The 115343-nt window shown below is 39.4% G+C and carries 116 protein-coding genes and 3 riboswitches (2 of these 119 only partly in view); of the genes, 87 read left to right on the forward strand and 29 right to left on the reverse strand.

The features are described from left to right. Together aceB and yhfH are read right to left on the reverse strand one after the other, a co-directional pair. On the reverse strand, positions 1 to 1520 hold the 5' portion of the coding sequence (gene aceB, locus IEV52_RS01445) for a malate synthase A (protein ID WP_188400761.1). The gene continues 70 nt to the left of window position 1, outside the view; only the first 1520 of its 1590 coding nucleotides appear in the window; the start codon lies at positions 1518 to 1520; its stop codon lies beyond the left edge, outside the window. A gap of 83 nt (positions 1521 to 1603) precedes the next feature. After that, positions 1604 to 1735, reverse strand: coding sequence for a protein YhfH (yhfH, locus tag IEV52_RS01450; RefSeq protein WP_188400762.1), 132 nt, complete (start codon positions 1733 to 1735; stop codon positions 1604 to 1606). 276 nt (positions 1736 to 2011) lie between these two features. Between yhfH and IEV52_RS01455 the strand changes: the two genes are divergently transcribed. The 12 genes from IEV52_RS01455 (at position 2012) to IEV52_RS01510 (ending at position 13894) form a co-directional block, all read left to right on the forward strand. After that, entirely contained in the window at positions 2012 to 2461 is a 450-nt protein-coding gene (locus IEV52_RS01455; protein ID WP_188402198.1) for an Lrp/AsnC family transcriptional regulator, read from the forward strand. Between the two features lie 314 nt (positions 2462 to 2775). Continuing rightward, positions 2776 to 3717: a nickel ABC transporter permease gene (gene nikB, locus IEV52_RS01460; protein ID WP_188400763.1), complete on the forward strand. Its 942-nt coding sequence runs from the start codon at positions 2776 to 2778 to the stop codon at positions 3715 to 3717. Positions 3718 to 3735: 18 nt separating this feature from the next. Further along, on the forward strand, positions 3736 to 4632 hold the full coding sequence (locus IEV52_RS01465; protein WP_188400764.1) for an ABC transporter permease: 897 nt from the start codon (positions 3736 to 3738) through the stop codon (positions 4630 to 4632). 16 nt (positions 4633 to 4648) lie between these two features. Further along, positions 4649 to 6178 carry a glutathione ABC transporter substrate-binding protein gene (locus IEV52_RS01470; protein WP_188400765.1) on the forward strand — a complete coding sequence of 510 codons (1530 nt, stop codon included), beginning with the start codon at positions 4649 to 4651 and terminating at the stop codon, positions 6176 to 6178. Between the two features lie 8 nt (positions 6179 to 6186). Then, the gene (locus IEV52_RS01475) at positions 6187 to 7194 is read left to right on the forward strand and encodes an ABC transporter ATP-binding protein (protein ID WP_188400766.1); all 1008 of its coding nucleotides are present in this window, start codon (positions 6187 to 6189) and stop codon (positions 7192 to 7194) included. Continuing rightward, the gene (locus IEV52_RS01480; RefSeq protein ID WP_188400767.1) at positions 7166 to 8140 is read left to right on the forward strand and encodes an ABC transporter ATP-binding protein; all 975 of its coding nucleotides are present in this window, start codon (positions 7166 to 7168) and stop codon (positions 8138 to 8140) included. The genes IEV52_RS01475 and IEV52_RS01480 overlap by 29 nt, the downstream gene beginning before the upstream one ends. A gap of 5 nt (positions 8141 to 8145) precedes the next feature. Beyond that, positions 8146 to 9789, forward strand: coding sequence for a gamma-glutamyltransferase family protein (locus IEV52_RS01485; RefSeq protein WP_205724041.1), 1644 nt, complete (start codon positions 8146 to 8148; stop codon positions 9787 to 9789). A gap of 39 nt (positions 9790 to 9828) precedes the next feature. Beyond that, positions 9829 to 10410, forward strand: coding sequence for a chromate transporter (locus IEV52_RS01490; RefSeq protein WP_188400768.1), 582 nt, complete (start codon positions 9829 to 9831; stop codon positions 10408 to 10410). Beyond that, the gene (locus tag IEV52_RS01495; protein WP_188400769.1) at positions 10407 to 10937 is read left to right on the forward strand and encodes a chromate transporter; all 531 of its coding nucleotides are present in this window, start codon (positions 10407 to 10409) and stop codon (positions 10935 to 10937) included. Before IEV52_RS01490 ends, IEV52_RS01495 begins: the two co-directional genes overlap by 4 nt. A gap of 293 nt (positions 10938 to 11230) precedes the next feature. Then, positions 11231 to 11710, forward strand: coding sequence for a site-2 protease family protein (locus IEV52_RS01500; protein ID WP_188400770.1), 480 nt, complete (start codon positions 11231 to 11233; stop codon positions 11708 to 11710). Between the two features lie 163 nt (positions 11711 to 11873). Further along, positions 11874 to 12839 carry a DMT family transporter gene (locus tag IEV52_RS01505; RefSeq protein ID WP_188400771.1) on the forward strand — a complete coding sequence of 322 codons (966 nt, stop codon included), beginning with the start codon at positions 11874 to 11876 and terminating at the stop codon, positions 12837 to 12839. Between the two features lie 185 nt (positions 12840 to 13024). Continuing rightward, the gene (locus tag IEV52_RS01510) at positions 13025 to 13894 is read left to right on the forward strand and encodes an AraC family transcriptional regulator (RefSeq protein WP_188400772.1); all 870 of its coding nucleotides are present in this window, start codon (positions 13025 to 13027) and stop codon (positions 13892 to 13894) included. 40 nt (positions 13895 to 13934) lie between these two features. On the opposite strand, the gene IEV52_RS01515 is transcribed toward IEV52_RS01510, so the two are convergent. From IEV52_RS01515 to IEV52_RS01525, 3 genes are all read right to left on the reverse strand, one after another. After that, positions 13935 to 14630: an OmpA/MotB family protein gene (locus IEV52_RS01515; RefSeq protein ID WP_188400773.1), complete on the reverse strand. Its 696-nt coding sequence runs from the start codon at positions 14628 to 14630 to the stop codon at positions 13935 to 13937. Between the two features lie 5 nt (positions 14631 to 14635). Next, positions 14636 to 16252, reverse strand: a complete 1617-nt coding sequence (locus IEV52_RS01520) for a hypothetical protein (RefSeq protein WP_188400774.1) — start codon at positions 16250 to 16252, stop codon at positions 14636 to 14638. Positions 16253 to 16455: 203 nt separating this feature from the next. Continuing rightward, on the reverse strand, positions 16456 to 17115 hold the full coding sequence (locus IEV52_RS01525; RefSeq protein ID WP_188400775.1) for a DUF975 family protein: 660 nt from the start codon (positions 17113 to 17115) through the stop codon (positions 16456 to 16458). Between the two features lie 146 nt (positions 17116 to 17261). Between IEV52_RS01525 and IEV52_RS01530 the strand changes: the two genes are divergently transcribed. Beyond that, positions 17262 to 17672, forward strand: a complete 411-nt coding sequence (locus IEV52_RS01530; protein ID WP_188400776.1) for a thiol-disulfide oxidoreductase DCC family protein — start codon at positions 17262 to 17264, stop codon at positions 17670 to 17672. Positions 17673 to 17751: 79 nt separating this feature from the next. Beyond that, on the forward strand, positions 17752 to 18699 hold the full coding sequence (locus IEV52_RS01535) for a nucleoside hydrolase (RefSeq protein ID WP_188400777.1): 948 nt from the start codon (positions 17752 to 17754) through the stop codon (positions 18697 to 18699). Positions 18700 to 18795: 96 nt separating this feature from the next. On the opposite strand, the gene IEV52_RS01540 is transcribed toward IEV52_RS01535, so the two are convergent. After that, positions 18796 to 18966, reverse strand: a complete 171-nt coding sequence (locus IEV52_RS01540; protein ID WP_188400778.1) for an aspartyl-phosphate phosphatase Spo0E family protein — start codon at positions 18964 to 18966, stop codon at positions 18796 to 18798. 253 nt (positions 18967 to 19219) lie between these two features. Between IEV52_RS01540 and IEV52_RS01545 the strand changes: the two genes are divergently transcribed. Next, positions 19220 to 21193, forward strand: a complete 1974-nt coding sequence (locus tag IEV52_RS01545) for a methyl-accepting chemotaxis protein (RefSeq protein WP_188400779.1) — start codon at positions 19220 to 19222, stop codon at positions 21191 to 21193. A gap of 107 nt (positions 21194 to 21300) precedes the next feature. On the opposite strand, the gene IEV52_RS01550 is transcribed toward IEV52_RS01545, so the two are convergent. Continuing rightward, entirely contained in the window at positions 21301 to 21855 is a 555-nt protein-coding gene (locus IEV52_RS01550; protein WP_188400780.1) for a transposase, read from the reverse strand. 390 nt (positions 21856 to 22245) lie between these two features. Here IEV52_RS01550 and IEV52_RS01555 point away from each other — a divergent pair, with 390 nt between their 5' ends. The 6 genes from IEV52_RS01555 (at position 22246) to IEV52_RS01580 (ending at position 27813) form a co-directional block, all read left to right on the forward strand. Beyond that, entirely contained in the window at positions 22246 to 22848 is a 603-nt protein-coding gene (locus IEV52_RS01555; RefSeq protein WP_188402200.1) for a spore coat protein, read from the forward strand. A 313-nt stretch (positions 22849 to 23161) separates the two neighbouring features. Then, positions 23162 to 23244: riboswitch (cyclic di-GMP riboswitch) on the forward strand. Positions 23245 to 23278: 34 nt separating this feature from the next. Continuing rightward, positions 23279 to 23764, forward strand: a complete 486-nt coding sequence (locus IEV52_RS01560) for a hypothetical protein (protein ID WP_188400781.1) — start codon at positions 23279 to 23281, stop codon at positions 23762 to 23764. Between the two features lie 83 nt (positions 23765 to 23847). Next, positions 23848 to 24582, forward strand: coding sequence for a YdcF family protein (locus tag IEV52_RS01565; RefSeq protein ID WP_188400782.1), 735 nt, complete (start codon positions 23848 to 23850; stop codon positions 24580 to 24582). A 15-nt stretch (positions 24583 to 24597) separates the two neighbouring features. After that, on the forward strand, positions 24598 to 24780 hold the full coding sequence (locus IEV52_RS01570) for a hypothetical protein (protein ID WP_188400783.1): 183 nt from the start codon (positions 24598 to 24600) through the stop codon (positions 24778 to 24780). A gap of 157 nt (positions 24781 to 24937) precedes the next feature. Beyond that, complete coding sequence (locus IEV52_RS01575; RefSeq protein WP_188400784.1) at positions 24938 to 25822, forward strand: ATP-binding protein; 885 nt, start codon at positions 24938 to 24940, stop codon at positions 25820 to 25822. Between the two features lie 65 nt (positions 25823 to 25887). Continuing rightward, positions 25888 to 27813 carry a vWA domain-containing protein gene (locus tag IEV52_RS01580; protein WP_188400785.1) on the forward strand — a complete coding sequence of 642 codons (1926 nt, stop codon included), beginning with the start codon at positions 25888 to 25890 and terminating at the stop codon, positions 27811 to 27813. A gap of 52 nt (positions 27814 to 27865) precedes the next feature. Here IEV52_RS01580 and IEV52_RS01585 read toward each other — a convergent pair whose 3' ends face one another. Beyond that, positions 27866 to 28057 carry a hypothetical protein gene (locus IEV52_RS01585; protein WP_188400786.1) on the reverse strand — a complete coding sequence of 64 codons (192 nt, stop codon included), beginning with the start codon at positions 28055 to 28057 and terminating at the stop codon, positions 27866 to 27868. A gap of 167 nt (positions 28058 to 28224) precedes the next feature. Here IEV52_RS01585 and IEV52_RS01590 point away from each other — a divergent pair, with 167 nt between their 5' ends. After that, positions 28225 to 28527 (forward strand): hypothetical protein, encoded by a 303-nt coding sequence (locus IEV52_RS01590; RefSeq protein WP_188400787.1) that lies wholly within the window; start codon positions 28225 to 28227, stop codon positions 28525 to 28527. A 31-nt stretch (positions 28528 to 28558) separates the two neighbouring features. Here IEV52_RS01590 and IEV52_RS01595 read toward each other — a convergent pair whose 3' ends face one another. Beyond that, positions 28559 to 29221: a sulfite oxidase-like oxidoreductase gene (locus tag IEV52_RS01595; protein WP_188402201.1), complete on the reverse strand. Its 663-nt coding sequence runs from the start codon at positions 29219 to 29221 to the stop codon at positions 28559 to 28561. Positions 29222 to 29304: 83 nt separating this feature from the next. Next, positions 29305 to 29409, reverse strand: a riboswitch (SAM riboswitch). Positions 29410 to 29646: 237 nt separating this feature from the next. Then, entirely contained in the window at positions 29647 to 30825 is a 1179-nt protein-coding gene (locus tag IEV52_RS01600; protein WP_188400788.1) for a S8 family peptidase, read from the reverse strand. 317 nt (positions 30826 to 31142) lie between these two features. Between IEV52_RS01600 and IEV52_RS01605 the strand changes: the two genes are divergently transcribed. Both IEV52_RS01605 and IEV52_RS01610 read left to right on the forward strand, forming a co-directional pair. Continuing rightward, positions 31143 to 31322, forward strand: coding sequence for a carboxymuconolactone decarboxylase family protein (locus tag IEV52_RS01605; protein ID WP_188400789.1), 180 nt, complete (start codon positions 31143 to 31145; stop codon positions 31320 to 31322). A 6-nt stretch (positions 31323 to 31328) separates the two neighbouring features. Beyond that, entirely contained in the window at positions 31329 to 31586 is a 258-nt protein-coding gene (locus IEV52_RS01610) for a carboxymuconolactone decarboxylase family protein (RefSeq protein ID WP_188400790.1), read from the forward strand. A gap of 54 nt (positions 31587 to 31640) precedes the next feature. Here IEV52_RS01610 and IEV52_RS01615 read toward each other — a convergent pair whose 3' ends face one another. Then, positions 31641 to 32012, reverse strand: a complete 372-nt coding sequence (locus IEV52_RS01615; protein ID WP_188400791.1) for a VOC family protein — start codon at positions 32010 to 32012, stop codon at positions 31641 to 31643. Positions 32013 to 32210: 198 nt separating this feature from the next. Then, a complete protein-coding gene (locus tag IEV52_RS01620) occupies positions 32211 to 32351 on the reverse strand; it encodes a YpzI family protein (RefSeq protein ID WP_066293612.1) in 141 nt (46 codons plus the stop codon). 161 nt (positions 32352 to 32512) lie between these two features. Between IEV52_RS01620 and IEV52_RS01625 the strand changes: the two genes are divergently transcribed. After that, positions 32513 to 33091: a hypothetical protein gene (locus IEV52_RS01625; RefSeq protein WP_188400792.1), complete on the forward strand. Its 579-nt coding sequence runs from the start codon at positions 32513 to 32515 to the stop codon at positions 33089 to 33091. Between the two features lie 38 nt (positions 33092 to 33129). Here the strand turns inward: IEV52_RS01625 and IEV52_RS01630 are convergent, their stop codons facing one another. Next, positions 33130 to 33825, reverse strand: a complete 696-nt coding sequence (locus IEV52_RS01630) for a nuclease-related domain-containing protein (RefSeq protein WP_188400793.1) — start codon at positions 33823 to 33825, stop codon at positions 33130 to 33132. A gap of 112 nt (positions 33826 to 33937) precedes the next feature. Beyond that, entirely contained in the window at positions 33938 to 34825 is an 888-nt protein-coding gene (locus tag IEV52_RS01635) for a selenium metabolism-associated LysR family transcriptional regulator (RefSeq protein WP_188400794.1), read from the reverse strand. Positions 34826 to 34955: 130 nt separating this feature from the next. On the opposite strand from IEV52_RS01635, the gene IEV52_RS01640 reads away from it, so the two are divergent. Next, the gene (locus IEV52_RS01640) at positions 34956 to 36014 is read left to right on the forward strand and encodes a YeiH family protein (protein WP_188400795.1); all 1059 of its coding nucleotides are present in this window, start codon (positions 34956 to 34958) and stop codon (positions 36012 to 36014) included. A gap of 91 nt (positions 36015 to 36105) precedes the next feature. Here IEV52_RS01640 and IEV52_RS01645 read toward each other — a convergent pair whose 3' ends face one another. Continuing rightward, entirely contained in the window at positions 36106 to 36285 is a 180-nt protein-coding gene (locus IEV52_RS01645; RefSeq protein ID WP_188400796.1) for a DUF2187 domain-containing protein, read from the reverse strand. 188 nt (positions 36286 to 36473) lie between these two features. Here IEV52_RS01645 and IEV52_RS01650 point away from each other — a divergent pair, with 188 nt between their 5' ends. The 5 genes from IEV52_RS01650 to IEV52_RS01670 are packed head-to-tail and all read left to right on the forward strand — an operon-like array spanning position 36474 to position 40436. Continuing rightward, on the forward strand, positions 36474 to 37049 hold the full coding sequence (locus IEV52_RS01650; protein ID WP_188400797.1) for a biotin transporter BioY: 576 nt from the start codon (positions 36474 to 36476) through the stop codon (positions 37047 to 37049). A gap of 30 nt (positions 37050 to 37079) precedes the next feature. Next, positions 37080 to 38552, forward strand: a complete 1473-nt coding sequence (locus IEV52_RS01655; protein ID WP_188400798.1) for an AMP-binding protein — start codon at positions 37080 to 37082, stop codon at positions 38550 to 38552. After that, the gene (locus IEV52_RS01660; RefSeq protein ID WP_188400799.1) at positions 38549 to 39655 is read left to right on the forward strand and encodes an acetyl-CoA C-acyltransferase; all 1107 of its coding nucleotides are present in this window, start codon (positions 38549 to 38551) and stop codon (positions 39653 to 39655) included. The genes IEV52_RS01655 and IEV52_RS01660 overlap by 4 nt, the downstream gene beginning before the upstream one ends. Continuing rightward, complete coding sequence (locus IEV52_RS01665) at positions 39652 to 40038, forward strand: FAS1-like dehydratase domain-containing protein (RefSeq protein WP_188400800.1); 387 nt, start codon at positions 39652 to 39654, stop codon at positions 40036 to 40038. Before IEV52_RS01660 ends, IEV52_RS01665 begins: the two co-directional genes overlap by 4 nt. Then, positions 40038 to 40436, forward strand: coding sequence for a MaoC/PaaZ C-terminal domain-containing protein (locus IEV52_RS01670; protein ID WP_188400801.1), 399 nt, complete (start codon positions 40038 to 40040; stop codon positions 40434 to 40436). Before IEV52_RS01665 ends, IEV52_RS01670 begins: the two co-directional genes overlap by 1 nt. 94 nt (positions 40437 to 40530) lie before the next feature. Here IEV52_RS01670 and IEV52_RS01675 read toward each other — a convergent pair whose 3' ends face one another. Together IEV52_RS01675 and IEV52_RS01680 are read right to left on the reverse strand one after the other, a co-directional pair. Continuing rightward, positions 40531 to 40746, reverse strand: a complete 216-nt coding sequence (locus tag IEV52_RS01675) for a DUF2922 domain-containing protein (protein WP_188400802.1) — start codon at positions 40744 to 40746, stop codon at positions 40531 to 40533. A gap of 40 nt (positions 40747 to 40786) precedes the next feature. After that, positions 40787 to 41005 (reverse strand): DUF1659 domain-containing protein, encoded by a 219-nt coding sequence (locus IEV52_RS01680; protein ID WP_188400803.1) that lies wholly within the window; start codon positions 41003 to 41005, stop codon positions 40787 to 40789. A 354-nt stretch (positions 41006 to 41359) separates the two neighbouring features. Here IEV52_RS01680 and IEV52_RS01685 point away from each other — a divergent pair, with 354 nt between their 5' ends. The 6 genes from IEV52_RS01685 to IEV52_RS01710 all read left to right on the forward strand — a co-directional run bounded on the left by IEV52_RS01685 (position 41360) and on the right by IEV52_RS01710 (position 47701). Next, positions 41360 to 41860: a sigma-70 family RNA polymerase sigma factor gene (locus tag IEV52_RS01685; RefSeq protein WP_188400804.1), complete on the forward strand. Its 501-nt coding sequence runs from the start codon at positions 41360 to 41362 to the stop codon at positions 41858 to 41860. 195 nt (positions 41861 to 42055) lie between these two features. Further along, the gene (locus tag IEV52_RS01690) at positions 42056 to 43687 is read left to right on the forward strand and encodes a DUF6583 family protein (protein WP_188400805.1); all 1632 of its coding nucleotides are present in this window, start codon (positions 42056 to 42058) and stop codon (positions 43685 to 43687) included. 85 nt (positions 43688 to 43772) lie between these two features. Beyond that, positions 43773 to 45002, forward strand: a complete 1230-nt coding sequence (locus tag IEV52_RS01695; RefSeq protein ID WP_188400806.1) for an ABC transporter permease — start codon at positions 43773 to 43775, stop codon at positions 45000 to 45002. Continuing rightward, positions 44972 to 46135 carry an ABC transporter permease gene (locus tag IEV52_RS01700; protein WP_188400807.1) on the forward strand — a complete coding sequence of 388 codons (1164 nt, stop codon included), beginning with the start codon at positions 44972 to 44974 and terminating at the stop codon, positions 46133 to 46135. Before IEV52_RS01695 ends, IEV52_RS01700 begins: the two co-directional genes overlap by 31 nt. Continuing rightward, positions 46132 to 46845: an ABC transporter ATP-binding protein gene (locus tag IEV52_RS01705; protein WP_188400808.1), complete on the forward strand. Its 714-nt coding sequence runs from the start codon at positions 46132 to 46134 to the stop codon at positions 46843 to 46845. The genes IEV52_RS01700 and IEV52_RS01705 overlap by 4 nt, the downstream gene beginning before the upstream one ends. Positions 46846 to 47047: 202 nt before the next feature. Continuing rightward, entirely contained in the window at positions 47048 to 47701 is a 654-nt protein-coding gene (locus IEV52_RS01710) for a C40 family peptidase (protein ID WP_188400809.1), read from the forward strand. Between the two features lie 555 nt (positions 47702 to 48256). Here IEV52_RS01710 and IEV52_RS01715 read toward each other — a convergent pair. The 3 genes from IEV52_RS01715 to IEV52_RS01725 all read right to left on the reverse strand — a co-directional run bounded on the left by IEV52_RS01715 (position 48257) and on the right by IEV52_RS01725 (position 50065). Further along, positions 48257 to 49306: an STAS domain-containing protein gene (locus tag IEV52_RS01715; RefSeq protein ID WP_188400810.1), complete on the reverse strand. Its 1050-nt coding sequence runs from the start codon at positions 49304 to 49306 to the stop codon at positions 48257 to 48259. A 205-nt stretch (positions 49307 to 49511) separates the two neighbouring features. Continuing rightward, positions 49512 to 49832, reverse strand: coding sequence for a helix-turn-helix domain-containing protein (locus IEV52_RS01720; RefSeq protein WP_188402202.1), 321 nt, complete (start codon positions 49830 to 49832; stop codon positions 49512 to 49514). Between the two features lie 89 nt (positions 49833 to 49921). Next, on the reverse strand, positions 49922 to 50065 hold the full coding sequence (locus tag IEV52_RS01725; RefSeq protein ID WP_188400811.1) for an anti-repressor SinI family protein: 144 nt from the start codon (positions 50063 to 50065) through the stop codon (positions 49922 to 49924). 30 nt (positions 50066 to 50095) lie between these two features. After that, positions 50096 to 50181, reverse strand: a riboswitch (cyclic di-GMP riboswitch). 207 nt (positions 50182 to 50388) lie between these two features. Here IEV52_RS01725 and IEV52_RS01730 point away from each other — a divergent pair. Together IEV52_RS01730 and IEV52_RS01735 are read left to right on the forward strand one after the other, a co-directional pair. Then, positions 50389 to 51363: an NAD(P)H-dependent flavin oxidoreductase gene (locus IEV52_RS01730; protein ID WP_229754149.1), complete on the forward strand. Its 975-nt coding sequence runs from the start codon at positions 50389 to 50391 to the stop codon at positions 51361 to 51363. Positions 51364 to 51626: 263 nt separating this feature from the next. After that, entirely contained in the window at positions 51627 to 51998 is a 372-nt protein-coding gene (locus tag IEV52_RS01735; RefSeq protein WP_188400812.1) for a hypothetical protein, read from the forward strand. A 297-nt stretch (positions 51999 to 52295) separates the two neighbouring features. On the opposite strand, the gene IEV52_RS01740 is transcribed toward IEV52_RS01735, so the two are convergent. Further along, on the reverse strand, positions 52296 to 52421 hold the full coding sequence (locus tag IEV52_RS01740; RefSeq protein ID WP_229754150.1) for an anti-repressor SinI family protein: 126 nt from the start codon (positions 52419 to 52421) through the stop codon (positions 52296 to 52298). 503 nt (positions 52422 to 52924) lie between these two features. On the opposite strand from IEV52_RS01740, the gene IEV52_RS01745 reads away from it, so the two are divergent. From IEV52_RS01745 to IEV52_RS01840, 20 genes are all read left to right on the forward strand, one after another. Continuing rightward, complete coding sequence (locus IEV52_RS01745) at positions 52925 to 54079, forward strand: glycosyltransferase (RefSeq protein ID WP_229754151.1); 1155 nt, start codon at positions 52925 to 52927, stop codon at positions 54077 to 54079. Then, positions 54076 to 55455 (forward strand): sugar phosphate nucleotidyltransferase, encoded by a 1380-nt coding sequence (locus IEV52_RS01750; protein WP_188400814.1) that lies wholly within the window; start codon positions 54076 to 54078, stop codon positions 55453 to 55455. Before IEV52_RS01745 ends, IEV52_RS01750 begins: the two co-directional genes overlap by 4 nt. 134 nt (positions 55456 to 55589) lie before the next feature. Continuing rightward, positions 55590 to 56420 carry a hypothetical protein gene (locus IEV52_RS01755; RefSeq protein ID WP_188400815.1) on the forward strand — a complete coding sequence of 277 codons (831 nt, stop codon included), beginning with the start codon at positions 55590 to 55592 and terminating at the stop codon, positions 56418 to 56420. Between the two features lie 47 nt (positions 56421 to 56467). Continuing rightward, entirely contained in the window at positions 56468 to 57397 is a 930-nt protein-coding gene (locus tag IEV52_RS01760) for a hypothetical protein (RefSeq protein WP_188400816.1), read from the forward strand. Positions 57398 to 57497: 100 nt separating this feature from the next. Then, the gene (locus tag IEV52_RS01765) at positions 57498 to 58220 is read left to right on the forward strand and encodes a YveK family protein (RefSeq protein WP_188400817.1); all 723 of its coding nucleotides are present in this window, start codon (positions 57498 to 57500) and stop codon (positions 58218 to 58220) included. After that, positions 58207 to 58830: a CpsD/CapB family tyrosine-protein kinase gene (locus tag IEV52_RS01770; protein ID WP_188400818.1), complete on the forward strand. Its 624-nt coding sequence runs from the start codon at positions 58207 to 58209 to the stop codon at positions 58828 to 58830. Before IEV52_RS01765 ends, IEV52_RS01770 begins: the two co-directional genes overlap by 14 nt. Before the next feature lie 14 nt (positions 58831 to 58844). Then, a complete protein-coding gene (locus tag IEV52_RS01775; RefSeq protein ID WP_188400819.1) occupies positions 58845 to 60308 on the forward strand; it encodes an oligosaccharide flippase family protein in 1464 nt (487 codons plus the stop codon). Then, on the forward strand, positions 60289 to 61545 hold the full coding sequence (locus tag IEV52_RS01780) for an O-antigen ligase family protein (RefSeq protein WP_229754152.1): 1257 nt from the start codon (positions 60289 to 60291) through the stop codon (positions 61543 to 61545). The genes IEV52_RS01775 and IEV52_RS01780 overlap by 20 nt, the downstream gene beginning before the upstream one ends. Further along, positions 61542 to 62600 (forward strand): glycosyltransferase family 4 protein, encoded by a 1059-nt coding sequence (locus tag IEV52_RS01785; RefSeq protein WP_188400820.1) that lies wholly within the window; start codon positions 61542 to 61544, stop codon positions 62598 to 62600. Before IEV52_RS01780 ends, IEV52_RS01785 begins: the two co-directional genes overlap by 4 nt. Positions 62601 to 62693: 93 nt before the next feature. After that, the gene (locus IEV52_RS22715) at positions 62694 to 62999 is read left to right on the forward strand and encodes a helix-turn-helix domain-containing protein (RefSeq protein WP_373869404.1); all 306 of its coding nucleotides are present in this window, start codon (positions 62694 to 62696) and stop codon (positions 62997 to 62999) included. Between the two features lie 139 nt (positions 63000 to 63138). Then, positions 63139 to 63564: a hypothetical protein gene (locus tag IEV52_RS01795; RefSeq protein WP_188400821.1), complete on the forward strand. Its 426-nt coding sequence runs from the start codon at positions 63139 to 63141 to the stop codon at positions 63562 to 63564. 668 nt (positions 63565 to 64232) lie between these two features. After that, complete coding sequence (gene tapA, locus IEV52_RS01800) at positions 64233 to 65018, forward strand: amyloid fiber anchoring/assembly protein TapA (protein ID WP_268234760.1); 786 nt, start codon at positions 64233 to 64235, stop codon at positions 65016 to 65018. A 2-nt stretch (positions 65019 to 65020) separates the two neighbouring features. Then, on the forward strand, positions 65021 to 65584 hold the full coding sequence (gene sipW / locus IEV52_RS01805) for a signal peptidase I SipW (protein WP_188402208.1): 564 nt from the start codon (positions 65021 to 65023) through the stop codon (positions 65582 to 65584). 88 nt (positions 65585 to 65672) lie between these two features. Beyond that, positions 65673 to 66269, forward strand: a complete 597-nt coding sequence (locus tag IEV52_RS01810) for a CalY family protein (protein WP_188400822.1) — start codon at positions 65673 to 65675, stop codon at positions 66267 to 66269. Between the two features lie 128 nt (positions 66270 to 66397). Further along, complete coding sequence (locus IEV52_RS01815; protein ID WP_188400823.1) at positions 66398 to 67102, forward strand: LPXTG cell wall anchor domain-containing protein; 705 nt, start codon at positions 66398 to 66400, stop codon at positions 67100 to 67102. Between the two features lie 3 nt (positions 67103 to 67105). Then, positions 67106 to 67729: a class D sortase gene (locus tag IEV52_RS01820; protein WP_188400824.1), complete on the forward strand. Its 624-nt coding sequence runs from the start codon at positions 67106 to 67108 to the stop codon at positions 67727 to 67729. A gap of 18 nt (positions 67730 to 67747) precedes the next feature. Beyond that, positions 67748 to 68077 (forward strand): helix-turn-helix domain-containing protein, encoded by a 330-nt coding sequence (locus tag IEV52_RS01825; protein WP_188400825.1) that lies wholly within the window; start codon positions 67748 to 67750, stop codon positions 68075 to 68077. Between the two features lie 2 nt (positions 68078 to 68079). After that, positions 68080 to 68313 (forward strand): hypothetical protein, encoded by a 234-nt coding sequence (locus tag IEV52_RS01830; RefSeq protein ID WP_188400826.1) that lies wholly within the window; start codon positions 68080 to 68082, stop codon positions 68311 to 68313. Between the two features lie 212 nt (positions 68314 to 68525). Then, the gene (locus IEV52_RS01835) at positions 68526 to 70838 is read left to right on the forward strand and encodes a glycerophosphodiester phosphodiesterase family protein (protein ID WP_188400827.1); all 2313 of its coding nucleotides are present in this window, start codon (positions 68526 to 68528) and stop codon (positions 70836 to 70838) included. A gap of 119 nt (positions 70839 to 70957) precedes the next feature. Beyond that, a complete protein-coding gene (locus IEV52_RS01840; RefSeq protein WP_229754155.1) occupies positions 70958 to 71419 on the forward strand; it encodes a hypothetical protein in 462 nt (153 codons plus the stop codon). 198 nt (positions 71420 to 71617) lie between these two features. Here IEV52_RS01840 and IEV52_RS01845 read toward each other — a convergent pair whose 3' ends face one another. Continuing rightward, on the reverse strand, positions 71618 to 72484 hold the full coding sequence (locus IEV52_RS01845) for an SDR family oxidoreductase (protein ID WP_188400829.1): 867 nt from the start codon (positions 72482 to 72484) through the stop codon (positions 71618 to 71620). Between the two features lie 385 nt (positions 72485 to 72869). On the opposite strand from IEV52_RS01845, the gene IEV52_RS01850 reads away from it, so the two are divergent. Beyond that, positions 72870 to 74744 carry a SpoIID/LytB domain-containing protein gene (locus IEV52_RS01850; RefSeq protein ID WP_205724043.1) on the forward strand — a complete coding sequence of 625 codons (1875 nt, stop codon included), beginning with the start codon at positions 72870 to 72872 and terminating at the stop codon, positions 74742 to 74744. Positions 74745 to 74797: 53 nt separating this feature from the next. Here the strand turns inward: IEV52_RS01850 and IEV52_RS01855 are convergent, their stop codons facing one another. The 3 genes from IEV52_RS01855 to IEV52_RS01865 form a co-directional block, all read right to left on the reverse strand. Next, positions 74798 to 76471: a bifunctional metallophosphatase/5'-nucleotidase gene (locus tag IEV52_RS01855; RefSeq protein WP_229754156.1), complete on the reverse strand. Its 1674-nt coding sequence runs from the start codon at positions 76469 to 76471 to the stop codon at positions 74798 to 74800. 185 nt (positions 76472 to 76656) lie between these two features. Then, entirely contained in the window at positions 76657 to 76959 is a 303-nt protein-coding gene (locus IEV52_RS01860; protein ID WP_188400831.1) for a hypothetical protein, read from the reverse strand. 253 nt (positions 76960 to 77212) lie between these two features. Next, positions 77213 to 78109, reverse strand: a complete 897-nt coding sequence (locus tag IEV52_RS01865; protein WP_188400832.1) for an LCP family glycopolymer transferase — start codon at positions 78107 to 78109, stop codon at positions 77213 to 77215. 239 nt (positions 78110 to 78348) lie between these two features. Here IEV52_RS01865 and IEV52_RS01870 point away from each other — a divergent pair, with 239 nt between their 5' ends. The 14 genes from IEV52_RS01870 (at position 78349) to IEV52_RS01935 (ending at position 92395) form a co-directional block, all read left to right on the forward strand. Then, a complete protein-coding gene (locus IEV52_RS01870) occupies positions 78349 to 79095 on the forward strand; it encodes a YveK family protein (RefSeq protein ID WP_188400833.1) in 747 nt (248 codons plus the stop codon). Continuing rightward, a complete protein-coding gene (locus tag IEV52_RS01875; protein ID WP_276208334.1) occupies positions 79085 to 79786 on the forward strand; it encodes a CpsD/CapB family tyrosine-protein kinase in 702 nt (233 codons plus the stop codon). The genes IEV52_RS01870 and IEV52_RS01875 overlap by 11 nt, the downstream gene beginning before the upstream one ends. Before the next feature lie 153 nt (positions 79787 to 79939). After that, positions 79940 to 80707, forward strand: coding sequence for a tyrosine-protein phosphatase (locus IEV52_RS01880; RefSeq protein WP_188400835.1), 768 nt, complete (start codon positions 79940 to 79942; stop codon positions 80705 to 80707). Positions 80708 to 80733: 26 nt separating this feature from the next. Then, complete coding sequence (gene galU / locus IEV52_RS01885) at positions 80734 to 81618, forward strand: UTP--glucose-1-phosphate uridylyltransferase GalU (RefSeq protein WP_188400836.1); 885 nt, start codon at positions 80734 to 80736, stop codon at positions 81616 to 81618. A 226-nt stretch (positions 81619 to 81844) separates the two neighbouring features. Beyond that, a complete protein-coding gene (locus IEV52_RS01890) occupies positions 81845 to 82516 on the forward strand; it encodes a sugar transferase (protein WP_188400837.1) in 672 nt (223 codons plus the stop codon). An 83-nt stretch (positions 82517 to 82599) separates the two neighbouring features. Next, positions 82600 to 83808 carry a glycosyltransferase gene (locus IEV52_RS01895; protein WP_188400838.1) on the forward strand — a complete coding sequence of 403 codons (1209 nt, stop codon included), beginning with the start codon at positions 82600 to 82602 and terminating at the stop codon, positions 83806 to 83808. 4 nt (positions 83809 to 83812) lie between these two features. Continuing rightward, complete coding sequence (locus IEV52_RS01900) at positions 83813 to 84808, forward strand: glycosyltransferase (protein ID WP_188400839.1); 996 nt, start codon at positions 83813 to 83815, stop codon at positions 84806 to 84808. After that, complete coding sequence (locus tag IEV52_RS01905) at positions 84805 to 86334, forward strand: lipopolysaccharide biosynthesis protein (RefSeq protein WP_188400840.1); 1530 nt, start codon at positions 84805 to 84807, stop codon at positions 86332 to 86334. The genes IEV52_RS01900 and IEV52_RS01905 overlap by 4 nt, the downstream gene beginning before the upstream one ends. After that, on the forward strand, positions 86331 to 87509 hold the full coding sequence (gene cps2T / locus IEV52_RS01910; protein WP_188402210.1) for a beta 1-4 rhamnosyltransferase Cps2T: 1179 nt from the start codon (positions 86331 to 86333) through the stop codon (positions 87507 to 87509). Before IEV52_RS01905 ends, cps2T begins: the two co-directional genes overlap by 4 nt. Further along, positions 87506 to 88402 carry a glucose-1-phosphate thymidylyltransferase RfbA gene (gene rfbA / locus IEV52_RS01915; protein ID WP_188400841.1) on the forward strand — a complete coding sequence of 299 codons (897 nt, stop codon included), beginning with the start codon at positions 87506 to 87508 and terminating at the stop codon, positions 88400 to 88402. Before cps2T ends, rfbA begins: the two co-directional genes overlap by 4 nt. Continuing rightward, positions 88402 to 88950 carry a dTDP-4-dehydrorhamnose 3,5-epimerase gene (gene rfbC / locus IEV52_RS01920; protein ID WP_188400842.1) on the forward strand — a complete coding sequence of 183 codons (549 nt, stop codon included), beginning with the start codon at positions 88402 to 88404 and terminating at the stop codon, positions 88948 to 88950. The genes rfbA and rfbC overlap by 1 nt, the downstream gene beginning before the upstream one ends. Positions 88951 to 88964: 14 nt before the next feature. After that, positions 88965 to 89984 carry a dTDP-glucose 4,6-dehydratase gene (gene rfbB / locus IEV52_RS01925; RefSeq protein WP_188400843.1) on the forward strand — a complete coding sequence of 340 codons (1020 nt, stop codon included), beginning with the start codon at positions 88965 to 88967 and terminating at the stop codon, positions 89982 to 89984. Beyond that, positions 89950 to 90837 (forward strand): dTDP-4-dehydrorhamnose reductase, encoded by an 888-nt coding sequence (gene rfbD / locus IEV52_RS01930; protein ID WP_229754157.1) that lies wholly within the window; start codon positions 89950 to 89952, stop codon positions 90835 to 90837. Before rfbB ends, rfbD begins: the two co-directional genes overlap by 35 nt. A 106-nt stretch (positions 90838 to 90943) precedes the next feature. Then, positions 90944 to 92395, forward strand: coding sequence for an O-antigen ligase family protein (locus IEV52_RS01935; protein WP_188400845.1), 1452 nt, complete (start codon positions 90944 to 90946; stop codon positions 92393 to 92395). 226 nt (positions 92396 to 92621) lie between these two features. On the opposite strand, the gene IEV52_RS22720 is transcribed toward IEV52_RS01935, so the two are convergent. The 3 genes from IEV52_RS22720 to IEV52_RS01950 form a co-directional block, all read right to left on the reverse strand. Then, positions 92622 to 92714 carry a helix-turn-helix transcriptional regulator gene (locus IEV52_RS22720; protein WP_188402211.1) on the reverse strand — a complete coding sequence of 31 codons (93 nt, stop codon included), beginning with the start codon at positions 92712 to 92714 and terminating at the stop codon, positions 92622 to 92624. Positions 92715 to 92726: 12 nt separating this feature from the next. After that, entirely contained in the window at positions 92727 to 92963 is a 237-nt protein-coding gene (locus IEV52_RS01945) for a helix-turn-helix transcriptional regulator (protein ID WP_188400846.1), read from the reverse strand. A 495-nt stretch (positions 92964 to 93458) separates the two neighbouring features. Next, on the reverse strand, positions 93459 to 93899 hold the full coding sequence (locus IEV52_RS01950) for a DMT family transporter (RefSeq protein ID WP_188400847.1): 441 nt from the start codon (positions 93897 to 93899) through the stop codon (positions 93459 to 93461). Positions 93900 to 94118: 219 nt separating this feature from the next. Between IEV52_RS01950 and IEV52_RS01955 the strand changes: the two genes are divergently transcribed. Both IEV52_RS01955 and galE (IEV52_RS01960) read left to right on the forward strand, forming a co-directional pair. Continuing rightward, the gene (locus tag IEV52_RS01955; protein ID WP_188400848.1) at positions 94119 to 96314 is read left to right on the forward strand and encodes an outer membrane protein assembly factor BamB family protein; all 2196 of its coding nucleotides are present in this window, start codon (positions 94119 to 94121) and stop codon (positions 96312 to 96314) included. Between the two features lie 163 nt (positions 96315 to 96477). Beyond that, positions 96478 to 97491, forward strand: a complete 1014-nt coding sequence (gene galE / locus IEV52_RS01960) for a UDP-glucose 4-epimerase GalE (RefSeq protein ID WP_188400849.1) — start codon at positions 96478 to 96480, stop codon at positions 97489 to 97491. A 49-nt stretch (positions 97492 to 97540) separates the two neighbouring features. On the opposite strand, the gene IEV52_RS01965 is transcribed toward galE (IEV52_RS01960), so the two are convergent. Further along, the gene (locus tag IEV52_RS01965) at positions 97541 to 97912 is read right to left on the reverse strand and encodes a hypothetical protein (RefSeq protein ID WP_188400850.1); all 372 of its coding nucleotides are present in this window, start codon (positions 97910 to 97912) and stop codon (positions 97541 to 97543) included. A gap of 381 nt (positions 97913 to 98293) precedes the next feature. Between IEV52_RS01965 and IEV52_RS01970 the strand changes: the two genes are divergently transcribed. The 11 genes from IEV52_RS01970 to galE (IEV52_RS02020) all read left to right on the forward strand — a co-directional run. Further along, positions 98294 to 99556 (forward strand): O-antigen ligase family protein, encoded by a 1263-nt coding sequence (locus IEV52_RS01970; RefSeq protein WP_188400851.1) that lies wholly within the window; start codon positions 98294 to 98296, stop codon positions 99554 to 99556. Positions 99557 to 100250: 694 nt separating this feature from the next. After that, the gene (locus tag IEV52_RS01975; RefSeq protein WP_188400852.1) at positions 100251 to 101522 is read left to right on the forward strand and encodes an alpha/beta hydrolase; all 1272 of its coding nucleotides are present in this window, start codon (positions 100251 to 100253) and stop codon (positions 101520 to 101522) included. A gap of 294 nt (positions 101523 to 101816) precedes the next feature. Then, the gene (locus IEV52_RS01980; protein ID WP_229754158.1) at positions 101817 to 102815 is read left to right on the forward strand and encodes a sugar-binding protein; all 999 of its coding nucleotides are present in this window, start codon (positions 101817 to 101819) and stop codon (positions 102813 to 102815) included. Continuing rightward, on the forward strand, positions 102812 to 104269 hold the full coding sequence (locus tag IEV52_RS01985; protein WP_188400853.1) for a sensor histidine kinase: 1458 nt from the start codon (positions 102812 to 102814) through the stop codon (positions 104267 to 104269). The genes IEV52_RS01980 and IEV52_RS01985 overlap by 4 nt, the downstream gene beginning before the upstream one ends. After that, positions 104247 to 105665: a response regulator gene (locus tag IEV52_RS01990; protein WP_188400854.1), complete on the forward strand. Its 1419-nt coding sequence runs from the start codon at positions 104247 to 104249 to the stop codon at positions 105663 to 105665. Before IEV52_RS01985 ends, IEV52_RS01990 begins: the two co-directional genes overlap by 23 nt. Before the next feature lie 188 nt (positions 105666 to 105853). Next, a complete protein-coding gene (locus tag IEV52_RS01995; protein ID WP_188400855.1) occupies positions 105854 to 107134 on the forward strand; it encodes an ABC transporter substrate-binding protein in 1281 nt (426 codons plus the stop codon). 120 nt (positions 107135 to 107254) lie between these two features. Next, positions 107255 to 108175, forward strand: coding sequence for a carbohydrate ABC transporter permease (locus tag IEV52_RS02000; protein ID WP_373869405.1), 921 nt, complete (start codon positions 107255 to 107257; stop codon positions 108173 to 108175). Then, positions 108175 to 108996: a carbohydrate ABC transporter permease gene (locus IEV52_RS02005; protein WP_188400857.1), complete on the forward strand. Its 822-nt coding sequence runs from the start codon at positions 108175 to 108177 to the stop codon at positions 108994 to 108996. The genes IEV52_RS02000 and IEV52_RS02005 overlap by 1 nt, the downstream gene beginning before the upstream one ends. 145 nt (positions 108997 to 109141) lie before the next feature. Further along, the gene (locus IEV52_RS02010; RefSeq protein ID WP_188400858.1) at positions 109142 to 113329 is read left to right on the forward strand and encodes a GH92 family glycosyl hydrolase; all 4188 of its coding nucleotides are present in this window, start codon (positions 109142 to 109144) and stop codon (positions 113327 to 113329) included. A gap of 148 nt (positions 113330 to 113477) precedes the next feature. Next, entirely contained in the window at positions 113478 to 114665 is a 1188-nt protein-coding gene (locus IEV52_RS02015) for a galactokinase (RefSeq protein ID WP_188400859.1), read from the forward strand. Beyond that, positions 114665 to 115343, forward strand: the 5' portion of a protein-coding gene (gene galE / locus IEV52_RS02020) for a UDP-glucose 4-epimerase GalE (protein ID WP_188400860.1). It continues 311 nt past the right edge of the window; 679 of the gene's 990 nt are visible here — the first part of the coding sequence; its start codon is at positions 114665 to 114667; its stop codon lies beyond the right edge, outside the window. Before IEV52_RS02015 ends, galE (IEV52_RS02020) begins: the two co-directional genes overlap by 1 nt.

Here is a 115343-nt window from a genome sequence, read left to right on the forward strand (position 1 = left end):
AATTGCACGGCCTCTAAAAAGCGGCCAGAATTGAATGAATCCTCACTCATTCCTTGCTTCAGTTTTTGAACTTCCTGCAGTTTTAGTTCCTCTACCAGCTCAAACGTTACTTTGCGGCCATCGTTCAGGATGCCTTTAGGATGACGGATCCATTGCCACACTTGGGCTCGTGAGATTTCAGCTGTTGCCGCATCCTCCATAAGATGATTGATCGGCGCAGCACCTTTTCCTCTTAGCCATGAAGCGATATATTGGATGCCGACACTGATGTTGACGCGCAAACCTTCTTCTGTAATTTCGCCTTCTGGTACAGCTACTAAATCGTCAGCTGTCACGACCACGTCTTCACGCTTTCGGTCGATTTGGTTCGGCTCTGGCATGATCCGATCGAACACTTCCATAGCTACAGGTACAAGTCCCGGGTGGGCAACCCATGTCCCGTCATGGCCATCAGAAGCCTCACGCTCTTTATCAGCACGCACTTTTTCAAAAGCAGCAGCATTGGCTTCTTCATCATTTTTAATCGGAATCTGTGCCGCCATCCCGCCGATTGCAGGCGCATTTCGTTTGTGGCACGTCTTGATGGCAAGAAGAGAATAGGACCTCATGAATGGTACAGTCATCGTAACAAGCGATCGGTCAGGCAGAATAACATGAGGCTGGCTGCGGAACTTCTTTATATAGCTGAAGATGTAGTCCCAGCGTCCACAGTTCACGCCTGCTGAATGTTCACGCAGCTCATATAAAATTTCATCCATCTCAAAAGCAGCAACAATGGTCTCAATCAGTACGGTTGCCTTGATTGTTCCCCTAGGAATCCCAAGCTGTTCTTGCGAGTAGATGAACACATCATTCCAGAGACGAGCCTCTTTATGGCTCTCCATTTTAGGAAGGTAAAAATAAGGACCAGAACCCTTTTCAATCAGTGTCTTGGCGTTGTGATAAAAATAAAGGCCAAAATCTACTAAACTTCCAGACATCGGTTCGTCGTCGACAACAATATGTTTTTCTTCTAGATGCCAGCCCCTTGGGCGCACGATCAACGTGGCGATCTCGTTATTCAATGTATATTTTTTTCCGTTATTTCCAGTAAAAGAGATAGTCCGGTTAACCGCATCTTTTAGGTTGATATGACCCTCAATCGTGTTTTCCCAAGTAGGAGAGTTGGAATCTTCAAGGTCAGCCATAAATAGTTTGGCACCTGAGTTAAGCGCATTGATCACCATTTTCCGGTCAACGGGTCCTGTGATCTCTACTCGGCGGTCTTGAAGATCTTGAGGAAGAGGCGAGATCGTCCAATTGCCGTTTCTTATATGTTCGGTTTCCGGTAAAAAGGCGGGAAGGATACCAGAATCAATTTCTTTTTGTTTTTCTTTACGCTGTTCTAGAAGTTCTTTTCTAATGTTATTGAAGTGGTGGTGCAGGGACTTTAAAAAAAGAATGGCACCTGGTGTTAATATCTTTTCATACGCTGGGGTTAAATTGCCTAACACTTGAAGATTAGAGGTATCAATGGTCACTTATTCCACAGTCCTTTCTGAATATGTTATCAAACAGATGCTTTTCTGTAGATATTGTTATATAACAGGGAATGTAAAAAAATTTACCTTTCGTGTTTTCCCATGCAGCGTTCACACTCGTAAAGGTAAGATTCGTGCTGCTCCTCGATCACACATCCACATTCTGTACACGTTTTTTCTGGCATGTTGCGGTGAAGCTCCAAGTAATTTTTCATTTTAATTTCCTCCTGTTTTGTTTTTTGATTTGATTATAATGCATTGTATTATAACAGATTTGATTTTGCAACACCTGTTTTATAACATTTTTTGTTTTTTTGAGAAAATGAGTCATCTGTCCCATCGTTTTCCCAAGTATATCAGCGTTTATCAAGATTCTATTTCTATTTTAAACTGTTGTAATACAGAAAGTTGTAATACATCCTAGTGGCTATTTGAATTTTTGGAAAATAACGCTTACAATGAACACATTCAGAGTAAGTGTGGTGAGCAAATTGAAAATAGATGGTACAGATCGTAAAATATTAGAGCTGTTAACACAAGACGGAAGGATGTCGTATGCGGAGATCGGCAAAGAATTGAATCTTTCACGGGTCTCTGTTCGTGAACGTGTTAATCAGATGAGAAAAGCTGGCATTATTGAAAAGTTTAGCGTTGTGATAGATTCGGAGGCTGTTGGTAAGACGGTTTCAGCATTCTTTGAAGTGGACTGTGAACCAGCATACTTAGTAAAAGTAGCGGAGAAGCTCGTAAATAATCCAAGTGTTGCAAGCTGTTACCAGATGACGGGACCGAGTACCCTGCATATGCATGTACTCGTAGAGGACTTTCCATCCCTAGAAAAATTCATAAACAATGAGCTGTATGGGATAAAAGGAATCTCTAGAGTAGAATCACATATCTTGCTTAGACGCTTTAAAAGCAGATCAGGGCTTAAATTATAATAAAAAATATAAAAGGTTAAAGAAGCCAATCGGCTTTCTTTAGCCTTTTTTAATTGCCTTCTTATCCGATTTCATAGGTTAAACATACTACCGCCAAACATAATTGCTAGTCCGTTAGTAACTGCTGTAAAAAAGAGGGGCATGAACATAGAACTAAATTAAGTTTTTATATAGAAAATATTCTGAATTTATTTTATAATCAGAAACAACATAATTACGTTTGTTAATCCAAAACTAATTTTAGACTAACAAACGGAGTGTAATTCAGTTTAAAACAATCGATAAATCAAAAAAAGGGGAGAGGTGAAGAGGAAATGGCAGGTCTGATTGTAAGGCGCGTTTTTCAGCTAGTGCTCTTATTAATAGGTATTTCATTCATCGTTTTCATGAGTATGCACATTGCACCAGGAGACCCTGCAAGCATCATCGGCGGTCCGACTGCTACTAAAGAAGACGTAGAAGCGATAAGGGAGAACCTTGGGTTAAACGAACCTTTGCTCACTCAATATTTTGATTATTTAAGAGGCATATTTACTGGTGACTTAGGATTCTCTTATCAAACGAAACAAGCAGTGTCAGAAGCTATTATTGATCGTTTTCCAAACACACTGAATCTGGCCATCGCAAGTATCATAGTAGCTATCGTAATCGGTGTAACAACAGGCATTATTTCAGCCTTAAAACATAACACCTGGTTTGACGGACTCAGTACAGTCATTGCCCTTGGAGGAATCTCTATACCTAACTTTTGGCTGGGTGCCATCTTAATCCTCGTTTTTGCCGTGAATCTGCAGTGGTTCCCTGTAGGAGGACTGACCGAACCGTTCTGGACGATTGAAGGAATGAAACAACTTGCACTCCCTGCCATTACGCTTGGTACAGGATCAGCCGCCATGATCGCCCGTATGAGCCGGTCAGCGATGCTTGAAGTGATACGAGCAGACTATGTACGAACCGCAAGAGCGAAGGGAGTTCGTGAAAGAACAGTCATTATGCTTCACTGCTTAAGAAACGCCATGATTCCCGTTATTACAGTAATCGGCCTAAACTTTGGCTTCTTACTCGGAGGCACCATCATTACAGAATCTGTTTTTGCCATCAATGGAGTAGGAAGGCTCATGATCGAATCGATCGCCGCTCGTGACTTTCCGATGGTACAAGGCTCGGTTCTTCTTGTAGCAACACTATTTGTATTAGTAAACCTTATTGTCGATATCGTGTATGCCTTTATTGATCCAAGAATCAGTTACGAATAAACGTGAAGGGGGGATAACATGTCAATGGAAGTGGTTGCACAGCAAGTACCTGCACATAAGAAAAGGAAAGAGTTCGCACTGTTAAAAACATGGAAAAGATTGATCAAAAACAAGATGGCGATTGTAGGCTTGATCATCATCGCCTTACAGCTTTTTATGGCTCTTGCAGCACCAGCTATCGTTCAGATCGATCCCAATAAACAAAACTTGGAACTAAGTGAGATGCCGATCGGCACAGAAGGGCACTGGCTGGGTACTGATAACTATGGACGAGACATTTGGAGCAGAATCGTGTATGGTGCGAGAATTTCATTACTGGTCGGAGTTGGAGCTGTAAGTCTTGGGTTAACAGGCGGGGTGATCCTTGGACTGCTATCTGGCTATTACAGACGATTAGATGGCATCATTATGAGATTTGTAGATTTAATGTTTGCTTTTCCTGGTATTCTGCTAGCCATGCTGATCATCGCCATCTTAGGGACAAGCCTTGTGAACGTAGTGATCGCGATTAGTATCTGGTCCATTCCGACATGTGCGAGGATCGTGAGGGGCAGTGTCCTCTCGATCAAAAAACAAGAGTACATTATCGCCATGAAATCGCTTGGTGCAAGCGACCTTCGTATCATGATAAAACATGTCCTGCCTAACTGTACAGCGCCTATCATCGTATTTGCAACAATGAGGATGGCGACAGCGATCCTATCAACTGCATCACTAAGTTTTTTAGGATTAGGGGCACAGCCTCCGACTCCTGAATGGGGAGCGATGATCGCTGCAGGTCAAGAGTACATGTGGACATCACCCCACATGATCGTTATTCCAGGTATTGCGATCATGCTTGTAGTATTTGCGTTTAATGTTGTGGGTGACGCTCTTCGCGACGCGTTAGATCAAGGGATGAGTTTGGATAAATAAAAGGGGGAGATTTCAAATGGGAAAAAAGTGGTTTACTAGTTTGCTGACCGTTCTTTTTGTATTGTCTTTAGCTTTAGTAGGTTGCAGCAGCAACTCTTCATCAGGAGGAAGTGCCGGCAGTCCTGAGCAGGAATTAACGTATGCTACAACATCCAAAGTGGTAGGCCTGTCACCGATCCTTACGAATGATTCTGTATCATCCACTGTGATTGAACAGATCTACGAAACCCTGTTCGTCCGTGACAGCAAGGGCGAGATCGTTCCTCACCTTGCAGAATCCGTTGAGAACCCTGATGAGAACACATGGGTGATCAAGTTAAAGAAAGATATTAAGTTCCATGATGGTACACCTTTTAACGCAGAATCGGTTAAATATACGTTCGATAAGTTAAAAGATCCAAAAACCGCAGCACCACGCGCTTCTCTTCTTGCACCTGTTTCATCGATCGAAGTTCAAGATGAACATACGGTAGTGTTAAAAACGGAGAAGCCATACGGTCCGATGCTTGCCGCTTTAACACACTCCAATGCTGCGATCGTCTCTCCTGCAGCTGATAAGAAACAGGATCTCATGAAGGATCCTGTGGGTACAGGACCTTTTAAATTCTCTGAAAAAGTAAACGGCGATGATATTGTTCTTGTAAAAAATGAGGACTATTGGCAGAAGCCGGCCAAGCTGGAGAAGCTTACGTTTACTGTCGTTCCAGAAGTATCAACAGCCATCTCGATGCTTCAGACGGGAAAGGTTCAATTAATTGACGGTTTAGCTCCAGAGCTTATGCCGCGCCTTGAAAAAATCAAGAATGTAGAAACACAAAAAGTGGATGGAACACCTGTTTATTACCTGGCATTCAACATGGAAAAAGCGCCGATGAACGACCTTAAGTTCAGACAAGCTGTATCTCACGCCATCAACCGAGAAGGCTATCTGAAAAAGCTGAACGGATTAGGCGTTTACTCCAACACATTTATTGGTCCAGAAGTGTTCGGACATCCAAAAGACGATAAAGGGCCTAAGTTTGATCAAGAAAAAGCAAAAGAACTAGTTAAAGCAAACGGTTTTGATAAGAAAGAAGTCAAAATGCTTGTTGCGAATACAGCATCATACATGAACATGGCTGAAGTCATTCAAGCTCAGTTAAAAGAAGTCGGCATTCCAGCAAAGATTGAAACACTTGAGTGGGGCACCTATCTGGATGTTTCCAAAACAGGTGACTTTGATATCACAATTGCCGGCTGGTCGAACGTAACGGGTGATGGAAGTGAACTATTGTTCCCGCGTCTTCATTCTGCAAACATCGATGCAACAAACTTAAGCCGCTATAAAGATGCAGAGCTTGATAAGTTGATCGACGAATCCCGCTCTGTTGTGGATCAAGAGCAGCGCCAGGAAATTTTAACAAAAGCAGATGAATACGTGATGACACAGCTGCCGGTTCTGCCGATCTACCATGGGATCGCTTCAGCAGCGTACGATAAATCGGTTAAAGGCTTTAAGATGGAACCTACAGGACAGTGGTCACTATACAGCGTTCATAGAGAGTAGGGATAACGATGAAAGATACTGTGTTAGAAGTGACAAATCTCGTGACAAAGTTTAAGTCTGCGGACGGTCTTTTGCCGGCTGTCCGCGGCGCCTCTTTTTCTGTAAAAAAAGGAGAAACGCTCTGCATCGTTGGAGAATCGGGCTGTGGTAAAAGTATCACAGCCCTTTCCATCATGGGACTTCTGCCTTCAAACGGATTAATAACAGATGGTTCTATTACGTTCAACGATCAGAACTTAGCTTCCATGTCTCCAAAAGAAATGCAAAGGCTGCGCGGCAACGATGTATCCATGATTTTTCAGGAACCCATGACTGCCTTAAATCCAGTATTTACAGTTGGTTTTCAAATTCGTGAACCACTGATGATCCACCAGAAACTATCAAAGAAAAAAGCGCATGCAAGAGGAATCGAGCTTTTAAAAATGGTTGGCATTCCTTCACCTGCTGAGCGGATGAATCAATATCCGCATGAGTTGAGCGGCGGTATGAGACAGCGTGTTATGATTGCGATCGCATTATCCTGTAATCCATCTCTTTTGATTGCTGACGAACCGACAACGGCGCTGGATGTAACCATCCAAGCTCAGATTATTGATCTGTTGAACGATCTCAAAGAGCAGCTGGACATGAGCATGATCATGATCACGCATGACATGGGTGTTGTGGCTGAGATCGCTGACCGTGTGATCGTCATGTATGCAGGAGAGGTTATTGAAGAAGGACGGGTAGAAGAAATATTTGAGAACCCGCAGCATCCTTACACGAAGGGCCTTTTATCTTCTGTACCGAATGTGGATGATCCAGACTTTGATCTGAAGCCGATTGCTGGATCGATGCCGATGTTGAATGAACAGATCAGCGGATGCCGTTTTCATCCCCGTTGTCCTCATGCTTTTGATAAATGTTTCCATGAATCACCTAAAACGTTTTCTGTAACAGATAAACAACATGTACGATGCTGGCTGCAAGAGGAGGAGGTCGCTCAGAATGGCGGTAGACGAGCAAGTTCTTTATAGCGTAAAAAATGTAAAAAAGTACTATCCCGTTAAAGGCGGCATGCTGCAGCGGGTAAAAAGCCATGTGAAAGCGGTCGATGGCATCACGCTTGATATTTATAAGGGTGAGACACTTGGTGTTGTCGGTGAATCGGGGTGCGGCAAATCGACACTTGGAAGAACGATTCTGGGACTTGAATCACTGACAGAAGGAGAACTGGTCTTTAACGGGAATAACATTAGTAACCATTCGTCGCGTCAATTAAAACCGTTTAAAAAAGAGATGCAGATGATCTTTCAGGATCCATACGCTTCTCTTAATCCAAAACAGCGGATCGGTGATGCTTTAGAGGAAGCTCTTATTATTCATACGAATCTTTCGGCTCCCAAGCGAAGAGAAAAAGTGATTAGATTATTAAACGAAGTAGGTTTAAAAGAAGAGCATTATGACCGTTATCCGCATGAGTTCAGCGGCGGTCAGCGCCAGCGTATCGGGATTGCCAGAGCCATCTCGATCAATCCGTCATTCATCGTATGTGACGAGCCGGTTTCAGCACTTGATGTGTCAGTGCAAGCGCAAGTGATTAAGCTTTTAAAAGACCTTCAGGAGAAGCATGGGTTGACGTATTTGTTCGTATCCCATGATCTTGGTGTTGTTCGCCATCTTTGTAACCGAGTACTCGTAATGTATTTAGGACAGATGGTGGAGCTTGCGCCAGTCGATAAGCTATATGAAAATCCGACGCATCCTTACACAGAGGCATTATTATCAGCCATTCCAAGGCCAGCTGTAGGGAGGAAAAGAGAACGGGTCCGTTTAACCGGAGATCTTCCGAGCCCGTCCAACCCGCCGGCAGGATGTCCGTTCCATACCCGATGTCCGATCGCAAAAGACCACTGTACAACAGAAAAACCCGCATGGCGCCAAATTGACGAAGGTCATTTTATCGCCTGCCACGAGAGGTGAAGAAAATGAATCAAACAATACAGCATACAAAACAAAAATTAAAATACAATGCACTTCATACACCCTATCCATCTCACAGGATGACCGTGTACGCCAAAAAAGGAATGTTGGCAACGAGTCAGCCGCTCGCGGCACAAGCAGGTCTAGATATTTTAAAAAAGGGCGGGAACGCTGTTGATGCAGCGATTGCAACAGCTGCCTGTCTGACTGTTGTGGAACCCACATCTAACGGAATTGGCGGGGACGCTTTTGCGCTTGTCTGGATGAACGGCGAACTGCATGGCTTGAACTCAAGCGGTCCAGCTCCAAAGAGAATCTCGATCGAAGAAGTGAAGAAGGCAGGATTTGACGAGATGCCAAAGTTTGGATGGATTCCTGTTACAGTTCCCGGAGCACCTGCGGCATGGGCCGAGCTATCCAGCCGGTTTGGCAAGCTTCCGTTTAAGGAAGTCATGGAGCCGGCGATCTCATATGCAGAAGAAGGATATCCGCTGACACCGATCCTCGGGAAGTACTGGAAAAGAGCGTATGAAACCTATAAGCGGGTATTGAAGGGTGATGAGTTTGAAAGCTGGTTCCAGACCTTTGCACCTGACGGCCGAGCCCCTGAAGTTGGCGAGGTTTGGCGATCACCAGATCATGCGAAAACATTGCGTGATATCGCTGAAACGAAAGCAGAGTCTTTTTATAGAGGAGCACTTGCTCAAAGAATAGGTGAAGCATCAGAAGCACACGGTGGATTTTTACGAAGTGAAGATCTAGCTTCTTTTTACCCGGAGTGGGTAGATCCCATTAAAGTGAACTATAGAGGATACGACGTATGGGAGATCCCACCGAACGGGCAAGGTATCGTTGCCCTCATGGCACTCAACACGTTAAAGGGCTATGAGTTTGCAGAAAAAGAGTCAGCTGACACGTATCATAAACAGATCGAAGCGATCAAACTGGCATTTTCCGATGCGAAAAAATATGTAACAGACTCAGTTAGGATGCGTGTTTCAGTAGAAGGTTTATTGTCTGAGGAGTACGCAGCAGAAAGACGCGGGCTGATCGGAACTGAAGCACTGCAGCCAGAGCCAGGAACTCCGCCAAGCGGGGGAACGGTATATCTCGCAGCTGCTGATGAAGAAGGTAACATGGTTTCGTTTATCCAGAGCAATTACATGGGATTCGGTTCGGGTGTCGTTGTGCCTGGAACGGGAATCGGTCTTCAGAACAGGGGTCATGATTTCTCTCTTGATCCTGATCACGAAAATGCACTCGCACCAGGCAAAAAAACATATCATACGATTATTCCAGGATTCTTAACAAAAGACGGTAAAGCAGTTGGTCCGTTTGGGGTGATGGGAGGATACATGCAGCCTCAAGGACATGTGCAGGTTGTCATGAACACAGTTGATTTTCATCTGAATCCGCAATCCGCTCTTGATGCACCCCGTTGGCAGTGGATGGAGGATAAAAAAGTACTCGTTGAGCGCTCGCTGCCTCCACATATAGCAGATGAATTGGCGAGACGTGGTCATGAAGTCCAGGTTGCATTAGACTCTGGGAACTTTGGCCGCGGACAGATCATTTGGAGAGACCCGGATACAGGCGTCCTTGCAGGAGGAACAGAAGGAAGAACGGATGGCTCTATTGCAGCCTGGTAAACACAACGAAAACCAACCACGAATAAAGGACTTGATCACATGACATATCTCAACTTGTTTCTCGCCTTTTTCCGGTCTGGCATGCTTGGGTATGGGGGAGGACCTTCTTCCATCCCTTTAGTTCATAAAGAAGTGGTCGGAAAATACAAATGGATGAATGATGAGGAGTTTGGAGATGTATTGGCGCTAGGGAACACGCTGCCTGGACCCATTGCGACCAAGATGGCAGGCTATATTGGGTATCGGGTTGCGGGAATCCTAGGTCTCTTTGTCGCACTCTTAGCTTCCATCCTACCAACTATCATTCTTATGATTCTACTTTTAACCTCATTAAGAGAGTTCAAGGACCAGCCATGGGTGCAAGGCATGACAAAAGGGGTTATCCCTGTTGTTGCCGTTATGCTTGCCGTACTTACATGGCAGTTCTTCGATAGCTCTAAAAAAGGTCTTGGCTTAAAACTGAGCCTCCTTCATATTTTTGCGGGAGTCGTGCTCCTTCAATTTCTCGGTGTACATCCTGGTATCGTAATTGGATTATTACTGGCATACGCTCTTTTTGGACCGCTTAAGGAAAAGAAAGAGGAAAGAGTACAGGTGCGGGAAGGAGAGAAAACGGGATGACGTATTGGCATATCTTTCTCGCATTCTTTATACCAGGTATCTTAGGGTATGGCGGCGGGCCTGCTTCGATTCCGTTAATTGAAAATGAAGTGGTGGACAGGTATGACTGGCTTTCTGTAAATGAATTTACAGAAGTTCTGGCACTCGGAAATGCTCTTCCCGGTCCGATCGCTACAAAAATGGCAGGGTATATCGGATTTCAGGAAGGCGGATGGCTCGGTGCTTTTGTTGGCGTTTTTGCCACAGTTGCTCCCTCTCTAGTGTTGATGGTCGCTTTCCTTGGACTCGTCTATAAATTCAAAGATTCACCAAGGGTAAAAAACATGAGCATATATGTAAAACCGACCATTGCCGTGCTTCTTGGCATCATGGCCTATCAGTTCTTCTTTGAATCTTTTGTTGGCATAGGCTGGATGCATACGCTTTTCTTAGCAGCTGCAAGCTTCTTACTGATGGAAAAGTGGAAAGTCTCCCCCGTTTTCGTGATTATAGGATCTCTCGGATATGGAGCAATATTTTTAGCTTGATCATAAAAGGATGACTCAAAGATCATATACTTTGAGTCATTTTTTGCGTAATCAACCAGGTGCAAATCCATGATAACCATGATTTATTCGAATAGATTTATAAGTCTTCAAAAAACTTTATAAGTCTTCAAAATAATTTATAAGTCTTCAAAAAATTTTATACGTCTTCGCCAAATCCAACCTCTCTATACTTTTTCTGTTAAAAAGTCAGGTCAAAAGCCTAGTGTGAACCCTGTTCATCTAGGTAACAGTATACCTAGTATTAGAAAAAATAGGTTATAGGAGGGATGCACATGTTTGGTTTTGAAGATGTTTGGAAGTTTTTCTTTTCATTCTTTTTAGTCCTACCGATCGTTACGTTCATACACGAAGCAGGTCATCTCTTTTTTGGGAAAATTACGGGCGGAAAAGTCCGTATTCATATAGGTAGCGGGAACAGATTACTTAAAATTGGACCTTGTAATATCCGAGCCCTGTATTTTTGGGACGGCTGGTGTGAATATGAGAATTTGAAAAACCATACAAGAAGACACTTGGTTGCCGTTTATTTAGGCGGTCCTCTATTCACGATACTTAGTATGTTAATTGTCAATATGCTGATCTACATGGAAGTATTTAAAGCAGGGATCTTCACCTATCAATTTGTCTACTTTTCCTTCTATTTTGTATTCTTCTCATTGATTCCCATCGAGCATAACGGGTATCCGACAGACGGAAAAGCAGCATGGGATGTTATCAAACGAAAAACGATCGATAAAAATCCGCTAGGTTAATAGAGTACTATCCTTTTAGCGTTTGGACGAAATCTAGGCGCTTTTTATTTTTTGAGTTTTTTACAGATACATGCTGCTTTCATATGTTAAGATAATTTCAAACTTAAATTGGCATGTTAGCCAAAACAGATGAATATTTTTTAGAGGGAAGCGGGGGACTTTCATGAAACCAATATGGCTTGGTATTGCGGCGGCCTTTTTCTTTGGTGTTACGTTTATCTTAAACAGATCGATGGATTTATCAGGCGGAAGCTGGCAATGGAGTGCGGCACTTCGATTTTTTTACATGGTTCCGCTGTTATGGATCATCGTTTGGATGCGTGGAAACGTGCGTCCTGTTTTTCAAGAGTTAAAAGCACGATTCGGTATATGGTTTTTATGGAGTTCAGTTGGTTTTGTATTATTTTATGCACCCATTACATATGCTGCGGGGTTTGGAGAAGCCTGGCTCGTTGCGGCCACCTGGCAGATCACGATTGTAGCAGGCTCGCTTTTAGTGCCGTTCTTTTATGAAGGAGATGGTAAAGAAAGGAGCGCAACCCGTCAAAAGATTCCGTTTAAAGGACTGGGCTTCTCCATTCTCATTCTAGCAGGTGTTGCATTGGTACAAGTGCAGGAAGCAGGTGGGGTGAATGGCTCTGCTTGGCTGAACGTTGTACTGCCGGTCTTGATTGCTGCTATCGCCTATCCGCTTGGAAACCGTAAGATGATGGTGGTTACAAATAAGCGTCTTGATGCGTTTCAGCGTGCGTTCGGGATGACGATCGCCTCACTGCCTTGGTGGATCGTTCTTGCTGGTTTTGGCTGGTTAGAGAGCGGGCCGCCAACAAATGATCAGCTTTGGCAAAGCTTTTTGGTCGCAATATCCTCTGGTGTGATCGCAACGGTTCTCTTTTTCCAGGCGACAGATCTATGTGCGAACAACCCTGTGAAACTAGCAGGCGTGGAAGCGACCCAATCTGCTGAGATCATTTTTGTGCTTGCCGGTGAGATGTGGCTGTTATCGATCGCGAGCCCGACTTTGCTCTCTATGCTAGGCGTTCTTGTTATCATGCTAGGGATGTTTTTACACAGCTATTACGGAAAAACGGATGTAGTACAAAAAAAATCTATGAAACTTGCAAAATGATGAATAAAAAATTGTGAGTTGGGAATAGTAGTACTACCCCCCCTTTTTATATAGTAATTGGAACAGCCGTTGCCCGCAGCAGCGGTTGTTTTTTGTGTAATAAAGGAATCCGTCATATCGGTGCATGAATTGTCGGATGTGCCGGTTTATTACCTGCTATTCTAAAGTTGAAAGGAGGCATTAAAATGGATTCGCTTAAAAATATGAATGACGCGCTGCAGTATATGGAGGAAAACCTGGAGTATGAGATTGATTATCGGGAAGTAGCGAGACGGGCTTGCTGCTCGGAATTTCATTTTAAAAGGATGTTTTCTTTTCTAGCGGGTGTCCCTCTATCGGAGTATATTCGCCGGCGGAGACTAACGCTCGCCGCTTTTGAGCTAATGAACGGCGAGTCAAAGGTTATTGATGTTGCGGTAAAGTACGGATACAGTTCACCAGATGCTTTTACAAAAGCTTTTCATCAGTTACATGGTGCAACACCGTCAGAGGCAAGGAAAAACGGTCATTCTTTAAAAGCATTTCCACGCATGTCCTTTCAATTATCGATAAAGGGAGGGAATGAAATGAACTACCGTATTGTTGAAAAAGAAGCTTTTCATATCGTGGGGATCAAGAAAAGAGTTCCTTTGATCTATGAAGGAGTAAATCCGGAAATTGCAGCTATGTGGCAAAGTCTTGATATGAACACGATTAATATGCTTAAGAGCCTTTCTAATACCGAGCCAAAAGGACTGATTAGTGCATCAGCTAACTTTTCTGACCGGTTGCTTGAGAACAGTGAGCTCGATCATTATATTGGGGTCGCAACGATGGTGGAATGCCCGGATCATTTAGTGAAGCTTGAAGTTGCAGCATCAACGTGGGCCGTTTTTGAAGCGACAGGACCTTTTCCTGAAACATTGCAGAATGTCTGGGGACGCATTTACTCGGAATGGTTTCCGTCTTCATCTTACGAGCAGACGGAAGGGCCAGAGATACTGTGGAACGCTGATAAGGATACCACATCACCAACGTTTAAAAGTGAGATCTGGATACCCGTCGTGAAGAAATAGATAAAAAAGCATCGGCTCTAGGGCCGGTGCTTTTTGGTGTCTACTGCTCCACGATCTCCTTCAGCTTGCTCTGCCATTTGTCGTCATCCAATATGATTTGAAACGAGATTCGGCGGTTCTTTTGGAGAGCTTCAGAAGAGTTTCCTTTTTCGATCGGCTTATACTCGCTGTAGCCTGTAGCTGCCAAGTATTGAGCATACTCTTTTTTCGCCAGTTTTGGATTCGCTTTTCCGAGATAATCAACGACAGCAACTGCACGCTGAGTCGAAAGGGACCAGTTGTCATACGGCACTGAATCCGTATGGCCTTCGATCAGGATGATATAGAGGTACTGACTCATGTCTTTTTCCTCGATGATCGCAGCAAGTGCATCCGCTAACGGATCAAGGACTTGTTTTCCTTTAGCAGAGATCTCTGCACTTCCCGTATCAAAGAGGATGTTTCCTTCCACGGAGATCGTGTTGTTCGGACCGCGAATGATCTTGTCTTTTCCAACGTTTTCCTCGAGCTGTTTTTGAATCAGGTCAGAGATATGTTTCTTCACCTCGGCGACCTGACCGAGTTCCCGCTTGATCTGTGCTTGGTCATACGCGTTATAGATACTCTGTACGTAAGCGAGTATGGCGATAAAAATCATAACAAGCACCATCATGGACATCATATCCGTAAAACTCGGCCAGAAGATTTCTTGCGTTTCTTGGCTTTCGTCGTGGTAGTATGATCTGCGCGCCTTCATACCGGTCACCGTCTCCTAAAACTCTGATTGGAGATTTCAGGCATCCGTTCGTCCTCGACAAAGTCTTGGCGTGGTACTCGTGAATCGTATACAACCTGATTGGATTGGTTCATTGCTGCTTGATAGATGCGCTGCATGAGGTGATACATGTCAGAGAGCGTACGGTTGTTGTCGGTAATGCTTCGTGTTAAACCGTGATGAAGGTTTTCAAGCGTGCGAGCAAGTTCTCGCAGATCATCATCACGGCTGTTCTGGTTTTGTGAATTGTTCAGGATAGAAGCGAGCTGGCGGCTCTGACTATCCATGATGTTCCGTACCTGATCCGTAAAATCACGTTTGATGTGTTCAACAGCTGTATAAAATCCTTTCTCGAGCTGACCAACGCTTGAAGCAAAGTCAGCAGCTGCCCGGCCGTATTCGCCTTGCTTTTCAGCGTATCGATAATGCCATTCGTCCTGCTTTTGAGCGAGTCGGTTTTCAAGTGCATCATGCTGGTTTTGGTAGTGCTGAAGCTGTTCCTGCATGCCGCGAAGCATCGATTGTGCATGTTCTTCAGAACGGCGCTGCGCTTCCTGGAGCATTTTATCGGAACGCTGGATCAGCTGTTCAAACTTTTGCTGACCTTGCGTGTGCCGGTCGTTGCTCGTTTTTAATTGTTGTTCGAATGAAGAGATGTTTTTAGCAAGTGCGTTGATACTTGTATCTACTGTTTTTTGGATCGTGCCAAGTTCTTTAGTCGTTTCATTAAAACGCTGGCCGAACTGATCGAGTTGTGTGGCAGATGCTGCGAAACGTTCTGAGTGCTGCCGCTGCGATTCAAAAATACCGTTTACGTCTTCCATTGCTTTTTGCAGACCTGCTGTAAAATGAACCATCTGCGACGCAAATTCACCAAGCGTCTTGTCAAACGATGTTTCTACACGGGACGCCAGTCGATCAAGCAGACGTTCAACCGAGTCTTGTGGCTTATCGTTAATCAGTTCGCTGTTGAAGTGGTGATCCATATACACTTCACAATCGGCTAAAAGTTTATTTTGCATGTAAGAAAGGGAGGTGCCTTGTGAGAAAAAGCCTGTCTGGATCAGGTTCAAGAAGAGTGCTGCCACGATTCCGGCAATACTCGTGAAAAATGCGACACTCATGCCTTCAAACGGTGCCGTTAAGGATGAGATGATCGAGTTTAGGGTAAGGTTCGAGTCAGCCGGCTGTGTGCCTAAAGTCAGTAGTGTATCTTGCATGGAAAGAAGCGAGAGTGTTAGTCCGATAAAGGTTCCGAGTACACCAAGAATGATGGTGAAGGACGGAAGCTGATTGAGCAATTTTTGTATGTTGCCAACTGGAACTCGGAAGATGCCTAGCAGAGGTATGCGTTCGTTGTATAAATGCTTTTCGATAAGCGCTTGTGTGTTTAATTGTGGCACGCCGGCGAGATGAAATTGTTTGTAGTCAGATGTAACACGCTGAATCCAGTGAGAGTAGGGTTGCTGCTCCTTGTTTGTTTCCAGCTTCTGAAGCTCTTTACTCCACTTGCGAAAATGGTACGCAGTCTGTGTGTATCCCACAATACCAAAAAACATTAAAAATCCAATGACCCCGACGACGATTACAGTAATTTGATCCATCATGCCACCCCTTAGATGTCTTGTCTTATCCTGATACTGATAAATATGTCCTAACTTCGGGAAATATTTAAGGAAATGGGGTCTGTCCCCAAACAAATACAAAAACCCCGTGATTGTCCACCTCAAATGGACAATCACGGGGTTGAAATCACAAGCTTATTTATTTTTTAAGTTTTTTAAGATTGGTTTTATTTAACCACAAACTAGATCTCATTTTGATTTTTTACTAAGTTGTCATAAAAAGCAGCATAGGACGCACTCATGTAAGGGGCAAGCCAAAGGAATCCGATCCCGAGCGTAAACAAACATAAAATACCCCAGCCGATAAAGCTTAGATGCAGCACAAAGAATCTCCACTTATAGCCATTCATGAGCTTTCGGCTTTTTGTAATGGCAGCATTAATTCCGATTCCCGGGTTGTCTTTTAATACAAAATACGTCTGTGAATACGAGAACGCTTTTATGATTCCAGGAACTAAAAGAAGAAGTGCCCACAAGAACATATACACCATCATAACTAAATACGTTCCAAGTATCTTTACGTACGTACTAATCTCAGAAAAGGCTTGAAGCAGACCAGAGAATTTAATCCTCTCGCCATTACGTATCACGGATAAAAACGTCCACAAGTACCCGATGTATAAGGGCAGTAAAACAAGCGTGATAACAAATGTACTTGCCGCAGGTCCATTAACATTATCTTGCTGGTTTATCCATGCTTCAAATCCTCCGCTTAAGTTTATTTCTATGATCAAGGGAATCAAGTAATAGATTGCTGCAAACAGTAACGTAAATAATGCTGCTATTCCCCACTGACCTTTTAATTGTTGTCGGGCCAACCGTTTTATCTCTTTATTTTTCATCGTTTTTCACCTTTCGTTATCGATTCTCTTTTATACTACTATATGATGTACGTCTTTACTTGAAAATCAGAACAACTTTTTTGGTTTACGTTGCAGATTAATAGTAAAACAGAGGAAATAGATAATGACGGAAAGGGTTAGATGTGATGAATGGTAAAACGGAGGATCCTGTTCTTCTATTTGATGGCGTTTGTAACCTTTGTGATGGAAGTGTGAAATTTATTTTAAGAAATGAAAAGAATAGTGACCTAAAGTTTGCAGCTATTCAGTCAGAAGCTGGGCAGAAGTTACTCTCTCAAAAAAGCATCGACCCCGAGCAGATCGATTCTGTCATTTTAATAAAGGGCGGTAAGGTCTATACAGAATCCGACGCCGTACTAAACGTTACAAAATTTTTAAGGTTTCCTTATAGCCTTTGTAACATTTTAAGGATCGTTCCTAAGCCAGTCCGGAACTTTTTTTATAAAAAAGTAGCTAGCAATCGCTATCGGTGGTTTGGAAAAAGAGATAGCTGTATGATGCCGACACCTAACCTTAAAAATAGATTCTTAAAATAGCTTTTAAGCCCCAAATTTCATAAGACAACCTTGCTTCCTAATAGGATAAAACAAAAGGAAAAAAAAGGGGATTTTTACTATGGGACAAAAGGTTTTGTTCTTTGGAGATGTAGGAATTGATGACACAATTGCGCTGACATATGGTTATTTAAGCGGTGAAATAGATATTGTCGGTGTTGTTGCAGACTACGGTAATGTATCCAGAGCACAGACTGTTGCAAATGTTCACTATCTTGGTAAAACTTTTAACTTTCCTGATGAAGTAAAGATTATTGGGGGAGCAGAAGTACCTATGACAGGCGAGCAGCCTACTTTTTATCCTGAGGTTCATGGCGTATACGGATTAGGTCCGATAGAGCCAGGCAATTATGAGGGAGTTATTGAAAACTTTTTTGAAATAGTAAGTCTGATCGAACAATATGAGAATGAAATTATAATCGTGAATGTCGGCAGACTAACTTCTTTGGCAACAATGTTTATTCTGTTTCAATCACTTATGAAAAAAGTAAAAGCTTTCTATGTTATGGGTGGAGCCTTTTGGGTGCCAGGAAACGTGACGGCTGTATCGGAAGCAAACTTCCATGCTGATCCCATTGCAGTCAGAGTTGTATTGACATATGCCGAAAACCTAACGATCATTCCGTTGAACGTAACTGATAGAGCAATCGTTACGCCGGAAATGGTTAATTACATAGATCACAAAGGGAAAGCCCCTGTTATTAAACCACTTCTCGACTATTATTATGATTTCTATAAAAAAAGAAATCCTAAAATACTAGGAAGTCCGGTCCATGATGCTCTTACGTTGATGGCAGGTATACGGGAAGACATGTTTTCATTTAAAACATTGCCCATACATATTGTCCTTCGAGATGAAAATATTGCGAGAGGACAGAGTATTGCTGATGTGAGGCCGTACATTCAGTTTAATGATCAAGAAAAGAAGCATCGGATTGCGTTTGATTTTAACTATACCTGGTTTTTCAACGACTTTATGAGTGTAATGACAGGTGAGAAGTTTGAATGAGGAAGAAAAGAGAAGTACAAAATAAAAAACCGGTAATCCCTATAATAGTAGGAACTCCCGGTTATCTTGTTATCTCTAGTCAATATTTTTTTGTATTTAAGCGCAATCTCTAATTTGGTCTAGTTTATTTAATTTTTCGTCTAGTATCTGGCTTAATTGAACAAGAAGCGGATCTGCAAGACTATTAACCTTTTTACTTACCTCATACATGGTCGTGCGAATGGCGTCTATCTCTGTAGTTAAGACAAGAGCATTGCTTCGGCTCATGGTCCATTCCCCCTCTAATATAATAACCACTTCTGAACCAATAATTTCGGTAAATCTTGTAAATATTATATACTATATTTTGTGTCAAGTCTATTAATTTTTTACACATATAGGGGGACAGACCCCATACAATTACATATTAGCCAGTTTTGTCTTTTTAGAGAAGACAAAACCGGCTTTTTTTAGTAAAACTTTGTTGAATCCTGTCGATATACTTTTTGCTGCCTAGAAAAAAGTACATCTGGAGGAAAAAATGATAAAGAAAAGTCTGCAGAGGCAAATTCTTGTGCCTTTTATATTACTTATTATAATGACAGGTTTAATCATCAGCGGAGTCAGCTACATGTTTAGTATGAAGACAACCGTTGATAATTCATCGGAAGATACATCTGCCCGAATGCATGATCTGAATGAGTCATTAAACCGCTTTTTAGAAGATAACGCTGATTTTGTTTCAGCTTATGCAGATTCTGCGACGATAAAACTTCACGAGAAAGGTGATAGCCCGGAGTATATCATTTCAAGATTCGAAGATTATCATCTAGCAAATGAAGCGATCATGAACAGTTATTTTGTTTCCGAAGCAAAGGAAGTCATCATGTATCCAATACCTTCCGCATCAGTTGAAGATTTGACTTTAACCACTTGGTATAAACAAGCTGCTGATAATCCTAAGCAAGTCTATTGGACGGACCCTTTTATTGACAAAGCAACGGACAGGCCGGTTGTAAAAGCGATGAGAGCTGTTGAATACAGCGGTAAAGTGGTAGGGGTAGCCGCTATAGATATTGCGGTTAATGATATTCTTACACTTATGCAAAATGTGGAGATCGGGGAAACAGGCTATGCGCTCCTTCTTGATAACTCAGGAAACTACATGGTCCATCCTGACGAGAAAAAACTAGGTAAGAGCGCAACGAAGGAATCTTTTTATAAAAAGATAAAGAATAAACAAGGAGTAATAACAACGCACATAAATGATGAAGAGCGAGTGATAAGCTACACGAGAAACGAAACGACCGGGTGGAAACTTGCTGGAACTGTAGCTGTTAGTGAGTTTGAACAAAAGGCTTCGGTGATTCTTGTGCCAATCGGTATCGCATTGCTTATCACTCTCATAGTGGCTGCGGTAATTTCCTTATTTGTATCAAGAAGTGTTACTGTACCGGTTAACCAGCTGAAAGAAGCTATGCGTGAGATGAAAGAAGGGAACTTACAAGCAAGTGTATCCATTCAGAGGAAAGATGAGATCGGTGAACTCGCTATAAGTTTTGATGAAATGACAGGACAGATGCGCATGTTAATCGGAGAGATGGCTCAGATTACAGATCATGTGACAGATGCATCTCAAACGGTAGTGGCAAGTGCAGAAGAAAATTCTGCTTCAGCTAACGAAGTTTCAACAACAATGCAGCAAATTGCTGCTGGTTCATCTCATCAAGCTGAAATGATGGAGGGTAACGCCAAAGCAGCTAACGTTCTTGCAGATCGTATCAGCCAAGTACAAGCGCATGGAGAAGCCATTCAAAAGGCAACGCACCAAATGGATGAAGAGTCGGTTAGAGGTGTTGAAAAAGTAAGTGGTCTAAAAGAAAAGTCGTTAATGACGACCGAAATGACAAAAGAGATGATTACCTCTATTAAAAAATTGGATGAAACTTCAGGCAATGTCCAAAAGATTGTTCATACGATTAGTGCTATTGCAAACCAGACAAATTTACTAGCATTAAACGCGGCGATTGAAGCTGCAAGGGCAGGAGAGTCTGGAAGAGGGTTTGCCGTTGTTGCAGATGAGGTGCGAAAGTTAGCAGAACAAACCGAGAATTCACTAAAAGAAATTAGCGGGCTGATTACAGATATGCAGAATGTAACTCAATCGACTGTTGGGCAAGTTCAAGAGGCAGCGGCCCTTATCCTATCCCAAAGCGAGGCGGTTGAAGAGACAGAACAAACCTTTACAGCTATATCTAGAGTCGTTCGTACCAACTCAGATAAATTAAGAGATGTGATTCAATCGGTTGAAGACATGGCAAAGCAAAAAGACGTATTGCTTGAAAATGCTTCACATATTTTAGCGATTACGCAAGAAACAGCAGCTGGGACTGAGGAGGTTTCAGCATCCGCAGAGCAGCAGTCAGCTTCTATGGAACAGCTAAATCATCTAGCAGAACAGCTCGAACAATATGCAGATCAAATGCGCACCCACGTGCAGCGGTTTACATTCTAGGGGGACAGACCCCATACAATTACATCTTAGCCGGTTTTGTCTTTTTAGAGAGGACAAAACCGGCTTTTGTTTGAATAACTGGGTTCAAAAACGTAAAAGCATTTCACTTAGAGTTCAACTACTGGTGATGTTTTACTTTCTACGTAATCCCGATACTGCGGTTTTGAATTTTGAAATAATCCAAGAATGGTTGAAGTTTCTACGAAGGGGCATACCGATTGAGTAACATAATACCGGTAGCTGCTCCAAGGATATTCGAGAGGGAACATAACGAGATCAGCAGCTACAGGGTTCATGTGAATATATCTGCTTGTGTCCAGCAGATAAGAACGATCTTCAATCAATTCCGCTCCATAGCGGCCTTGGAAGACATGACCTGTTAGCTCGTATTTCTTGTTGAAGTACATGGCATATGTTTCATTTAGTTCTTTCATGAAATCTCCGGGTGGGAACTTGCTGCACAGGATTTGAAGATGTGTGTGGTTTGTCATGAGGCAATAAGAGAAGAGCTCGACTTCGTACTTTCTAACACAGTGGCTTAAAATTTTTAAATATCGGTGGAAATCCAGATGGGAATAAAAGAGAGGTTCTTTTCGGTTTCCGCGAGTGGTTACGTGGTAAACCGCATCAGGGTACCAAATGCGACGTGTTCTAGGAATCATTTTCACCTCCTTTCAGCTATACCATTATTTTACTGCTTGGTTGACAGTTTGGGAAATTGGGACTGACCCCAAACAATTTATTTCCCTCATTGTTTTTGAGTAAAACCTCTATAGCGTGTTAGAATGCAAACGGTTTAAATCCTTTCTTTTAGGTAAGTACGCTAAAATTGCTTTATCCTAGTTGACCGTTTTTGTCAAAAACTGAAAGATATTGATCCTTCTTATCAAATTTCCCCGGAAATTTTTTAATGAAATACAGAAATCATGTATATTTGACTTCAATTTACATAAAATAACCCGGTAATTTTAATTCTTGGAGGTTATATCATGAATCCAAATCAACCAAACAACAATCAAAATCAACAGCCTGCTAATCCTAGCCCAGAATTCATGCATCAAAACATGCAAACAGGCCAAATTTCTGCTCAACTTAATCATGGTGGTCATGAAATGTTTGATGTTCATGAAGTGCTTAGTGGAACAGTAGGTGCATTAAATCTCTACACATTGTGTCAAGGGCATGTGCAAGATCAGGAACTAAAAGCTATGCTGAGCCGTCATTATCAACATATAACGAAAGAATATAATGCATGTGTACAGGCTTTCCAAACAGGAAAAGATCCAGCGATGCGAACTGAATCGTACAAGATGGCACAAGATAATGATTTTGTGTACGGTCTAAAACCAGCACAACCGGTTAAGCCGATACAAAGTGTTACTGAATTAAATGATCAATGTGTTTCAGCGCTCCTTTTAGGGACGTTAAAATCCAATGCTTCTTCTAGAGGAATGGCAACATTAGAAGTAACGAACCCGGTATTACGTCGTGTTTTAGCGGATGGAATCCCAAACTGGATTGAAATGGCTTATGAATTGTCAATCTGGCAAAACAAGAATCATTATTACCAAGTTCCACAATTAAACCAACAAGATATGACGAGCATGATGAATGCCTATGCTCCAGCACCACAGTCACAACTACCACTTCAATAACGATCGAAAGAAACGAGTACTAACTCAAAAGGGTACTCGTTTTATTATGATTTATGTTCCTGCACCTTAACTATCCTAATCTTTTTGGGGGTATGCATACGGTTGTTTTACCAATCGTGTTATCCCTAGTTGCGTACAAATGGGGACAGACCCCATACAAATACATTTTAGAAGACATTGTCCACTCCGAGTGGACAATGTCTTCTTTCTTTTGTGAAATAAGATTCTACTAAAAAAAATAGCAGGTATAAATTACTAAAAAACCATTTACAGTTAATTACTGAGATGGTAATTTAGTATGAGAATATAATTAAATAAGTGTGGAGCTATGAAGGTTATTCTATATGTGGGCGCTTGGGATAACTGAAGCTAGTAGCGCAACCGACTGCTTCTTTTATAAGGTTCTGAAGATAAAGGAAGGGGTATTTTTATGGAGATCTCAAGAAAAGAAAAGTTCAGTTCAAAGAAAAGAACAACGACGAAGAAATGGCCAAAAATCGTTTTAGCGACAACATTTGTATTAGGTTTAGGCACCACATCTGTTTTTGCTGCAAAACCTGACCTTGCCGGCTATCTATACAATCAGATTGTTTCGTTTACATACAAAGCAGATATCGATAAGGCACTTAATGATGAAAAAAATTCATTGCTAACAAATTTGAGTTCGAATATCAGTGCAATCTTCAATAACACGAAACAGGAATTAGAGAATGAGAAGCAAAAGATCATTGAAGACAAAAAAGGTGAGATCAAAGCTCATTATGATCAGGAAATGGCTGAAGTAACAAAGAAAAAAGACGAAGCCATCACCAAAAAGAAAGAAGAGATGAATGCGGACGCAATCAAAACTTCTACAAAGATACAAGAAGAAATCACAAAAGAGATCGAACAAGAATTAAAAAAGAACACAAAATAAATGTTTAAGAGCGGAGCTCCATTCTCCGCTCTTTTTCTTTTTCCTATATACTAGAAATTAGAATGATAAACGGAGACGAATTTATGAGAAAACTATTTCTTCTGCTTAGTATGATCTTTCTTGTTTATGCAACGGCTATGCTGATCCAAACGACCAATATGGACATGGGTCTTGCGGTTTTCTTCTTTTTAGGTGCACTCTTTTTCATCCTTTTTTACAGATACGATTTGGCTACGAAAGTTTTCAAAATGTATCGAAAAACAACTTTAGCACTCGTGATCATATGTTTACTTTTTGCTGCAGCGCTTGAAACTCTTATTCTTATATCTGCTAATACAGATCCAGAGAAGGTATCTGGCAAAATCAATTCCATCCTCGTCCTTGGCGGTGGTACAAAGAATAACCGGCCAGGTGCGGTACTAAAAGGACGACTTGATCAGGCAATAGCCTATGCGGAACATCACCCGGACGTAAGCTTTATCGTGAGCGGAGGCCTTGGATTTGGTAAAACAACGAGTGAGGGCTCCATCATGAAAAACTACTTGGTGGAGAATGGCATTGACCCGAAACGCATAAAGATTGAAGAGAAGGCGACTAGTACGTATGAGAACCTTTTATATACAAAAGAGATGCTGCAGGCAAATGAACAACTATTAATTGTAACAAGTGATTTTCATCTTTTTCGTACAAAAATGATCGCGAAACGGGTTGGTATTGAAGCAGAGGGACTTGGGTCACCACTCCGAATCTCATCGATACCACAAGCACACGTGCGAGAATATATGGCCATCATTAAAAGCTATTTTACCGACCGATAAAGGATTGAGGCTGTCATGAAACAAAGTAAGTATCACTGCTGCGCGACATGTATAAATTTCAAACCTGAAAAAACGAATCAAGGTATGCGCTATCACTGTGTACGTCTTGGTTATGAAACAAAACCACAGTATCAGTTCAATTGCTGGGAGCCGAAACCCCATGTTGTAGAACTTATGAAAAAGAATGAGAACACTTAGTTATCAGATTAAGAAACTAAGTGTTTTTCTTTGCAGTCAGTACACTTGCCTTGAAAAAGCTTACAATGTTACATTGTGTAAGGCTTTATGTAACGAAATGCTGGAAATACTGTTGATAGATGATCTTTAGATAGATCATGAGAAAGGATTTTTTGATATGAATCTTCAAATTCCGATTGAAATAAAAGAAAAACTGCAGCAAGATGCAGCTAAGCGATTAGAAAACTTACCAGATATATATAAAGGATTAATCGGCGATCCAGGATACACGGCGCCTGATACTTCACTTATAGAAGATGCTGTCATTGCACTCGCTTTAGGAAAAAATGTTCTGCTGAAAGGCCCTACAGGATCAGGGAAAACCAAGCTTGCCGAACTCCTGTCAAATGTGTTCGGACAGCCGCTGCACCAAGTGAATGCCTCCGTTGACCTTGACGCAGAAGCGCTTCTTGGCCATAAAACGTTAAGCTACAACGAGGGAAAGCAAGAGATTGAATTCATCCCAGGTCCTGTAACAAAAGCAGCGACTAATGGGCACTTCCTATACATTGATGAAATAAACATCGCAAAACCTGAAACGCTGCCGATCCTTAACGGAATGCTCGATTATCGACGTACGATCGCAAACCCGTTTACTGGGGAAGTGGTAAAAGCAGAGCCTGGATTCAACGTGATTGCTGCAATTAACGAAGGCTACATCGGAACAGTGCCGCTGAATGAAGCATTGAAAAACCGTTTTGTTGTGATCGAAGTTCCTTATATCCAAGGCGAGACGTTAAAGGAAATGCTGAAAAACCAGTCTCAGCAAAAAGATGAAGATGTGCTATCGAAGTTTGTCCAGCTTTCGTCTGACCTTATCGGTCAGGCGAAAGCCGGCCATCTGTCCGAGGACGCCGCATCCATCCGCGCACTTCTGGATGCGGCCGACCTCTCCGTCTACTTGCCGGCGAAGCGCGCCATCCAGCGCGCAATCGCCGACAAGCTCGAAGATGCCCGCGAACGCGCCCTCGTTTCCAACGTGGCCGCGACGCTGTTTGCGTAAGCTGGGAAATGGGGACAGTCCCCCAACAATTTATTTCCCACGATGATTTTGGAGGTTTCGCCTAGATGAAATTCCTAGTATTTGCGAATACAAAGATCGATTCTTTTGTTCACATGCAACTGATCGATCTTTCACGCTCACTCTCAAAAGTGGATAAAATGGACGTTTCGTTCTCATACCACTCGTATCTCGAACGAAACAGCGGCGCTACTCATGTCAGCCAGTTCTGGAACCCTTATCCGCGCGACATTCAGCTCGAAGGCTGGAAATCGGACGTTTATTTGCGCAGCTACGGAACGCAGTTTTATACGGACGACAACTCCATATGGAATACGCTCAGTGTACTGAAAACCCACCCGCACCGTGAATTTTTAAAACAGGTCCTTCTCTTCGCGGAAGACTACCGATTAGAACAGATCTGCATAAACGACCGGCCAGGGATGAAGCATGCTTTTCAGCTCCGCAAAGAAACGTTTCAGGTTCACTACAACCGCGAGTACCGAAAACATATTCAACAAAAGCGTGAACTCGACGCTTTATTTTGCCATATCATCCTTTTAGCGAATAAACGCTTTGTCGCTGTACCGCTGCAAACGCAACAGCTTTACCTAGAGTTAAGACCATTGCTTACAAAACTAACTTCGGCACAATCAACACACGATATTGCGGCAATTATTATCCAAATGGCTGAACTCACAAAACAGCACTCAGATCTACCAGACATGAAAACCGCTTACCGCAGCTTCAGCGACAAGCCGGCATCAACTGACTCGACTGACGAATCGCAAAAGTTTGACGACTTAACAAGAAGCAACGAAACCAAAACGAAGAAAACCATCACAAAAGACGAGCAAAAAGAGGAAGAAAACGACCAAGAGAAAGAATCCCACTCGTCTTGGCATGATGAAACCTCAGACCCGCAGGATTCGTTTTTACAAATGGATCTCGATCAAGGAACGAATACGGATCTATTAGGAGAAGGAGCGCGGGAAGCTGAAAGTGGGGACGCCGTATTTGGATCGGTCCAAACGAGCGCTCACTCGACCGAGAACAACGACTTCAACACCCAAAACGAACACGAATCGGAAACCGACAATAATCAAACAGGTTCTAACTCTAGCAGCCACTTCCCGTATGGAGAAGTAAACAAAAACGTAACCGAGCATTTCGTCCCTGCAAAACCTGCGACACCGGAAGAAGTTACACAATATGAACTTTTCAACCAAGAGATCGCTCCATTCGTCACCCAGCTCAAGCAAAACTTCCTTAAAACGATGGAGCACAAACGAACAAGCCCTAGAGAAGACCTGCACTTTGGAAGACTGGGGAAAAAGCTCACAAGACTTGCAACCGACAAGAATCCGAGACTGTTTCGAAAAAAGCAGGAATCTCAGCATGAACTCGACACTACGTTCACGCTTCTTGTAGACTGCTCAGCATCCATGTTTAACAAGATGGAAGAGACACAGAAGGGGATCGTTCTTTTTCACGAAACATTAAAGGCACTCAGAATTCCACATTCGGTCGTCGGCTTTTGGGAAGATGCAGCTGATGCAACAGTGAACAACCAGCCGAACTACTTTCATGAAGTGATCTCGTACAGAAACTCACTTCATCAGCCTGGAGCAGCGATCATGCAGCTTGAACCGCAGGAAGACAATCGTGACGGATACTCGATCCGCCGAATGGGCGAGGAACTCATGAAACGGCCAGAACAGCAGAAAATTCTTCTTGTTTTCTCTGATGGGGAGCCAGCTGCCTTCGATTATGAAACGCACGGTGTTCTCGACACGCATGAAGCTGTTACTCGTACAAGAAAGCTTGGTATCGAAACGATTGGTATGTTTATCGCAAACGGTGAAATCACAGAAGAAGAAGAAAAACTCATGCAGAACATTTATGGACCTCAAAATGTAGTCGTACCAAGTGCGGCCGAACTAGTAGACTACCTCATGCCAGTTCTACGCAAACTTCTTTTTAAATCCATATAAGCGCCAAAACGCCCAGGGCACCTAGACCCTCGGGCGTTTATTTATGTATGTTTTAATACTCCAATAGCTTCAGCCAAGCAAAAATGACTCCAACAAATCCTGTATAGCTAAAGATTTTTACCGACCATTCTGGTAAGGCTGTTCGAAGCAGGCTTGAGAAGATACCAACAACAATAAAAGCAGCAAGCAAGATATAAATGGATATAATATCAAACGGAATACGAAAAGACAGCCAGTTTTCCATCGCCAAACCTCCCTAGTATGAATAATATCGGTCGAAATGCCTATACGTTAAGAAACAAAATACGAAAACCATAAATTTTACTTGTATTATTCACTTTTTCCCAAAGGAAAAACGGGCACCGCTACTAGGATAAAAGCATAAAGTATTACAAATGCAGAGATAAGGAAGTGAGTAACTTGCCCCGTCAGAGTGATATTGGAACGATTCTGGACTTAGCTGAGGAAGAAATCATTGCAAAAAACAAAAATGGCACTGTCATAGCTGCTGAACTGGCACTGCTTGCAGCATCCCTGTCTACTGTCGCAGATTTTATTGCCACAATAAGTGCTGGTATTGCTTTAAGGCAAGTTTATATTGATGATTTGCAGTCGCAGAAAGAACAGAAAGAACAAGAGGCTCAGATGAAGGACATGCAAGACCAGCTGAATGCACTAAAAAAAGAGATAAAAGCACTAAGGGGAAAAAAGTAATAACTTTATTCCCCTTCGTTCATTCTAATGATCAATCATACTCTTTTTTCTTCCACTCATCCTCAGGCATCTCAAACTCATCACTCGAGAAGCGCTCCTCTTTAAACGGATCACCATACATATGAAACCCGTTCTGCTCCCAAAAACCAGGCTGATCTTCCGCTAAGAACTCAAATTTTCGGACCCATTTTGCACTCTTCCAAAAATAAAGATGAGGAACGATGAGGCGGAGCGGGAATCCGTGTTTATCGGTCAGCGGTTTGCCGTCAAACGAGTGGGCCAAAAGCACATCATCACGCAATAGATCGTCGAGCGGAACATTTGTCGTGTAGTCGTAATCGGCGTGGACCATCACGTACTTGGCTTTCGGATCAACCTCAATGTGCTTCAAAAAATCTTTAAATTTAACACCCTCAAACGCGTTGTCGAACCGTGACCATCTTGTTACACAATGAATATCGCGGACCACTGTCGTTTGTGGCATCTTCATGATGTCTTCAAAAGTAAATTCTACAGATTTACCGACAAGTCCTTCTACAGATAACGACCATTTTTTCATGTCATAAACAGGAACGTCACCTTCATGCAATATAGGGAACCGTTCCGTAGCCACTTGCCCAGGCGGCACTCTATCTTTTAAACTTCCATTCGCCTCAGGAACGCGCATTTTCTTAATTCGATCCGCTTTATTCAAACCCATACAACACACTCCTTCATAAAAAGTAAATAAAAAACGCCCTCTTTATAAAAAAGAGGACGAATGATTCCATAAACATCCTCTTATCTTTCAGTCCATAGACTGTTAGATGTAGCACCGTGCCTAAAAATAGGTGGTTGCCGGGCTTCATAGGGCTAATTCCCTCCGCCTGCTCGAAATAAGAGACCGAATAGATCGGTTAAATCCATATAAAAGTTACATTCATTATGACATATGCTTAGCAAAAATCAAGTGAACTCATTGGATATCCCTACACAAAAAATTATCCCGAAAACAGCAAGACTAATTAAGTAAAAATACACTTATTTTTCTTCTGCTTCCTCCATGTAAAAGCGAATTCTAAACAAAAACCTCCAGAAGTCTTGAAATTTAGGACTCCCAGAGGCTATGAAACATCTATTTTAATGTTGTACAGCTTTTGCTGCATTCACACGTCCGTTTTGGAACAACGTCCCTGTACCTGTTACAGGATCTGCCGTATCCTCCAGTGCTGCACGAATTTGTGAAGCATTTTTTCCTTGAGCCGCAAGGAGTCCAGCTACACCCGCAACAACCGGTGATGCCATGGAAGTGCCAGAAAAGCTCGTGTACTGGTTGTTTGGCGTTGTAGAATAGATATCAACACCAGGAGCTGCAATATCTACCCACGTACCGAAGTTAGAGAAAGAGGCTTTTTGATCGTTTTTATCCGTAGCGGCAACCGCGATCGCGTTTGAATAGTATGCTGGATAACTAGGAAGCATAACACCAGAGTTGCCAGCAGCAGCTACTACTACTGAACCCTTACTGAAAGCATAATTAACTGCATCCTCAAGCGTTTTCGTACCCAATGATCCGCCAAGACTTAAGTTTATCACTTGTGCACCCTGATCAGCCGCGTAACGAATACCTTGTGCAACATCATCCAGTGAACCGCTGCCTTCTGCATCTAGAACACGAACTGCTAGAATAGAAGCTTTAGGAGCAAGACCTGCAATGCCTACACCGTTGTTCGTGTTAGCTGCAGCGATCCCCGCAACGTGTGTCCCATGTTCGTTCTCATCAATCGGATCGTTATCATCATCGACAAAATCAGCACCTTTGATCACTTTTCCGGCTAGATCCGGGTGATAATAGTCAACACCTGTATCGATTACGGCGATTTTTACAGATGATGAGCTTTGCGTTGTATCCCAAGCTTGCTCTGCACCAACTTTTTGAGGAGCATATTGTTTTGAATAGGCAGGATCATTCGGAACATAACTTGCATGGAATGTAACGTTAGGCTCTGCGTATTCTACCGTGTCTAGCTTCTCGAAATTCTTTACAGCATCTTCTGCATGCCCATCCACCTTAACAACGGTAAAGTCTTCTGTAACATCAACAACTTTTCCCCCAATCTTTGAAACTCTATTTTCAATAGTGCTTGCCGCTGCAACAGAGTCTTTAAAATGTACGATGATTTCCTGTGAAGCAGCTTCCTGTTTTGCTGAAGGTGTAAACGAAGCTTCCTTTACTTCTCGCTCAACGGCCGAAGCCGGAAGAGCTAAAGAGACCAATAATGGTACAGATGCGGCTCCTGCTATGATACTCTTTAACATAAAATCACTCCTCTGATGTGTTTACCAAGCAAGCTTGGCTAGGTAGCTAAGGAATTCAACAATATTTTACAAAACCCTTCAATGCTATCTAAAAATAATGATAACTTACCAGTTCATAGTGGTTGAAGAGACTTTATATCTATAGTCAAAGCGTATCATGTGCGACTTATTTATTATCTTAAGATAAGGTTACGATAGTAAACATTACATAACGTGCTTGTAAAGCTATACAAAACACAAAACAGAAAAATAGGACACATTAAGAAAATCAGTTAAGCTTAAGAGGTAGTAATGATTTTGAGGAGGAGGATAAAAAAATGGCACGTTTACCAGAAGTGAATGTAGAAGGAACACCATTTAAAAAGACACTTGCCAATACGCCAGAAATTCTTGATGCGTTTCAACAGATGGAAAAGGCGTTAAACAACATCCTAGAGCCCGAACTCATGGAGATGCTCCGCCTGCGAGCGGCCTCAAACAACGGCTGCGATTACTGACAAAGCATGGATTATGGGACTCTGGACGAGTCCGCTCGACAAACCGCAATGAAGCAAGGCGAAACCGAACTTTCTGAACGTCACAAGCTCGCTTTAGAACTAGCCGATCATACCATGGCGTATCACGGACAAATGCCAGATGAATTGTACAATCGATTAAAAGAGCATTTTACACGCGAAGAAATCATAGCACTCTTCTTTCAGATTGGAAGTAAGAACGGAGCCAACTGGTTTATTATCGCGATGGGAATTGAAAATAAGTAAAGTATGACTAAAAAATAGCGCCCAGATCAGCTTGGTCTGGACGCTTTTTATGTATTATCTGTGTTGATCCACAAGAATCGGGTTTCCATCAGGATCTTCAATTGTAAAACTTGCAGGACCTTCACTGTTTTCATCTGCTTCCGTCAGCATTTTAACGCCTTTTTCTTTAAGCTGCTTTTGAAGGTCTCGAATATCCGTGAATGAATCAAGACTTTCGGCATTTTGATTCCAGCCAGGATTAAAAGTTAGGATGTTCTTTTCAAACATTCCTTGGAATAGTCCAATAACGGTACTTTCATTCTTCATGATCAGCCAATTTTGAGTAATGTCCCCGCCTAATACTTCAAATCCTAAGTTTTCGTAAAATGTTTTCGATTTATTGATATTCTTTACACTTAAACTTATTGAGAATGCGCCTAGTTTCATATTTCCTCCTCGTAAACTGAATAGAATGATGTACTTAAAATTAACTATAAAGGTGCACCTCAATAAATACAACATCTTCCATATAAGCCTGTTTTATTTGGTTCTTTAAGTAGGGCAACTAAGTTGATAAATCTATCCTTAACCAAACATATAAAAATGACTTACCGAGGGAAATCCACTCCGTAAGTCATTTGACTGTTATTGATCTTGATGATTTCGAGCACGAGCTTCATCAGGGCTTTCCATCTTTGCAGCACCTGAATATTTTAAACTTTGATCACGGTCAGATTCCACACGTCCTGACTCTCTTAGTTTTTTCTCTTGTCTGTCTTTTCCCATTCAAAAAACCTCCAATCTAAATCAGATTTTTCCTAGTATGAGTTGAATTAAACCCTTTTATGTATACGTGGTGAATAAGATGACGGCGCACTAAAACGTTTAGCTTTTATAGAAAAGGGAAATCCCATACTACGAAAAAATTTAAATAGGGAGGAATTAAAATGGCACAAAATGTAAATACCACGACGGGATATCAAAACGATTTATATCAGGAAGATGTATATGGGAATGAACAAAACAGCAAGCTTTTAAAAGGTATTGTGATCGGTGGATTGATTGGCGGAGCGCTTGCACTGATTGATTATAATACGCGGACAAAAGTGAAGAATACAGCGGTAGGTTTAAAGGATAGCTCGAGTAAAATGTTGGCCGAAGTGAAAGAAAATCCAGGTGAAGTGAAAGATCAGATGATCAGTCAGTTCAAATCCGCAACGAACACCTTAAAAGAAGCCATAAGTGACGCACAAGAGCTTTATCAGCGTGTGAATAAGGATGTCTATGGTAACTTCGATGTGTTAAAAGAAATTTCCAATGATGCTCTATCTACAGCTAAGGAAGCTAGAGGAGAACTTAGCGGCATCAGCTCAAAGCTAAAAGAAGCGGGTTCTGAATTAACGGAAAATCCTATCGGAAATGACAGCCTGAAAGATTATTCTTCAGGATTTAATCAGAACGCCTATAACACAGGAAACGAGAAAAATGTAGTTTCAGTTGGTTCCAAGAATACAAATAAATATTAATAAAAATAGTAATCCCCTGATAACCTTCAGGGGATTTATTAGTTAGAAGTACTACCTTTTATTAACTTAATATGTAATTCCCTTACATCTTTGTTCAGAACATTCACTTTTAAAAATTGGGAATAACACTTTTCGATATCTTCTTTAGACAACATTGGTTCAGGTTGTAAAAGCTTATTAATAGCTTCTTTCCTGTTAATGGTTTCTGTCAGTTCTGTGTCATAAACGATTAATTCAGATGATTGTATATTCCTATAGCCCAGATCAGTTTTTAGTGTACATCTTTTCGTAAAAGAGACGAGGGAGATGAAAGAGTTTTTATACTTAGGATCAATTAAGCTCTTTAAGCTTTCAATATGTCCATAATTTTGAATAAATGGATTCATAAATTTAAACTTGCCATTGACTAGCCATTGTTTTTGATTGGCAGAACCATAGATAGTTCCTTGAAAGTTTTTGGTTTCAATAACAAAAATTCCAAAAGGCGACAAAAGGACATGATCAATTTGTGAATATCCAGATTTGGACCTTGTATTCGGGATAAGAAGGTCGTGTAATACTTTATATTCTTTTGAGAACTGAGAGAGTTGAACAGCAATCTTATATTCTCCAAGTTCACCTTTTCTAGAAGATTGCTTTACAATATTTTTCTTCAATACTTCTTTAGAAGAGGAGGGGATAACAACTTTTTCAGAGTTTTTATTACTTCTTTTAAAGAACTTGGATAAAAACATAATTAAATCCCTAATTTCTTAATTTTATTTACTCCTTTCTTTATCGCCAATTTTTTCTAGAAATAAAGAATAACAGCTCATTTGTTTTTGAAACAAAGAGCTGTTTTCTTATTTAAATGGAGGAAATTTTCATTTTATTAAAATCTCTTAGAAGATTTACAAAAACAGAAATAGATTTTGCTTGATATTGTGTTTTTTGCGTAACAAAAGTAAAGGATCTTTTTACTGGAACCCCTTCTATATTCAACACTTGAACTGTGCCTAATGCTAGCTCTTTACGTATAGCCCATGTTGAGAGAAAAGTTATACCCAGTCCAGCCTCAACAGCCTCTTTTATGATCTGGTTCGACCCAAATTCCATCTTTCTAACAGGTGATAATCCAAAGGCTTTAAACATTTTTTCGGTTGCTTCCCTTGTTCCGGATCCTTCTTCTCGTACGATCCAAGGGGCTTCTTCGAGTTGATCGTGAGTGCTTAATTCCTCCGTTTCAGATGAGGTGACAATGACCATGTCGTCAGGAGCAAACTTCTCCATGTGTAGATGTTCATCTGTGATCTCGCCTTCAATAATGCCAATGTCTAGCTGTCTGTTTTGAACAAGTTCAACGATTTCACGTGTATTGCCTATTGTGATGGAAGGTGTTATAAGAGGATATTGTTTACGCAATTTTGCTATGACGTGAGGCAGGATGTATTCCCCGAATGTATAGCTTGCTCCTATCTTTAACTTTCCGCTAGCTGTATTGTGTAAGTCATCAATTAATTGCTGCATCTGCTCGTGAAGTCCCAGTATTTCTTTAGCATGATAGTAGGCAATTTCTCCGGACTTTGTCAGTTGTACCATTTTATTATTACGGTCTAATAAACGAGTGTTTAGTTTTTTCTCGAGTGATTTGATGTATCGGCTGATGGCAGGCTGTGTCATATGAAGCTCTTCTGCTGCTCTTGAGAAATTTTTGTGATCCACAACAGAGATGAAAACTAGTAATTCTTGTTCCATAATTCCTATTCATCCCCTTCATATTTCATTTATAACAATTTTGTTATCATAATTATATCAATTATTTATTATACTTATCCAGCTTTATGAAATAACATAGAATTACATAGAAAGAAAAGAAGGTGACTAGATGGGAATAAATAACGTTGAATTGGAGAGAGATTTGAAAGCGCTTCCAAATAAAATCTATCAAAGAAAAAGAATAGATGTGTTTCAATGGAGTGGTGGAATTGCATTTACCTTTTTTATTGCGATACTTGGCTTAGGATTATCTAAACTGGAGGGATTCCATGTAGCTGGTCCTCTTGCATGTTCCATCATCATTGCAGTCCTATATCGACAAGTATCAGGATATCCTGAAAAGTTTAGAGCAGGAATTGAATTCTCTTCTAAGAAACTACTTCGATTCGCAATCATCTTGTATGGCTTGAAATTGAACGTTGATGTTATCTTTCAACAGGGGCTTTCCTTATTAGTCTATGGAATCGGCACGATCGTCTTTTCCATCATCTTTGTGATGGTACTGGCAAAATGGTTTAAAGCAGATCCGTCCATCTCATTATTATTAGGTGTGGGGACAGGAGTGTGTGGAGCAGCTGCGATTGCTGCAGTATCACCCATAATTAAAGCTAAAGAAGAAGATACAGCGATCGGCGTAGGTATCATCGCCTTATTAGGAACGCTGTTTGCCGTTATCTATACGGTTCTAAGGCCGGTTCTTCCTTTGTCATCAACAGATTACGGCAGCTGGGCAGGACTCAGTTTGCATGAGATCGCACATGTTGCACTAGCAGGAGCTCCGGGTGGCGAAGATGCATTAGCGATGGCTTTATTAGCAAAATTAGGACGTGTTTTTCTTCTTGTTCCATTATGCTTTGTATTCATGTATTGGATGAAGAAAAAGAAATCAAGCGGAGCAGACGATACGAAGATCGCATTCCCTTGGTTTCTTGTAGGATTTATCGTCATGAGCCTTTTTGGCAGTTATGTAGTGGGAGACCTAATCAAAGTCTCGGCTGAACTTTTAGAGGGGATCACGGATCTAACAACATTTGTCCTAACTATGGCCATGGTTGGACTAGGTTTAAATGTTTCATTATACGACATTAAAACGAGGGCGTTAAAACCGCTGCTCGCTGTTGTTATCACTTCTATCCTTCTATCATTTATCACCTATATTGTTATATAGGACATCAAAAAATATAGGGTTTTGGTGCCTTTTTTTAAAAAACAAAAAACAGCCTATTAATAAAAAGGCTGTTTTTCAATATATATAACATTTAGCTGTTTACAACTTGTCTAATATCATTGAGTCTAACGACTTGTTTTGCATCCTCAAAATGTTTTTCATAATTCTCTGTTACGGAAAAGTCCACAACAGCGGTATTGGTCAACAATGATGTGATTTCTCCCTTTAATCCGTCGAACGTTTCAATAATATCACCGATTTTAAACTCCATGCCTTTTCCTCCAACTTCATTATGTTTGTCCTATTTTACCATAATTGTATAATGTTTTCTTTTAAATATAAAAAACTTCTATTTGTTAAGCATTATAGCGAAAACAATTAAAGATTGCCATAAAACCGCTTTTAATGTTAACTTAAAAGTAATGAATGGTTAACATTAAATGATAGAGGTGTATGAATATGAAAATGAAAGAAATGACTTATGTGTCGTTATTTGCAGCCATTATGATAGTTCTCGGTTTTCTTCCGCCTATCATATTGCCGTTTACTCCTGTTCCTATTACAGCACAAACACTGGGTGTCATGCTGGCGGGCGTCGTATTGGGTGCAAGGCTTGGCGGTATGAGTATGATTCTTTTTCTTTTAATCATCTTAGCAGGAGTGCCAGGGCTTGCTGGAGGCAGAGGAGGAGCGAGCGTTTTTGTAGGGCCAAGTGCAGGATACATACTCAGTTGGCCGTTGTCCGCTTTCTTGATTGGTTTGCTGGTCGAAAAAGCGAAGCAGCCCCTTAAGGTGTGGAAAGTATTTCTGTACAATTTTGCAGCAGGTATCATTTTTGTTTATCTTTGCGGGATTCCTGTTGTAGCCTTTGTTATGGATATTAGTTTAGAGGCTGCCTCAATCTCTGGGTTATCTTATCTGCCGGGCGATCTGTTAAAAGCTATCATTGCTGCAGGGCTTGGTGTTAAAATAAGACAAAGATTATTTAAGAATCAGACAGCATTGAATACGAACAGGACGAAAGAGATTGCCTAAGGGCAGTCTTTTTCTATAGGAGGAATTCTTGTGCTCATAACAGATCCTATCGAGAAAAACGCACGCCTTTACCCTGAAAAATCGGCGATAGAAATAGAAGATCAAAAGGTTACCTATCCAGATCTTCTTGAAAACATCCGCCGTATCGCAGCCTTTTTTAGTTATGAGCCGAAAAAAGGATTACAGGGAAAAGCAGCTCTTTATGTACCGAATGGAATACCGTTTTTGCAGTATTTTCTTGGAGCTGTTTCCTCAGGCTGGATCGCGGTACCGCTTGATTTAAAATGGAAGCAAAGCGAACTTATGGAAAGGCTGCATCAGGCTGAACCTGATGTGATCATTACCACAGAAGAGTACAAGGATCGATTAAGCCTGTGGGAAGGAAAAATAGTGCTTGTTGCGGATATACCGCAATATGAATCTGAAGAAGCACACACCACAACAGAAGATTCCTTGTTTTATATGGGGTTCACCTCGGGATCGACAGGTATTCCAAAATGTTTTGTGAGAAACCACCGTTCCTGGGTAAAAAGCTTTGCTTGCAGCAAAGAAGAATTCGGGTTAACTGATCGTGATACCGTGCTTGTTCCGGGACCTCTCGTGCATTCGTTATTTTTGTACGCCGCAGTCAGTACTCTATTTTTAGGTGGGACCGTTAAACTGCTGCCTAAATTTTCAGCGGTCAAAACGCTAAAAGTCCTTCAGGAGAAGCGGGCAACAGCCCTATACGCAGTGCCTACAATGCTTGCGGCCCTTATAAAAGAAATGGAGTCAGCAGGAAATATCCCTTCTTTAAAGAAAATGATTTCATCCGGTGCCAAATGGGAACCCGGGTTGAAAGACAGGATTCAGCTATACTTTCCAGAGACAGACCTTATTGAGTTTTATGGTGCATCAGAATTAAGCTTTGTAAGCTATATCAATCACCGTACAGCTGTACGGAAGCCGTTATCCGTTGGACAGCCTTTTCATAACGTGAAGCTGTCCATTCGCGATAAGAATGGAAATGAAGCGGGGCCAAACGATGTGGGAACCCTTTACGTGAAAAGTGACATGCTTTTCTCCCATTATATAAACCGTCCTGATGCAAATAAAGAGGTATGGAGTGACGATGGCTGGCTGACAGTAGGAGATCTTGCAAAGGCTGATGAAGATGGAGACCTGTATATTATAGGGAGAAGCAACAATATGATTATTTCAGGAGGGCAAAACGTCTACCCTGAGGAAATCGAGAAAGTCCTGAATATGATGGAAGGCATTGAAGAAGCCATTGTCTTTGGGACGCCGGACTCGTATTGGGGACAAAAAGTTTCAGCTGCTATTCTTGTTGAAGATGATACCCTAACCGTTCGGGATGTTCAGCGTTTTTGCAGAAAGCATCTTTCCGTCTTTAAAGTACCGAAGCAAGTCATTTTTACAAAGGAGCTTCCCTACACATCCAGTGGAAAGATAGCACGTGCTCAAGTAAAAGAGAGGTACAGCCGAGGAGTCTACACAAAATGAAAAAAGCAGTAATTATAGATGCCAAGCGGACTGTGATCGGAAAAAAAGACGGTTATCTGAAAGGCGTACGCGCAGAAAGCCTTGCAGCTGCCGTTATAAAAGAAATGATAAAAGCAAACCATGTTCCTGCTGAGGCAATCTCGGATGTTATTTTAGGGAATACTGTTGGCCCTGGCGGGAACATTGCCCGCTTATCGGCTTTAACAGCTGAACTCCCTCTAAGCGTGCCTGGCGTCAGTGTTGACAGACAATGCGGTTCAGGGCTTGAAGCGGTCAACCTTGCATGCAGGCTTGTTCAATCAGGAGCGGGTGACATTTATATCGCTGGAGGCACAGAGTCAGTCAGCACCTCGGCATATACGAAGAGAGCACGTTTTTCGCCAGATGCGATCGGCGACCCGGATATGGGCGTTGGAGCAGAAAACGTTGCAGAACGCTATCGAATTTCCCGTGAAAAACAGGATGAGTATGCCCTTTTAAGCTATAAAAGAACAATCGACTCGATCGAAAGAGACCGTTTTAACAATGAACTCGTGGAGATGAACGGCGTACCATTAACAGATGAGGGAATAAAAGATTTCAAGGCTATTAATCGAATTATCAAAAGAGCCCGTCCTGTGTTTAAAGAAAATGGAACAGTGACAGCCGCAAATTCCTGCGGTTTAAACGATGGTGCTTCCGTTGTGCTCATCATGACAGAGGAAAAAGCGAAAGAGCTGAACCTCACCCCTAAACTAACATTCGTGGATGCTGTAACCGCAGGAGTAGATCCTATCCTGCCTGGAATTGGACCGGTTCCTGCTGTAAGGTCTCTTCTGCAGCGAAACAATCTATCCATAGAAGACATCGATGTTTTTGAGTTGAATGAAGCGTTTGCGGCTCAAGTAGTCGCATCTGCACAAGAACTTAACATTCCATGGGACAAGATGAATAAAGGCGGTGGGGCGATCGCTTTCGGTCATCCCTATGGAGCATCGGGAGCCATATTGGTCGCTTCATTGTTAAGAGAAATGGGTACGAAAGACCGCTATGGTGCAGCCACTTTAGGGATCGGCGGCGGACTTGGAATCGCCACGCTATTTGAAAGGTATGAGTGTAAATGAATATTAAACAGTGGGAAGGAGCTGTTACGCTTCCTGTATCGATCAAGATAACAAAGGAACTTTTAATGGCTTATGCTGCTGCAACAGGCACAGATCACACTGCAACAGAAGAGCTAAAGCATGTTCCCCCAGCACTGCCAATGATATTTTATCAATATATGAGCGTGCCTTGGCTTGACGGGCAGTCCTTTATCCATAAAGAACAAACGTTCGTATATGAATATCCTATCTCAATAGGTGACTTACTTCAATGTACAATTTCCTTAAATTCGGTCGAAAAAAGGCGGCAATTTCTCGTTTTGCACCAAGAGCTTATCGGCAAAAACGAACAAAATCAAATGGTATTCTCAGCTAAATCCATTCTATTAAAGGAGGCTGAATGATGTCTTCAGCCTATCAGTTTGGTTCATTGCTGGAACCCATATCTTTAGAGGTTACAGAGGAAATCATTAAACGGTATGGAGATGTTTCGGGGGATCACAACCCTATTCATTTTGATGACAATGAGGCTAAGAAACGCGGTTTTTCTGCAAAAATCATACACGGCATGCTTTCTATGGCGATTGCTTCCAAAATTGTGGAACCTCTTCTAAACGATAGCTTCTGGATAAAGCAATATAACATGAAGTTTATCAAACCCGTTTTTGCAGGTGAAAGGATTTTGGTGTCAGGGTCTGTTTCTCTGGTGCAAGATGGACAAGTGCTCATTCACGTTCAAGTTTCGAGCCCCACTTATCCACAAGTGGCAAAAGGAGAGTTATGTCTTCAAGTGTATAAGTAAGATACTTTATCCACAGTATCAACATAATCCACAGTATTAAAAAACCGTCTTTTGTGCCATTCGGCCAAAAGACGGTTTTTTTACTCGCTCTATTCTATAATGTGATCTCGCTTTCTTCACGGTCAACGATACGCGCACCTTTTTTGCTCGTATAATCTCCGCCAGATGAAGTGAAGATGTTTTGGGCGATTACTGTGTCCATCGCTGCGTTTACAGCTGCAGGATCAACCGGTTCGATCGGAGCATCCAGTCGGATGGTCACTGTTTTGTTCTCCTGGTTAAGAAACTGCAATTCAAGCACTTTGGCCATTAATATCCCTCCTTTCCTCTATATTTTCCTCATCATGACATTACGAAAGAATCGCGAATGAATCATTGCGCTTGATCATCACAAGGGGATACACCTGAAGACCGGATAACGCGTTTGCGACTGCATTAAGCTGGTCAGGAGTCGAAGAAGTCTTTACGTGTGCGAAGTTTTTATACTTCACAACCGGTTTGTTGTCTGCATCTAATCCACCGTCAAGCTCTAAGCGCATCGCTGAATCAATCAAAGCTGCTGTTGCCATGTGCCTCACCTCCTTTCACTTCATAAGTTCCAGTGAAGAGAAATAAGGAGCCATCTTGGCAAAAAAGTTTTAGCACGCTTAATACTTATCCACAATTTAGGTCGATTTACTCAATAATTGGACCTGATCATTTCGAAATTCAGAATTTCATAACAAAAATATGTCGATTTTGAGCATTTCAACACCGATCTGTGGATAACTCTTCACAACTTTCCCGGCAACTTTTATCGTTCTGCATCTTTTTTGCTTCAGCTTTTAAAGAGTGAAGTTTTGTTCCAGATCACCATTTAAAAATATAGTGAGGGTACCGCGGAATTTCCCGAATGTGCGCACATTCAACAAGGATGTATTCCCATGAAAAAAATGAACTTTGAAGAAGTTGCCACTATGTTTGATCCTCTCATTAAATCGCAGATTAAACGGTACCACTTAACATCTCATTTCGATTATTACTATCAAGCTGGTTTACTAGGACTCTGGAAAGCTTATGAAACATTCGACCCTGAAAAAGGACAATTTTCTTCCTATGCCTTCCTGCTGGTTAGAGGACGTATTTTACAAGAGTTAAGGAATGAGATGAGGAGACAAGAAGTGGAGATCTGCCAAGATCCTCATGAGTCCTTAACGTTTCAGCATCTTTCGCATCAAGACAGCATTCCTTTATTAGAGGATGAAACACTGAATCAATATTTGATGCATCTCACTGAAAATCAGCAAAGATGGGTGATCCACCGCGTCTTTCACATGAAAAGTGAAGCTGAGATCGCAGAGGAGTTTGGGACATCGGTCTATGCGGTTAAGTCGTGGAGAAAATCGGCGATTAAAAAATTTCGTACAGTTTTATTTACCAATTAAAATAAAACTTTCTTACTACACAATTTTATAGCTATAATTCTATAATTAGGGTATAGTAGAAAACTGTGGGTGAAAAAATTCCTTTTTTCTCCATAAATGCCAATATAGAAAAAAGCTGCTATTTTTTTAGAATAACAGTGTAATAAGTTGGTAGGACAAAGCTTATATATTTATTAAGAGGGGGACAACTAAACGATGGAAACACAAGTGAATCAGAGTACTGGAAACAAGAAACGCCCGTTGATCATTGGACTTGCAGTTATTGCGGTTCTTGCAATCGGGGCAACTGCATATGCGATGTTCGTTGATCTGTCGCCGCGTGAACTGTATTTGAAGTCTGAAATGAACACATTCAAGGCATTGAACGAATCTTTCGAGGACAGTTTTGAAGATGCACTGGCTCTTCAAGACAAACAGATGGACGAAGCTTATAAGTCTGAAGCCCGCGTTGGAGTAGAGATGGACCCGGGGATGCTTGGAGCAGGCGGAATGGAAGCGGCTATGATCGGTTCTGTCCTGTCAAATAGTGAAATTAAATTGACAACACAGCACGACCCTAAAAAAGAAGAAGGATCTGCAGACATCGCTTTAACGATGAACAATACAGATCTAGTGAAAGCTGAGTTTTACCAGAATAACAAACAAACAGCGGTAAGCGTGCCTGCAGCTTACGATAAGCATGTTTACTTCCCGAACAATCAGTTTGGTGACGTTATGCGCAAGTTCGATCCAGCCTACCAAGGGATGGAGAAGCTTGAGAACTTCTTTAAAGCGGTTGAAGGCGACATAAGTGAAAAAGCGCGTGATGAAGCGTTCCAGGAATTTGCAAAAGTATATGCTGACAGTGTGAAAGACGAAAACGTAAAATTAAAAGACAATGTTGAATTTAAAGGTGAGAAGCTTCGTGAATTAACCGTTTCTCTATCTGAAAAAGAAACAAAAACACTTCTTGTGAATTTTATTGAAAAGATTGAAAAAGACGACGAAATCCTTGATGCGGTCGCTGAACAAGCGGCATTGCAAGGCGGACTTCCAACTGGCACAATGGCACCAACAGGTTCAATGAGCAAGGAAGAAGCGAAAAAAGAACTGAAAAAAGTTTTAGCTGATGCGAAAAAAGCAATCAATGATGATCTAGAGATCCCAGGCGGTATGAAGCAAGTGGTAATCGTCGATGGAGATGATAAAGTAGTAAGCCGTGACCTGTCCATGAAGATTGGTGCGAACGGTGAAGAAGCTGTTCCGATGAACTATAAGTCTGAGAGCTGGACGAAGGATGAAACAACAAATTCTTCTTGGGTTCTTAACGCGGGTCCTGAAGGCGAAACACTGCTTGTAGATGTGAAAATGGAAAGTGAGCCAAAAGGTAAAGAAGGCAAGAAGCGCGACATTAAAGCAAAATTTGAAATGACTGAAAACGGAACAACAGAAGGTATCGGATTCCATATTAAAGGTGAAGGTACAAGCAAGAAGTCTAAATGGACAGCACAGCTTGTTCCGGCAGGTGATGCACCGATGGAACTTCCGGATATGACGGTTGAGGTCGAGCATACAGGTGATCAGAACCTTGACAAAGATTATGCGAACCACGATTACAAAGTAACTCTAATCGGCAACGATCCTTCGATGGGTGACATCAATGTTGGATTAAACATCAAAACTAAGACAACGTTCGGTGAAAAGCTGAAGTTCCCTGAGCTGAGCAAAGGGAAAGCAGAAAACATCGCTGAGATGAGTGATGCTGAAATGATGGGCATGATGTCCGAAATTCAACGCAACATCGAGCAGTTTATTGGTGAGAACGCTCAAATGTTTCAAGGACTATAATCTATAATAAGAAGGACAGAGATAACTTAAGATAAAGTTGATCTTTGTCCTTTTTTAAAACTTCTTATGCGAAAGGAACAACACTATGAGGCAAACGCTACTTATTGCCCATCTAACCGTGAAATGCTGGCTGAAGCAACCGTTTCCGCTCTTTGCGATGATGCTGTTTCCGATTCTGCTGCTTGGCATCACATACCTCGGACTCAAACCCCTTTTACAAGATAAACAGTGGGTCGAGCCCTTCTCAGTCGCGATTGTGGATGAAGATAACACCTTTGAAACGAAGCTGCTGATGAAGCAGTATAAAGAATCAGAAGAACTGCAAAGCGTCCTTTCTTTTAAAAAAACGGATGCTGGAGAAGCAAGTGAACTGCTGGCTGCAAATAAGATTGCTGGCATCGTCATCGTGCCCGATGGTTTTACAAAAGGAATACGTCATGGTAAAAACATTCCGGTATCGGTGATCGGTAATCCTGAACGCCCTTTTCAAGCTGAATTGCTGCAGCAGGTGATGGTGTCGAATGCGAACTTGATCTCATCTGCACAAAGCGGAGCGAACGCTGCTTTTCATTATTTGCGTAAGATGGGACTGCCATCCGATGAATTTAGGACGTACAGAGATGCGATCATCACCGATTTTACGCTTCAAGCACTAAACCGGAACAAAATATATGAAACCGAAACATTGAGTGCGTTAGGCGGAATTACGTCACTAGAGTTTTATAGTGTGTCAGGCGTATTGATTTTGTTGATGATAGGCGGTTTGTTTGGCATGAGCTTAACGGCAAGAAGTGAACAAGCAGCCCTCCGGGAAAGGCTTTCGCTCCAAGGTGTAAGGTCAGGGGTGTTTTTCATAAGTAATGTTCTTTCAGTTTTTGTATTGCTTGTTATACAGGCAATTATTCTAGTATCGCTTTTTTACAGCGTGACAAAAACATGGAGCATACCTGCAACCGTTATTCTTCTAGCGTATTGTTTATCGGTCTCCTCGTTATTTGCGGTCTGTCAGGAGCTTTTTCAGCAAAACGGTGCGAAGTGGGGAGCGGGTATCATACTTGTGACAGGAATAACCGCAACGAGCGGAAGTGTGCTGCCAATATCCTATCTGCCGGAAATATGGCGCAGCATGAGTTTTCTTAATGTGCTGCACCACTCGCACAGCGGACTCGTGGATACGCTCTTTGCTGACAGTGTCTCATGGACTCTTGTGGGACTTCTGCTGAGCTTTTCGGTCGTATTTTGGATTCTGGGATTTATTATTATTACAATAAAGAAGAGGTTGCCATGGTCTGGACAATTGCCATTACACGTATAAAATTATTGCTTCAAAGTCCGTGGAGCTGGATCGGGTTAGTGATTCCTGTTCTTTTGCTCGGTTTCTTAAGTATGTCTGTCGAAAAGACGGCGGATGCCACCAAGATTCCGGTCGTCATTGTTGACGAGGATCAATCGCAGTATTCCAAGACCGTTATTGAAAGAGTAAGTAAGTATCCAGCTGTTGCAGTACGTACGGGTACGGAAGAAGAAGCACGTAACAAAATCGAGACCCAAAAAGCGGCGATCGGCTTTTTATTGCCAAAAGGATTCATGGAGAACATACAGAAGAATAATGAAGATGAACTCGTAACGATGTGGCTTTCAACAGGAACGATCTCACACGGATTGGTGCGCGAGATTTTTGCGAGTGAAGTAAAACGTCTATCCAGTAATTCTTACGGAGCCAACACCGTATTAAACACATATGGAAAGAGCAAGAAATTGGATGAACAAGAGCAAGCCGCTGTTTGGAAGGATGCCTGGGAATACAGCGATAACCATTGGGAACCAAAGCCATTGATGACAGTGGATTACAAAGTCGGTGCCACAAAAGAAAGAGCTCAAGCAGAAGAGAGTGGAGCCGTTTCGATCTATGTACCAGGAATGCTTGTGCTCCTCATGCTGTTCAGCTTTTTATGGAACAGCTGGCCGATTAAAGACCGTGATTCGGGTATGCGTGCAAGGGTTCCTTATTCCGTTGGTGGATTTTCTAAGTATTGGATCGGCAATGCGCTAGGGGTTCTCATTTTACAGCTGCAGCTTCTCGTGCTGTTCATTGGTTTTGGCTGGTGGAAAGATGAGTTGGCGTTAAGTGCTGCGACCATCATAGGGCTAGTCGGATATGTGTTATTTTTAAACGCCTTATCGCTTCTCTTCGCCTATTTCGTCCATGCAGCTCGTACATGGCAAGCGGTAACGCTCTTTGTGGTCCTCGCTTCATCGCTATTAAGCGGCACCTTCTTTCCAAGTGACGAACTCTCACAATTTCTGGAGAGCGCTGCCCAATGGACACCACAATATTGGATCATTTCATCATTTCATCAACAAACGTTATGGATTCCATTAGTTTTCATCGGAATAAGCATCATACTATATGGACTTTCAACAATTAAGGCAGGTGACAGCGCTTGATTACAGCAGAAAATCTAACAAAGAAGTTTGGCAGAAAAGAAGTGTTAAAGGAAATGGACTTCTTTATTGAAAAAGGGGAAACTGTCGGCGTTGTTGGACCAAATGGCGCAGGAAAGTCTACGCTTCTAAAAATTCTTGCAACGATCATGAACGGAACAAGCGGTACAGTGCATATAGATGGGTTGGATGCGAAAAAAGAGAAGAAAAAAACACGCGAGAAGATCGGGTATGTACCACAAGAGATTGCGGTGTATCATGAACTTACGGCTCGTGAAAATTTAAGATTCTTTGGAAAGCTTGCGAGGAAATCGTCTGAGGAGAGCTGGATGAGACGCTGTGAAGAATGGCGGCTTGCGGAACACCTTGATAAAAAGGTAAAACATCTGTCAGGCGGGAACCAGAGAAAGCTTAATATCTTAATTGCTATGCTGCATGACCCGGATATCCTGATTCTGGATGAACCAACAGTTGGCATCGATATTTCAGCAAAACACGAAATCGTGAACGACCTGCGTCAGCTTGGAAGTGAAGGGAAGACCATCCTGTATTCCAGCCATGACGCACAAGAGCTGGAGACTCTTTGCAGCTCGTTTTTGATTTTAAAAGAAGGTGAACTGCTATTTTACGGGTCAAAACAGAAGGTAAGGCAGTTCGGGTCTGTGACACAATCTAAAAACTTTGCAGAGACACTAGGGGAGATTGTAGGATAAAAGTAAAAAAGAGGATTACTTCTCAAAAGGGGAGTAATTCTTTTTTTTATTTTAAAAAAGTTTTAGGAAGCTGATTCGACTGTATTTGACAAGATGGACCAAATTCCTATTTTCCGTAACGCAAGCGTAAAACACAACCTCTTTTTTATATAGTAGGATAATAATAGATTACTTGGAAAATTAAAGGGGTTAGGGATAAATAATGAAAAAATGGATAGCTACATCAGTTTTAGGTTCGGTATTATTATTGTCGCCGATGCAGGCGTTTGCAAATATTGGAGATCAAACACTTCGTCCGACGATGACTCATTCAGATGTAAGAACGCTGCAATCAATATTGCGAAATAAAGGTTATTTTACATATAGCGGATCATATACTTCGTATTTCGGTTCATATACAAAGAGTGCTGTCGTCAACTTCCAGCGTGCAAAAGGTTTAACAGCCGACGGAATCGCTGGTCGCAGCACGTTTAATAAACTAGGCGTCTATAACGTTAACAACACCTATCTAGTAGACTATGCAAAACGCTTTATGGGTACACCTTACGTTTGGGGCGGGACAAGCCCGAGTGGATTTGACTGCTCCGGATACATCAACTATGTATTTAAAAACTCTCACAGCATCTATTTGCCTCGTACAGTAGCAGACATGTGGAAGAACACAGGTTACAGAGTTTCTACGCAAGCGGTAGGAGATCTAGTATTCTTTGAAACGTATGCACCTGGTGCATCACATATGGGGATATACATTGGGAACGGAAAGTTCATCCACGCCGGTTCATCAACAGGTGTGACGATTGCTGATATGAACAATACGTACTGGAAGCCGAGATACGTTGGCACTAAACGTTTATAATAAGGAAAAAGGAGTCCGATAGATTTCGGACTCCTTTTTTTATTAACAGAACAAGATCTTTGCCCAAGGATCGAAGCAGTGACAATTACGCTTTCTTCTTTTTCTGCACTTTTTGCACTTGAAGTGCTCGAAGCTAGAAGAAGATGAAGAACTGGAGGAAGAAGACGAAGAAGATTCACAATCAAAGTCGTGGTCGTGCTTATCGCAGTGGTCGTGTCTCTTTTTGTCTTTCTTTCGCCACTTTTTGTCTTTCTTACACTCAAAGCGGTCGAAATCTCTAAACTTTTTGCCCATTAAAAAATTTCACCTCACATAATGATACCGACTTCCTATTTCTGGATTCGGTTACTGTATATCATATGTTGGTGAAGACAAGTTGCTTAGACGAATGTTGAGGTTTTAAAAAATTGGGGACAGTCCCGGGACAGACCCGGGTCTGTCCCCAAACAAATACAAATATTTAATTTTGTTCTCTCCACAAAGACACGGGACAGCTGCCCAAGAAGAAGTGAACAAAAAAGCCACGCCATAAGAATAACGGCGTGGCTTTTTATATCATTGACGATTATTCGGATCTTGGATAATCATGCCTTCTTTAGCAAATGCAAAATGGATGGCATGCTTTAGATTCCTAAAATAGGTACTCTCCCCGATAGAGTATTGATGCTTAGTGACTTCTATACTTAGCTCTGGCGAGATACCGACTAACAACGTCTCCATACCGAACAATCGCGCAGATGAGACCAGTTTATTTAACATATCCACCATTCCTGAATCAATTGATTTTATACCCGTTAAGTCCAGGATGACAAACTTAGCTCGATGCTTAGGAAGTGCTGTTAGTGTGTGATCCAGCATATCTTTAGAACGCAGTTCATTATATTTACCGATTAAAGGAATGACTACAATATGATCGGTTACAGGAATGATAGGTGATGAAATTTCTCGTATAAGATCCGTTAACTCTCTTGTACGATCTTCTACCATAGCCTCTAGTTTCATGATTTCTATCTGTTCCCCGCGTCTTACAAGTTCTCGAATGTTATCATTAGGTGTGATGTTGGACTTAGTTATTTTTATTTTCATAAGGTCTTGTGTTGATTCTTCATCCAGCACCTCATACCACATATGGGTGTCAAACAATCCTGTAAATACTCCGGCCCAATGGCCAGGTAAGAACGTTCCTAAACGATCATTGCCCTGAGCTCTTTTAACCTTCGTTTCCCAACTGTTGGAGATGGATATAGTGGCTTCTTTCTTTTCCACATTTACATCAATAAACGTTTTTCCCCAACCAGCTGCTGCATAAATGTTTGGTAGAGCTTCAATAGACTGTTCGATGTTGCCAACAGTATTTTTATAAAAATCGCTTACGACTAGCCCTGTACGATAGCCTGCTGTTTCAAAGACTAAATCAGCCGTACCTTCTCCTGTAATCTCTTCGATAGAGTCAAGAAACACCTTAAATGCGGAGTCAATCCAAAATAACATGACATCTGCGCCTTCAAATTGAAATGTTCCCTTTGCTGTATCCCAATGAAAAGATGAACCATTTATATCCATGCTTTTTTGAGTTTCAAATAACTCATTAGGCGTGTTACTCATAGGTAATCCTCCATAGGTCCAATAATATTAGACACTCAAACATTTTACCCTCTTTAATGAAAGATGAAACACGGATTTTCGACATGGGGACAGACCCGGGTCTGTCCCCATAAAAAGACATATCTCTTTTTTGTTTCTCCTCAAAAGACAAACCAGCCCAAAACAATTCAATAAACGTAAAAACCACCTGATCTGGATCAGGTGGTTAGCTTTGCTTGTTTTTCCATTTATTAAACTCTAAAAACTCTTTGAATTGCTCTTTGCTTACACCAGATCCCATGGCTTCTTTTACAAGATCAGCCCATTCTTGGTCTAGGTTTTTAGTGTCTACTTCAGGTTTAATCAAGTGATCAACTGAAATATTCAATACATCTGCAATCTTTTCAAGAAGCTGAATAGAAGGATTCTGTTGAATGTTTCGTTCAAGTGCACTTATGTACGATTTAGCTACCCCTGCTTTATCAGCTAATGCTGTAATGGAGAGCCCTTTTTCAGTGCGGTATTTTTTTACTCGTTCACCAATCATCATTTGCTATCCCCATTTTAGAAGTAATTTGCCTTTATTATATCTTTCTACAATAGGGAAGTAAATAAATTCTGTGACATGCTTACTACCTAATTTCCTTGCAACTGATATTCATCTAAATTTAATTGGGGATTCTTTAAAAAACTTATAATTTCTTCTTTAGTGAAACCCTGATCTCTCGCTTCTTTCATTAATTCAATCCACTCGTGATCCAACGTAATAGTATTTTCCACTAAAAAATCCCTCCAGATAGTATGTATTATCCAGGTAACCCGGCTATCATAGCTTAATAGCTTTAGATCCGTGGCTTTGCGCCCATTTCTTTCGAATATGTTTGCCCTTGGCTGAAGGATAATTAGGTATAACTTCCTAACACAAATTGATTATATACAAGCAGACAAGAAAATGTTGTCAGAAAATGGCTGTAATATAAATGTAATATTAGAAAAACATTTCTACCCCTATAAAAATAATTTAAAGGATTAATGGGGGAAATGTGGAAGTTTTACATTTAAATAAGTTGTTATATTAACTTTTTTTGAAGGGATGATGAATATTGTCAAATAAATTACCACTTAGTTTGTCAAATCAACTTAGTTTACCTGTCATTAATGCACCAATGTTTTTAGTATCAAGTCCAGATATGGTAATAGAAAGCTGCAAGAATGGTATTATTGGCACTTTTCCATTATTAAATGCAAGAACCTCCGATCTTTTGGAAAATTGGATGACTCATATTTCAAAAGAACTAAAAAAGACACGAGAAGAAAACCCTTCATCTAAAATAGCACCTTGGGGAGTGAACTTAATTGTTCACCGCACCAACAAACGATTTGAAGAAGACTTGGAACTAATCAAGAAATATGAACCGCCAATCGTTATTACGTCACTAGGGAATCCAAGTGATGTAGCTAAAATTGTTCACGGCTATGGTGGTCTAGTATTTTCAGATGTAATCTCACTTGATCATGCTAGAAAAGCTGCAAAGACTGGCATCGACGGGTTAATTTTAGTATGCAGCGGCGCTGGAGGCCATGGTGGTACGTTAAATCCGTTTGCTTTCTTAAAAGCTGTAAAGGAATTCTGGGATGGAATCACAATCTTAGCGGGAGCAATTTCTACGGGCGAAGAGATACTTGCTGCCAAGATTATTGGAGCCGACCTCGTATATATGGGTACGCGTTTTATTGCCACACTAGAATCATCGGCAAATGATGAATATCGTCAGATGCTTATCGAATCTACTCTTGAGGACCTCGTTTATACGGATGCAATCAGTGGAATAAAAGGAAATTACCTTTTGCCATCACTTCAAAAGGCAGGGTTTGATATAGGAAACTTGATGAAAAAGGACGCTATAGACCTTTCATTTTCTGAGTCCAAAGCCAAAGCATGGAAAGATATCTGGTCGGCAGGACAAGGAGTAGGGAGCATTAAGAAAATTTCTACTATAAAAGAAGTAGTGGATGAATTAAAGGCTGAGTATCAAAAAGCATTGCAATCAAAAGAAGTCATCAGCTCAAATAAATAGAATGTTAGTTCTTTAGAACTAATTCCCCTAATTTCACTGTGGATAAACGTGAACTGGGGTTTTTTTATTTTCAGTGCTCATGATTAGAAAACACCTTTATTAGTTTGATCGGCGATTATTTTTATAGAATTTTAACAAAAAGAGGAGTAGACTCGAACAGAGCGAAAGTATAAGTATATCTTTATGTTTAAAAACGATGTAAACTGTATGGAATATGAAAAAATACTGATAAAATACAACGACTACAAGACGGAGGTGTTACCATGAATTTATTCTCATCCATTACCGAAGAAAGTTTCCATTACTTAATACGTGATTATGGATTTTCTAAACCGGTCGATACAGATGGGAGCTGGAAGACAACCTTCTTATATGCAAATGACCAACTAGAAATAGAAATTGAACTGAATTATCGAGATATGGATACGTTTGTATTCATGAGAAGGTTAGAACGTGAGGCGGAAAAGTGTTCTGATCGGATGCAGTTAGAAGAAATCATCAATGTTGAGCCTGTTAAAAGTAATGGTGACCAAACAACGATTGAACAGTTTGAAGAGGGGATCGTAAAGAAGGCGGCGTTATTAAAGAGCAACCTTGATCTAATCATCAATAAAAAAGAAAAAATTTTCTCTTAACACAAAAAAGATAACTCCATCGTGGGGTTATCTTTTTTGATAGGTTTATGAAAAATTTAGTATAAGGATTATAGAGAGTGCAACGCAACGTATTTTTCTTTCTGCCCTAAGGAAAGTTGATCAAAATTTTCTCTACATAAAATTGTTTTGTGCTATTGAGGTTTTATGAGGGAGTGGGAATACGATGGCATAAGAAGGGGAGTAATAATAACCCATCGGATCAGTTCGGATGGGTTGTTAGTTTTGATTGTTCTTTTATTTATTGAACATTTAAAAAAGGAATGTAATAAACCTTGTCTATTTAGTAAAAAATGGAGTCGGATTGTTTAAAAAATCAATGATTTCTTCCTTTGTAAACCCCTGGTCTCTTGCTTCTAATATTAATTCGATCCATTCTTGATCCAACGACAAGGTATTCTTCACTTAGTTATCCCTCCATTTAAACAATTTTATTCTAGTAAGCTAGCTATCTTAACTTGAACCTTAAATTCGTAGTTTTCCTATTTATTTCATTAAAATTGTTGGACTATTTCAGAAGGTAAATAATATATATCGATTATATACAGGTGTTTTTGAAAAAGTTGTCAGAAAATAGATGTAACAAAAATGTAATATTTTTCAAGTGTATCTACCTATTAAAAGGATGAAAGGCTGTAGTTTGTCTTCATTTGTGTTTTAAATATAGTAGTTTACAGGAAACTAGTATTGCATTTGGTACCGAATGTTCTCAAAAATGAATATTTTGTTCTTTAAACCTTGCATTCAAGTCGAGCACCTACTATAATCGTAAGAAAATGTACTCTTTTAAGAACAACAAGTGTTATATAAAAAACAAAAGGGTAGGTGCTCACTTGAAAATCTTATATGTTTCACCTAGATTTCCATATCCTCCTAAAAAAGGAGATCAGTTAAGAGCATACAATCAGTTGAAAGGTTTAAAGTCATTAGGACATGAAGTGCATCTTATATCCTTTGGAAATACCCATCCCATCCCTCTTGAACTACAACATCTATGCAGCAAGGTTACTCTCGTTCCTTTAAGCAAACGTACAGCTTTAAATAATATGTTTTTTGGCTTGTTTAAAGGGTGGCCATTACAAACATCCCTATATTTTTCTAATAAACTGCTTCAAGCTATGAAACAGGCAACATCAGAAACAAACTATGATGTCGTTCATCATCAGCTAGTACGTCTACATCCATATCAATCATCTATTAAACACGTTCCTAATGTAATAGATTTTGTTGATTCCATTTCCCTTAATCTCATTCGCTCTGCACACATTAAAAAATCGCTCTTAAATCCCATCATACGGTGGGAAGCAAGAAACGTACGTAATATGGAACAGCTGGCAAGTTCCAATTACGACGGAGGTATTTTTATTTCGGACATTGATAAAAACAATGTTTCCTTAAATCGAGATACATTAATCACGATTGCAAATGGGGTCGATCTTGAATACTTCTCTTTTCAAAAACAATTAACAAATAATAATAGCTTAATTTTCGTAGGGAATATGAGCTACTCCCCTAATAGAGAAGGTGTGAAGTATTTTATTAAATATATTTTCCCTCTTATTAAAGAGAAGATTGAAGATTTCACTTTTTATGTAGTGGGAAGAAATCCAACTAAAGATCTCATACGTCTCTGTGAAAAACATGAAAATATTATATTAACCGGTGAGGTAGATGATGTTCGAAAGTATCTCTGGAATGCTAAGCTGTTCGTTTGTCCGTTGAAAAGTGGCGCAGGACTGCAAAACAAAGTATTGGAAGCAATGTCATGTGGCATACCAGTCATTACTACCTCAATTGTCAGTGAACCAATTAAAGCGAAAGATGGTCAAAATATTATCGTAAGAGATCGAGATGAAGAATTTGCTCAAACGATCGTTCAATTGCTTACTGATCAAATCCAGTTAAACAACATTCGGAATCAAGCAAGAACGTTTGTGGAGAATAACTACAAATGGGAGCACTTAAATGTGCAATTAGTAGACTTTTATAATAAGACAATTAATAAACATGTAAACGGGAGTCATCCATCACAAACTGAGATTAAGGTTGAGGTGACATCATGAAATTAGTTCTTTTATCTGGAGGCTCTGGGAAACGGTTATGGCCTCTGTCGAATGATGCACGGTCCAAGCAATTCCTAAAAGTCCTTAAAGATGAAAACAATATAAATCAATCTATGATTCAGCGTGTATGGAATCAATTAAAGAAAGCCCATCTTGCAGAATCCACTGTCATTTCAACTAGCATCACACAAGTGGACATGATCTTGAATCAGTTAGGTTCTACAAACGGAATTATTGTCGAGCCTGAACGACGAGACACTTTTCCGGCGATCTGTTTAGCAGCATCTTATCTCTATTCAACACGAAGGACTGACCCTAATGAGGTTGTTGTTGTTCTACCTGTTGATCCATATGTGGAGGATGAATTTTTTAATAAAATAAAAGAACTTGAAACAGCTCTCCAACAATCCGGAGCTCAAATCGCGTTGATGGGTGTGCAACCAACCTTTCCTTCTGAGAAGTACGGCTATGTTATCCCAAAATATGAAGATGATGCTCCGTGGGATAAAGTACTGCAGTTCAAGGAAAAACCTTCCCAGATCCTAGCTGAGGAATTTATTAGTCAGGGCGGTCTATGGAATTGTGGTGTTTTTGCCTTTAGATTAAGTTATATCCTGTCTTTGTTAAAGAATATGGCATTACCTATTCAGTATGAGAGTTTGCTGAAAAACTATTCTCTTTTACCAAAAGACAGCATGGATTATGCGGTTATAGAAAAAGAAAAGAACGTTATTGTTTTAAAATATGACGGGTATTGGAAGGATCTTGGGACATGGAATACGTTAACTGATGAAATGGGTACGAACGTATTAGGAAAAGGAACCATAAGTGCTGATTCATTAAATACCCACTTAATTAATGAACTCGACATTCCTATCACAGTGATAGGGAGTTCAAATCTCATTGTGGCAGCAAGCCCTGATGGAATATTAGTATCAGATAAAGAGAAAAGTCATCGAATCAAAAGCTTAATGCAATGTGAGCACCAAAGACCCATGTATGAAGAACGGAGATGGGGCTGGTATAAAGTCTTGGAGCATATAAAGATTGACGAAAAGAAAGAAGTACTCACAAAAAGGTTAGTGATCAACAAGAACAAGAACTTAAGTTATCATACACACTTTCTTCGGCATGAAATATGGACCATCATTAAGGGTGAGGGGGAATTTGTATTAGATGGAGCAATTAGGAGGGTTAGGGCAGGGGATGTACTTGAGATTCCTCCAAAGGCCAAACACAGTATAAGAGCAGTAACGGATTTAGAGATCATCGAAATTCAAAGTGGTCCAAAGTTGATGGAAGAAGACAAACTATGTGTGTACACGAACTGGGATGATCTTGAGAACTTATTTCTAAGTACCCCTAATGTGATTTAATCCATAGATTAAGTAGCAGATTAACTGCTAATTTCATATCTTATAGTATCTATTAAGCTTGTCTTTTCCTTTGGTAAAGACGTGAGTTAATAGAGTAGCAAGCAGTAAAGCTTGTTATGAAAGGTATGATTTGAATGACAATCAATGCGGATAACTTTAGTGGGCCGAATGATGCAGCAACCGTTCAAGCGGCCATCGATTATGCCTTTGCTAATAATAGTTTCAAAACCGTTCTTCTTTCAGATCGAGATTATTATATAACTGGCAAAATTATCATTAAACAAGGTGTAAAATTATTATTTGGCTATGGGACGCGTTTTGTAGTAAATGGTAACTTTCGAGTATTAGAGCTTCAAAGGAATGCTTCCTTAGATGGCGCATATATTGCAATTGATGATGTTAACTTTAATTCGCCAGTTATCTACCTGGATGGAAAATATAAATACTACAATACGTGGAATAAAACCGTTATAAAAGATATAAACATCGTGAACTGGAGTGGCAGCTATAGAGGAACTGGCTTGCACCTCTATTCATATGGAACAGGTCACGAGATCTCTTTTGTTAATTTTGAAAACATTAATTTCGCCGGTTTAAATACAGCTATTCGATTACAGAGCGTTAAACCATCCACAGGGTACAGCTGGGTGAATGCCAACCGTTTTAATAAAGTATCAGTTGATGATTGTGTCCAAGGAATCGTTTTTACCTCAAGTGAAAGTATTCCGAATGAATGCAGTGGGAATCTCTTTACAAACCTGCAAATACAGCCATCTGCTAAAACGGTTAAATTGATAACCATTTCCGGTCAATACAATGAGTTTGATGGAATGGCATGGGATTTAGGGCAAGTTCGTAATAATACGTTAGTAGAATTCACTTCGCAAAGTTCATATAACAAAATAGATATTCGAAGTATCCCAGCCGCGCGAATCGTAGACAACGGAAGGTTCAATGTGAAGTGAATAGTTCAAAACTCCAATGACATGGAGTTTTTTATTGGGGGTTTTGCATGTCCAAACAGGTAATGGTCTGCCTCTTTATTACGGCTTTACTAACCGCTGCAATGACTTTAGGACTTCAGAAAATATATATCAGATCTACGAGCTTGGAGGCGCACGGTAATGATCTGAAAGATGACGCCAAAGTTATTCAACGAGCCATTAATAATAGTTATAAAAATAAAGATGGACTTGTGAAGTTAACAGGCAACAAACAATATGTGATCCGGTCAGGCTTAGTGATAAAAGAAGGGGTAACATTAGAGCTGGGACAGAATACTAAGATTCTTATCGATGGTGACTTTAGAGCAATCCAGCTCGAAAAAAATGCCTCTGTCATCAATGGAATTATTGAAGTAGTCGATCCTAACTTCAAATCAGAAGTGATTTTTTTAGATGGAAAACATAAATTCTGGTCATGGGAACGTACTCAGATTAATAATGTGTCTATCATTAACTCAAGCCGTTCTCATCGCGGGTCGGCTATCTCACTGCATGCAAACGGAGATGGCAATTTTATAAGCTTCGTAAATGTTATAAACAATAATGTGGCAGGATTTCAAAATGGGATTGAAATTTTTGTCGATCATAACGGAAGCGAAGAAGAACCAAGCTGGATTAACGGCAACCGTTTTGTAAATATGACGTTAGATGATTGCGTAAATTATATTGTCATCGACTCGTCCGTTTCGGTACCGAATGAAAGTTCTGGAAACCTGTTTAATGGACTTCAGATTCAGCTGTCAAAGGTTTCTAAGACGATCATGAAAGTAAGCGGATCTTTCAATACGTTTCAAGGAATGGTTTGGGATCAGCACCTGTTGAACAACCAGGATAAAGTTGTCCGATTTACTCAAGAATCTGCAAATAATAGACTTGATATGAATGTCGATGTTTTTTCTATTCTGGATGAAGGAATTCAAAATAGTTATGCAGAATAACCCAAAGTAAACGTTCTTTAAAATGAACAAAAGGGCATGTGTTTTATTTTTTTTAGATTTTAGGTTCATTATTTAGAACAGAATCTTAAGGAGGTTAAGGATGGAACAGAGGATAGACTTGAAAAAATTTCTTCGAATTTTGAAAAATAGAGCCGTTACGATATTAGTAACTACCTTGTTTGTTACGTCTATTGCTGTAATAGCCTCTATGTATTTTGTAAAAACATCATACGAAGCAACGGAATATATCATAGTAGGTAAAGAACAAAACGAGAACAGTTATACAGAAAATCAGGAACTTATACGGATTTTGGCTTCTGCTGTAGATTTAATAAAAAGTCCCATTGTCCTTAATGCTGTTAGGACTGAACTAGGCGATCAAGAAAGTCTGAAAGAGCTAGAGGAAAAAATATCGGTTCAAAATAATAAGGATTCTCAAATTATTCACATCGTTATTAAAGAATCAGATCCTGAACGTTCAAAACGGATCGCATATGTTGTTGGAAATGTATCAGTTCAAAAATTAAATGATCTTTTAAACGTAAAGAATCTAAAAATAGTTAGCAAATCGGAATCTGATATCTCTGTAAAACAAGTTGGAGACCCATTATTTAACATAGCAATTGGTTTGTTTGCAGGCTTGTTCCTCGGAATAGGTTTGGGGATGCTGAAAGAGCATCTTGATCATTCCATTCAAGATGCTTCAGAGGTAGAACAACTACTCGGCCTGCCCGTTTTAGGACACGTACATGTAAAGAGGAAAGAAAAGAATTTGATTCCATACAAATCCATGCAAAGAGGTGAAATAAGTGTTAAGGGCTAAAAAAGATCCAGTTATAAAATACAACCGAAGTACAGAGGAAGTCAGGATATTAAGAAGTAACATTGAAAAACAAATGGAAGACAGTCGATCCCAAATCATGATGATTACTTCACCCAAAGGGTCATCGCATCATATTTATATCTCGTCTCATCTAGCGATATCCTTTGCAGAACAAGGGAAAAAAGTGCTGTTAGTAGATGCTGATTTAAGAAATCCGACTTTGCATACGTATTTTAATCTACCCAATACAAAAGGTTTCTCCGACGTAGTCTTACAAGGTGAGAATGTTTTCTTACACGCCCGAAGCGATTATCTAAAGGGGCTATACATTCTGACAGCTGGGAATCTATATCATACACCAATTGACTTATGGGTTAGCAAAAAGATCCAGCATGCAGTGAATAGCTGGAAAGAAATGTTTGATCTCGTCCTGTTTCATGCACCTAGCTATTTAGAAATATCAGATGCCCAAATTTTAGTCGATCAATGTGATGGAGTTCTGCTTGTCGTTCAAAAAGGTAAAACAAAAATAGAAGACGCTTCCGCTGCCAAACAGCAGATCAGCCGGTCTAAAAAAACAATACTTGGTGTGATCTATCAAACAGGATAGAAAGGTGTTTTAGAATGAAAGTAGCGGTACCCAATTCAATTTCTAAGAATATCTTTCATCTTTTTTATAGTACGGCAGCCGCAAGTTTCCTAAATGCACTTGTTCTTATCTATTTAGCTTCTTATCTGGAAGCTTTTCATTATGGGATGTTCAGCGTAGCTTTGGCATCCGCTATGGTAATGGGATATTTTACAGATGCTGGTTTAACGGAGATCGCGATTAGAGAAGGTTCAAAAAAGGATGCTGATTTAGGTGCTATTCTAGCTTCTTACATAAAAGTGAGAGTGCTGCTCCTTTTTATTACATTAGCCGGTGGCTCCTGCTATATTTACTTTTTCTATCCTGGGAATACAGAATTAACGAAGATTGCTTATTCCTTAACTATTCCGATGGTAGTTGGGTTAGCCTTACAAGGAATTGGCACCATGTTCTTTCAATTAATTCGAAAGATGCAATACATGGGTTTTATTAAGATGTTCACATCTTTTTTGCTAATAGGTACTCTCGCAATGAGTATCTTGTTTTCCCTTTCACCAGTTGTTGTTTGTCTGATGTATGGTCTTTCCTATTGTATGGCTGGTATATTTGCGCTCATTTTGGTAAGTGGTCATATTTCCATTCGTTTGGATGTTCCTTTTCTTCCTGGATTTTTAAAGAACTTCACTTCATTTATGTTCAGCGGGATGTTATTCATCATAACACCTCAATTAGGTCCTATTGTTCTAGAGAAAACACTAACCTTAAAAGAAGTGGGTTTGTTTGCAGTAGCTTATCGCATACCACAGGCATTACAACAGCTGCCAATGATTGTGGCAGGAGCCTATCGACCCGTGATGTTTAATCACTTCCATAACCAGCAATTGGAGCAGCATCTAAAATTGAACGTGGCACTCATTAAACTGATGGCGATATTTGGAATGTTGATCACGATCCCTCTTTACTATCTATCGGATGAATTCATTATGTTCATATTCGGTGAGAGCTGGATGCCCTCTTCTCATGCACTCAAGATATTGTCTCTTCTATTATTGATTCAAGCCATAGGAATTGGACTAGCTGATGGGCTAACGACGAGGGGGATGCAGAATTATCGAACAGGGGTTCAACTATTCTCAGTACTAACCGGAATTATCGCCTATATCGTTTTAAGCGATACCTTTGGAATAACGGGAGGAGCTTATGCAGGTCTTTCTGTTGAAATTGCTGCTCTCATTGGTTATTGGCTGTTTCTTCCACATAAAAAAGTTATCGCTCTAAAGTCAGTTTTACCCTATTTAGTTTACTTTGCCTTATTCCTGTCATTCTTTACCCTTACGTTATCTAAGCATACATACACCGCAGTTATATTCCATTTGCTAAGTATCGTTCTTTTGTTATATCTGGATAAAGAAATGAAGCGGAAATTAATTAGATTGTTTGATCTTGCCAGTTCAAAATTCAAGGTAAAGGAGAGAGTGAATGATGCTATCCATAAATAAACATGGAAGCTTTCATGTGAGTTTATTTTTACTTTTTCTCCTTGTCTTCTTTGGTAAATATAGTTTGGATCTAGGGTTTGCATTAAAACCTTATATGATTTTTTTAGTCCTCTTTTATATCATCCATTTATCGAACATCCATTTCTATAAACTTCAATTATTTGAATGCGCCATGCTTATGTTTTATATGATTTATTGCCTATCTGGTGTATTCGCTTTATACAGCACAGTGAGTATGCGGATTGTATGTGGAATTGCTTTATATCTGTTCTGCTATTTTTTGATGAAAAGTTTGATCAGCTCTTCAAATACTTTTTCAATAGAACGTGCCCTCTCATATGCAGGAATTGTGTTTAACTTAGGCAGTTTGCTTTTCTATTTTTTAGGATTAAAAAAGTTAAACTTTGTACTTCAAGGTGATGGTGTCTATTCACTGGGCGTATTCATGGATCGTGAATATCCTCGACTGATCGGCTTGGTTGCAGATCCTAATTATCTCGTTTTCTATAACACGCTTTTTTTTACTTACTTTTTATGTAACCTTAACAACATGCGAAATCGACTCGGATTACTTTTATGTATTGTAACGAGTTTGCTTTCTTTTTCAAGAGGAGGATTAGCCGCATTTGTTGCTATCTTCATACTGTATATCCTGATCATGAATCACCCAATGAGACAGCTAAGACTTTTGATCGGCTCGTTTCTTTCCATTGCTGTTATGTTGTATGTTTCCGTCACCTTTTTGCGCTTCGATATTTATAGTGTTATTCAGTCTCGCATACAAGACTTTTCTCGTGATGGAGGCAGCGGAAGATTTGAATTATGGGAAAGAGCTTGGGAGTACTTTATGGGTAGTCCGTGGATAGGGATAGGCGCATCGAATTTTCTTCCATACAATCGGTTTCAATTCGGCGATTCTTTGCAGGTGCATAATACCTTTTTAGAGATATTATCAGAAACCGGGATAATCGGAGCATTTGGTTTTTTAGCTTTTCTTTTCCTGACGATCTATCAATTGTTTCAGCATAAGGTTTATAAAAAAAAGCCGTACCTATTTTTAGCTTTTTTTGGTTTTTTATTGCAGATGGTATCCTTATCCATCATTATTAATGATTTGTTTTTTATGTATTTAGCTATTCTTTCGGTATATTTTCATCAAGAAGAAAAAGCGGTGTTGAAAGAACAAGGAGAAGTAAAATTTTCTGGTGATATTTTACGAGGAGGTGCTAGTCTGTGAATCTTCTTTTAATGACTGATAAGTTAACAACAGGCGGAGCTGAAATTTATTTTTGTAAATTAGAGAATAATCTGCCCCACGAAAAAGTTAACGTGTATACAGCTGCAGGATCAGGTGAGCTATACAAACACATTAAACACAAAGATCGATTTCTAGAGCTAAGTAAATCCAATCATTTCATGAACTTCTGGAGAATACGCAAGCTTATCTGTGATAAAAAAATTGATATCATTCACGCCAACAGCTTAAGAGTGGTGTTATTGCTACTCTTGATCAGATTAACAATCCTTCAATCCTTTCAATGCATTTACACGAAACATAATGTGACGATCCTTGAAAAACAAGCACCTGTCCTTTTCGTTCTTCTTTTAAATAAATTTGTAACAAAAGTGATCACCGTCAGCCACTTTGAAAGAAATCATTTAATCGAGTTAGGTGTTCATAGACAAAACATAACGACGATCTACAATGGAGTAGATTTAAAACAATTTCAATATCAAGATAAACGACCGGAACTTGTATTTAAGGTTGGAATTCTAGCGAGAATTTCTGAGGAAAAAAACCACGCACTTTTTATAGAAATTGCAAATCGGTTAAAGCATAAAGCAAATATAGAATTTTACGTAGCTGGTGATGGTCCTGACTATCGGATCATTAAAGACAAAATAAAAAACGCAAATTTGGAGCAAAAAGTTAAGCTTTTAGGAAATATAGAAAAGCCAGAGAATTTTATCAGAGAGATGGACGTTTTATTATTAACTTCAAAGCGAGAAGTCTTTCCAATGGTCGTATTAGAAGCGATGGCTGTAGGAACACCAATGATTTCTATTGATAAGGGCGGTATAAAAGAGGCTATTATCAACAACGAAACAGGCATACTTATTCCAGAGCATTCAGTAGAAATGTTTTGTACGAAAATAAAAGAACTTGAACAGAATAAACATCTTCGCTTAAATCTTATACGAAAAGCGAGACAAAAAGTGATGCGTGAATTCTCTTTAAACAGTATGATTACGAAAACGTTCGAGGAATACGGGAGGTATCATTTTTTTTGAAATAATAATTCTTTATTAAGAACAAAACTCGATTAATAAAAGAACGGAGAGAAGGGGGGACGCCATATCACGAATAGAACACTTGGACAACATATTAAGCATCTACGTTTATCAAAAAAGTTAAGTATAACCGATCTTGCATCAAGTGCTAGAATTTCAAAAGGGCATTTAAGTAATATTGAAAATCATGGCTCCAGTCCTTCTGTTCAAGTAATAAAAAAGCTAGCTCTTGCTCTTGAAATCCCGGTTGAATTAATTATTGGTCATTCCCCTAGCCAACTTGATCCAGAATGGACAGATTTAATGATTCAAGCTAAAAATATGGGGATAAGTAAGGAAGAAATCCAAACTTTTTTAGCTTATGAGTCATGGAAGCTATTCTTAAAGAAAGAAGGTTAACAATTACTTAGATACACAAACGCTCAGTAAATTACTAAATATTAAGACAAGGGGTTCCTATTTTATAAAAAATATAGTAAAATAATTTTAAAATTAGGTTTCGTTTTATCGGAATTGGGGAAGGAGAGTATATTTGGGGATGAAACATATTGCATCAGGGTTTGGATTTGCGTTTATCTTCTTAGCAGCACTATTTGCATTGGGACTCTATCAAACAGTGATGGTATGGGGGAATATTAATTTGTTCTTTGAACGAATTATGGGACTGACTTCAACTTCATTTATTTCTTCCATACTTCTATTCTGGTCCGTTACGAGTGCTTTTTGGATCTTAAGCTTAAAAGTTTTAGACGTTGCACATAAAACAGAACTTTTTAACACGAAAAATGCGATCTTCGGCATGTTGTTCTTGTTTTTTGCAATCCCATTTGGCATTTGCGCACAAGTGTACCATGCACTAAATATGAATGCTGGCGTGACCACCATTACTACAGCACTATTCATCATGACAATTGTTTCTTTTATCATTGGTTTTGTATTTAAATTTAGAAGAACGGCAAGATAATAATTCCGCAGGCACCTTCAAGCCTGTGGATTTTTTTTATTCTTATAAATAGTAATTTTTAACTTTTATATCTTTTAGCGTTTTATAAATAAAAAAGCTTGCAGCCGTCGCTGCAAGCTTTTCGTTTTAATTAGAAGCTTTTTTATTATCACTGATTCGGACCAACAAAAATCAAGAACGCTGGACCGGTAAGGTAAACAACCATAATTACAATGGATTACACCTACATCCAGCTCCTATTAAGATATCCAGGAGCGAATGTTGGTTCCTGAAAGCTATCAAGATGCATGTCTCCAGTAATAACAAACCACAACTAATTCCTTTTAATAAACAATTTAGAACTTCCTTACAAATGAGTAAAACCATACAAAAGTCGGTGCTCAAATCCCCTTTCTCTACATTTCTTAACCTCCTTTTGGGTAAGATGAACCAAAATAGATAAAATGTTCTTTAGATGAAACAAAATATTCTTTATAAAATATGATATTCAATGAAAAATAAAGAAAAACACAGAAAACTAGTTCTAATGTACGTTAAAAAGAACAAATTTAACCAGAAATGCGGGTTTTTAAACTAGTAAAATCGTTCTATAATAACGACATAAGCGTTCTTTAAATAGAACAAAGACATCCTGTTCCTTCATATTAAAGGAGGGGAAACAAATTAGACTGAAGCGTTTACGCAAATTCAGAAACAAAAATCGGCCGTATGTATTCTGTATGAAACTTGGACTTATCTTTTACTCTTTCGCGTTCTCTATTCTTTACCTAACGGGTAACACAGGTGCTTACTTTAATGATGCCGCCAGTGTAAATGGATTTATTCAAGCAGGGACTTGGTGGGATAAAAGCTCCTTAACTTTTGTAACAAACAATAAACAGCCTGTTAAAAAAGGTGAATGTACCCCAATAAACGCCACCATCAAAAATGGGGGTGACGGAGATATGCAAGGCACAGTCAATTACGAAGTATGGTGGGCTGAAAAAGGCAACCCGAAAGACGGTGTAAAAGTCAGCGGGGGAGAGATTAATGCTTTAAAAAGAGGAGAAAGTTTAGGGTTATCTTATGCATCGGATAATGACGGAAATTATAAATTTAAAGCGTATCAAAGCACAGGTCATCCAGGTCAAGGCGAGCTTTGGAGTGATGACATAACGGTGAATTGCTCGGATTCAAAAAGCGCAGAAGAAACCCAAGAAAATAATAGCGATACTGAAAAAGTAGAAGAAGATAGCGAAGTTCCTGAACAAAAGCCTGAACAAGAACAAGAGCAACCAAATGAGCCTGTTACACCTGAGACCCCAGAAGACACTACAGAAGAGACCACCGAACAGGTACCTGAAACGCAAACGGGTGAAACTGGGAATGAAGAAACAACCGAGGAAACGCCTATAACAACTCCAGATCCTCAGCAGGTTGAAGAAAATGAAACACAAAAGGATGGTACGAAATGAAAATGATTAAGGTGAAAAAATGGGTTAGTAATATTGTCACTGTTATATTGTTTCTCACGTTAATTTCTACTGCTTTTGTAGTGATTTCCTCAAAAGCTTCAGGTGGGGAACCAAAAGTTATGGGTTATCAGCTTAAAACAGTTCTATCCGGTTCCATGGAGCCGGGCATACAAACAGGATCCATCATAGCTATTAAGCCTGGTGGCGACATGGAACGTTTTCAAAAGGGCGATGTGATCACCTTTAAAGAGTCTGAAAACAAACTGATCACTCACCGTGTCCTAGAAGTAAAAGGGACAGGAGAAAACACACAATACATCACAAAAGGTGACAACAATGACGCACCTGATCTAAGCCCAGTTTTAGCAGCAAATGTGGTAGGAGAATATAACGGATTCACCATTCCGTACATTGGTTATCTCCTGAATGCTGCCCAATCAAAAATCGGTTCTGCACTGCTTCTTATCTTACCAGGCGTTTTATTACTTCTATATTCCGCTGTAACGATCTGGAAAGCGATCAAAGAAATTGAAGTGAGTAAAGAAACAACCACGACTTCTAATTAATGTGATTGAAATTCTGTAATGATTAAAAATCTTACGGATTCAATATAAAAATGTACATACCCAAAGGGTGAAAGGGAGGAAGTTTATAATGAGTTTAAAGAAGAAATTAGGTCTTGGGGTAGCTTCAGCAGCACTAGGTTTATCTTTAGTAGGTGGGGGGACTTATGCATACTTTAGTGATTCGGCCGAAACAAAGGGTACTTTTGCATCGGGTACCCTAGATTTAAATGCTGCACCTACAACAATTATCAATGTAGATAAAATCAAACCTGGTGATTGGATGACACGTTCTTTCCAACTAAAAAACGACGGTAATTTGGACATTGCAAAAGTTTTATTAAAAACTAGTTATACAGTAACAGATGCAAAAGGTGATAACGCTGGTGAAGACTTTGGTAAGCATATTCGTGTTAACTTCTTATGGAATAATGATAAAGTCGATGGCGTTATTTGGGATACAACGTTAGATCAATTACAAGCAATGTCTCCAGATGCAATTGCAGAAAATGTATTTTATCCATGGTTGGGTGAAAGAGGCGGAAATCTTGCTGCAGGTACAGCAGATACACTTTACGTACAATATGAATTTGTAGAAAATGGAGCTGACCAAAACAAATTCCAAGGCGACAAATTAGAGCTTAAATGGACATTTGAAGGTAAGCAAGGTGCTGGAACAGCAAGATAACTTTTTAAAAAATTAATGAATTAGAAGGTGGGGATGAACCTCCACCTTTTAATTTATTAATTGCTAGTATGAGGAAAGATGATAAATTTTTTCTATCTCCTACTATATTAAGGTTGTGAGGTAACGATATGAAACTAAGTTTAAATCTATTTAAATTAATCCTTATCTACAGTCTAGTTTTACTTACAATTGTCGTTTTTCTTCCGATTAGCAGCACCGGCGCAAATACCAGCACACCGGAAATCAAAATAGATACACTTCCAGAAAGTGTCCTGTTTAACATTAAAGATTTTAAGCCTGGAGATTGGGCGCCGCGTGTTCTAACGATCCAAAACAACGGCAATCAGGACTTTTCTTATAATATTCAATCTCGTATGAAATCTGGATCCGAGAAGCTTTTCAACGTATTTCAGTTAAAAATTGAAGATTCGTCAGGTGTCATTTTTAAAGGTGATCTAAAAGACTTCAAAGAACTTGATCCACGTCCTTTAGCTTCTTTTTCAGAAGAAAAGCTTACCGTAACCGTTGAATTTCCGTATGTCTCTGGCAACGAGTTCCAAGGACTAGATACGGAAGTTGAATTTGTTCTTTATGCAGAAGGAGAGAACGAACCGCCACCGCCAGATACCGAAGAACCTGATGAAGACAATGGAAGCACACCACCTAGCGAGAACAGCAACAACCCGCCTGCCAAAGATAATGGCTCACTCCCACAAACTGGTGAGGATAACCCAATCTTAATCATCTTGTCTGGTTTATTCATCTCTATAGCAGGCCTAGCATTGTTGCTCGTTAAAAAATCCATCATTCCGAATCCTTTCAAGAGAGGATAGGGGATGAAGTGGTTTGCATATTTGTTAATTGTTGCAGGTGTTTCTACCATGTTTTATCCAAAAGCAAAAAGCATGTATTACTCCTATCAAGAACAACAGCTGTTGGAAGACTGGGAATCTTCTGCTGAAGGTTCTTTGATCCAACAGAGCTACCAACAGCTGGATAATGTTTTTACAGAAAAAACTCGCCCTAAAAATGCATCAGATTTTTCAAGCAAACCTAACATACTGGGTAAGCTCACAATCAACCAAATCGACCTGACTATCCCAATCATGGAAGGTGCTTCTCAACAAAATTTAAAAGTGGCTGCAGGTCATCTAAAAGGAACGGCTCCAATAGGCGAACCCGGTAATGCTGCCATTGCTGCACATCGCAGTTACACCTATGGTAAACAGTTTAACCGTCTAACTGAAGTCAAAACAGGTGACCTTATTAAAGTTGAAACCAATCATAAGAAGCTCACCTACAAAATAACTGAAAAACTACTCGTAAAACCTACTGATTTATCAGTCCTCCAAAACCACAAGAACCAAAGTGTGATTACATTAATAACTTGTCATCCTATGAAAAATCCAACACATCGTTACATTGTAAAGGCCGTTCTGCAAAAAGAGGAGGTTTTATAGCAAAGGAAGTTGTTATATGTGAATAATAAACTAGGTTTACAAATTAAAAAGTATCGTTTATTGAAACAAATGAGTTTATCAAGACTTGCAGCAAAAGCAAGTATTTCAAAAAGTTACTTAAGCGGCATCGAAAGTCATAAAACCAATCCATCTGCGCATATGATTCAAAAAATATCTAAAGCATTGGAGGTTCCTGTGGAGCAATTGTTAGATATTCAAGTTGAAATACTTGATCCCGAATGGGTAGAGCTTGTTGCTCAAGCAAGAGAGATCGGACTAGACAAGGAAGAAATCCGTGCTTTTTTAGCTTATGAGGCATGGAAACGTTCTATTAAGGAAGGAGTGTAGACGTGATTCGCTTAGGCGATGGGTTATACATCTGTCATCTCAATGGACATCTATTAAAAATCGTGTATAAAGGGAATAACGAATGTGAAATTTATTTAGAAAATGAGTATCAAGGCAGAGCTCCTTTTGATTATGTAAAGAACAAATTAAATCTGATGGAAAAACGGTGGAACACATCTAAGATTATTCACTATCACTATAAGGAATTACAAACCACCTATGATCAAAGTGTATAAACAAGCCAAGACCTTACTAAAGGTGTTGGTTTTTTATTGTCCAATAACATTCTAAGAACTTGGATACTTCAATTTTCCTTCTCTTTTTTATCTTCTTATTTACACAACGATACCAAAGATTAACAAAATCTTAAAACCAGTCTCTCTAAGTACCTGCTAGGATTAAAGAGGTTTATAGATCTATTTTTCCTTATAGGAGGGAGTATTTTAACATGAAACATCATTCATGGCGTCATCTGTTCGTTACATCTACTTTAGCCCTAAGCATTGTTGTTCCACAGATCTCAAGCGAAGTAAAAGCGAATGAAAAGGTCATGGTAAACGAATCTTTTGATGGTATCCAGAACGGAGCACTGCCGAATGGCTGGAAAGTGGTTGAGGGTCAAGGAAAGGTGCAGGATGGGAAGCTTGTACTTAGTTCCGCATCTTCCAGTAAACCTGCACGAATTGTTGCGGCGCTGCCGGATGATAACAACGGTAACTATGTGTTTGAAGCAGACATGACGTTTATTTCAGCTGTTGAAGATACACGCTGGGCATCTATCATATATCGTGCGCAAAATGAGAACTATCCGTATTATCAGTTTGCGGTTAGACGTGGTACATCAGCCCTAAATGGATTGGAGTTTGCGGAGCGTACAGAAAAGAATGCTTGGAACGTAACGGAAACAAACTTTTATAAGGAGAACTTTGAGTACAACAAAAGCTATCGTTTAAAAGTAATCGCAAGTAAGAATCGCGTACAGCAATATGTGAATGGTGAGCTTGTTGTCGATACGGCAGGAGCATCTAAATGGTTGAACGGAGATATTGGCTTTCAGGCGAATGGATCAACCGTTCAATACGATAATGTAAAGTTAACTTCGTTCAGCGGTGAACTGCCTCCGGTTCCAAGTTCAGGTGTATTACTGCCAGAAGAGGCACCAACTAAAATGATTAATGCACCAACACTTATTGAGGGACCTGCTGTTACAAATTACAACGTTAAGACCGGATCGGCTCTTTTAAAAGTGGAGAATAGAGACGGAAAGATGTACGCAAATGGAAAGCTCTTAAATGATCAATTAAATCTATTGAAAGCGAAGAAGATTCCAGTATTACATATAGAACAAGCTGGGATAGAAGAAGCGGTAGTTGCCGCTTTGAACGAGACATCCACGTCGGATGTTCAAGTCGTATCAAGCAACAAAGAAATCATTACATCCATTAAAAAATTGAATCCTCGAATTCGCGGTGGACTTTTCTATGATAACAGCGCATTAAACAAGCATGACCTGCAGCAGATCGTGGAAGATGTTCACGAGAGCGGCAGTAAGATGGTGATGCTTCCGCTTAAACAGCTGACAGCGGATAACGTGTATTATCTGCATAACCGAATGGTCTCGGTTTGGGGGATCGGTGGAGATACGATGGCTGATACGCATGAGCTCATTCACTTAGGGGTAGATGGGATCGTAACGAATCAGCCAGCGAATGCAGTAAAAGCATTCAGTCAGTATCCTGAAAAAACAATAATTCAACGTCCAATCGTGGCTGCTCACCGTGGAGTTCCATCTCAAACTCCAGAGAATACGATAATCAGTTACAAAATGGCGTTTGATCTAGGCGCAGATCAGATCGAAACCGATGTGCAGCGTACGAAGGATGGACATTTGGTTATCATGCATGACAATACAGTCGATAGAACAACAAACGGTACTGGAGCAGTTGATCAGTTAACATTAGAAGAGATTCGTCAGCTTGATGCAGGAATTAAATATGACGAGAAATTTACTGGTGAAAAAGTACCGACATTCAAAGAATTCCTTCAAGAATTCAAAGGGAAAGATGTAGTACTATTAGTTGAATTAAAAGACCATGGCATTGAACAGCAAGTGATTGATGAAATCAAGAGTGAAGGTATGATGGACCAGGTTTCTATGCAGAGTTTTTATCTCGACAGCATGCAGCTCATGAATGAGATCGCCCCAGAGCTGCCGATTGGCTACCTCTTCTCTGCTTCTGTTCCAGGAACGATAGATGCTAAGCTGAAGAACGCCAAGAAGATGGTTGACTATGGGACAACCAATGACGTTACGCTGAACGCAAGCTACGGTACGGTGTATGCAGAGTTCATTAAATACATGCGTCAGCGAGGGCAGATGAGCATGCATTGGACGTTCCGTGGAGAAGAGCCGTTTGCGGATAAGCTGAAGGAAGGCCTTATTGGCCCCATCACAGACTATACTCAGTGGCTGACTGCTTCACCAATTCAATTGGAAACACCGATTAAAAAACTCAATTTAAATGTTGGAAAGGCACATGAAGTTCAAGCGAAGGCAAAGGTGAGTTACCGTGTGGATCAGCGTGAAAATGTCGAGACTGAACTTTTTACAGCAGATGATAATGGCGTTGTTCGAGTAAACGGTAATACCATTGAAGCCGTTGCACCTGGTACAGCACAAGTATTTGTTAAACATACGTTTACAATGCTTAGTGAAGAGTGGAATTTAGTCTCAGAACCGATCGAAGTGACGGTGAAATAACAAAACAAAAACCGGCTGTATTGGCCGGTTTTTTCTTTCTTAGTTACACAAACAGAGTGAAACCCATGAACCATCTGTTTCGTCTAATAAATAACCAAAATAAAGGAGAGGATTAATTGATGAAACGATTTCTGATTGCAGTATTATTATTCTCAATGATTATGCTGGGTGGTGTAGTTAATACATCACTTGTAAGAGATTCTGTCACAGTACAAGCATCTGAAAATCATATAAGTTTAGATGAATTAAAAACGAAACTTAAGATTGGACAGTCTGAAAAAGAAGTAAAAAGCATAATGGGTGGATCATACACGAAAGTTAAAGGAGGTATGGATAACAGCTCCATGTGGAGATATGATATTGATACAATCGAAGGATATAAATTTAAATCCGATACAGATGAAGTTGATTTAAACGGTCTGCAAAGTAAATGGATAGAGCTTATTGTGTTTATTAAGTGGGATGAAGAAAGTAAGACGGTATCATCTTTAGCTGCTTACTATGTGGATGAAACCGATGAAAGGATACACGAATATCGATTGTTATCAGATGGTACGGCAAGGGATACTGTTATTTATTAAAAATACTAGGATGCAGCTTGCACCTATTTTTAAACAAACGTTTCAGACCAACTTGTTTTGTGCGAGTTGGCTTTTTAATTTTAAAGGAAGATAAGTGGATAGAAGGTCATTTCATAGTCGCAACATTTAAGAAAACTGGCTTAAAAGTGTACCATTCCTTCACTATTAAGCCAGTTTGTTTTTTATTTGTTTCTTAATCTATCCGTTTACGACCTTACCACCATTAATATGAATCATCTGCCCTGAAACATAGGAAGAATCCTCACTCGCTAAGTACACATAAGCTGGTGCCAATTCTTCTGGCTGTCCCGGACGGCCCATCGGTGTATCTTTTCCGAACTGCTCTACTTTATCAGCTGTAAACGTTGACGGGATAAGCGGTGTCCAGATTGGTCCTGGTGCTACGCCGTTTACACGAATTCCCTTCTTCACAAGGTTATTCGACAAAGAGCGGGTAAACGACACAATTGCGCCTTTTGTAGAAGCGTAGTCGATCAGTTCTGGATGTCCTTGATAAGCTGTGATAGATGCTGTATTGATGATGCTGCTTCCTTGCTTCAAATGAGGAAGAGCAGCCTTTGTTAAGTGGAACATAGAGAAAATATTCGTACGGAATGTTTTCTCAAGCTGTTCCGCGGTAATATCTTCAAAGTTCTGCTGTGGATGCTGTTCCGCGGCATTGTTCACAAGAATGTCTAGTCCACCGAATGAACCTACAACATCACGTATGGCCTGCTCACAGAACGACTCATCTCCAATATCACCTCGTATAAGTAAGCATTTCACGCCTTCTTGTTCGATTTGCTTCTTCGTTTCCTCTGCGTCACCAGATTCTTCCAAATAAACGATCGCTACATTCGCGCCTTCCTTTGCAAACGCAATGGCAGCTGCTTTACCAATCCCACTGTCACCACCCGTAATCAGCGTGGATTTACCTTTTAATTTTCCACTTCCCTTATACGTAGGGCTTTCCGATTGCGGCCTTGGGGTCATTTCCGATTCAACACCAGGCTGCTGGTCTTGATGCTGAGCGGGTTGTCCTTTTGGATGTTCTTGATTAGACATTACATACATCACTCCTTATTATTCTTTCATAACTCTTTTCTTCCCATCTCACATTGGAATAAACATCGTTGCTTGCCTTAATAAAATTTTTTTTCCTAACAATGGCTCTTTTTCTCCTTTTAAAAAAACTTATAGATGAGTCAATGAAAGGGAGGAAGAAAGTTGAGAGAGCACTGGAAAATCAAAACAAGTTTTATGCAATATTTTTATGGAACCTTAACAATGATGCTGAGTGCTGAAAAGAGAGAGAGAACAAGTCGAATCTGCCAGTTTCAAGATATAACTGGCTGGACGTATAAAATACAAAAATCTATTAGTCTACCAGTCACTTATTCTGATATACTATATTTTGTAAATTGTAAATAATAGGATAAGTTGGTGCGAAATGATAAAAAGAATAATACTGTTAGTTGTTATGTTGCTTCTCATAAGCTCATTTTCTGTACAGAACAAGAATGTAGCTGAAGCGGCGGACATGATTGTACCTGTTACTCTAAAAGAGGAAATAGTTAATCTTACAACACTAACATTTTCGCTAAAAGGATCATTTACGGAAGTCATTAGTGGAGAAAGTTTACTAGCAGGCAAGACCTATACGGTAAAAGTAGAGAATGGTTACTTAGAACTGTATGATGGAAGTAAATTAATTACAAGACGCTCAAATCTTTCATTACAACCAGCGAGTGTATCACCAAGTCACCTTACTACACTAAACGGTAAAGTAAAAAGATCGTATATGGGAACGATGAACTTCAGGATAGAGGGGTTTAAGTACATCAGACCTGTCAATGTTCTTCCTTTAGAAGAGTATGTACAGGGTGTTCTTCCTGGAGAGTTACATGGGAACTTCCATATCCACGCGATGCGTGCTCAGGCGATAGCGGCAAGATCTTACGTTACTTATGCGCTTAGTCGTAATCTAATCAATGACACGACTTCTTTCCAACGTTATGTAGGCTATAGTCCTGAGTTTCACGATTTTATTAAGGCTACTTATGAGACTGCAGGAAAAGTGCTAACATACAACGGAAAAACGATTGATGCGACTTATTATTCATCAAATGGAGGTCATACTGAAACTAATTTAGGTGCTTGGCCGGGGGGAAACACGGTTAACTTACCTTATTACCCTGCAAAAGTCGATCCGTATGATGAGAAACCACTATACAGCAGATCGGTATCTAAAACACAAGTTTCACTATTAGGGCTAGATGTAAATAATCCTACAGCTTGGTGGGACAGCCCAAATAATGTAGAAGTAAACAGTAAATTTGCTACACAAGTAAAGAGAATGGCGATTCCTACTGAAGAAGCTAAAGTAGTAGACGTTACGTCGTTCACGATATCTGATGAGAGAACTGAAGGTAAAAGGGTAAAGCGTGCGGACGTAACCTTCACATATATAAAGAAGGATGCATCTGGAAAAGTCGTTACAGATGAGAAAGGCGAAGCTAAAAAGTTTAGCGAGAAAGTTACGTTAACAGGTGATCAGTTTAGATTTGCCGTTGAGTTAAATAGCACCTTTGTTACATCATTCGTTACGACGACTTCTGAATACAAAATAACGGCTTTAGGAAACGGCCATGGCGTAGGGATGAGCCAAACCGGGGCAAATAAAATGAGTAACAGTGGTAAAGGATTCCGTGAGATCCTAGCATTCTATTATCCTGGTACAACCATCACAAATGACAGATCAACAATTATTCCAACCACTGCTTTACAAGTCAAGGGTACGATTAATTATGAAGGAACAAATATACGCAAAACACCATCTGGTGAAGTTATTTCAAAAGGAAAGCTGGGCCAGAGTGTAACAGTAGTCGGTAAATCAGGTGTAATGTTTAAGGTGAAAACAGGAACGATCACTGGATACATTAATGAGCACTATGTAGACATCCACCAAACCATTTCGTATAAGAAGGAGATCACACCTATCACATCAGGGCAGATCCTCTACTTAGGCACAATCGTATCTAAAAACAATACGTTATATGTACCAATGCCTGGATTAGCGAGTCGTTATAAGATGAAGTTGAGCTCGACTTCATCTAACTTTACTGTCGTTGATGGGACGCGTAAGGTTGTTGCATCACACCTCAGCAAGTACGCAACGGTTAATGGCAAAAAGATATTGCTGACAGCAAAACCAGAAAAGTATTACAACAGAATCTATGTACCTCTAGCTTTCCTTAAACAGACCGGCTTATCGACATCCAACTATGAGGAGAAAGCAGAACAAGTGCTGTGGATCAATAAATAATAAAAAAGCTCTTTGGAGGTTATCCCTCTAAAGAGCTTTTACTTTTACACCTTTTATGGTCTTGCTACATCCACAATACGTCCTTCTACTTGCGGGTTAACAGTAACCAATTTCGCTACATAGTCACGAAGGTTCTCCCAATCAGATGCACCTAAGTCTGTCACGCGGCCTTGGTTGTATGCATTTGCGAATACCGTATATCCGTCTCCGCCTTTAGCTGTAAAGGCGTTCGTTGCGATTACATATTCCTTAGCCGTATCGATCGCTGTATACGTGCCATCTGCATTCTTCACTTCCATAGAAACAACACGGCTGCCAGCAGCTTTTGTGCTGTCATATTTAAACTTCATCCCAGACACGTGCAGGAAGCCGCCACTTTCCTTAGGAGATTGACTCACACTGTGCTCAAGGGCTTGTTTAATCTCTGCACCTGTTAATTTCATCGTTGCAAGTGTGTTACCGAATGGCAGTGTAGTCAATACATCTCCATATGTGATCTCACCCTGGTCGATTGGCGCACGGATTCCGCCACCGTTTTGGAAGGCCATCACTACATTCGGATTAAATTCTTTAGCTTTATCCAGCATACCGTCTGTGATTAAGTTACCAAGTGGTGTTTCGTTGCTGCGAACACTTGGACCAACATCGCTTGAGCGAGGATTTTCTAATGCTTTTTCAGCAGTTGCACCAGTCGGCTTATTCTTTAACTCGTCGATCTTGCTGGAATATTTCTTTAAAAGTTCAGCTGCTTCTGGATCAGCTGCTCTATCAGCAATCTTGATCAACTGTCCGGCTTGTCCAACTACTTTACCTTTTTTGTCGAACGTAACGTCAAGCGTACCTAAGAAATCACTATATTGATAAGCTTGTACGATAACTGTTGGATCTTTGGCAGCTCCGTTCTCATCATTTGAAACAACATAAGGAGCGTTTAACTGTGTGTGGCTGTGTCCCCCAACGATGATGTCGATGCCATCAACATATTTTGCTAGTTCTAGATCGTTGTCATACTCTGGATTGTCATCATATCCAAGGTGAGTAATAGCAACGATTTTATTCACGCCAAGAAGCTGCAGCAAACGTACTTCTTTTGTCGCTTCTTTAATGTAGTTTTCAATTACAACGTTTTCAGGGCTTGAGATGTCAGCTGTTTCTTCTGTTGTTAGTCCGATAAACCCAACTTTTTCGCCGTTTACTCTCTTTACAACAGATGAATAGATTTTTCCGTCTTTTGGATTAATTGAATATCCTTTATATAGAGGCTTTAACAAAGGATCTTTTGAGAAGTTCACATTTGAACTTACAAAAGGAAACTCAGCATTCTTAACAAAGTCAGCTAATGCTTGGTGGCCTTCAGGGCTTGAACCAAGGTCGAACTCATGGTTTCCGAATGTCATAAGGTCATAGTCCATAAGATTCATAAACTCAAGATCTGCTTGTCCTTTGAACTCGTTAAAGTAAAGCGTTCCAGAGAATACGTCACCCGCATCAAGTAATAGGGCATCTGGCTTTGCTGCACGAACTTCTTTAACAGCTGTAACTTTTTTCGCTACATTATCTAAACGAGCGTGTGAATCATTTGTATGCATAAGAGACAGGTTGAACGTTTTATCCTTAGAAGAATTTGTTTGTGCATCTACTGAAGCAGGCATTGCCAACGGGGAAGAGATAACCCCAACAGCAAGTGAACTAACTAGTAATCTTTTAAACGTTTGTTTAACTGACATCTCATCACAATCCTTTCAATTTGTCATACTTATTAAATATAGCAAAAGAAAAATACTGGGAAAAGCGGAATTTGTCGAAATATAATAAAAAATTGTAAAAATAGTAGTTCAATAGGTTATTGCATTTTTAAGGAGCGCTCCTAATGGACTACAAATAAAAAGCCAACCCACTGGCTGACTTCTCCTTACTTCCACTTTTTCATTTTTTCTTTTAAATGTTCCCGAACTTCTTCCGCTTCTGCTCGGTCGATGCCATGAAATTCTCCGTCATGCTTTACAATGAAGAAACTGTCTTTTGGTTTGCGTTTTCCATATGTAAGGTCATATCCATTATCAACGTTACACACAATCTTGTAAGGTGAGCGGTAAAAGGGCTGCATATCGAGTGGACCGTTTACGATGTTTTCGAACGTTCTCAAATCATTTTCGATAGATACAATGGACGGGCGTTTAGCGGGCTCAACCATCAAAACCGAAATTGTAGACAATGAAGATACCTCCCTATTAAATCCTACTAAAGAAATGGTATCATATTCCTGTAAAAATGGTAATGGGTGTAAAATAAGGTAATTTGTCGAAATATTAAAAATAGTATCATTTTACTAAAATAACGTAAATTATTACATATTCTAAAAATATAACGATTTATATACATTTTTCATCAATATATGACAAGAATTTATTACATTAGAAAAGTATAGAAAAAACCAGACCTTTTTAAGGTCTGGTTCTATTTTCTTGTTAATTTAGATATTCTTTTAATAAGTTTTGTACACGCTCTTGTTCGGTTTCATCTACAATACCATACCACGTACCGTCGATCATCTTACCTGTACTCTTAAATTCAGTAGACGCAATGTTGTGGCGAGCACCTTTGTAGTTCTTCTGAATGTCTTTCATCTCTTCAAATGTCATGTTTGTTTTAACATTCTCTCCTAAGATGTCTAAGATGTTATCAAACTTTGTAATAGAAGAAACACTAGCACCTTTATCTATAATAGATGTAATGATTTGACGCTGCCGATCGTTTCGCCCAAGATCACCTTTCGTGTCTTCATATCTCATGCGTGAATAAGCAAGTGCTGCCTTTCCGTCCAATTCTTGTTTACCAGCTGGGAACGAATAACCTTCATAATCAAATGCTTTTGGGTTATCTACTTCTACACCTCCGACAGCATTGACGATGTCTCTAAACGATTCCATATTGACCTTTACATAATAATCAATAGGGGTATCTAAGAAATTTTCAGCCGTATCCATCGCCATTTGTGTTCCGCCGAAAGCATAAGCATGGTTGATCTTGTCATCATAACCTTTCCCAATGATCTCTGTTCGTGTATCACGCGGGATGTTAAACATCAGCATTTTTTCCTCTTTAGGATCAATGGCAATGACGATCATCGTATCAGATCGACCTCTGTCACCTTCGCGCTCGTCTACTCCCAGCAACATAATGGAAATTGGCTTCAAATCTTTCTTTTCACCGGTAACGATAGGCTTTGGCTTGTCTGTTTCTACTTTTTCGTGCATACCATTTACAGCATCTTTGGCCGTATCGTAGAGATAATACGCATAGCCGCCGACTCCTACAGCAACGAGTCCTACTAGAATTCCTACGACAATAAGAAACTTCTTCATATATTCGATCGCTTCTTTCTTCTGTAAAATTATTACTCTACCAGAGAGTATAACATGCGGTAATATAATTGAATATTCTAATTTAACTTTCATATTACACAATGTAATAATTATGTTGGAATAATGTTAATTAAAACCCAACTTTTACAAATATTTATAAAAAAATACCTAATTTGACAAATAAGTATGCTATAATACAACGAAATTAACAATAAACAATACATAGGTGGAGGCTTTTTATGGAAGAAACGATTTCGTTAAAAGACATTGCCGTCACATTAAGAAAACGGCTTATGTTGATCGCAGTACTTGCAGCAATTGCTGTGGCGGTTAGTGGCATTGTCTCTTATTTTATTCTTACACCGGTTTATCAAGCATCAACACAAATTCTAGTAAACCAAAAATCTAGCGAACAACCCGTGCTCGACCCGAACCAAGTTCGAACGAATGTCGAGATGATCAACACATATAGCGTTATCATTAAGAGTCCTATCATTTTAGATAAAGTCGTACAAGATCTAGACCTTCCTCTAACAACAGACCAACTAACAGAAAAAATCACCGTAAACAGTGAGCAAAACGCCCAAGTCTTTAACTTAACTGTAGAAGATGAAGATCCTGCTCAAGCCGTAAAGATTACAAACGCGATCTCCAAGACATTTAGCGCAGAAGTTCCTGAAATCATGAATGTAGATAACGTTAAGGTACTTTCCCCAGCTGTATTAAAAGACAATCCATCACCTGTAAAACCTAAGCCTTTGTTGAATATGGCCATTGCACTAGTTGTTGGATTAATGGCAGGAGTGGGGCTAGCGTTCTTATTAGAATACTTGGATAACACGATCAAAACAGAAGAAGACATTCAAAACATTCTTCAGTTGCCTATACTTGGTGTAATTCCTAAGATCTCAGTTGAAGATGAAAAAGCTCCTGTATCGAAGAAAGCAGCGAGAAAACGGATGGGAAGTGAAACTCTTGAGTCGTAAGTTTAGAAAATCCATTCAAGACTTAACCCAAAGAAGCTTAATTACACACATTAATCCGAAGTCACCAATTTCAGAGCAATACCGAACCATTCGAACGAATATTCAATTTGCATCCATTGATAAAGAAGTAAAGACGTTGATGGTTACATCATCTGGCCCTGGAGAAGGGAAATCGACAACAGTTGCAAACTTAGCAGTTGTTCTTGCCCAGCAAGGGAAACGTGTACTCCTAATTGATGGAGATCTAAGAAAGCCGACCGTTCACTATACATTCAAGGTGAGTAACATTTATGGCGTGACGAACGTACTGACACGTCAAAAAACGCTGAAAGACACAGTCGTAACCACGAAAATTCCTGACGTGGATGTTCTGCCAAGTGGTCCAGTTCCACCGAATCCATCAGAACTGATAGATTCTAAATCTATGAATCACCTGATTGAAGAAGCAAGAGCACTATATGATTATGTATTGTTCGACACGCCACCGATCATGGCCGTAACAGATGGTCAGTTGCTAGCGCATCGAGTGGATGGCGTGATCCTTGTCATTTCAAGTGGGAAGACGGAAATTGAAGCAGCGGTTAAAGCAAAAGAGTTACTGCAAAACGCAAATGCGAAGATTATTGGTACAGTGCTGAACGCGAAAGAGATGAGAAACGAAAATTATTACTATTATTATGGTTCGAATTAACAAAAATTAACTGTTTTCCCCGTTTTTCGACAAAAAAAGTCGGTTGTAAGATTTTGTATCTATGGTAATATAGCGTTAGATTTGGTAAATTAAGCAAATTGAACTAGTCGTAAAACCGGCTGGTTCTTTAGCCTTAAGAGGTGGTCAGGTTCTATGATTGACATACATAGTCATATACTTCCGGGTGTTGATGATGGAGCACAAACGCTAGAAGATTCCATACGTATGGCTGAAGAAGCGGTTAAAGAGGGGATCACACACCTCTATGCCACTCCACATCACCGAAATGGAAGATATGAGAACGAAAAAAGTTTAATTTTGAAGCAAGTCGATGAATTAAATCGAGAATTATTTGAAAGAGAAATCCCACTACATATCCTACCAGGACAGGAAATTCGTTTGTATAAGGAATTGATAGAAGACCTTGATCAGGGTTTATTATTGCCATTACACAACAAGGTGAACTATTTCCTAATTGAATTTCCTTTTAGTCACGTACCAAACGATACAGCAGATATCTTCTACGAATTAAATCTAAGAAATTACCATCCTATTATTGTTCATCCAGAAAGAAACAGTGAGATCATGGAAAAACCAGATCTTTTGTATAACTTCATCTCAAATGGTGCACTTACCCAAGTAACGGCAAGTTCCATCAATGGGAACTTTGGAAAGAAAATCATGAACTTTTCACATGATTTAATCAGATCAAATCTGGCACACTTTATTGCATCAGATGCTCATAACACATCAAGCCGGGGGTTCCATCTAATACAAGCAATCGAAACGATTCAAAAACAGTACGGAATCGATACCAGATATTATTTGCAAGAAAATGCTGAACTTGTGTTGAAAGGTGAAAGCATACTAATAGAACCTCCATCCCATATAAAGAGAAAGAAGTTTTTAGGGATTTTTTAATACTCGAAAGGGGTCATTACTTAACAATGAAAAAAGTTAGAAAAGCAATCATTCCGGCAGCGGGATTAGGGACCCGTTTTCTGCCAGCTACAAAAGCCATGCCTAAAGAGATGTTACCGATTGTGGACAAACCCACCATTCAGTACATCGTAGAAGAAGCGGTTGAATCAGGTATTGAGGACATCATAATTGTTACCGGTAAAGGAAAACGAGCAATAGAAGATCATTTTGATCATGCTTTTGAACTTGAACAGAACCTGTTTGAAAAAGGGAAGTTCGAGCTGCTTGAAAAAGTAAAACAGTCTTCAAAATTAGCTGATATACATTATATTCGGCAGAAAGAACCAAAAGGTTTAGGTCATGCCGTAAATTGTGCAAAAAAATTTATTGGGGACGAGCCTTTTGCCGTACTACTTGGGGATGACATCGTCCAAGCTGAGAAACCTTGTCTAAGACAATTAATTGAGAAGTACGAAGAAACAACGGCTTCTATTATTGGTGTTCAACAGGTTCCAGAAAATGAAACGTATCGTTATGGAATCATAGAACCTTCAAGTAACTTTAACAACTTATATGGTGTAAAGAACTTTGTGGAGAAGCCTAAGCAAGGGACAGCACCGTCAAACTTGGCAATCATGGGACGTTACATACTCACGCCAGAAATTTTCAATTACTTGGATGAGCAGCAAATCGGAGCTGGTGGAGAAATACAGCTTACAGATGCAATTCAAAAATTGAACCAGTATCAACGAGTATTTGCTTTTGACTTTAAAGGCACTCGTTATGATGTTGGAGAAAAGCTTGGATTCATTATGACAACGATTGACTTTGCCCTAAAAGATAAAGAAATTAGTAGGCAACTATTACCTGAGTTAGAAAACCTGCTTGAGCAATATAAACTAAAGAATTAAACACAATTAAGCTTATTTGTTAAAGAAAACAGAACAATCGTTCAATTGTAGTTAAGAAAAGAAAAGGTGATGTCTCCTTACCTATATCAATGGAGGCACTCGGCTATGCTGTGGGTGTCAAGCCACCTTAGCACTTTGTTGTCATTAGCGTGGTGTGAGGGAGGGTTAGATGCCCTAATTTACATATACATATTAAAAATGAATAAAGGGGAGGGACGGAACAACAATGGCAGACCCACAAGTGCAAACGATTGCTAATTCAAAGAGTCATTCTATCGTAATAAAAGAAGATCGTTTTTATGAAGCAAGTAAAAGATTGATAGATATTGTAGGAGCATTAGCTGGAATCATACTATTATTACCGTTATTTATAATTGTAGCGTTTCTAATTAAAAAAGAAGATTCAAAAGGACCTGTTTTCTTTAAACAGATTCGTGTTGGGAAAGATGGCAAAGAATTTTATATGTACAAGTTCCGTTCCATGGTTAGTGATGCAGAAGAAAAGTTAACAGAACTTCTTCAGTTTAATGAAATTGAAGGAGCGATGTTTAAGATGAAAGATGATCCCCGAATTATAAAGATCGGGAAGTTTATTAGAAAGACAAGCATAGATGAACTTCCACAATTGTGGAATGTATTAAAAGGTGACATGAGCCTCGTTGGGCCACGCCCGCCACTTCCACGTGAAGTAAAAGAGTACACTGAGTATGATATGCAACGCTTATTTGTAACTCCTGGTTGTACGGGTTTATGGCAAGTTACAGCTAGAAATAATGTTGGTTTTAAAGCAATGGTTGAACTAGATTTGAAATATATACAATCGAGAAACACTTTTGTAGATTTTTATATAATTCTTAAAACAATTGTTGTAATTCTTGGATCGAAAGATGCTTACTAATAATTGTTAGAACAGGGCTACTTTTTCTGTGAATACCGTTTTGGTTTTCTAAATCTCGTAGCTAAAATAGGAGAAATGAAAGCATGAAAAATATATTATTTTTTCCGTGGAGAGATTGGAATTCATATAAACGAGAAGGTTTTAGGACAAGAGAAGCAAATATTTTAAAAACATTTGTTAAAAGTAATAAAGTTGGCAAGATATTATGTATTAATAGGTCGACTCAACCAAAGTATATAGAGTTTCTACTGAAAAATAGGAAAAATTATTTATTTAAAAGAACTAAAAATATAAACACTCTAACAGAGCAAATCTTGTATAAAAGAACTTTCTCAAAGTTAACCAAGATTAACAACAAACTCTATGTGTTAGATATCTTTTACCATCTACCTAACCCCAAAGGAAATAGGCTAGAGAGAAATAAATTATTTGCAAAAATTTTAGAACAAGAAATAAACTATGCAGTTAGTATAGTTGAACTAGGTAAAAATTATTTAACTTGGTCATGTGATATTACAAGAAGTTCGTTAGTTAATAAATTTAAAAATAGAAATTTGGTATATGACATAATTGATAATTTAATAGAACATGACCAAGTAGGTAGAGATAAAGAATTCTATAAAAAAAAGTATAAGGAAATTGAAGATATTTCAAATATTATATTTACTGTCTCAAAAAGTATAAAAGCAGAGTTGTTTAGTAGTCATGGTAAAACTTATTATATCCCAAATGGTATTGATCTTAGTAAGTATCACGTACAAAAAAACATAGAAAATAAAAGGCCAAAAGTTGGCTATGTTGGTTTAATGCAAGAGCGGATTGATGTTAAATTGTTAAAATATGTTATAGAAAAAAATGGCGATATAGATTTTTGTTTTGTTGGCCCTATTCTAACACCTAAATATTTTAAAGAGTTATTAAAGTATAAAAATGTAGAATTTATAGGCGCCGTACATCATGACTTAATTCCAAACTATATAAATAACTTTGACGCTTGTATAATTCCGCATAAAGTAAATAAATTCACTAAGTCTATGAACCCTCTAAAATTATATGAGTACTTAGCTTGTGGAAAACACGTCATCACCACTAATATACCTCCAGCAGAAGAATTTAAAGATATTATATATATTACTAATGAATATGAAATATTTAGTAATTATGTACACGACGCGGTCTATAAACCCTATAGTAATTTTTCACAAGAAATGATTAGTAACAAGATTAAGTTACATGACTGGGAAAATAAGATACAAGAAATGATTAATATAATAGAAAAGTTTGGTGATTAAGTAAATGGAAGATTCAGTATGTGTTGTAACCGTAACCTATGGGGATAGATGGGACCTACTTAATCAAGTATTGTTATCTTTAAATGAAAATAATTTAATCAAGAATATTATAATTGTTAATAACAATTCAATGAATGATATTTCGAATTTATCTTCTCATATTTCAAACAGAATTAAAGTGATTAACTTAGAGGAAAACTTAGGATCAGCATATGGTTATCATATAGGTATAGAAGCAGCTATTGCAACAGATAGTGAGTATATATGGCTTCTGGATGATGATAATAAGCCTAATAATAATGCACTAGAAAATATATTGGAAAATTGGAAAAAAATTTCAGGGGTAGAAGACAAAATCGGTTTGTTATCTCTGCGCAATGATAGAAAAGAGTATGTACAAGCAGCCTCAGATATAATGGCCAAAAATATTTTTCCAAATAAAAATAGTTTTCTTGGATTCCATTTACCTGAAATACCTAAAAAACTAATTAAAAAAATATTTTTATCAAATAAAAAATCTAATTATGGAGTAGGTAATAAACTAGTAGAAGTTCCTTATGCTCCTTATGGTGGCTTTTTTTTTCATAAAACTCTGATTAATAAAATTGGACTTCCTAATAAAGAATTTTATTTATATGCTGATGATCATGAATTTACACATAGAATAATAAAAAGTAAAGGTAAAATTTATTTGGATCCAACTAGTTGTATTTACGATTTGGAACATTCTTGGTATTTAAAAGATAAAAAGCCTTATTTAATCTCTTTATTACTTAGTGATGAAGAGAAAAGAGTTTATTATGGAGTTCGTAATAGAGTATATTTTGAACAAAAGGATTTAAGAAATAGAATAAATGTATATCAGTGTAACAAATGGATTGTTATTATTCTTTTATTAACGTTAAGTCTTTTGTTTAAAAAGAAAGCAAGATTTAAATTAATCATGAAGGCTATTAACAATGGAGAAAACGGAAAGCTTGAAAGGTACTTTTCTGTATGATAGAAGTTAATGAAGTAACAGAAGTAAAAAAAAGTAGTAATGATTCCATTATAAAAAAATTCAATAAAGACCTGATAATATATATTCCTGCAATTATACTTCCTGCGATACTAAATGTGATTTCAATCATGTTATATACAAGAATCTTTTCATTAAGTGACTTTGGTAATTATTCTATTATTATTTCAACCATTACATTATTTACAACTGTTCTATCTCAATGGATTATACAATCTATTCAAAAATTCAGACCGCAATATAAAAAAGAAAATAAAATAATATTATTTGATAAATATTTAATTTTCACAATACAAGTTTTAGTTTTCAGTATTATAACAATACTGTTAATTCTATATGTAGTGTCAAGGTTATTGTTAGAGTTTGAAATTGATTCTATATTTATAATTTCAGGTTTTATACTTATACTTCAAATTCTATTTGTTATTGGGAGTACCATTTTTCAATCAGACTTAAGAGCAAATAAATATAAGAAATACCAGTTAATAAATTCAGTAATGAAATTTATTTTTAGTATTGTTTTTATATTACTGATTTCTAAAACAATCGGGCTGGTTTTTGTAGGGATGTTAATTTCTTTAGTTATAACAAATTTCTTTCTTTATAAAGAATTAAATTTAACTTATATTAACAAAAATTTATTTAAAAATAAGAATTATAGAAACTTTTTAGCCTCATTTGTTAATTATGGTTTTCCTATGATAGGTTGGTTTTTAGGAAGTTCAATCTTAACTCTTTCAGATAGATATTTAATTGGGATATTTAAAGGAGCGGAGGAAGTAGGGATTTATTCTGCAAATTCACAATTAGTTATGGTGGGTTTAGGTTTAGTATGTAGTCCTATTCTTTCTGCTGCACATCCTATTATAATGAATGCTACAAATAATAAAGAGGATGTAGAAATTGAGAATGTTATAAAAAAATTTAGTCGTTTGTATTTATTGCTCTTATCACCTATAGTACTTTATGTGATTTTAACAAAAGAAATTATAACTAATTTATTTTTAGGAGAACCTTTTAGAGAAGGATCAATAATAATTCCTATAATATTAATAGGCATATTTTTTTGGAACTTTACTATGTATGGCCATAAAGGACATGAAATTAAAGGCAAAACAAAAGTAATGCTTTTTTTTGTGTTGTTATCCGGTACAGTTAATATCCTACTTAATTTAGTGTTAATACCTAAATATGGATTCATTGGTGCAGCAATAGCTACACTAATAGCTTATTTAACTTATCCAGTTTTCATTTTCATTTCTTCAAGAAAAATAATTAAATGGAATATCCCATGTAAATCAACATGTAATATTATGTTAGCAATCTTATTGACATATCTAGTTTATGAAAAATTCAAAAATAGCTTTTTAATAGAAAATAGTGGTGTATACATTGATATTTCAAATTTAATAATTAGTTTTATTATCATAGGAGCAATTTATTTAATTTTATTAATAGTTTTAAAAGAATTAAAAATACCAATATCTTTTAAATGGGTGAAAAAATGAAACATGTTTTTATTATAGGATCAAAAGGAATTCCTGCAAAATACGGAGGATTTGAAACTTTTGTTGAGTATTTAACTAAAATGAAAGTTTCTGCAAATATTTCATATCATGTATCTTGTATGACAGAAGACAACAAAGAATTTTATCATAACGGTGTTCGCTGCTTTAATATTAAGGTTCCTGTTATTGGAAGTGCAAAGGCGATTTTATATGACATTTTAAGTATTAAAGAATGTATAAGATATATTAAGGAAAAAGGGATCCAAAACGCGATTGTTTATGTATTAGCATGTCGTATTGGTCCCTTTTTTAGTATTTATAAAAACCAATTAAAAGAACTAGGTGCTCATATACTTGTCAACCCTGATGGTCATGAATGGAAGCGCAGTAAATGGAACTATTTTATTAGAAAATATTGGAGGACTTCTGAACGCTTGATGGTTAAACATGCAGACCTTTTAGTATGTGATTCCAAAGGTATTGAAGCTTATATTCAGGAAGATTACGCAATTTATAATCCTAAAACGACGTTTATTGCATATGGAGCTACTGTAAAAGAATCAGAATTATTAGAGAGCAGTTCAACAGAACTTTTAGATTGGTATGAAAAGTATGGTGTGAAATACAATGAATATTACTTAATCGTAGGGAGATTTGTTCCAGAGAATAATTACGAATTAATGATTAAAGAATTTATGCTTTCTAATTCAAAGAAAGACTTAGTGATTATCTCGAATGTTGAGCATAATAGCTTTTACAAAGAGTTATTAAGTAGTACCAATTTTAATAATGATCCACGTATTAAATTTGTAGGAACAGTTTATGATCAAGAAATGTTAAAAAAGATTCGAGAACAAGCATATGGGTATATACATGGTCATGAGGTAGGCGGAACAAATCCATCTTTGCTTGAGGCGCTTGCGTCAACTAATCTAAATTTACTTTTAGAAGTTGTTTTTAACAAAGAAGTAGGGTCGGATGGTGCTGTCTACTTCAATAAGGATAAAGGAAATTTAGCCAATTTAATTAATGAAGTGGATTTCTATGAGAATGAAAAAATTAAAAAATTATCCACAAAAGCTAAACAGCGCATCATTAATAAATATTCATGGGAAAAGGTTGTAAATGATTATGAAACATTATTTCTTAATTTAAATAAGGAGCGGGAAAAATGAAAGGAATTATCTTAGCAGGTGGGAGTGGAACTCGATTATATCCTTTAACGAGGTCTGTTTCTAAGCAATTATTACCTATATACGACAAACCAATGATTTATTATCCACTGTCTGTTCTAATGCTTGCAGGGATTCGTGATATATTAATCATATCAACTCCGAGTGACACCCCAAGATTTGAACAATTATTAGGCAATGGTAATGAATTAGGTATAAATTTAAGTTATGCAGTTCAACCTTCTCCAGATGGCTTGGCCCAAGCTTTTATTATTGGAGAAGAATTTATTAGCAATGATTCTGTTGCTCTTGTTTTAGGAGATAACATCTTTTATGGACATGGATTTACCAAAACACTAGAGCGTGCAGCTAGTCGTTCGGAAGGTGCTACGGTCTTTGGTTATAATGTAAAAGATCCTGAACGTTTTGGAGTTGTAGAGTTTAACGAAGCAGGAAAAGCAATCTCAATTGAAGAGAAACCATTGAAGCCAAAGTCTACGTACGCTGTTACGGGGCTTTATTTTTATGATAAGGATATAGTAGAAATCGCTAAATCTATTAAACCATCCAACCGAGGTGAGCTTGAGATTACATCAGTAAATGAGGAATATTTACGACGAGGCAAACTTCAGGTTGAGTTACTTGGCCGTGGTTTTGCATGGCTAGATACTGGGACCCATGAATCATTGCTTGAGGCGTCAACTTTTATTGAAACCGTTGAAAAGCGACAAAGTTTAAAAGTTGCCTGCCTAGAAGAAATTGCTTTTCGCAAAGGATATATTTCTAAAGAACAGCTTTATGCACTTGCAGAGCCATTAAAAAAGAACGAGTATGGACAGTATTTAATACGTTTAGTGGATCAAGTTTATTTAGAAGAAATGGTAGGTGCAAACTAATGAAAATAATAAAAACCAAGTTTTCTGACGCGGTAATTATTGAGCCTAAGGTATTCGGTGATCACCGTGGTTTTTTTATGGAAAGCTATAATAATGAATTGTTTAGTCAGCATGGAATAGACATGCATTTTATTCAAGATAATCATTCCTTATCCCAACAACCAGGTACCTTGAGAGGTATGCACTATCAATTAAGTCCGACAGCGCAAACCAAACTTATTCGGGTGACAAGGGGCGCGATTTATGATGTTATCATCGATATTCGCAAAAGTTCCCCAACATATGGTCAGTGGCAAGGATTTATTTTAACAGCTGATAACAAACGCCAATTGCTAGTACCAAAAGGATTCGCACATGGCTTCTGTACATTAGTAGAAAATACAGAAGTTCAATACAAGGTAGATGAACTTTATTCATCCGAACATGACCGTGGTATTGCTTGGAATGATCCTCATTTAAACATTGACTGGCCTGTTCATAGTCCAATTCTTTCTGATAAAGATACCAAGCATCCAATACTAGCTGAAGCTGATAACGATTTTAAATAGGAGTGATCGAAAATATGAATATCTTAGTAACAGGTGGAGCGGGCTTTATTGGCAGTAATTTTGTTCGCCATATGATTGAAACATATCCTAACTACTATATAGTAAATTATGATTTACTTACTTATGCCGGGAATCTAGAAAACTTAAAAGATATTGAAAGTCATCCTAACTATACGTTTGTAAAAGGGGATATTAACAACCGTGAGTTAGTTGATTATTTAATAAAGCTTCACTCTATAGATGTAGTTGTAAATTTTGCTGCTGAATCTCATGTAGATCGAAGTATTACAGATCCTAATATATTTGTAAAAAGTAATGTACTAGGAACACAAGCATTGTTAGACGTAGCAAAGGCAAATAAAATAACAAAATATGTACAGGTATCTACTGATGAAGTTTATGGTTCTTTAGGAGAAACAGGATATTTTACAGAAGAAACACCCTTAGCCCCTAACAGTCCTTATTCTGCAAGCAAGGCAGGAGGGGACATGTTAGTACGTTCTTATTATGAAACGTTTGGAATGAATGTAAATATTACACGTTGTTCAAATAACTATGGACCATACCATTTTCCTGAGAAACTAATTCCTCTTATGGTGACTAACGCGTTAGAAGGCAAAGAGCTGCCTATTTACGGTGATGGTAAAAATATTCGTGACTGGTTACATGTAAAAGACCATTGTGCAGCACTTGATTTAGTTATTCATAATGGTAAACCAGGGGAAGTTTATAATGTTGGTGGACATAACGAACGTACGAATAATGAAATTGTACATTTGATTGTTGAGGAATTAGGTGCGCCTAAAAAACTTATTAAATATGTTGAAGACCGATTAGGGCATGATCGAAGGTATGCAATTGATCCAACTAAGTTAACAACAGAATTAGGTTGGAAATCAAAATATACATTTGAAACGGGCATTGTCGAAACTATTCAATGGTATCTTGATAATCAAGAGTGGTGGAAAAATATTAAAGAAGGAACTTATCAATCCTATTATGAAAAACAATATGGAGAAAAGTCCTATGTCTAGAGATAAGATATTAATTACTGGAGCTAAAGGTCAGTTAGGAACTGACCTTGTTTCTCTACTTAATAAATGTAACTATATTGTTTATGGATATTCTCGAAAAGAGCTAGACATAACTAAATTAGAGAATGTTCAGGAAATTTTTGAGGAAGTAAAACCTAATATTGTAATTCACGCCGGGGCACATACAAAAGTGGATTTAGCAGAGTTAGAACAAGATAATACATATCTAATCAATGCGATAGGGACACGTAATATTTCTATTGAAGCCGAGAAACATGGGGCAAAACTAGTATACATTAGTACCGATTATGTATTTAACGGACAAGGAAAGGAACCTTATAATGAATTCCAGTCTACATCGCCTTTAGGTATTTACGGTAAAAGTAAACTAGCTGGAGAGGAGTTTGTAAGGGACCTACATTCTAAATTCTTTATAGTCAGGACATCGTGGGTTTACGGGGAAAATGGAAATAATTTTGTTAAAACTATGCTAAAGCTTGGTAAAGAAAAAGATGAATTATCTGTAGTTTATGACCAAATTGGTTGCCCGACTTTTACTGTGGATTTATCTAATAAAATAATAGAAATAATGAGTACAGAAAACTATGGTACTTACCACGTTTCAAACTCTGGTAGCTGTTCATGGTATGAATTTGCCGAGGAGATTTTTAGATTAGTTAATATAAATATAGAATTAAAACCTGTAACAACAGATCAATTTCCGCGGCCTGCAAAAAGGCCGGCCTATTCAGTTTTCGATCATATGTCGCTTAGATTAAATGGTTTCTCTGAAATGAGACATTGGAAGACTGCTTTAAAGGATTTTGTAGAAAATCATAATATTTACAAATAAAAACATCAGTCTTAAAGATGATAAGGGCTTTGTATTAATTGTACACAGAAATATTTTCACTATTATTCATGGTGAATTTTATTTCTTATAAATAAAGGTGGAAATAATGGAAAATCTATTCCGTAATATTCATATCAAAAAGGAAGTATATTTATCATTTTTAGCTGCTGTAGCTTTAGGTATATTAGTACTATATTTAGGTAAATATACCTTAGGGATAATTCTTGCTCCTATTGGATTATATTTTATTATAAAAATTAAGCCATCTCCTAATACAGCACTAGTGATAATCGGCTTACTACTTTATGTAAATATTTTAAAGCCACTTGGGATGTATCAAATTGTATCTTCATTAGTAGATTTATTAGTATTAACTGTGATTTTGAAATATTGTGTTACCGTAGGAATAAAAAATGAACAGTTTAAATGGATAATTATTGCTTCTGGGTTTTTATTTGTTTCTTTTTTTGAAATTTTCAATCCAAATATTCCTTCATTTGAAGCTGGCTTACAAGGATTTAGAAAAACTTCATTTGCATTTATGCTTTTTTATATTGGTATATTTAAATTTAAGGAAGCTAGAAAGGTAAAAGAATTTTTAATAAAATTTTCCATATTAACTTTACCGCTTTTGTTATATGGAATAAAGCAGTCCATATTCATATCTGAAATTGACAGGTTATATCTATTTGTAAATAGTGCTGATACGTGGACGGGTACATTATTCGGAGAGACACGTGCTACTTCCGTTTTTTCTGGACCTTTTCATTTTGGAATGTTTAGTGCTATATTAGCGGTTATTAATTTGTTCCTCATGGAAGTAGTTAATAAAAAAAGATATCAATTAATTTTCCTTTTATTTTTCTTCGTTTCGTTTTTAGCATGCAATAGCTCATTAACAAGAACAAATTTAGTAGCATTGGTTGGAGCGATTATTGCTTATAAATTAATCCAAATGAAGATTAAAAGTATTTTGATTTTGTTACCAATTATTACTGGAAGTCTTATTGCTGTTTATTACTTGATTGTTTCTAATACTTATTTTTTACTGAGTTCTAATAACCAAATTTTAAGGATGATTGGTACAATATCTAATATAGATAATGATAGTCGTTTTGAAGGAAGATCTCAGGGATGGGAAAGTATATTAAATCTTGTAGCTAAAAATCCTTTACTCGCTTATGGTACAGGTTCTTCAGGAGATACACTAAATACTGTATATGACTTTCAATACCATGTGACAAGTCATAATGTTTTTCTAAAAATATTAATGGAAACAGGTGTTATTGGGTTAGCAATGTTTGCTTCTCTTTTTATTGGAATATCCTTGTTGTTTCTTAAGAAAGTGTTGAATAAAGAAACAACATTGATTAAAAAGGTATATGCATGTTGTTTCGCAGTAATGGTTGTTTTCTTCATCAATGGATTAGTTGGCTCAGCATTAGATACTTATCCTATTTCAAGCATAGTACTCCTGTTTATGGGAATTGGGGTAACTAATCTAACAAATGAAGAAAACATTACTAATAGACTTGACTCAAGGTTAGAAGGTTTATAGATGTTTAAATAATACTGTTTAAAATATGTTGTTGAATAAAACACAGGGAGTTGTTCAATTGTTTAACAGAGGGTTTTTATTAACTGACAAAAATCTAAAGGTAGAAAATACACCACTATACAGGATAGCATACCAGTACATTACCCTAGAAAACTGAAAGCTGCCTCAAAACGGTGTGTCCTAAAGACCGTTGTACTTCTGAGATTTTTAAATTTTATGAGTCCTCCTAAACTGGGAAGGGCTCATTTTCATTTTTTTTGAAAATCCTGCTGAAATAAAATCCATTGTTATATCCACACCTTACTGCAATGTCCTCAATAGTATAATCCGTCTACATTAAGAGCGTCCTTGCTCTTCTTAACCTGAGAGAAGTTAAGTAATCCAACGGCGAAACCGCTAAACTCTCCTTAAATCTCCTCGTAAACTGCACGGAACTCAAGTTCATTCCAGAAGATAGATCCTTCATACTCATACCAGAAAAAGCGTGTTCATGCATATGATGTAGCGCTTGACTGATGATCGAGTCATAAATTGGTTCATCCTCAATCATCACTAAATGGTTCTCCATGCTGTAGGTCTGAAATTAGTCACTTACTAAATGAGCCTCCACTTGTTGCTGTGACTGCTTTCGTCGAATGCTATATCTTTTAACCGCTCATAGGTAGACATCAAGCGTTCTTTATCCCTCAAACTTAATTTTCCCATTTTCCTGTAACCCTTTATAAGAGAACTTAAAAAAGTGAAACTGCAGCGGTGTAATGGCTTTTCTTTTAATGGAATATGTGGTGGGCATAGGATAATGTCCACCAAACTCGGCTTGGCCACTTTGCCCAATACTTTATAGTCAAATGCTCCATTTATAATGCGAAAAATACTGTAAAAAGGATATGTGTCTTCAGACAAAAGAAATTGTTCGATATGATCCCAATAGGAATGCTGCTTAATTTAAATCGATTGGATTCTCCATATTTCAGACATCAATGATCCTCTTTTCCATGAAATAAAGTATATATACTTTATAAATCAGTGCATGAAAAAGTGGAGTCTTTCTTGATAGTAACCTTTAATGTTTCTGAACAAAGATCACACCGAAGATAATTAAAGAAACGCCTATGAATTTATAAAGATTCACTGGCTGAATGTGCACTCCTAGAAGTCCGAAATGATCGATGAGTACGGAAGCTATGATTTGTCCGGTTAGTATGAAAGCTACTGTTGATGCTGCACCAATTCTGGGTATTAAGATAATAGTGGCTACTACATAAAAAGCCCCTAACAATCCACCTGTCCAAATCCACCAAGGTGCCTCTACCCAATTCTTATTAAATTTTATCCCTTGATTAAAGAATGTCATAATTAATAGTGCTATAGACCCCACGATAAAGGAAATCGTAGATGCCAGAATAGGAGAACCTACTAAACTTCTTAACTGTGCATTAATACTGAACTGTGTTGGCAGTGCCATGCCTGCTATTAGTGCAAATAAAATCAGAACTATTATCATTTCGACACCTCTTCTTTATTGTAATAAATACCATATCAAATCCCATTCCATTTTAACCAGCTAATTGTTCAGAGGCCATCTTTTTTTATCCATATAATTTCTTCACAAACCATTTACTCCTCTTTCACAATTCTTATCTACAATTAGTTTATAAACTAAAGCAATTTGAAAGAGAGAGGGGAAAAAGACTTGTCCCATTTTGAATCCTTGCAAAAACCCATGAAGCGCAGTGACTTTTTAAAACTAACAGGTGCAACTGCAGGTATGTATCTACTAAGCGGCCTTCCGCTTTCATCAAAGGTAAACGCTGCGGATAAAGAATTTTCTTTCGCGATCTTAGCTGATACGCATACAGCTCCCTATGAGCCTAAGCGGAGTCAGTGGCTGAAGGATATTTTTATTGCCATGCTAGCTGAAGAAACGCCTCCTGAATTTGTTTTGCATGTCGGAGATCTTGTAGAAGCCGGATTGCCTGCTGAATACGCTGAATTTGCTAGTATTGTTCCACCTTACTATCAAGACAAGCTTTTCGGAACAAAAGGAAACCACGAAGTTCGTTGGGATGAATACGCTGGTGATCTGTTTGAGAAGCATATTGGCCGATCTCAGTATTCGTTTGATTTTGGAGGCATCCACTTTATTGCTTTAGACCCTACCCAATTGTTGCAAGAACCAGGATACTTTACCAAAAGCCAGCTCGATTGGCTAAAAAAAGATTTAAGCCGGGTCGGGAAGTCGACTCCGATCGTTATGTATCTTCATTATCCGATAGGGGATAACAATTACTATATCATCAACCAAGGAGAGCTGCTTGAGGCTATCGAGCGGTATAATGTGAGAGCCGTCTTTACAGGGCATGTCCATCAAGAGAAAGTGTGGAAACAAAACGGGCTTCATCTATTCAGTCTAGCTGCAGCAAAAAGCGGACCGTTTTTCCAGATGATTAAGAAACGGCAGAATGCTCAAGGAGAGAGTGTGCTCGAAATTCTTAGTGCTTCTGTAGAAAATGGGGCCTTGCTAACGAAGCCTTTGGTTCAAGTACCTTTAACCGGTCCTCGCCCGGCGGTTACAGAACAACCTTTGTCCATTAAGGTTAAGGAAGAAAAATTGGAGGTGAAGCTCCATCCTCATCATCGTGCGAGTACCCTTCAGTTTCAATTTTGGCCGGATTCCCGCTATGCCGGAAAAGATGAAGGGCTATGGCAGGAAATGAATTCCACAGATACATATTCAAATCACTGGGAAGCCCATTTAGATGTGAACCGTCCTCCTGGAGAGTACCTGCTTCAAGTACGTGTATTGAACTATAAACAAAGCTGGTGGGATTCTTTTATAAAAGTGAAAATTCCAGATAAAAACATGGAAAATAAGGATAGAACAGTCTGGGAAAGTAAGGCACCCATTCAAGGTGGTTTAGCAGCGATTAATGATGAGATCGTCATTTCTGCAACTACTTCCGGGCTAGTAACAGCCATTCATCCTAAAACCCAAAAGCAAGTCTGGGCGTATCAAACAAATGGACCAATCGTAGGTACACCACAGGTTAAGGACCATTTTGTCTATGTAGGTTCTGGTGATAAAAAGGTCTACGCATTGGATGGAGTAACAGGAAAAGTACTATGGATCTCTCAATGTCCGGAGCCTGTCCTTGGTTCTCTATTCATAAAAGAGGATTTACTTTTTGTGCCGTCAGGAAGTAATATGCTCTCTATCAAAAGGTTAACAGGGGAAATTTCTTGGCAAGTTAAGATCGGTGGATTTACAGCCGGACAGCCTTCAGCTGATCATGAAACGGTGTATTTTGGTGCGGGTGATGGTTTTATCTACGCTATAAATCAACAGACAGGGATCATAAAGTGGAAAAAGAAGTTAGTTGAGAAGGAAAATCCATATCGAACATTAATCTACAGCGCTTGGGCTACACATGCTGCTGTTTTGCCAGATCAGCCAGGGCAACCGCCAATCGTTTTTGTATCTAACGTTACGCACACTTTTGCTCTAAATCGGATAACAGGAGCCGTTTTATGGCAATATGCAGGGGGTTACCTGTATTCAGCTCCTTTACTCGTACAGCAGGACAAAGAAACATTTGCCATTTTAGCCGATGAATGGGGTGGTGTGTCAAAAATCAATCCGTATTCAGGTAAACGATATTGGAAGACAGTTACTGACCAACGCATATTTAATGCTTCTCCTATTCAACATGGTGAGCTGGTGTATGTGACAGGGGTAAACGGCTTGCTTACAGCCTTAAAGATGACAACAGGTGAAGTGGTGGATCGATACCACTTTGCTGCAAGCTATGCGTACTCAACTCCTGTAATTATAGAAGATAAAATTATCCAAGCTGCTCAAGATGGCAATATTCGATCGCTAAATATGGAGAGTTCGTATGCGGTAACTCCGTCGCTTTAATTAAACAGATGTTTAAAAATACTTTAATCCTTAAAGCGATGACTTTGGAATTGTTCCAAGGTCATCCTTTTTTTATAGAATCATTTTGTATACTAGGCGTAATGTGATAAATTTAAAAGAGCTATAATAGACGTATTTAAGAGACAAATTGGAGGGTATATCAATGGCTATCCTAGTTACAGGTGGGGCAGGTTATATCGGTAGTCACACCGTTGTTCAATTGATAGAATCAGGATTTGATGTTGTCATCGTTGATAATTTTTTAAATAGTGACCCAGAAGTATTGAACCGACTACATACGATTACGGGTAAAGAGATCAAATGCTACAACATTGATCTTTTAGACAAAGAAAAGGTTCAAGAAGTCTTTTCGGAAAACAGCATTGAAGCTGTTATCCACTTTGCTGGACTGAAAGCAGTTGGAGAGTCTGTTGCGAAGCCTCTTTACTATTACCATAACAACATCACGAGCACACTTGTGTTATGTGAAGTGATGAAAGAACATAATGTGAAGAAGATCGTATTCAGTTCATCTGCTACTGTATACGGAACTGCAGAAACAGTTCCTCTTACAGAAGATACACCACTTGGCGCAACAAACCCGTATGGTTGGACGAAGTTGATGCTTGAACAAATATTTAGAGATCTGCACGTATCTGACGATGAATGGAGCATTGCCCTTCTTCGTTACTTCAACCCAGTTGGAGCGCACGAGAGCGGATTGATCGGGGAAGATCCAAGTGATATTCCGAACAACTTAACGCCATATATCACGCAAGTTGCGGTAGGTAAGCTTGATAAACTTCGAGTTTTTGGTAACGATTACGATACAGAAGATGGGACAGGCGTACGCGATTATATTCATGTGGAAGATCTCGCGAGCGGACACTTGAAAGCACTCGATAAAGTACTAACGAACCCAGGTGTTGACGCGTATAACCTTGGTACAGGTAAAGGCTATAGCGTAATGGATATGATTCACACGTTCGAAAAAGTAAATGGTGTTGACATTCCATATGAAGTGATCGATCGCCGCCCTGGAGATATTGCAGTAAGTTACGCAGATCCGACAAAAGCAAGAGAAGAACTTGGATGGGTTGCAGAAAAAGGATTAGAAGACATGCTGCGTGATTCATGGAACTGGCAGCAGAAGAACAAGAACGGTTATAAAGCGTAAATAGAAAGGAGAGAATCAGAGGATTCTCTCCTTTCTATTTTTTTGTTAGTTAACCAACAAAATGCTCCTTCATAATAAAACAAAATCTAGGCTTAAACGTAATTTCTACCGTTGTCATGTAAAGATCCCTGTCTTTCTCCATCGTAAGAAGAATCTTGGCAGCGTCTGCTGTATCCGTTACGATTTCTAATTTATCAACGGTTTTAAATGATTGGTACGCTAGGAGTTCGTTGCTGGTTTTACTTTTTACCTCTAATAAGAACTCCCCGTAACTTGGAGTCATTTTTACGAAAAACGATTCCGTTTGATTTTCAAATCGAAAAGTTGATTCATCATAATAAAATGGGCAGTCTTTATCTAATCGTGTGGGTTCCACACAAAACAATGCTTCAAAATCAAGTTCATCTGGAAAGCAGTTCACGTCACATCACCTCAAATCATACAAAATATATTATGTAATAATGTCGATTATAATGGAACACGATGAGGAGGAAGTACTTTTAGGTGAATTAATTCCTCCTTGAATATTACGAGTTGAAAGAAGCGATTAAAAGAGCTAAAGCCTTTAGGGAGATCCATCTGAAAAAGAGAGTAGATGCGTTTATGAAGAAAGTGAAATACCGTCAAAATCAAGAACAATGTTAAACCCTTGTTACGCATTTGTGCGTGATAGGGTTTTTTGTTTTAACTAACGTTAAGAAATCGTTTGGTTTCTGTAAAAGTGAGATATATCCCTCTTTTTTCAAGTATGATGAGTTAATGCGTGATTTTGAAATTAACTTATACAATGAAGAGGTTGAATATGACTAAATCTACTTACAGTTTTTTCAATAAGTATTTTTTCGAAATAGGCATGTTTCTTTGTTTCGTACTCCCGCCAGTAGGCATTCTGCTCTTATTAATTTCGGGGTGTCGTCATCTGCAGTTTGTTTGGCAAGAAGGGAAACGAATCACAATTACACCTGGACTATTCTTACTAGGTTGTTTGTTTATTTCATCCATTGGAGCTGCTTTATTAAACCAGGAGTATTCTTATTTTCTGATATCTGCTCTACTCCTTTCCTATATAGGTTTGTATTTGAAAATGAAAAGTAGTGGCGTTCAAAAAACATTTTCCTCTCTTAAATGGATCACGATCTGGGGTGGCGTTTACTTTTATGCACTCTATCCTATTCAGGATTTCTTGATGAAGAACATGTTTGTCAGCTACCTGACAGGAACAGCACTTGTGGGACAAACAGAGATCCAGCAAAATTATGAAAGGCTGATGGGTGCTGCGTACAATCCAAACTTATCTGTGGCGCTTTTATTGTTCGGACTGACTTTTCTACTGGGAGAATGTTTAAAGAGTATAAGAAGTGCTTCTTATTCTAGGTTAGCCCTATATACAGCTGTAGCTTGTATGTTGGTGCACGCGATCTACTTAACAGGGTCAAAGGCAGGTTTCGGAATTCTAATCATCATCTTTACTCTTTTTATTTTTAGGTGGAATCGTTTATATGCGATGTTTCTTGTTTTTATGTTGGCCATCAATATTCACTTTATCTTCGAGTGGATGCCGAGAAAAGCGAGACTTTTTGCATCTGCCGATATGCGAAAAGTGATATGGGAAAGATCTTTTCACTTATGGCAGGAAAACTCATTATTTGGAACCACACCGGTCGGCTTTTATAGAGAGTATCTTCATTTATATCACGATAATATACCGCATGCGCATAACATGGTTCTTGGAATATTCACGGAATATGGTTCTCTTGGTGGCGTTGCGCTGCTCATTGTCATTTCTATTCATGTCTATAAGATGCTGTCGCTCTATCTCTCTAAACGAACGAATAAAGTACACCTAGACACATACTTGCTATCATTGCCTATCATTTTGTTAACTGGTGTTTTTGATTATGTATTGTATTCGCCGCAGGTAGCCATGATTGCGATCATCTTACTCGCATCCTGGGAGAAATACACGGCACGGCTTTCACTCGTACATCCGCGTATTTTGAGTTACGTGAGAAAGTGGAACTTGGATCTTTCTGTCAAACCAACCAAAAACAAAGAATATCTATAGAAAATGTGCCCTTCTCTACATGAGAAGGGTTATTTTTTTGACAAACATCGAATATATTGAAACAAGCCTCCTTTTTTGTGTAGTATAGACGCTATGGATAAAAGAAATGCTGTTAAGGCGAAGTGTTATAGAATCACATGCTTCAACACATAGAGGTAGAGGTGTCATCTTATGAATGAAAAGCCTTCATTTGCAAAAGGGTGTTTGTGGGGTCTTCTATTATCCATTCCTATTTGGATTTTGGTGATTGTAGCCATCCTTTTGCTGAAGAGATTCTTTTAGAAAACCAATGTGTATGTTCTCTAGCAATCTTGTTAAGACTGACTATTAGAAATGAAAATCTATTAATAGTTGGGAGAGCTGGATATGGAAAGAGAAGGAGATTTTTTTATCGGCTTATTCTGGGCACTTCTTTTTTGCATTCCACTTTGGTTATCGATCTTCGGCTGGTTGAACCTTATAAAACGTTTGTTGTAGGACCTCGGTGTTTCCGGGGTTTTTTATTTTGGATTTTCTGCAGGGATACAGGATATCAGGAAAACGTTGATAGTTATCATGAATTCCAATCATATATCATAAAAAATACCCAATTTATACCTTTAGTGTCGAGCACTTTTTCTTATTGTAAATCAAGCATTGGCTATGTAACCTTATACTTAAATAAGATAATTTAAGAAAGAGAGGGGAACATGCCATGTACCGTAGACTGATCAAAAGTATGCTGGTGACCCTGTTCATTATCGGTCTTTATTCAGGTGGACCGGTTGAAGCAAAAGTTAAACTGGTTTCTGACACTCCGCTAAGCGAGAGACTTCACGATATCGTTCTGGACAGCCCGGCTCTTGGAAAACAGACCTCGCTGCGGATCTTGCTGCCTAAAGGATATGAGGATTCCAATGAAACCTACCCTGTTCTCTACTTGCTTCATGGATGCTGCGGAGACTATAAAGCATGGACAGCCCGTACGGATATTGAACAAGTAACGGAAGATCTTCCTCTGATCGTTGTGATGCCGGATGCGGGAAGAGGGGCCAGTTACTCGGATTGGTACAACCAGGGAGCCTATGGACCTCCAGAGTGGGAGAAGTATCATATCAATGAACTGATTCCATGGGTCGAGCAGCAATATCGGGCGAAAGGAAGCAGAGAAGGACGGGCAGTTGCAGGGCTATCCATGGGAGGCTTTGGAACGATGTCTTATGCAGCGCGTCATCCTGACCTTTTTGTCGCAGCTGCATCGTTCTCTGGTGTACTTGATACCAATTTGGATCCTGACTTTTTAGAGAAGACGATTTTTCAAAATCAGGAGAAAGTTCCACCCGGTACTGTTTGGGGTGAGCGGGAAACGAAGGAGATCATCTGGAGAAGCCATAACCCGTGGGATCTGGCTGAGAATCTGGAGGGAGTAGACCTTGCGATTCACACAGGGAATGGTGAAGCGGGCGGGCCGTTGGACGGTGGGATGGATTCTCCTGTTGAAAGGACATGTTATAGGATGTCAACGAGTTTTCATGATCGATTGGAAGAACTAAACATTCCACACATTTGGGACAGCTACGGACCTGGCTCTCATACGTGGGGATACTGGCAGCGGGACTTGCATCAGACCCTTCCAAGATTCATGCGAATCTTTAATAACCCGCCAAAAGCACCTGTTCCGTTTTCTTATAAATCTGCTGAACAAGCCTTTTCCATCTACGACTGGCAGGTAGAATTTGAAAGAGAGGAAATGGAGTTTGCCAAGCTTTCCAATGTTTCAACGAAAGGATTCGACCTCACTGGTTCAGGGAAGGCAAAGATACAAACAGCACCATGGTTTACGCCTAATGGACACTACCAAGTGAAAGTGAAGGGTGCTGGCGGAACGAAAGTGATGAAAAGCACTGCGGATGAAAAGGGCAGACTTCATTTAGAATTAACATCTGCTGAAAATACGCTTTCTGTTAGCATCAAGCAAAAAAAATAAACTGCTGATGATGATCCTGTTTTTGTTCCGGGGTCATCTTTTTTTTACCCTGTTTTTACGGTACGTATTCTTATATCTGTTACGCGTTCGCCCAGGAATAGGAGGTTTTCGCCCAGTTTGCAGTGATTTTCACCCGTATTCGACAAAGATATGCCCAATTTCCATTCCATTACGCCCACTATGCCCTTGCTTTCGCCCACCACCATGTAAATGTGGTTTAATCTAGGATGATGACTGACCATCTATACGAGCCTAGCATTTTCCTATATCATAAAAATACAAAATATTCTTACTATGGGTGATGGTATGATCCTAAAGCGCAGTATCTATTTTATCCTTTTTATGGTGTTAGCAATAAATTTCATTTTGATGCTTTTCTTTGGAAAGGAAACGTTCCAGATCAAAGACAAGCCTGTAACTGCGGTCAAGTATGACTATCATTTTGTGTTAATTTCGGAGGAAGCGGATAATCCATACTGGCGTTTGGTTGAAAAAGGAGCACGTGATGCAGCGAAAATATACAATGTTTATGTAGAGTACCTTGGGCCCAATCAAGCGGATAACACAGAACAACTCCAATATATGGATCAGTCTATCGCTGGGAACGTAGACGGATTGATCATCCAGGGGGTTAAAAACGAGCGTTTCGACAAACTGGTGAATAAAGCCTTTGAAAAAGGGATTCCCGTTGTAACCGTTGATACCGATGCACCTGAAAGTGAAAGAGCCGTTTATGTTGGATCTGATAATTACCGCTCTGGAATGCTGGCAGGGGAAGCTTTTATTAAAGATACTCAAGGCGAACAGCTTGTTGGAATTGTAACAGGGCGATTCGAATCCTCCAGTCAGCAGCTTAGGATCCAAGGATTTAAAGATGCCATCCAACAACATAAGAGAATGAAAATAGTCGCAACAAAAGAATCCAAGATAACCAAAAGCGGTGCTGTACAAGCTACCTATGACTTATTGCGGGAACATCCGGATCTAACAGCTTTTTACGGAACGAGTGCTTTAGATGGGACAGGCATTGCTCAGGTTGTGAACCAGCTTCAGCTCAATCCCTATATCATTTCTTTTGATATCTTACCTCAAACGATAGAGCTTTTGGAAAATGGTTCAATTGATGCGACTGTTGCTCAATATCCCTATCAAATGGGTTACAAGGCGATTGAGATGCTGCTGCATTTGGAGCGTGGTGAGCACCCAGGAGAGCTTCAGTTTACGAAAACAAAAATAGTTCGTTCAGAACATACTCCCTCTCATAAAGCACCTATGAAGGGAGCGGGATCATGAAGACGATTCGAAGCAAGCTATTACTCTATTTTTTTGTATTCGTCGTTCTTTTTAATGTGGTGTCGATCTCCATCTATTTTAGCAGCCGGTCTTTGTTATTGGAATATGATGCGAGTTTTGAAGAGTTCTTATTGCTTAACCGAATCTCTCAAAAATCGAATCTCTTATATGAGAAGGCGAATGAATATGTGGTAGAAAAAAATCAGAAGACCATTCTGCAATTCCATGACATTCGGCATCAGCTTGAGGATGATGTAGAACAACTGCAGAAAAATGAAGATAGTATGGATGACGTACAGCGCAAAAAATATGTAGAAATGACTAAAACGTTTGTTCAAGAGTGTGAAATGACGATTGGCTTTATGCTGCGAGATGACATCGATCAGTACACGAAACATTTACGAGAGGCAAGGAATACAGCTTCGTATCTCCAAGAAACAACCCTGTCTCTCATTGATATTGAATTGACAAACTATCAATCTTTCTTCGCTGATATGGAGCAAAGGAATGATTCGTTTAAATGGTTTATTCTATTTTTGTTCAATACGACGGTTTTACTCGCTGTTTGTTTTGCCCTTTGGTTTTCAAGGAGCATCAATCGGCCGATTCAAAATCTTTCTAAAGCGGCTAAGGAGATCGCGAGCGGAAAGCTTAATGGAGCCGAGTTAAGCATTCAGTCCAATGATGAACTAAAGCTGTTAGGGAATACGTTCAATGTGATGCGCGAGAATATAAGGGAATACATCATCGAGATGGAAAAGAAATCAGAGCTGGACCGGCTCCTGAAGGAATTTGAATTAAAGCATCTCCAAAACCAGATCAACCCTCATTTTTTATTTAATACATTGAATACGATCTCAAGGATGGCCTATTTGGAAGATGCCGAGAAAACATCAGCTCTTATTCAGTCGGTTTCTACATTGTTGCGATATAGCCTACGAGATTTAAGCAAATCCGTTCCCTTGAGTGAAGAAGTAAAGGTGGTAAAGGATTACTTTTATATTCAGCAAACGCGTTTCTCTGAACGTATTACATTTACGATAAACATAGAAGAAAGATGTTTAGATATGGCCATACCGAGTCTCATTCTCCAGCCTTTAGTAGAGAACGCCTTTATCCACGGTGTAGAAGGGAAAGAAGAAGGCGGTGAAATTGGTCTATCTATTTATGAAAGCGGTAACAGAGTGATGGTCGAGGTCCGAGACAATGGAATCGGTATGACGAATGAACAATTACATGCTCTCTTGCATCCATCAGATGGTCCTAAAGAGCAAGGAGAAGAACATGTTGGCCATTCAACAGGTTTAGGCATTCATAATGTCATCAGAAGACTGCAGCTTTTTTATCAAACGGAGCATGTGGTGGACATCCATTCAGTTGTAAACAAAGGAACTACGGTCACATTAATTCTGCCTTTTAAGGAGGATAACCATGAGAGTCATCATTACGGATGATGAAATGCTGGAGCGAATCGCGATGAGAAAGTTTTTAAATGAACACTTTAAAGACTTCGAAGTCGTTGGAGAAGCTTCCAATGGACGGAAGGCTATTGAACTAGCAGAGCAATTGAATCCCGACCTCATGTTTATTGATATTAAGATGCCGGGGATAAGCGGATTAGAAGCGGTTCAGAGGATTCGAGAGAAAAAGCCTGAGATCAAGTTCATAATCGTTTCAGCTTATGACTCGTTTGACTATGCAAAGAAAGCCATGAAAGAAGGTGTAAAAGAATATCTCCTAAAACCGAGCAATAGGGAAGAAGCGATGGAAGCGATCACTAGAGTCTCCGAAGAAATTAAAAGAGAGAAGGAAGTCCATCAAAAACAGCAGGACTCCCTGCATATTGAAAAGGAAAATTTCCTCTTAAAAATTCTTCAGCAAGAAGAGGGTACCATGATAGGGAAGCAGCAAAGGGAACTTTTTCCCCATATGAGGTGCGGGTTCTTCTTTGTCATGGAGCTGCTGGAGGGGAATGATGTGAATACACTAAAAAAGCAAGTCGAGCAGTTTTCTCCTTTTTCGAGCATAACCGTTTTAAACGGAAATTATGTGGTGTCCCTGTTTGTCAGTACAAAAGAACAGAGCAAGCTGGAGTCTCTTTTACTAGCCAAAAAGCTGCAGTCTGCATTTAGAGATCGCCTCTGGATTGGAATCGGTTATTCGTATTCGCTTGTGGACCAGCTTTATAAGTCCTATCATGAGGCATTGCAGACACTGCATGTATTAAAGAGAAACAAGGGAGTGCCCTATAGTCTACCCCTTCTTAAGGATACGAGGGCAGAGGGTGTAACTGGCGAGGAACTTTTTTTGCAGTTATTTCAAGGAGATTTTCAGGCGGCCTGGTCCATCACAAAAGAATGGCTAGATGAGATTGATCACACCGAGCTTTATGTAAGAATTAGAGAAAAGCTGGTTCAAGAGGGGATATCTATGCATCATCTCTTTCTTCCTGAAAATCTATCCCAGTGGAGAGGGTTTATTCAAAACATCTGTTTAAAAGTTTCAGAGATCCATCAAGCAAATGACCCAATTGAGAGAGCTAAAAAGTACATCTATCACAACTACCACGAAACAATTACACTAGAACAAGTCTCGGAAATGGTTAATCTCAGTCCTACTTATTTCACAAAATTGTTTAGGGAAACAACGAACACCACATTTATTGATTTCTTAACAGAAGTCCGTTTAATAAAAGCGAAGCAGCTGCTGATCGAAAATCAATTAAGTTTAAAAGAAATCTGCTATATGATCGGTTATAAAGATCCAAATTATTTTAGCCGAGTGTTCAAAAAGCACTTTAATCAATCTCCAAAACAATTTCAAAAACAACCCTTTCTCGTAGAAAAATAGGTTCGTTTCTCAAATCCCTTATCAATGAAATAGGGGATTTTTGTTTTGAAATCCAAAATAGCTGCACCTAAAGATAAAAAAGTACAGAAAATCATAAGAATGTGCAGAAAAAGAAGCCACTTAAGATCAAGGGAATTTTCTATAATGAAATTGTAAACGTTTTCAAAACAAAATGAGGGGGATACACGTTGAAAAAGAGTATTTGGGTATCTATTGTTTTGATTTGTTCCTTAGTACTGTCTGCCTGCAGCAGTTCAAGCTCTGGCAATGGTGACGGAGGAGACAAAAAGGGCTCGGACAAACTAGAGATCTTTAGCTGGTGGACCGGAGCTGGAGAAGAAGATGGATTAAAAGCTTTAATTAAATTATTTGAAGATAAGTATCCGGATGTACCGATTGAAAATGCTGCTGTAGCAGGCGGTGCGGGTACAAATGCAAAAGCCGTTTTGGCGAGCCGGATGCAAGGAAATGATCCTCCTGCCACGTTTCAGGTTCACGGCGGTGCCGAACTCAATGAAGGCTGGGTAGCCGCTGATAAGATGGAGACTCTTAACGACCTCTATGAGAAAGAAGGATGGAATGATAAGTTTCCAAAAGATCTCATCGACATGGTGAGCAAGGATGGAAACATCTACTCAGTGCCAGTTAACATCCATAGAGGAAATGTTCTGTGGTACAACAAAAAAATCTTTGAAGAGAACGGCTTAGAGGCTCCAACGACATTTGATGCGTTCTTCGAGGCTGCCGAGAAACTTAAGGCAAAAGGAATTACTCCATTAGCGCTTGGAGATAAAGAGCCATGGACGGCTACACACTTATTTGAAACCGTATTGCTTGGCAAATTGGGGACAGAAGACTATGGAAAGCTTTGGACGGGCGAGCTTTCGTTCGATGATGCAAAAGTGAAGGATGCGGTTGATACCTTTAAAAAGATGCTGGGCTACATCAATGAAGATCACAGCTCACGCAACTGGCAGGATGCGTCACAATTAGTAGCAAATGGTGAAGCGGCGATGAACGTGATGGGTGACTGGGCAAAAGGTTACTTTGTCAATGACTTAAAACTAAAAGTAAACGAAGACTTTGGCTATGTTCCTACACCTGAAACAGAAGGGCAGTTCATGGTTATCACCGATACATTCGGGCTCCCAAAAGGAGTCAGCAATGCGGATGATGTGAAGAAATTCCTGGCGGTTCTGGGATCTGTGGAAGGACAGGATGCGTTCAACCCGTTGAAAGGCTCCATTCCAGCCCGTATCGATGCAGATGTGTCAAAGTATGATCAGTATGGAAAAGATACCATTGAAGATTTTAAAGAAGCAAAGCTGGCGGCAAGTTTAGCACACGGTTCAGCGGCTTCAGAAGGTTTCTTAACAAAGGTTAATCAGGCTGTAAATATCTTTGTTACACAGAAAGATGCCAAGCAGTTCGTGGATAGCCTGAAATCAGCAGCATCTGAACTGAAGTAACCACGGAAAAAGAGGTCGAGATCACTCTCTTCCTCTTTTCTTTTATACGTCAAAGGAGGCTAAGAGATGGAGCCGGTTATAGTCAAAAACACCAAAACGGTGAAGTCACCTGTCAAAACCATGAAAAAAAGGATGTTGTCCAGTGACCAGCTGCTTGCCATTGGTTTCTTGCTGCCTTCCCTTCTTTTAATTGCTGTATTTGTTTATGGCTTTATCAGCTGGACGGGTTATGTATCGCTTAGCAACTGGAACTCTCTTGTACCTGATTTTTCGTTTGCAGGGCTGAAGAACTATGATTTTTTATTTTCCGATTTTCGTTTCCAGGCAGATTTGCGCAATACGGCTGTGTTCACGGTCCTTTTTATTGGAGCCATCATTATTTTCGGCCAGTTCCTTGCTGTTTTATTGGATCAGAAAATAAGAGCCGAGTCTTTATTCCGCAATATCTTCTTTTTTCCGATGGCCTTATCTTTTGTTGTTACCGGAGTCGTTTGGCAATGGCTATTGAATCCTTCAACAGGAGTAAACCTGTTCTTGAGTAAGATCGGATTGGAATCCATGTGGTACACAGATACAAACATCCTGGCAGGCTTTAAATGGGGCAAAATTGAATTTGGGGTGCCTGTCGCGATTACGGCCGTCGTCATTGCGGCAGTCTGGCAGATGACAGGGTTTGCGGTGGCTATGTATCTGGCAGGTCTGAGAGGGATTCCAGATGAGGTGAGAGAGGCTGCGAGGATGGACGGGGCTACTGAGTTTCAGATCTATCGAAAAGTCATCATCCCGCTGCTTCGTCCGATTACGGTAAGTGTCGTTATCATCATGGCGCATATTTCACTGAAGATTTTTGACTTGATCTATGCGATGACTGGGCCGGGAGCGAATTTTGTGACAGATGTTCCCGGGGTGTACATGTTCGAAGCCACATTCCGCGGAAACTATTATGCGAATGGGGCAGCAATCGCGGTTATCATGCTGCTATCCGTTGCCGTTTTTATTGTCCCTTACCTCATTTTTAGCAGAAGAAAGGCGGAATCGTAATGGCCCTTAGAACCTTAACAAAACCTCTTCTCTACCTCCTATTGGTCGGATTAAGCCTTTTATTTCTTATGCCTGTATACGTCATGCTGGTGACAAGCTTGAAGCCGCTTGACCAAGTTACCTTGAGTGAGATGTGGAAGCTTCCTGGAACCATTGATGTCAGCAGTTATGTGACAGCTTTTGAAAGGTTGGCACCTAACCTAATGAATTCTTTCTATCTCGTTATCCCGGCAACACTCTTATCCGCGTTGCTCGGCTCATTAAACGGCTACGTGCTGTCGAAATGGAGATTTAAAGGATCCGAAACGCTTTTCACGGTCATTTTGTTTGGGATGTTCATCCCTTACCAGAGTATCTTAATCCCGCTGATCCAATTTTTGCGTGAGATCGGTTTGTATAACACGATTCCAGGTCTGATCTTTGTCCACGTCGTGTATGGAATACCGATAACGACACTCATGTTCCGTAACTTTTATGCGAGTATTCCGGATGAGATGATCGAGTCGGCTAAGATTGACGGAGCCGGATTCTTAAGGATTTTCCGCCACATCATGATCCCTTTGTCGATCACTGGTTTTGTCGTCGTGGCCATCTGGCAATTCACAAACATCTGGAACGAATTCTTATTTGCCGTAACCATTACTACGTCTGACCAGCAGCCGATTATGGTGGCTCTTCAAAATCTTTCAGGCAGCCAGATCGTTCAATGGAACGTACAAATGGCAGGTGCTCTTCTTGCCGCTTTACCGACCCTGCTCGTCTATATCTTCTTAGGCAAATTCTTTGTAAAAGGTTTATTAGCTGGTTCTGTGAAAGGGTGAGGTTAATATGATTAAAAAAATTTAGGGAGGTGACAACGGGGGAACTCACATACCAAATGGATTCTTTTCTAAGTGCCACTTGAAAAAATTATATTTTGGAGGTGCCAGCACATTGAAAAAAAGACACACATTAAAATCACTAAATATGGGTATATGCACAGTTTTTTTAGTAGGAAGTTTGTATGTTCCGTCATCCATGAATACCGTAACGGCGGAAGAAAATCAACAAACAGACTTTTTTACCTCTTTTGAAAAGGATCAAGCAAGCCCAACTTGGCAGAATAGCGTAGAAACGGATGCGGAAGGAAAAAAGATGACATCAGGCATTGATGGAAACATACCTTTTCAGGGCATCCAAGGTGACATCACCCATAAGGTCGTACAAATTACGGCAAGCGCAAATAATCCTCCAAATGAGATCGATCAAAAATTAATTGATAAAGATGTAAATACGAAATGGCTTGCTTTTGAAAATACAGGCTGGATTGAACTTAAACTTTCAGAACCTGAAGCAGTCGTGAAGTATGCCTTAACGTCTGCGAATGACTTTGACGGCCGTGATCCAAAAGAATGGTCATTATCAGGTTCAAACGACGGGAAAAACTGGACAAAGATGGATGAAAGAGCGAATGAAGATTTTAGTAAGCGCTTCCAGCGTAATTTGTATGAGTTGGAGAATGAGACTAAATATTTGTACTACCGGTTTGATATTACAAAAAATGCTGGTGATAACATTACTCAGCTGGCAGAGATCGCTTTGTCTAACGGAATCGATGTTCCACCGCCGCCGCCTGCTGATATGAAGTCTCATATCGTTGAAGGACCAACTAATTCCTATACAGCTAAAACAAAAGTAGGCTGGACGGGGTTAAAGGCATTCGAATATTCAGGATCACATCTTTCAGAAGACAGAGCCTATTCCTACAATAAAATATATGATGTGAATATTAAAGTAACGCCGGATACAGAACTTTCTTATTTTATTCATCCTGAGTTTACCGATACGGAGCATAATGATTATTCAAGTACATATGCTTCCGTCGACCTGGCGTTCTCTGATGGGACGTATCTGCATGATCTGGATGCAGTGGATCAGCACGGTATCAAGGTAAACCCTCAGGATCAAGGGAAGTCCGAAACTCTGTCAGTGAATCAATGGAATTACAAACAATCTTCTATCGGACAAGTAGCGGCTGGAAAAACGATTGAACGAATTCTTGTTGCGTACGACAATCCGGATGGACCATCCACTTTTAGAGGGTCTATTGATGATATTAAGATTGAAGGAAATCCGGTTCAAAGAACATATTCAAATCCTTCAGACTATGTCAATATTCTCAGAGGAACACAATCTAACGGAACTTTTTCAAGAGGAAACAATTTTCCGGCAGTAGCGGTTCCGCATGGATTTAATTTTTGGACGCCTGTTACGAATGCAGGTTCCACAAGCTGGCTCTATAGCTATAACCAAAACAATAATAAAGACAATTTGCCGCAGCTTCAGGCATTTTCGATCAGCCATGAGCCAAGCCCTTGGATGGGTGATCGGCAAACCTTCCAAGTCATGCCGTCCGAATCAAAGGAAACCGTGCCAAGCGCCAACCGTGAAAAAAGAGCATTGCCGTTCAAACATTCAAATGAAGTGGCAAAGGCCCATTACTACAGTGTAAAGTTTGAAAACGGCATACAAACGGAAATGACTCCTACCGATCACGCAGCCATGTTCCGGTTTACTTTCAAAGGCGACACATCCAACCTTATTTTTGACAACATAAATAATCAAGGCGGTCTGACGCTGGATAAAGAAAATGGAACCATATCCGGATACTCTGATGTGAAGAGTGGTCTATCAACTGGCGCTACGAGGATGTTCGTTTATGCAGAATTTGACCATCCGATTGTCGCCGGAGGAAAATTAACAGGCGAAGGCAGAGATAATGTGTCTGGGTATTTGCGTTTTGACACAAGCAAAGAGAGTGATAGGCAAGTAACGATGAAAATCGCCACGTCGTTTATCAGTGTTGATCAGGCTAAGAAAAATTTGCACCAGGAAATCAAACCTTCTGACACGTTTGAGACCATTAAAGAGAAAGCTCAAAAGCAGTGGGATGAAAAGCTTGGAATCATTGAAGTGGAAGGCGCAAATGAAGATAAGCTGGTTACTTTATATTCGAATATGTACCGATTATTTTTATATCCGAATTCAGGATTTGAAAACGTCGGAACTGTTGAAAAGCCAGAGTATAAGTATGCGAGTCCGTTTTCTGCAGCTGCCGGACAGAATTCAACTACTGAAACGGGTGCCAAGATCGTGGACGGTAAAACGTATGTAAATAACGGATTTTGGGATACGTACCGAACGTCCTGGCCGGCTTATACGCTCCTTACTCCGACCATGACAGGAGAAATGATCGATGGGTTCGTCCAGCAGTATAAAGACGGCGGGTGGATCTCGAGGTGGTCTTCACCTGGTTATGCCAACCTGATGGTAGGAACAAGCTCTGACATCGCTTTTGCAGATGCTTATCTGAAAGGGGTAACGAATTTTGATGTTGAAAGCTTTTACCAATCCGCTGTTAAAAATGCAGCCGTTGTGTCTCCAGACGCAGGAACGGGAAGAAAAGGGATGAACACCTCCGTTTTTGACGGATTTACGAATGACTCAACAGGTGAAGGCATGTCATGGGCAATGGACGGCTATATTAACGATTACGGTATTGCTAATATTGCCAAAGAGCTTGCGAAAAATGGAGATACATCAGATCCTTATCTGCCAAACTATAAAGATGACTATCAATATTACGTGAATCGGGCTAAAAACTATATCAACATGTTCAATCCTGAAGTAGGCTTTTTTATGGGAAGAAAGGCCTCTGGAGAATGGCGTTCGTCGGCAGAAGAATATGATCCGCGTGAATGGGGCGGTGATTATACGGAAACGAATGCATGGAATATGGCGTTTCACGCTCCGCAGGATGGACAGGGATTGGCCAACCTTTATGGAGGAAGAGAAGGACTGGCTGATAAACTCGATCAATTCTTCAGTACCCCTGAAACAGCCCTTCATCCTGGACATTATGGCGGCACCATTCATGAAATGAGAGAAGCCCGGGATGTAAGAATGGGAATGTATGGTCACAGCAATCAGCCTTCCCACCACATCATTTATATGTATAACTATGCCGGCCAGCCGTGGAAGACACAAGAAAAAGTGAGGGAAGCTCTATCAAGGCTTTACATTGGAAGTGAGATTGGGCAAGGGTATGCAGGAGATGAGGACAATGGTGAAATGTCCGCTTGGTATATACTCAGTGCAGCAGGAATCTATCCGCTTCAAATGGGAACCCCTGAATATGCCATCGGTGCCCCTTTCTTTAAAAAGATGACCATCCATTTAGAGAACGGAAAGGATCTTGTGATTAACGCACCGAACGTAAGTGATGAAAATAAATATATTCAAAGTCTTAAATTAAACGGGAAGGCCTATAACAAAACAACGATTTCCCATTCTGATTTAGTAAAGGGAGGCACTTTAGATTTTGAAATGGGTCCTGAGCCATCTAAGTGGGGAACAGACAAGGGTGCATTGCCTGACTCTGTAACACCTGAATCAACGGACGGTACAGTAATACCTGCCCAGCCTTTAAGAGACTTAACGGATAAACTCATTTCATCTGGCAAAGGAACTGCGGCGGACAGTGAGGATGGAGATACTCGTATTCTATTCGATAATAACTCAAATACGAGATTAACGCTGCCGGGCAAGAATCCGTCCGTTCAGTTTGAATTCAAAGAGAACAAACAAAAAGCCAAGATGTATACGGTCACTTCTGCCAACGGTCAGCAGAACGAGGATCCAAAAAGCTGGGTTCTGAAAGGTTCTAACGACGGGGAAAAGTGGATCGAGCTGGATAGAAGAAATAATGAAACGTTCAAATGGCGGCTCTATACAAGAGCATTTGAAATTGAAAAGCCAGGCAAGTACGCTTATTATAAGCTGGAAATTACTGAAAATGGCGGCGGGGAATCTACGTTCCTTGCAGAGCTCGAGCTTCTGGGTGTGGATGTTTCAAAGAATTTGATTCAAGTAGAAAAACAGATTGAAGGTTATATAGACTCAGGTGATTTGAAAGGCCCGATGAAATCTCAGCTTATCAATAAACTAAAGCAGGCTGTCCATCATGAAGAAAAGGGTGACGATGAAAAAGCTGTAAAGCATCTGGATGATCTGATCAATCATTTGAACAGGGAAGATTGGCAAAAGCACATATCCAGGGATGCGAAAGAGCAGCTTTCCGCAGATGTGAACTCGATCATCTATATCTTATCTTAATAATCTAAGGCATGAATGGAATTGAAAAAGACCCAGGGATTCTTGGGTCTTTTTTCTTCCGTGGAACATGCAGAGACAAAATTTCTAAGTGGGAAATGAACTGGCTTCATCCCCCGTCACTCTGAAATGACATGAGAGGAACGATACGATGGATATACAGCAATTAATCAATACATTTTATGAAGTTTACCCTGCAGTTGGACAGGAGGATGTCAGGATTTTCTTTTCACCGGGTCGAATTAATCTTATTGGGGAGCATACGGATTATAACGGAGGGCATGTGTTCCCGAGTGCCATTACGTTTGGGACATATGGCGTATCAAGAACAAGGGATGATCAATTGGTCAAGTTATATTCCATGAATTTTCCCGAAAAAGGGGTCATTGAGTTTTCCTTGAATGAAATGGAGTACCGAACAGAACACAGTTGGGCCAACTATCCAAAAGGGATGATCCGATACATTCAGGAAGCATACGGCTTGCTGCCAGGAGGGCTTGATATCCTGATAAATGGGAACATTCCGAATGGCGCAGGCCTGTCATCTTCAGCTTCTCTCGAAATGCTGATAGGAGTTATTGTTAGTGAAATGTATGGTTTGGAAATAGACCGTATCGAACTGATTAAGCTTGGGAAGAAGGTCGAAAATGAATTTATTGGAGTTAACAGCGGAATAATGGATCAGTTTGCTGTGGGAATGGGAAAAAGGGACACCGGCATTCTGCTAGACTGTAATACTTTGAAATATGAATATGCACCTCTAGCTTTGGATGGTTATAAGATTGTCATCATGAATACAAACAAGCGCAGGCAATTAGCTGATTCTAAATACAATGAAAGGCGAAATGAATGCCAAAGGGCATTGAGCCGCCTGAACACCGTCCTCGATATTAAGGAACTCGGTGATCTTTCTGAAGAGGATTTTGAAGCGAACAAAGAGCTGATTGATGATGAGACGCTAATCAAGCGTGCACGACATGCTGTCTATGAAAACCAGCGCACGTTAAAAGCACTTAAAGCACTGCGCAGCGGTGAACTGAGGACTTTCGGAAAACTGATGAATGATTCTCACCATAGTTTAAGAGATGACTATGAAGTAACTGGTAAGGAACTTGATACTCTTGTGGAAGCAGCATGGAAACAGGATGGAGCCCTCGGTGCGCGGATGACGGGCGCTGGTTTTGGCGGATGTGCGATTGCCATTATCGAATCAGATAAAGTGGAGGAATTTATTCGAAAGGTCGGAAGTGAATACAAGGAAAAGATTGGATACAAGGCTGACTTTTATGTTGCAAGTGTCGGTGAAGGGGCAAAAGAGATTACCAGGGAGGTTATATGATGAGCATTCTTGTTCTTGGTGGGGCCGGCTATATTGGCTCCCATGCCGTATACGAGTTATTGGAAAGGAAGTATGAAGTAGTCGTTGTGGATAACCTTCAAACGGGACATGAACAAGCGCTTCATCCTGATGCGATCTTTTATGAAGGGGACATCCGTGATAAAGAGTTTCTCAGGACTGTTTTTTCTAATCATAAAATTAACGGGGTACTGCATTTCGCTGCCAATTCCCTTGTAGGGGAATCGATGGAACAGCCGATCAAGTACTTTGATAACAATGTTTACGGCACACAAGTCTTGATGGAAGTGATGGTGGAATTTGGAGTGAAACATATCGTTTTCTCTTCAACTGCCGCAACGTATGGTGATCAGGGAGTAATGCCGATTACTGAAGAAATGTCAACCAACCCGGCCAATGCCTATGGCGAAACTAAATTGGTAATGGAAAAACTGATGAAATGGTGCGGTGTTGCCCATGGGATTAAATATGTTTCACTAAGGTATTTCAATGTTGCCGGTGCTCGTTCAACTGGAGAAATTGGAGAGGACCACAATCCGGAAACCCACCTGATCCCTCTTGTCTTGCAGGTCGCTCTCGGTCAAAGGGAGTTCATCTCCATTTATGGCGATGATTACGATACAGAAGACGGTACGTGTATTCGTGACTATATTCATGTTG

This window comes from Fictibacillus barbaricus (genome assembly GCF_014635025.1).
In the GTDB taxonomy this organism is placed as follows: Bacteria; Bacillota; Bacilli; order Bacillales; family Fictibacillaceae; genus Fictibacillus; species Fictibacillus barbaricus.

Excerpts from the sequence above, each read along its gene's own strand:
- IEV52_RS01755 (WP_188400815.1), top strand. The coding sequence starts at position 55,590 with ATGACAATCAATGCGGATAACTTTAGTGGGCCGAATGATGCAGCAACC.
- IEV52_RS01775 (WP_188400819.1), top strand. The coding sequence starts at position 58,845 with ATGAAAGTAGCGGTACCCAATTCAATTTCTAAGAATATCTTTCATCTT.
- IEV52_RS02015 (WP_188400859.1), top strand. The coding sequence starts at position 113,478 with ATGGATATACAGCAATTAATCAATACATTTTATGAAGTTTACCCTGCA.
- IEV52_RS01480 (WP_188400767.1), top strand. The coding sequence starts at position 7,166 with ATGGCGGTAGACGAGCAAGTTCTTTATAGCGTAAAAAATGTAAAAAAG.
- IEV52_RS01510 (WP_188400772.1), top strand. The coding sequence starts at position 13,025 with ATGGATTCGCTTAAAAATATGAATGACGCGCTGCAGTATATGGAGGAA.
- IEV52_RS01810 (WP_188400822.1), top strand. The coding sequence starts at position 65,673 with ATGAGTTTAAAGAAGAAATTAGGTCTTGGGGTAGCTTCAGCAGCACTA.
- IEV52_RS01970 (WP_188400851.1), top strand. The coding sequence starts at position 98,294 with ATGACTAAATCTACTTACAGTTTTTTCAATAAGTATTTTTTCGAAATA.
- IEV52_RS01495 (WP_188400769.1), top strand. The coding sequence starts at position 10,407 with ATGACGTATTGGCATATCTTTCTCGCATTCTTTATACCAGGTATCTTA.
- IEV52_RS01605 (WP_188400789.1), top strand. The coding sequence starts at position 31,143 with ATGGCACGTTTACCAGAAGTGAATGTAGAAGGAACACCATTTAAAAAG.
- IEV52_RS01680 (WP_188400803.1), bottom strand. The coding sequence starts at position 41,005 with ATGGCAACAGCAGCTTTGATTGATTCAGCGATGCGCTTAGAGCTTGAC.
- IEV52_RS01570 (WP_188400783.1), top strand. The coding sequence starts at position 24,598 with ATGAAACAAAGTAAGTATCACTGCTGCGCGACATGTATAAATTTCAAA.
- IEV52_RS01990 (WP_188400854.1), top strand. The coding sequence starts at position 104,247 with ATGAGAGTCATCATTACGGATGATGAAATGCTGGAGCGAATCGCGATG.
- IEV52_RS01850 (WP_205724043.1), top strand. The coding sequence starts at position 72,870 with ATGATAAAAAGAATAATACTGTTAGTTGTTATGTTGCTTCTCATAAGC.
- IEV52_RS01475 (WP_188400766.1), top strand. The coding sequence starts at position 6,187 with ATGAAAGATACTGTGTTAGAAGTGACAAATCTCGTGACAAAGTTTAAG.
- IEV52_RS01540 (WP_188400778.1), bottom strand. The coding sequence starts at position 18,966 with ATGAGCCGAAGCAATGCTCTTGTCTTAACTACAGAGATAGACGCCATT.
- IEV52_RS01950 (WP_188400847.1), bottom strand. The coding sequence starts at position 93,899 with ATGATAATAGTTCTGATTTTATTTGCACTAATAGCAGGCATGGCACTG.
- IEV52_RS01665 (WP_188400800.1), top strand. The coding sequence starts at position 39,652 with ATGAATATTAAACAGTGGGAAGGAGCTGTTACGCTTCCTGTATCGATC.
- cps2T (WP_188402210.1), top strand. The coding sequence starts at position 86,331 with ATGAAACATGTTTTTATTATAGGATCAAAAGGAATTCCTGCAAAATAC.
- IEV52_RS01980 (WP_229754158.1), top strand. The coding sequence starts at position 101,817 with ATGGGTGATGGTATGATCCTAAAGCGCAGTATCTATTTTATCCTTTTT.
- IEV52_RS01870 (WP_188400833.1), top strand. The coding sequence starts at position 78,349 with ATGGAAGAAACGATTTCGTTAAAAGACATTGCCGTCACATTAAGAAAA.
- IEV52_RS01795 (WP_188400821.1), top strand. The coding sequence starts at position 63,139 with ATGAAACATATTGCATCAGGGTTTGGATTTGCGTTTATCTTCTTAGCA.
- IEV52_RS01685 (WP_188400804.1), top strand. The coding sequence starts at position 41,360 with ATGAAAAAAATGAACTTTGAAGAAGTTGCCACTATGTTTGATCCTCTC.
- IEV52_RS01720 (WP_188402202.1), bottom strand. The coding sequence starts at position 49,832 with ATGATTGGTGAACGAGTAAAAAAATACCGCACTGAAAAAGGGCTCTCC.
- IEV52_RS01670 (WP_188400801.1), top strand. The coding sequence starts at position 40,038 with ATGTCTTCAGCCTATCAGTTTGGTTCATTGCTGGAACCCATATCTTTA.
- IEV52_RS01650 (WP_188400797.1), top strand. The coding sequence starts at position 36,474 with ATGAAAATGAAAGAAATGACTTATGTGTCGTTATTTGCAGCCATTATG.
- IEV52_RS01630 (WP_188400793.1), bottom strand. The coding sequence starts at position 33,825 with ATGTTTTTATCCAAGTTCTTTAAAAGAAGTAATAAAAACTCTGAAAAA.
- IEV52_RS01690 (WP_188400805.1), top strand. The coding sequence starts at position 42,056 with ATGGAAACACAAGTGAATCAGAGTACTGGAAACAAGAAACGCCCGTTG.
- IEV52_RS01490 (WP_188400768.1), top strand. The coding sequence starts at position 9,829 with ATGACATATCTCAACTTGTTTCTCGCCTTTTTCCGGTCTGGCATGCTT.
- yhfH (WP_188400762.1), bottom strand. The coding sequence starts at position 1,735 with ATGAAAAATTACTTGGAGCTTCACCGCAACATGCCAGAAAAAACGTGT.
- IEV52_RS01635 (WP_188400794.1), bottom strand. The coding sequence starts at position 34,825 with ATGGAACAAGAATTACTAGTTTTCATCTCTGTTGTGGATCACAAAAAT.
- IEV52_RS01520 (WP_188400774.1), bottom strand. The coding sequence starts at position 16,252 with ATGGATCAAATTACTGTAATCGTCGTCGGGGTCATTGGATTTTTAATG.
- IEV52_RS01550 (WP_188400780.1), bottom strand. The coding sequence starts at position 21,855 with ATGATTCCTAGAACACGTCGCATTTGGTACCCTGATGCGGTTTACCAC.
- IEV52_RS01945 (WP_188400846.1), bottom strand. The coding sequence starts at position 92,963 with ATGGAGAACCATTTAGTGATGATTGAGGATGAACCAATTTATGACTCG.
- IEV52_RS01465 (WP_188400764.1), top strand. The coding sequence starts at position 3,736 with ATGTCAATGGAAGTGGTTGCACAGCAAGTACCTGCACATAAGAAAAGG.
- IEV52_RS01765 (WP_188400817.1), top strand. The coding sequence starts at position 57,498 with ATGGAACAGAGGATAGACTTGAAAAAATTTCTTCGAATTTTGAAAAAT.
- IEV52_RS01760 (WP_188400816.1), top strand. The coding sequence starts at position 56,468 with ATGTCCAAACAGGTAATGGTCTGCCTCTTTATTACGGCTTTACTAACC.
- IEV52_RS01900 (WP_188400839.1), top strand. The coding sequence starts at position 83,813 with ATGGAAGATTCAGTATGTGTTGTAACCGTAACCTATGGGGATAGATGG.
- IEV52_RS01645 (WP_188400796.1), bottom strand. The coding sequence starts at position 36,285 with ATGGAGTTTAAAATCGGTGATATTATTGAAACGTTCGACGGATTAAAG.
- rfbA (WP_188400841.1), top strand. The coding sequence starts at position 87,506 with ATGAAAGGAATTATCTTAGCAGGTGGGAGTGGAACTCGATTATATCCT.
- rfbB (WP_188400843.1), top strand. The coding sequence starts at position 88,965 with ATGAATATCTTAGTAACAGGTGGAGCGGGCTTTATTGGCAGTAATTTT.
- IEV52_RS01895 (WP_188400838.1), top strand. The coding sequence starts at position 82,600 with ATGAAAAATATATTATTTTTTCCGTGGAGAGATTGGAATTCATATAAA.
- galE (WP_188400849.1), top strand. The coding sequence starts at position 96,478 with ATGGCTATCCTAGTTACAGGTGGGGCAGGTTATATCGGTAGTCACACC.
- IEV52_RS01750 (WP_188400814.1), top strand. The coding sequence starts at position 54,076 with ATGAAATTAGTTCTTTTATCTGGAGGCTCTGGGAAACGGTTATGGCCT.
- IEV52_RS01840 (WP_229754155.1), top strand. The coding sequence starts at position 70,958 with ATGAAACGATTTCTGATTGCAGTATTATTATTCTCAATGATTATGCTG.
- IEV52_RS01935 (WP_188400845.1), top strand. The coding sequence starts at position 90,944 with ATGGAAAATCTATTCCGTAATATTCATATCAAAAAGGAAGTATATTTA.
- IEV52_RS01735 (WP_188400812.1), top strand. The coding sequence starts at position 51,627 with ATGAATTTATTCTCATCCATTACCGAAGAAAGTTTCCATTACTTAATA.
- sipW (WP_188402208.1), top strand. The coding sequence starts at position 65,021 with ATGATTAAGGTGAAAAAATGGGTTAGTAATATTGTCACTGTTATATTG.
- IEV52_RS01515 (WP_188400773.1), bottom strand. The coding sequence starts at position 14,630 with ATGAAGGCGCGCAGATCATACTACCACGACGAAAGCCAAGAAACGCAA.
- IEV52_RS01905 (WP_188400840.1), top strand. The coding sequence starts at position 84,805 with ATGATAGAAGTTAATGAAGTAACAGAAGTAAAAAAAAGTAGTAATGAT.
- IEV52_RS01835 (WP_188400827.1), top strand. The coding sequence starts at position 68,526 with ATGAAACATCATTCATGGCGTCATCTGTTCGTTACATCTACTTTAGCC.
- IEV52_RS01600 (WP_188400788.1), bottom strand. The coding sequence starts at position 30,825 with ATGTTAAAGAGTATCATAGCAGGAGCCGCATCTGTACCATTATTGGTC.
- IEV52_RS01695 (WP_188400806.1), top strand. The coding sequence starts at position 43,773 with ATGAGGCAAACGCTACTTATTGCCCATCTAACCGTGAAATGCTGGCTG.
- IEV52_RS01525 (WP_188400775.1), bottom strand. The coding sequence starts at position 17,115 with ATGAAAAATAAAGAGATAAAACGGTTGGCCCGACAACAATTAAAAGGT.
- IEV52_RS01710 (WP_188400809.1), top strand. The coding sequence starts at position 47,048 with ATGAAAAAATGGATAGCTACATCAGTTTTAGGTTCGGTATTATTATTG.
- IEV52_RS01640 (WP_188400795.1), top strand. The coding sequence starts at position 34,956 with ATGGGAATAAATAACGTTGAATTGGAGAGAGATTTGAAAGCGCTTCCA.
- IEV52_RS01535 (WP_188400777.1), top strand. The coding sequence starts at position 17,752 with ATGGGACAAAAGGTTTTGTTCTTTGGAGATGTAGGAATTGATGACACA.
- IEV52_RS01865 (WP_188400832.1), bottom strand. The coding sequence starts at position 78,109 with ATGAAGAAGTTTCTTATTGTCGTAGGAATTCTAGTAGGACTCGTTGCT.
- IEV52_RS01815 (WP_188400823.1), top strand. The coding sequence starts at position 66,398 with ATGAAACTAAGTTTAAATCTATTTAAATTAATCCTTATCTACAGTCTA.
- nikB (WP_188400763.1), top strand. The coding sequence starts at position 2,776 with ATGGCAGGTCTGATTGTAAGGCGCGTTTTTCAGCTAGTGCTCTTATTA.
- IEV52_RS02010 (WP_188400858.1), top strand. The coding sequence starts at position 109,142 with ATGGGTATATGCACAGTTTTTTTAGTAGGAAGTTTGTATGTTCCGTCA.
- IEV52_RS01985 (WP_188400853.1), top strand. The coding sequence starts at position 102,812 with ATGAAGACGATTCGAAGCAAGCTATTACTCTATTTTTTTGTATTCGTC.
- IEV52_RS01975 (WP_188400852.1), top strand. The coding sequence starts at position 100,251 with ATGTACCGTAGACTGATCAAAAGTATGCTGGTGACCCTGTTCATTATC.
- IEV52_RS01620 (WP_066293612.1), bottom strand. The coding sequence starts at position 32,351 with ATGGGAAAAGACAGACAAGAGAAAAAACTAAGAGAGTCAGGACGTGTG.
- IEV52_RS01955 (WP_188400848.1), top strand. The coding sequence starts at position 94,119 with ATGAAGCGCAGTGACTTTTTAAAACTAACAGGTGCAACTGCAGGTATG.
- IEV52_RS01545 (WP_188400779.1), top strand. The coding sequence starts at position 19,220 with ATGATAAAGAAAAGTCTGCAGAGGCAAATTCTTGTGCCTTTTATATTA.
- IEV52_RS01660 (WP_188400799.1), top strand. The coding sequence starts at position 38,549 with ATGAAAAAAGCAGTAATTATAGATGCCAAGCGGACTGTGATCGGAAAA.
- IEV52_RS01845 (WP_188400829.1), bottom strand. The coding sequence starts at position 72,484 with ATGTCTAATCAAGAACATCCAAAAGGACAACCCGCTCAGCATCAAGAC.
- IEV52_RS01560 (WP_188400781.1), top strand. The coding sequence starts at position 23,279 with ATGGAGATCTCAAGAAAAGAAAAGTTCAGTTCAAAGAAAAGAACAACG.
- rfbD (WP_229754157.1), top strand. The coding sequence starts at position 89,950 with ATGAAAAACAATATGGAGAAAAGTCCTATGTCTAGAGATAAGATATTA.
- IEV52_RS01615 (WP_188400791.1), bottom strand. The coding sequence starts at position 32,012 with ATGAAACTAGGCGCATTCTCAATAAGTTTAAGTGTAAAGAATATCAAT.
- IEV52_RS01530 (WP_188400776.1), top strand. The coding sequence starts at position 17,262 with ATGAATGGTAAAACGGAGGATCCTGTTCTTCTATTTGATGGCGTTTGT.
- IEV52_RS01880 (WP_188400835.1), top strand. The coding sequence starts at position 79,940 with ATGATTGACATACATAGTCATATACTTCCGGGTGTTGATGATGGAGCA.
- IEV52_RS02005 (WP_188400857.1), top strand. The coding sequence starts at position 108,175 with ATGGCCCTTAGAACCTTAACAAAACCTCTTCTCTACCTCCTATTGGTC.
- IEV52_RS02000 (WP_373869405.1), top strand. The coding sequence starts at position 107,255 with ATGAAAAAAAGGATGTTGTCCAGTGACCAGCTGCTTGCCATTGGTTTC.
- IEV52_RS01820 (WP_188400824.1), top strand. The coding sequence starts at position 67,106 with ATGAAGTGGTTTGCATATTTGTTAATTGTTGCAGGTGTTTCTACCATG.
- IEV52_RS01470 (WP_188400765.1), top strand. The coding sequence starts at position 4,649 with ATGGGAAAAAAGTGGTTTACTAGTTTGCTGACCGTTCTTTTTGTATTG.
- IEV52_RS01485 (WP_205724041.1), top strand. The coding sequence starts at position 8,146 with ATGAATCAAACAATACAGCATACAAAACAAAAATTAAAATACAATGCA.
- IEV52_RS01505 (WP_188400771.1), top strand. The coding sequence starts at position 11,874 with ATGAAACCAATATGGCTTGGTATTGCGGCGGCCTTTTTCTTTGGTGTT.
- IEV52_RS01565 (WP_188400782.1), top strand. The coding sequence starts at position 23,848 with ATGAGAAAACTATTTCTTCTGCTTAGTATGATCTTTCTTGTTTATGCA.
- IEV52_RS01500 (WP_188400770.1), top strand. The coding sequence starts at position 11,231 with ATGTTTGGTTTTGAAGATGTTTGGAAGTTTTTCTTTTCATTCTTTTTA.
- IEV52_RS01780 (WP_229754152.1), top strand. The coding sequence starts at position 60,289 with ATGATGCTATCCATAAATAAACATGGAAGCTTTCATGTGAGTTTATTT.
- IEV52_RS01675 (WP_188400802.1), bottom strand. The coding sequence starts at position 40,746 with ATGGCCAAAGTGCTTGAATTGCAGTTTCTTAACCAGGAGAACAAAACA.
- IEV52_RS01585 (WP_188400786.1), bottom strand. The coding sequence starts at position 28,057 with ATGGAAAACTGGCTGTCTTTTCGTATTCCGTTTGATATTATATCCATT.
- IEV52_RS01625 (WP_188400792.1), top strand. The coding sequence starts at position 32,513 with ATGGCACAAAATGTAAATACCACGACGGGATATCAAAACGATTTATAT.
- IEV52_RS01555 (WP_188402200.1), top strand. The coding sequence starts at position 22,246 with ATGCATCAAAACATGCAAACAGGCCAAATTTCTGCTCAACTTAATCAT.
- IEV52_RS01700 (WP_188400807.1), top strand. The coding sequence starts at position 44,972 with ATGGTCTGGACAATTGCCATTACACGTATAAAATTATTGCTTCAAAGT.
- IEV52_RS01610 (WP_188400790.1), top strand. The coding sequence starts at position 31,329 with ATGGATTATGGGACTCTGGACGAGTCCGCTCGACAAACCGCAATGAAG.
- IEV52_RS01575 (WP_188400784.1), top strand. The coding sequence starts at position 24,938 with ATGAATCTTCAAATTCCGATTGAAATAAAAGAAAAACTGCAGCAAGAT.
- IEV52_RS01890 (WP_188400837.1), top strand. The coding sequence starts at position 81,845 with ATGGCAGACCCACAAGTGCAAACGATTGCTAATTCAAAGAGTCATTCT.
- IEV52_RS01855 (WP_229754156.1), bottom strand. The coding sequence starts at position 76,471 with ATGTCAGTTAAACAAACGTTTAAAAGATTACTAGTTAGTTCACTTGCT.
- IEV52_RS01580 (WP_188400785.1), top strand. The coding sequence starts at position 25,888 with ATGAAATTCCTAGTATTTGCGAATACAAAGATCGATTCTTTTGTTCAC.
- rfbC (WP_188400842.1), top strand. The coding sequence starts at position 88,402 with ATGAAAATAATAAAAACCAAGTTTTCTGACGCGGTAATTATTGAGCCT.
- galU (WP_188400836.1), top strand. The coding sequence starts at position 80,734 with ATGAAAAAAGTTAGAAAAGCAATCATTCCGGCAGCGGGATTAGGGACC.
- IEV52_RS01715 (WP_188400810.1), bottom strand. The coding sequence starts at position 49,306 with ATGAGTAACACGCCTAATGAGTTATTTGAAACTCAAAAAAGCATGGAT.